We start from the raw sequence: 115343 nt of genomic DNA, 5'->3' as shown, positions 1-115343 counted from the left end.
AATACTAAGTCTGTTGATAGGAGAATTTGCCCAAATACTAATAGCTTCGGGAGTAAGGTCATCAGGGTTCGCTTCCAGTGTAATTTCTGCCTCATCAGCAACCAAATAGGTTTCATAAATGGTATCTATAATAAAACGAATCTCTTCCGATTTTAGAATACTCGGGGTTCCGCCTCCAAAATAAATAGTGTTAATAATTTCGTAATCGGCTACTTCTGACCTTCTTATTTTTAACTCTTCACACAAAGCAAAGATCATCTGATCTTTTCTTTTTAAGGAAGTAGAAAAGTGAAAATCGCAATAATGGCATGCCTGTTTGCAAAAAGGAATATGGATATAAATACCGCTAATCTTATTTTGTTTTTAGGGTTAATTATCAAAAGAGGAGTAAAATACTAAATTTTGGATCGAGTTTGTTTCTATTTTTTGATCCTTTTGTCATTTTGCTTAACAAAGGCGGCCCAGCCGGTATAGCTTTTTTGAGTAGTATTTGGTTTTCCCATATTATAAAAATGGCAAACTGCGGCAGCAAGACCATCTGTAGAGTCCAGGTTTTTGGGAAGTTGTTTTAATTTAAGCATTCCTTGTAGCATTTTGGCGACCTGTTCTTTAGTGGCATTTCCGTTTCCGGTAATAGCCATCTTTATTTTCTTAGGAGAGTATTCGGTAATAGGTACTTCCCGACTAAGTCCTGCTGCCATCGCTACTCCCTGTGCCCTTCCGAGTTTGAGCATAGATTGTACGTTTTTTCCAAAAAAAGGAGCTTCAATTGCTATCTCATCAGGATTGTATGTATCTATAAGTTCTATGGTACGTTCGAAAATAAGCTTTAGCTTTAGGTAGTGATCTTCATATTTGCCTAGCTGAAGCTCATTGAGTTGCAGAAAAGACATTTTTTTGTTGACTACTTTTATCAGACCAAATCCCATAATGGTGGTTCCTGGATCAATACCTAGTATTATGTGTTCGTTTTCCAAAAAGAATAATTTATGCAAATCTAATCATTTCCTCTTAGTAAACTTCTTGATCAATCTACTTTGATCAGGATAGGCAACCGGTATTGTGTGGTTACTGTAGTGCCTCGTACATGTCCTGGTTTTACTTCGGGTAGTGATAGAAGACTTTCTGTAAGAAGTGTTTTGAAATTGGGGATCTGTTTTTCTAAAAAAGCAGGGGGTTCAAAATCTTTGTAAGTGATTCCTCCTTCTTTGTCGATAATAATAGAGACCCATACAGTGTCTTGGGTAGCTTTTTTTAGTACGACTGTATAATCAGATAAAAATTGCTCAATATGAGTAGTAATAGTATTGCTGAAACAGATCTCTAATGTTTCTTTGGGTTCATTCTTGCAGTTAGTAAATAAGGGTGGTTGCTCAACTTCGTGCTGATTGAGTTTTTCCCATTCTTTTTTTACAATATCTTCTCGGCTTTCTTTTTTAGGAAGAAAGAAATCACAGGAAGATAAAAAAAAGAGTAACAGAATTATATGCCAATTGTTTTTGCCCATCGTACAAGCCTGCCTTTTTTCAAAAAGGCAAGCTACATATTTTTTCTAAAAGTAACAGCTGTATCAAAGAAAACTATCTAATTTTAGGTATTTTGAGAGCTTTTTGTGTTATTTTTCTTTCTGTTGTTCGATCTCTTTTTGTAATTGTTCGATTCTTTTTTCTACCATAAATTGCATGTACTTGTGTTGTTGTTCTCCAAAGGTATTTGTGAAGGTTTCGTAATACTTGAGTTTGGTATTTGGGTCGTCATAGTAAGCATCTGCAAATAGTGCCATTTGATAATGTGCTTTTTGTGAACGAGGATTTTCTCTTATAGCAGACTTAATGTATTGTATAGCTTTTTCCCATTGTTCCTGATGTCGATATGCCATAGCAATATCAATAAGTTCCTGATCTACCGGAGTGTTTTTTAGCTTTAGAGCTTTTTTGTGGTTTTCTAAAGATTGTGTATGATCATTAAGACGACCGTATATAGAGCCTATCTGGCTATATAGATGAGGTTTTTGTTCGAATTCTAAGGCTTTTTTGTAATGGATAATAGCCTTGTCATAGTCGGATGTTTTTAGATACGCAGTGGCGATTTTGGTATGGATAAACCCACTTTCGTATCCTAATTCCAGTAATTTTTTGAAAAAAGGAATGGCACGATCATAATAACTTCTCAGAAAATTATTTTGACCTAATATGCTTAATAACTGAGGATTTTCAGGATAGGAAGATAGTCCTCTTAAGGCAGTTGTTTTTGTTAGGTCATACTTTCTTTTTTGCATGTAATACTTAGCAACTTTATAGCAGCTTTTTTGATGAGTACTATCCAGAGAAAAAGCAGTTTTATAAGAGACTATATATGAAGAGTCTTGTCGCTGTTCTTTAGTAATGCCTAAGTGATAATGAAAGTTAGGATTAGAAGGGTAGGTTGTGGTGAGATAGAGGAAGAGGCTGTCCGCCTGTTTGAGTTTTTTGGTGGTGAGTAACAGTTTTCCATATGCCAGTGTTGTCGGAATTAAGGAGGGGTTTTTAGTGATGGCTCGGTGGTAGTAAGTAAGAGCCTGTTGATGATTCCCCAGCGCATTATAAGCTTTGGCAATCTTGGTATCATATAAGGGAGAAGAGGTGTTTTTTTGATAGAGAGCAATTGCTTTTTGATATTCCCCAACCTGAAAAAGGCTGTCAGCTATAGTAACCGATGTTTGGGCATGACTAAAAGTAATGTACATGCAAATAGTTCCTAAAAAAAATGATTTCATGGGTTTACATTGTTATTTCGTATTACATGAAATTTTTCCAAACAGGCATGTGTTGAATAGTAACACGCATGTTATGACCTGTTTCATGTAATTTTTAGATGTTATAATTAGTAATTTAGCGGGGGAGTGTTTGAAGTACTAATATAACTATTTTTTTAGTTCTAGAGTGTAACAATTTAATTAGTTGATCGTCAAATATTTTAAAAAAAAAGCAGATATGGATATAGCTTTGGTAGTAATTGGATTGCTATTGTGTTTTCTTGGGGTTGTAGGGAGTTTTCTTCCGGTGCTACCTGGTCCGTTGACCTCGTGGATAGGGTTGTTACTGATTCATCTTACAAAAACGATTGAAGAAGACTGGACTTTTCTGGGGATAACATTAGGGGTTGCGGTATTGGTATGGGGATTGGATTATATAGTACCTGCATTGGGAACGAAGAAATTTGGAGGGACAAAATATGGTGTTATAGGAAGCTCTTTAGGATTGATTGTCGGAATTTTATTTTTAGGACCATTAGGGATTATTATAGGTCCTTTTGCAGGAGCTTTTATAGGAGAACTTATTAAGGATAGTTCGGATTCATCCAGAGCGCTAAAAGCAGCCTTGGGATCTTTTATTGGTTTTTTGGCAGGAACTTTTGTCAAGTTTGTGGTAGCTATTGTGTTTTTGGTGATGTATATAAATATTGTTCTGGGGCATTGGAGTGCTTTATTTCAGACGGTATAAAAAATTATAAAAATAAAAAAGCCTCTCCATTTGCTGGAAAAGCTTCTCATTGGTTTATTACTAAACCACCACGTTAAACGTGGACAACACAACATTTTTAATTGCGCAAAAAAAAGCTTCAAAAAATATTGAAGCTTTTTGCAATTTTGCGGTCTGGACGGGACTCGAACCCGCGACCCCCTGCGTGACAGGCAGGTATTCTAACCAACTGAACTACCAGACCAGTGCGTTATTGCGGTTGCAAATATACACCGCTTTTTCGTTTCCACAAATCTTTTTTGACTTTTTTTTAGACTTTTTTTTGAGGAGTTATACAAACTTTTGTCGTTCAATTAGATAGGTGGTTAGGATTTTGTCGAATTTTTTTGTGATATCAGCGGGGACATACTTTATTTTGTATTGAGTGCATTTCATTTTTAACTCATAGAAGTATGCCTGGACAGCTTTTTGGTAATTTTCTTTGATGTTATCAGCATATAAGTTGATGTATTCTCCTGTTTCTACATCTACAAATCGAGTAGGAGTATTGTCGAAATTAAACTGAATTTCTTTATCTCCGTCAAAAGTATGAAACAATACGACCTCGTGTTTGTTGTGCTTAAGGTGTCGTAAGGCATCGAATAATTTTTCAGGTTTCGTATTAGCCTGAAGCATGTCAGTAAATAAGAAAATAAGGGAGCGTCTGTGGATTTTCTCTGCGATTTGGTGAAGATAGGTGTAAGTATCGGTGTTCTTAGGGGTGGAGCGAGTGACCATTTCACTTAGTTTGCTTAGTAGCATCTGATGGTGTCGCTCACTCCCTTTTTCCGGAGCATAATAATCGTATTGGTCACTGTATATGCTGAGTCCTATGGCATCTCGTTGTTTTTTTAGAATCTGCATCAAGCAAGCGCTTGCTAAGGCTGCAAAACTGCTTTTGTTGAGTGTGTCAATATGGTGCTCTTTTATTTTTGGGTAGTGCATGGAAGCTGAGTTATCTATGATAATATGGCATCGCAGATTGGTTTCTTCTTCATAGCGCTTAGTGTATAATTTATCGGTTTTAGCATATAATTTCCAATCGATATGTTTTGTGCTCTCTCCACTATTATAGATTTTGTGTTCTGCAAACTCAGCAGAAAATCCATGAAAAGGGCTTTTGTGCATTCCGGATATAAACCCTTCAACGACCTGCTTCGCTAATAATTCTAGGTTGATAAATCCAGAAGTTTTATTTGTTTCTTTTTGAAGATCCATATCGTATTTGATTATATGTGTAAAATAAAAAAGGTTTGATAATTCATCAAACCTTTTTTATAAATTTATATCGCTTATCAGTTTTATAAAAGCGAATCAATAGCGTCTGTATAAACATTCTTAGGAGAAACTCCTACTTGTCTACCTACTACCTCTCCGTTTTGAAAAACTAATACAGTAGGAATATTTCTTACACCATATTTAGCAGCAAATTCCTGATTAGCGTCAACATCAACTTTTCCTACAACCGCTTTTCCTTCATATTCTTCGCTTATTTGCTCAATGATAGGACCCACCATTCTACAAGGACCACACCATGCCGCCCAAAAATCTACTAGTACTGGTTTGTCGCTTTTTAATACCACTTCTTCAAAGGTAGTATCTGTTATTTCTAATGCCATAGTTTATCTTTTATTTAAGATTCATATTTTATTCACACAAAATTAGTCAATAATTTTGCCAAAGCTTACAAACAAAACATTTGTTTTGATTATAGAAGCATTGAGTTTTTCGATTTCAAATATACTATGAAAGTATTGAAAGTCAGAATATCGTTGTGAATTTTGTGCAAAAAACAGAGAGATTACCTTCAATTTTAAGGGAGATGCAGAAGGGAGCTAAGAAAGTGTATTGGATGACTTTTTTACTAATAGCTAGATGAATAAAGGGATGATGGGGAATCATGTTTGTAGAAAAAAGAAGCGAAGCATAGACAAGGAAAAAGAAAAGGTGCTGTGTAATAGGGGGATTGTAATTAACATTCAGAGATGTTTTTTTTGCTGCAAAAACGATGTTGCAAGCGTCTTTTTAATGAAGAATGTGTTAAGTGCTATTAAGGAAAAGGGCTGCCAGAATGACAAAAGAAATCATGGAAGATGTCAGTATTTCAGGAGGCATCCCGATCCTGTTCGCGTATACAATATGTTGAATTTTTAATTCAATTTATAATAAATAGAATTTTCTTCTAAGATATTTAGTAGTTCAGGAGAGATGTTTACTTTTTGTCTTCTGCTAGGAAGATGAAGCTTTAATTTTTCCTGCATCTCATAAATAACAAAATTCAAGGTGTGATTTCCTGAATGAGCACTAAGAATTTCCTGAAGAACTTCAATGCTTTTTTCAGAGAGCATGTTGATATCTAGCTGGATAGTCAGTTTCCTTGAATACGTTTCTAATACATCGTGTAAGAGTTGGAAACTGTTGAACTGTATTCTGGGATCTCCTTTTTTTCCGGTGTCTTTATTCGTCCAACCTTCTTTGACATAGGCTTTGGCATACACAAAGGTGCTTTGTACCAGGAAAGGGCGGTGTTTTAGGTAATCCTCTCCAAATATCCTGAATTCATGAGCAGTATCATAATCTTCTATAACGAATGTGGCCCATCCTTTACCGTTTTTAGAGGTACGGTGTTCGACGGAGGTAATAACGCCACCAAAGGCGAGTTCTTTGTTTACATTTGCTTCCAGATCTGCAAAATGTAATAAAGAGGCATTACAAAAATATTTGATTTCATGTTTGAAATCGTCCAGAGGATGTCCGGACAGGTAGATACCTACCACTTCTTTTTCTTTGGCTAATTTTTCCATTGTTCCCCATTCTTCGCAGGGAGGAACGATAGGTTCTGGGATTTGAACATCGCTACTTTCTCCAAATAGACTTACCTGAGAAGAGTTTTCGCTTTCTTGCATCTTAGAGCCATACCGAATTGTTTTTTCTAAAAACATGGTTCCGTCGGCATCTTTATGAAAATATTGTCCCCTGTGGGTGTCTGTAAAAGAATCAAATCCGCCTGCTAATGCTAGACTCTCAAACGCTTTTTTATTGGCAGCTCTAAGGTCAATACGTTTGGCAAGGTCGAAGATAGATTTGTAGGGACCATCTTCTTTCCTGTTGTCTACAATTGTTGCAACAGCTCCGGTTCCTACTCCTTTAATTGCTCCCATTCCAAAGCGGATAGCGCCTTCATTGTTTACGGAGAATTTTCTATAAGATTCATTAACATCCGGCCCCAGTACTTCTAGTTTCATGCGTTTGCATTCCTCCATAAAGAAAGATACTTGCTTGATGTCATTCATGTTGTTGGATAGTACAGCGGCCATATACTCTGCAGGATAATGAGCTTTTAAATAGGCTGTTTGATAGGCAATCCAGGCGTAACAGGTAGAATGCGATTTGTTAAAGGCGTAGGCGGCAAAAGCTTCCCAGTCTTTCCATATTTTTTCCAGTTTGTCTTCGGCATGCCCTTTGGCAGAGGCTTGCGAGATAAACTTGGGTTTCATTTTATCCAGTACTGCTTTTTGCTTTTTACCCATAGCTTTACGCAGTACATCGGCTTCACCTTTAGTGAAGTCTGCTAACTTTTGAGAAAGTAGCATCACCTGCTCCTGGTATACCGTAATCCCGTAGGTTTCTTGGAGATATTCTTCACAGGCTTCCAGGTCATATATAATTTCTTCAGTTCCGTGTTTTCTGTTGATAAAACTCGGAATATATTCCAGAGGTCCAGGACGGTACAAGGCATTCATGGCTATCAAATCTGCAAAAACAGTTGGTTTGAGTTCCTTCATGTATTTCTGCATTCCTGGAGATTCATACTGGAATACTCCTACGGTTTCTCCTCTTTGGAATAAAGCATAAGTTTCTTCATCTTCCAGAGAAAAATTCTCCGGATCCAGGGTAATTCCATGTTTGGCTTTGACAATTTTAACCGTGTCTTTGATCAGGGTTAATGTTTTGAGTCCCAGGAAATCCATTTTTAGTAGTCCGGCACTTTCCACAACCGAGTTATCGAATTGCGTGCAGTACATGTTGGAGTCTTTAGCTAGGGCTACAGGGACAAACTTTGTAATGTCATCAGGAGTAATAATTACTCCACAAGCGTGAATTCCGGTATTACGGACAGAACCTTCCAGGATTCGAGCCTGATTAAGGGTTTCTGCTTCTAGGTTATTCCCTTCTGCAATACCTAGAAGTTCGTTTATTTTTTCAAGCTCTTCAGATCTGAATTTCTGTTTTAAAGTAGCTTCGTCTACCCCAAATATTTTTCCTAATTTGGACATATTAGGAATAAGCTTGGCGATTCTATCAGCGTCACTAAGTGGGAGATCCAGTACCCTGGCAGTGTCTCTGATAGATGATTTGGCAGCCATGGTACCATAGGTGATGATCTGGGCTACCTGGTTAGCACCGTATTTGTCGATTACATAATCCATTACCCGACCACGTCCTTCATCGTCAAAGTCGATATCAATATCGGGCATGCTGACACGATCAGGATTTAGGAAACGCTCAAAAAGAAGATCGTACTTTATCGGGTCGAGATTCGTAATCCATAAACAATAGGCAACAGCAGATCCTGCTGCTGACCCACGACCGGGACCAACGGAAACTCCCATCTCTCTAGCAGCTCGAATAAAATCTTCTACAATAAGAAAGTATCCGGGGTATCCTGTTTTTTCGATTACTTTGAGCTCAAAGTCTAATCGCTCATCAATTTTAGGAGTAATCTCCCCGTATCTTTTCTTTGCTCCTTCATAGGTAAGGTGTCTTAGAAATTTGTTTTCTCCACGTTTTCCTCCGTCAACCTTATCTTCTTCGAACTGGAATTCTTCAGGGATATCGAATGCAGGAAGTAATACATCTCTGGCAAGCTCGAAAGGCTCGATCTTTTCGACAATCTCTTGCGTGTTTATAATGGCTTCGGGAATATCTTTAAAGAGTTCCTTCATTTCTTTAGAAGATTTGAAGTAGTACTCTTGATTAGGAAGACCATATCGGTATCCTCTACCTCTACCTATGGGAGTAGCTTGTTTTTCTCCATCTTTTACACATAAAAGGATATCGTGGGCATTGGCATCTTGTTGATCGCAATAATAGGTATTGTTGGTTGCGATTGTTTTTATTTGATGTTTTTTGGCAAAATCAATAAGGACCTGGTTAACCCTGTTTTCATCTTCCTGATTGTGTCTAATAAGTTCTATGTATAAATCGTCTCCGAATTGCTCATGCCACCAAAGAAGAGCTTCTTCTGCCTGCTTTTCTCCGATATTCAAAACCTTACTGGGAACTTCTCCGTATAAATTCCCTGTTAGGACGATAATGTCTTCTTTGTACTGTTTTATAACCTCTTTGTCAATCCTGGGGATATAGTAAAATCCATCTACAAACCCAGTGGAAGACATTTTTGCCAGATTGTGATATCCGTTTTTGTTTTTGGCGAGCATAACGATTTGATAACCATTATCTTTTCTGGATTTGTCTTTGTGGTCTTCACAAACGAAAAATTCACATCCAATGATAGGGGTGATTGGGATCCCTTTGGGTTCTTCCCCATTGCTAATTGCCTCTTCATTAGCCGCCGTTACGCTTTTATTATGTTTGGAAACGGCACTTACAAAATGAAAAGCCCCCATCATATTAGCGTGATCAGTTATGGCAACGGCATTCATTTTATGAGCAACAGCTGCATTTACAAGATCAGGAATACTTGTGGTAGATTGAAGAATGGAGAACTGAGTATGATTGTGCAGATGTGCAAAGTTAACAGCATCTAAGGCAGCAATATTTTTTTCTATCTCTTCTTGAGATAGGCTAGGTGCTGTTTGTTTGTTTAAAGCTTCACTAATTTTTTGTGAAGCTTTTTTTAGATTTATATGTTGTAAACCTATTAATTGAATAGGTTCAGGATTCTTGGTTTTGAATTCCTCGAAATATCCGGGTTCAACATCCAGTTCTTCCAGTGTGAATACTTGTTTTCGGATAAGTTCCAGGAAACATCGGGTTGTTGCTTCTACATCGGCAGTTGCGTTATGTGCTTCTCCGAATTTTGTGCCGAATAAATGTTCATGTAATTCGGTTAGGGTGGGGAGCTTGAATTTACCTCCTCGCCCTCCAGGGATTTGACATAATTGTGCAGTAGTTTCAGTACAGGTGTCTAACACGGGAAGCTCCTGGAGTTTGTTTGCTACATCTAACCTGAAAAACTCAGCACCCATAATATTGACGTCAAAGCCAACATTCTGTCCGACAATAAATTTTGTTTTAGACAGCGCGATATTGAATTTATCAAGTACTTCTCGTAATGAGATCCCATCTTGCTCAGCCAATTCTGTAGAAATCCCGTGAACCTTTTCAGCGTCATAAGGGATGTTGAAGCCTTCTGGTTTGACCAGATAATCCTGATGTTCAATACAGTTCCCTAAAGCATCATGTAATTGCCAGGCAATCTGGATACACCGTGGCCAGTTATCTGTGTCACTGATAGGTGCGTCCCATCGTTTAGGTAATCCAGTGGTTTCAGTGTCAAAAATAAGATACATAAAAGGTCGAGTTTCCGAAGTTTTTCCGCTATACAAATGTAAAGGTCAAAAATAACTAAAATGTGAATATTGGAACTTGAAACTTATGGATAGTTATCAACCGATAAAATGGGAAAAGCGCATTTATAATTTTATAAATGCGCTTTCTACAGGTAAATATTTGGTTTGTTTAATATCCGAAATCGAATACGCCTTCTGTTATTTCTGTATCTCCTCCGGTACTGAAATAGAAAGTTCCGCTGATACATCTTGTTTCTTGATCATGGGATATGATCGTTATCTCTCCGGAAACAGCAGATGCCTTATCTTTTTTATATTCATAAGTGGCGCTGTAATCTCCTGAACCAGTAAGGCTGTAAGTTCCTGGAATTGCGTCAATAGGAAAAATAATGGTGATCTCTTCTTTAAAGTTTGCGGCTTTGATAAGAATAGACGAATTATCAGTCCCAAAGGATTCTGCACTGTGTGTGTCTGTTTCAATTGGAGTTCCGTCTACATTAGCTGTTAAAGTTGCGTTTGTAAGGCATGGATTGGGAACTTCAGGTGTGTCTTCAGGGGTTTCATCTCCGATAGGAACTTTGTAAAACCATCCATTGCTAAAGCTTTTTGTGTTTCCTTCAGTGTCCTTTAAGTCTTTAAAATAGAAAGTACCAGTGATCTCATTGTTGGAGATTTCTGTAATGACAATTTCTCCTTCACTCTCTTCTGCTGTGGATAAAAATTTACTATCCATTGTTTCGAATGAGCTTTCTACATTGGATTGTCCTAATTTGTACTTTCCTTCCTTGGTAGTAGCTGTATAAAAACGAATGGTTTCCGTTCCTGAATGACCAATAATCATAAGGCGACCATCGTCTTTAATCACTGCTTTTTTGAAATCAGTTCTGAAAAGCTCTCCTTCTACGGATGCTTGTAATGCAGGAGTGTTAATCTCAATATCTGTACTACAGGAGGTTATGATAAAAAAAGAAAGTAAGATAAGTGTAGTTGTTTTTGTCATATTTACTGGGGGCTTTGTTGTAGTTTAATTACGGTTTTAAAGTAATTGCTATTAAACGAAAACAAAAGTAGGGTTAAAATATTGATTTACCAATATTTAAGAGAATAAAATGAAATAAAATGACGATTAAATGCGATTTTTAACGGTTAAATACCTGTTTTTGTAAGATTTTTTGATTTTTGTAGGTTTTTTGCTGTACGGATGAACTTGTTGGTTTGAGAAAAATTATTAGGATAGTTGCAAAGTTGTAAGTTCTTTTGTGTCAGGGTTTATAAAAAAAACAGTATCTTTGCAGACTTTTAAATTATAAATAGGGTCGTGTACCCAAAAATTAATTCGTATGCCTGTTAAAATCAGATTACAGAGACATGGTAAAAAAGGGAAGCCTTTTTACTGGGTTGTAGCAGCAGATGCTAGAGCAAAAAGAGATGGTAAATTCTTAGAGAAAATAGGAATTTATAATCCAAATACTAACCCTGCAACAATCGACTTAGATGTTGATAGTGCTGTAAAGTGGTTACAAAATGGAGCTCAGCCTACTGATACAGCTAGAGCACTTTTATCTTATAAAGGAGCCTTATTGAAAAATCACCTAGCTGGTGGTGTGAAAAAAGGAGCTTTGACCGAGGAACAAGCGGAAGAGAAATTCCAGGCTTGGTTAGCAGAAAAAGAAGGAAGTGTTACTGCTAAGAAAGAAAGTTTAGCAAAAGAAGAAGCTGATGCAAAAGAAAAAGCATTAGCTGCAGAAAAAGAAGTGAATGCTAAGCGTGAGGCTGCTGCTGCAGAAGCAGAGGCGGCTGCACAAGCAGAAGCTGCTGAGGCTGCAAAAGCTGAAGAAGAAACACCAGAAGCTAGTAACGAAGAAGAGTAGTTATATTTAGTCACGAACTATGAAGAAAGAAGAATGCTTCTATCTGGGTAGAATCGTAAGTAAATTTAGTTTCAAAGGGGAGGTGCTAGTAAAATTAGATACTGATGATCCTGAAAGTTATGTAGGAATGGAATCGGTTTTTGTTGAATATAACAAAAACCTGATTCCATTTTTTTTGGAACGATGTGTTTTACATAAAAGCGATCTATTGCGGATAAAATTTGAAGATGTAGACTCAGAAGAGGATGCGGATAGCCTGATGAAAGCAGGATTGTATTTGCCGTTATCTCTATTGCCTCCACTGGAAGGGAATAAATTTTACTTTCATGAAGTAATTGGATTTACGATAGTGGATACTTCTTTTGGTGAAGTAGGAGTTGTAAAAGGAATAAATGATTCGACGGCTCAGTCTTTGTTCGAAGTGGATAGGGATGGAGTAGAAATTTTTATTCCTATGAATGATGAATTTATTGTAAAAGTAGATAGAAATAAAAAACAAATTTTGGTTCAGGTGCCGGATGGATTAATTGATTTGTATCTGTAACTGTTTTGGAAATGTTTAGTGTATGAGTAAACCTTTTGTGTTTAAAAGATTTGAAGTGCATCAAGAGCGATGTGCTATGAAGATAGGGACAGATGGGGTGCTCTTAGGGGCTTGGGCTTCTGTATCTGATACTGTACATTCTATATTGGATGTGGGAACCGGAACAGGGGTTATTGCTCTGATGATGGCGCAGCGATCTCCGGCAGAAATTGTCGATGCGTTAGAGATTGATTCTGATGCATATGAGCAAGCAGTTGATAATTTTGAGGGGTCTCCTTGGGGGGATAGGCTTTTTTGTTATCATGCCTCTTTTCAGGAATTTGTGACTGAAATAGAGGATTCTTACGACCTGATTATTAGTAATCCCCCATTTTTTGCAGAGGATTATAAAACAACAGATGTCAAAAGAGATTTGGCAAGGTTTGAAGAAGCCCTTCCGTTTGAACATCTTATTCACGGGGCTGTTCATCTATTGAATGAGCAAGGTAAACTAGCATTGATAGTTCCTTTTAAAGAAGAGAAGCGAATTATAGAGTTGGCAGCACAGGTTTCCTTGTTTCCGCAACGAATTACCAGAGTTAGAGGGACTCCAGATACAGTTTTGAAAAGAAGCCTTTTGGAACTAGGTTTTTTGGATAAAATGTGTGAAGAAGAAGAGCTGGTGATAGAGTCTTCCAGACACCAATATACAGAAGCTTATATGAAGCTGACAAAAGACTTTTATTTAAAAATGTAATACAAAAAGTGAAAAAGCAAGAATTCACAAAGAATCCTCACTTTTTCTAAATATAACCATCTCGGGTGGTTTTGTAGTATGTTCTTAATTTTTGACCTTAAGGGGATTTGTGCTTAAAAACCAAAGCATGGGTAGGTTAGGATTGGTGGTTTTTAAATGTTTAGAGGGAGTTAAAAGCCCGAAATTATACAACAGATTTTCGACCTGGGCATGAGATGGCTAAATATTGTATAGCGTTTAGTGTATTCTGATATTTTAGTAGTTGAGTTTGTGTTATCAAAATAGACCGGGTAGTTACTCCTTTGTCACTATTTTAGCTTTTGCTGTGAAAACCTATTGCATAATTCGGGTACTTTCTATTTCATAATTTTATTTTTTTAATATTTTCATTTTTAATAGAGAAATGAATCTGTAGTATTAAGAGATTCATTTCTCTTGGGGGCAATGCAATTGTGATTACATCTTTTAGTTGATTTGGCTATGAAAATAATGTTAGTTAGTTACTTTTTTATGAGATTGCCTTTTGGGTCATAGTTGATGACTAAAGTTTCTCCATTTTTATATGCTAATTTTAATTCGTAAAAAGACGTTTTGTCAGAGCGTGTGCTTTTATTAATAACTGCCCCTTTATAATCCCTTTCAACAGCTTTTGTGATGGTTTCTGGTAATTCTTTAACCGGAATAGAAGCGATTTCTTTTTCAGTAGAAATTCCTTCCTGGGGCGCATTCTGTGCAGAAACATTTTCTAAGCCTATTAATATACCTATTATAAGAATAGGAGTTAAAAATAGATTTTTCATTGTTGCAGGGGTTTGTATTTTACATGTATTCTTTTGTCAAAATTGTGCCATTGTTTGGAAGGTACTTATAATTTGTTGGTAATCCCTTGTTTTGTAAGTGGTTGAAGATTGAGATGGGGGTGATCATAGATGTGTGGAAATTGTATAAAAAGTGTAGAATGCACGTTAATACTGTAGAAAATATACACACTTTTAGAAAAAAACAAATGAGAAACAGTAAGAAACATCTGTATGTAGTTTGAATTTGTTGATTTTTTTTAACGAATTAAAAAAATTGTTTTCTCTGGTAGCATTAAGTACATTTGTTAGAATTCTTATCTCAGAAACTTTCATGTATTCTTTAATTATAAAACAACAAGCAGTATGAAGCCAGACTTATTTCAAGCACCTGATTATTATGAGTTAGATGAACTATTGACAGCAGAACAGAAAATGGTGAGGGAAGCTTCTAGGGAGTGGGTAAAACGAGAAGTTTCTCCTATAATAGAAGAATATGCACAACGAGCAGCATTTCCAAAACAGTTGATAAAAGGATTGGCAGATATCGGAGCTTTTGGTCCTTATATCCCTGCAGAATATGGAGGGGCTGGTTTGGATCAGATTAGCTATGGGCTGATTATGCAAGAAATAGAAAGGGGAGATTCAGGGATTCGATCTACTGCCTCAGTACAATCCTCTTTAGTGATGTATCCGATCTGGAAATATGGAACTGAAGAGCAGCGAAAAAGATTTTTGCCCAAGCTGGCTTCCGGGGAGTTTGTAGGTTGTTTCGGGTTAACAGAACCGGATTATGGTTCAAATCCAGGAGGAATGATTACAAACTTTAAAGATAAAGGAGATCATTACTTACTAAATGGGGCAAAAATGTGGATTTCCAACGCTCCGTTTGCTGATGTAGCAGTGGTTTGGGCAAAGAATGAAGAGGGAAGAATCTATGGGTTACTTGTAGAAAGAGGTATGGAGGGGTTTTCGACCCCGGAAACACATAATAAATGGTCGTTGCGAGCTTCAGCCACAGGAGAGCTTATTTTTGATAATGTGAAAGTGCCTAAGGAGAATCTCCTGCCAGAAAAAAGTGGATTAGGAGCTCCATTGGGGTGTTTGGATTCTGCACGATTTGGAATAGCATGGGGAGCTATTGGTGCAGCAATGGATTGCTATGATACCGCCCTGCGATATGCGAAAGAGAGAATCCAGTTTGATAAACCAATTGCAGGAACACAGTTGCAGCAAAAGAAATTATCAGAGATGATTACGGAAATAACCAAAGCACAATTGCTAACCTGGAGATTAGGAGTATTGAGAAATGAAGGAAGAGCAACCTCTGCTCAGATCTCTATGGCGAAAAGAAATAATGTGGATATGGCACTTACTATTGCTAGAGAAGCTAGGCAGATATTGGGAGGAATGGGAATTACAGGAGAATATAGTATCATGAGACACATGATGAATTTAGAAAGTGTAATTACTTATGAAGGGACTCATGATATTCATTTGTTAATTACCGGAATGGATATTACAGGGATACCGGCATTTAAATAATAGTAGTTCTTGTGAAAATATTTGGACATCGCGGAGCGGCGGGATTGGCAGAAGAAAACACATTGATATCTGTAGAAGAAGCACTTCGGTATTCGGTTGATGGAGTGGAAATAGATGTACATCGTTGTCGTTCGGGAGAGTTGATCGTGATGCATGATGAAACAATAGATCGAACAACCCGGGGAGAAGGTCGGGTATCTGAATTATCATTTCAGGAATTGAAGAATGTTGTGACAAATAAAGGTGCTACTATTCCTGCGTTATCAGAAATAGTGGCGCTTGTTGATAAACGCTGTACTATTAATATTGAACTAAAAGGGAAAGACACAGCTTTGTCGGTTGTGTCGTATCTAAAAATACTTGTTCAAGAGACCTTTTGGGATTTTTCAGACTTTATAGTATCTAGTTTTGATAAAGAGTTATTGGCACAAGTTAGGCGTGCGAGTGATGAGATTAAAGTAGGTGTGCTGGAGGAAGAAAAACCAGAAAGAGCTATTGAGATCGCTATAAAACTACAAGCGTATTCAGTGCATCTTCCTATTTCTTGTATAAAAGAAGAACATGTTTTGTCAGCTCATAATAATGGGTTGCAGGTATATGTGTGGACTGTCAATAAAAAGCCGTTGTTCGAGAAAATGAAAAGCTGGAATGTAGATGGGATCATTACGGATTTTCCTAATTTTGCTACATGATATATGATCTTATTATTGCCGGAGGAGGAGCTGCCGGTTTTTTTACAGCTATTAATGTAGCAACACAAAATCCGGAGCTTACTATTCTGATAATAGAAAAAGGAAAAGAAGTTTTGACGAAGGTTAAAGTTTCAGGAGGAGGACGTTGTAATGTTACACATGGAGAGTTTATCCCAAAAGAATTGAGTAAGAACTATCCGAGAGGAGAGAAAGAGTTGATAGGTCCTTTTCATACTTTTATGACAGGAGATACGATGGAGTGGTTCGAAAATAAAGGAGTAGCATTGAAAATAGAAGAAGATGGTCGTGTGTTTCCGGTGTCTGACTCTTCACAGACGATTATCGATTGTTTTGTAAAGGAGGCTAAAGAAAGAAAAGTAACAGTTGTAAAAGGGCAGCTTATTAAAGACTTTGGTCAGGAAGAAACATTGTGGAAAGTCGTGACGAATAAAGAGGTGTTTTTTTCAAAAAAAATGATGGTTGCTACAGGAAGTAACCAAAAGATATGGGAGATATTGAAAAAGCTGAATCACACCATTGTTCCGTCTGTTCCTTCTTTATTTACATTTAATATAGCAGATAAAAGGATAAAAGAACTGCCTGGAGTAGTTGCTAATGCGGAGGTAAAAATACAAGGACAGAAACTGACTAGCGAAGGACCATTACTGATTACACATTGGGGGATGAGTGGTCCTGCAATACTGAAGTTGTCTTCCTGGGGGGCGTTAGTGTTACATGATCTCGGATATTCATTTACGATAGAAGTAAACTGGCTGCCAGGGTATACCCGGAAAGATGTAATAGAGGAACTAAAAGGGTTTAAAGAAGAGTGTGCTAAGCAACTGGTGTATAAGTATGCGAGATTTGAGCTGCCAAAACGCTTATGGAGGAGCTTTGTGAATGCAGCTGGGATTGTAGATACTATGCGGTGGGCAGATGTCAACAAAAGTCAATTGTCGCAACTGGCATCAGAAGTAGTAGAAAGCGTGTATTCTGTAGACGGAAAAAGTACCTTCAAGGAAGAGTTTGTTACTGCCGGAGGAGTCGATTTGAAAGAGGTTAGTTTTAAAACGTATGAGAGTAAAAAAAATAAAAATTTGTATTTTGCCGGTGAAGTTTTGAACATTGATGCTATTACCGGAGGGTTTAACTTTCAGAATGCCTGGACGGGAGCTTATATCGCTGCTCAGGCTATTGCAAAACAGTAAAAAATATGTATGTTGCTTTACTTAGAGGAATTAATGTAAGTGGTCAAAAAAAAATAAAAATGATTGACTTGACTTCTCTTTTGGAAGAAATAGGATTGTCAGAAATTCAAACCTATATCCAGAGTGGTAATGTGATATTCGAAACAAATAGATATAAAAAAGAAGAAATAAGTACTGTAATCAGTCATGAAATAAAAAAAAGGTACGGATTTGATGTTCCTGTCTTGGTGCTAGATATGGAAGAGTTAAAAAGAATCCGTAATGCAAATCCGTTTCAGTACGAGGAAGAAGATCTGGGAAAGAAGGTGTATGTTACCTTTTTGGAAAAAAAAGTAGCTGCAGCCGAAGAGACAGTACTGAGATCAGTAGCCAGAGAAGAGGAGAAGATAGTGGCAGGAGAAAGAGTGGTGTATCTGTATATCCCTAACGGATATGGAAAAACAAAATTAAATAATGCATTTTTTGAAAAAAAGCTAATGTGTAATGCGACAACGAGAAACCTGAGAACAGTAGAGAAATTGATAGCATTAGGTAATAATGTGTAGGTAGTATCGTTTGATAATGCATAAAATTGTTAAAAGTTTAGTATCTTTAAATTAAATATTTATCCCAAATTATTATGAAAAAAATTACAATTATTATTGTGGCTTTGCTAACCTCGTTTAGTGTACAGAATATCAAAGCAGCGGACTATGACGAGCCGGTAAGAAAGCTTCTTTCTGATTATGTGAATATGGTCAATGGCCTGAATCAGGGAGTGGATAAAGAAACGGTATTGGAATTGTTTAGTGAATCTTATGTGGGGAATACGGCCTATGTAAGATTATCAGGTACTGTGGTGAGAAAACGGTATAAAAAAGAAGACCTGGCACGACAAATAGATGATATTGTAGGGGTGAATAAATACAAGTTTAGACTTAGCCTGGATAAAGTATTGTATGTAAGTCAAAAAGAACGTGCAGGAACAATTTCTGCATTGGTAACTTTTGAATCTTTAGTAGATGGGAAATTAGCGGAAAAAGGAACCATGTTGATGAACTTGGTAGGGACTTATCAGAGTGAAGGATGGAAAATTGTGCAAAATAATATTGTCCGAGTGTCTGAAACAAAAGATGTTGGAGATTGTGTGTGCTATGTCTATGCAAAAGGATCTACTAAATTTGTGACAGAGATCTATTTCCCTGCAGGAGTAGAGTATGGACAAGACTTCGTTACATTTAGAGTGACAACGAAAGATGAAGATAGAATTATCAAATCCGGAAATAAAGACTTTGTGTGGAGTAAAGAAACCGGAGAATTGACATATAAAGGAGCTTCCATAGGAACTGCGGAAGATTCTAAAAAAGCAATTGAAGCAGCGCTGAAAGATATGTACAAAGAATCTTGTCTGAAGATTCTGTTTAACTAGTACAACAAAAAAATAATACAAACAAAAAAGTACCGGATTAAACTATAATACCGGTGCTTTTTTGTTTCAGGTATAAATTACAGTAAAAAAATGCTGTAGTTTTATAATGTAGGGGGTGATTGTTGTATTATTCAGCTTTTTTTAGAAATCCTTTCCATGAAATTTCTATAGCCTGATTGATGCAACGTTCTTTTAGATTTCCGCCTTTATTTTCATATAGTTTTACCAGCGAAACCACATTTCCAAAAAACAATTCTTCCATGACTAGTATGTCATATGCTTTAAACTCTTTTTTTCGGATAGTTTCTCTAAAAAAAGCTTCGATGTCTTTGTAGTATTGCCTGGCTTGATTTTTTAAACTTGTTGGGATCTCAGGAGATCGTGCAATTTGTTCTGAAAATATAAATGCCAAAGGATTGTTTACAAAATAATAAAAAAGGTTTTGCCACATAATAGCAAATTGTTTCTTGGTGTCTTCTTCTGGTAGGTTTCTCATAACGACCGTACCAAAGTCTTGTGAAAGCATCAAGTATAATTCGGATATGATTTCTTCTTTATTTTTGAAATGATGATACAGGGTGCCATTGGCAACACCCGATGTTTTAATAATTTGCGACAGAGAAGTTGCTCGGATACCTTGTTTTGTAATTAACTCAAGAGTTGTTTGTAAAACAATTGCTTTTTTACTCATAAATTTTTCTAATTCCTTATTCTTTCTACGTTCTTCATTAATTGAGTTGCCAAATGCAAAAATTCAATGCGGTCGCAAAAGCAACCCATAGAATATAGGGTACAAGTAGGTAAGCAGCTGTAGCGTTTACAAATTTAAACCATTTAATTGTAAATAATAGCAAGATAAACAGGGTAGTTATATCTAATAACGCTATAAATGAATTTTGTAGTCCAAAGAAAAAAATGAACCATGAAACATTCAGCAACAGTTGAAACCCAAAATGATATAACGCAGTTTTTACCAATTTATGATAGAACCCTTTGTTCCAAATAATTCCTAAAGAAATACCCATCATAAAATAGAGAAGATTCCAAACGGCAAAAAAGACCCAATAAGGAGGGGTGAAAGAAGGTTTGTTGAGCGTAGTGTACCAAGGATGAAGGGATTTCTGAGAAGTAATAGTGACCAGAAAACCAATAAATAAACAAAACAAAACAGACAAGGTAGTACGAAGTAGTCTCTTTTTCATCCGATGATATAGTGAGCTACTAAAATAACAATTTATTTTTACTAGTTGGGCGTCCTATAAATGTTGATAAGAACTTATATTTGCCAAAAAATAGAAGTAAAGATGAATGATTACCCTCAATTTATTTTAAAACCAACTGAAGATATTCCGAATGAAGGAAAAATTTCTTGTAGTGCACCAAGTAATATTGCTTTAGTAAAGTATTGGGGGAAAAGACCTGTTCAATTACCAGAGAATGCTTCTATAAGTTTTACCCTAGATCATTGCAAGACAGAAACTACTGTCTGGTATGCTAAAAAAGAAGAGGCAGGCAATACCTTTGATTTTGAATTATTTTTTGAAGGCGCTTTAAAACCATCATTTCGTCCGAAAATCCAAAAGTTTTTTGAACGAGTATATCCATACCTTCCTTTTTTGAAGCAGTATACTTTCAGGATAGAGACCACCAATACTTTTCCTCATAGTAGTGGAATTGCTTCTTCAGCCAGTGGTATGAGTGCACTTTCGTACTGTCTGATGGGATTGGAAAAAAAGATGCATCCTGAAATGACAGAGGAAGCTTTTCTGAAAAAAGCATCATTCTTAGCTAGACTGGGGTCAGGAAGTGCTTGCCGTAGTATAGAAGGACCTGTAGAAGTTTGGGGTGCACATGCAGATATTACAGGAAGTGATGATGCGTATGCAGTGAAATTTCCGTATGAAATTCATGATCATTTCAGTGGATATCGCGATCTGATATTATTAGTGGATAAAGGAGAGAAACAAGTGAGTAGTACAGTAGGTCATGATTTAATGCACGGTCACCCCTTTGCTAAACAAAGATTTGAACAAGCAAAAGAGAATATATCAAAGATAAAAGAGGTTTTGATTAATGGAGATCAGGATGCATTTATAAAAATAGTAGAAAGTGAGGCATTGAGTCTGCATGCGATGATGATGACTTCTATGCCGTATTTTATTCTGATGAAACCAAATACATTATCAATTATTAATAAGATTTGGGATTATAGAAAAGCTACAGGTTCCAAAGTGTGTTTTACCTTGGATGCAGGAGCAAATGTACATGTATTATATCCTGAAAAAGAAAAAGAAACCGTATTGGAATTTGTTAAAAAAGAGCTGGTTGGTTATTGTCAGAAAGGACAGTATATTTGTGACAAAATAGGAACAGGAGCTAAATTTTTGTAACTTTATAAAAATATGGATACTAATCCGGAAAAGGTAGGAGAAAACAACATGAAAAGCCCATTATTTTATTCTAAGATTCTTTTGTTTGGTGAATATGGAATTATAAAAGATTCCAAAGGACTTTCTATTCCTTATAATTTTTATAAAGGAGCATTAAAAGTTTCTGAAAACCCCGATGAAGAAGCAAAAAACTCTAATGAAAGTCTAAGAAAGTTTGCTAGCTATCTGGAAGAGATTAATGATGAGCGAATTGTTACGTTTGATTTGGAGCGATTAACGGCTGATGTAGAAAATGGAATGTATTTCGATAGTAGCATTCCTCAGGGATATGGAGTAGGAAGTAGTGGGGCGCTTGTGGCTGCTATATATGATAAATATGCAGATAATAAGATTACAGTATTAGAAAACCTGACCAGAGAAAAACTGCTGACTCTAAAGAAAATTTTTGGAGTGATGGAGTCTTTCTTTCATGGAAACAGTTCTGGTCTAGATCCTTTAAATAGCTATCTCAGTCTACCAATATTGATCCACTCCAAAGATAATATTGAACCCGCAGGAATTCCTTCTCAAAGTGTAGATCATAAAAAAGGTGCTGTCTTCCTTTTAGACAGTGGAATTGTAGGAGAAACAGCTCCTATGGTGAATATTTTTATGGAGAAAATGAGACAAGAAGGATTTCGCAATATGTTGAAAAACCAATTTGTAAAGTATACCGATGCCTGTGTGGAAGATTTCCTGGGAGGAGATATCAGGTCGTTGTTCTCTAACATAAAAAAATTATCTAATGTTGTTTTGGATAATTTTAAGCCGATGATCCCAAAGGAATTTCAAACTTTGTGGAGAAATGGTATTGAGACAAACGATTACTACTTAAAGCTCTGTGGCTCTGGTGGAGGAGGGTACATTTTAGGATTTACACAAGATCTTGAAAAAGCCAGAAAAGCGCTTAAGGGACATAAACTGGAAGTAGTGTATAATTTTTAAAAAAATAAGCATTCTTCTCTTATGCTTAGTAGAAAAAACAAACTTGTATTACTGAAGTTGTTAAGTTTGTTTTCTGTGGTGAGAGGCTATAATATTCTGATTTTAGTCATTGCTCAATATCTAACAGCTATATTTATTCTTGCTCCCAATCGAGGGTGGAAAAATGTATTATTAGATACGAATCTTTTTGTCATAGTTTTGGCCTCATCCGGGGTGATAGCTGCCGGATATATTATTAATAATTTTTACGATAGAGAAAAAGATTTAATAAACAGACCGCAAAAAACAATGCTGGATCGTTTGGTAAGTCAGCAAACAAAACTAACAGCCTATTTTATTCTTAACTTTTTATCCGTAGTACTGGCAAGTTATGTGTCTTTTAAGGCAGTTGTCTTTTTTTCATTGTACATATTTGGTATTTGGTTTTATTCTCATAAACTCAAAAAAATATTATTTGTAGGGAATATTGTTGCTTCCTTATTATCGATCACTCCTTTTTTTGCAGTTTTTATCTATTACCTGAATTTTGATCAGGTTATATTTGTTCATGCTACCTTTTTATATCTGATGTTGATCATGAAAGAGTTGGTAAAGGATATGGGGAATCTAAAAGGAGATATAGCTCAGAACTATAGAACAATTGCTGTCGAATATGGAGAACGAATGTCTAAAAAACTCGTCAGCATCTTAGTGTTCGTTTCAGGAATCCCTCTGTATTTACTGTTGAATACTTATCGTATAGGAGGAATGCGTATATTTTTCTATGCCAGTATATTTTTACTCATTCTTTTTTTAGTAGCGTTGTGGAGATCAAAAGGGAAAGTGCATTATGTCTGGCTTCATAACATTTTGAAATTTATAATTGTTTCCGGGGTTTTTAGCATTGTACTTATTGATTTCAAAAGTATTTTAGATAAAATTTTGTCATTTTTATAAACGAAAAAAAGATCATTTAAAAAAGTTTTAAATGATCTCGCTGCGTCGATTATTTTAGTGTTTATGGATAAGGACTATCCATTAGAAATCACTAGTAAGAAAGGATTAAGAGTTAGGTTTTAAGATTTTTAGGTCGACTCTGTATATCTTGTAATCGTTTTCTAATATTTCAGAATCTACTTTTTTGTAGTTTAATTTAGAAAGAACATAGTCTTCTACTATTTTCTCAGAGGTATCCACTGTCAGTACAACAATCTCTCCCTTAGCATTAAGTGTAAATTCGATATTAGCTTTTAAATCTTCATTCTCTACTTTGATATCAGGACTGCTTAATAATGTAAGGATTTCATTTCTTAATTGTTGCTCAGGAGTCTCATCAGAAGGAGTAGAAGCAAATAATTGCGTTGAAGTGATAAAAAGTGCTGCAAGTAATAATCTTAAGTTTTTCATTTTTGTATGTTTTTGATACTGTTGTTTTCAATTTTATTTGTGACAAATGTACATTCTGATCCTGCATTTTTTGTGATAAAATTTATGATTAGAATGATGCTTTTAGGTTATGTTTAGGTTAATAAGGAGTGTGATTAATAAAAAAGAAACCTTATTAAAAAAGTAGTAATTGCTACTTTTTTTTACGCTTTTTTCAATAAAAAAGGAAGAGAAGGTTAAGTTCTCCAACAGATGACAGGAATATGTGAAAGAATACAGAAATTAGATAATAAACAAGTGTTAGGAGAATGTTATTTTGAGGTTTTACCTTATGTCTAATCAATGAGTTATTGTGAAAAAAGCTTGTTTTTTATTGGTGTTACTAAAGAATATAATACCCCAGGGATTGCCTCGAAATTGAAAATTTGTTTCTAATGAATACTCGTGGACTTGCACCGAAGTAATTTATTTGTTTTTGATAAGAGGTTGATAAAAAAGAAAATAAAAGGAAGGGGGATGTAAATACCAGAAGATTTTTGGTAGAGGAAAATAGAAATTATCAATTTGTTAGATAATTCGATACGTTTATGATATGTGAATTAGCAGACAGTATTTGAGAGGATGCAAGGGCTACAATCTTTTCTGTTGAGGTTATTTTAATAACAGTTCTTTTTTATATATAAAGAAAAAAATGGGACACTGTCAGGAAGAAGCGATATAAAATTAGGATTACCAGTAGTTAGAAACCCGAAGTGAAGAAAAAATAGAAATAAAAAAAAGCAGTTACTGCTAGGTAACTGCTTTTTCTAGTTTTGGGGCGTCCGTATAGATACTATACGTTAGGATTTAATACCTTTAATGACATTCTGAAAATTTTGGAATTAGTTTCTGGCATTTTAGAATTCACTTTCTTGTAATTTAGTTTATACTTTACAAAGTTTTCTAAAGATTCAGTTTCAGAATTTACTGTCAGGATTACGATTTCATTTTTAGAGTTTAGTGTAAACTCTATATTTGCTTTTACTTCGTTGTTGCTAATTTTGATGTCCGGATTATCTAATAAATTGATAATTTCATTTCTTAATTGTTGTTCCGGAGATTTTGTCGACTTGTCAGCAGAAAATGCTTGGAAAGACACTACAAAAATTGCTATTAATACTACTTTTAAATTTTTCATTTTTTAGGTTTTAGTTTTTAAGAGTATTCTCTTTTGTTTTTATCTTACGAGGCAAATTTATGTCAGTTAGAAATGAAAAAATCAGTTTCAAAGTTAAGAGAACATTTTTTTAATGTTATGTTTACGTTAATTCCTTGTTTTTTTACAGTAAATTAAGTTTTGAGAAAAAAGTAGTTTTGAGATGAGAATACCTCCTAGTTGGTAATCATTTCGCTGTCTTTTTTAGAGATCTTCTTTTTTGGGATATAAAAATGCGAATTCTATATTTTTTTGTCGGTTTTCAATGTTAACTTAATGTTATCTTGAGGTTTAACCGCACGTCAATTCTTTGTATAAATATTTGAAAACCAGTAAAAACGACATGGTTTTTTAAGGTGTTTTTTATAGATGAGATACGAGTCCTATTATAAGACGGTCATAAAATCTATAGAAAGCAAATGTTTAATGTTTAGGTTTTAATAGATGAAAACATAGAATAAGTCGTATCTTCAGAGGAATTATTTAGGGTATGGAAAAAGATTTATTGACAATAGGGATGGCACAAATCTCTCCGGTATGGTTGAATAAAAAAGCAACGATACAGAAAATAGAAAAAACAATTAAAGATGCGAAACTTAAAAAGGTAGAATTGTTAGTCTTCGGAGAGACATTTTTGCCTGGTTATCCTTATTGGGTTTCGATTACTGATGGAGCACAATTTGATCACCCTGTACAAAAAGAAGTTCATGCACATTATGCCAGAAACGCAATTGTAATAGAAGAAGGGGATCTGAATAGCATTTGTGAATTGTCCAGAAAATATCAAATAGCGATATATTTAGGGATTATAGAACGTCCTACAGATAGAGGAGGGCATAGCTTATATGCTTCTTTAGTATATATAGATCGTACTGGGGTTATCCAATCCGTACATCGCAAATTGCAACCTACTTATGAAGAACGATTAACCTGGGCACCAGGTGATGGGAATGGTTTGCGGGTCCATGCCTTAAAATCTTTTAGAGTAGGAGGGTTAAACTGTTGGGAGAATTGGATGCCATTACCCAGAGCGGCTCTTTATGGTCAGGGGGAGAACCTACATATAGCAGTATGGCCGGGAAGTGATTATAACACTAAGGATATTACCAGGTTTATTGCCCGGGAATCAAGATCATTTGTGGTTTCGGTATCCAGTTTTATGAAAAAAGAAGCTATTCCTCAGACGATTCCTCATGCTGATTACATTCGAGAAAAAGCCCCGGAGCTTCTTAGTAATGGAGGTTCGTGTATTGCAGGACCTGACGGAGAGTGGGTAGTACCTCCGGTAATTAACTCGGAAGGATTATTGGTGGAAACAATTGATTTTGGCAGGGTGTATGAAGAGCGCCAGAACTTTGACCCTGTAGGACATTATTCGAGACCGGATATTACAAAATTACATATAAACAGGGATCGTCAATGTACTGTATCCTTTGAAGGAGAATAATTATTAATTCTAAAAAGGAATAGAGTATCTTTGCACAAAATTTAAGATATGAATCGCGGAGGTAATTCAGGGAGTAGAAAGAATAACGGAAGACAAGGAAGAACACCAAAAGGGAAATTTGGAGGGAGAAATACAGCTCCTGATAAGAAAACAAATACAAAACAAGACAAGGCTTCGGAGAAAGAAGAAATTCGACTCAATAAATTTGTAGCTAATTCCGGAGTGTGTTCAAGAAGAGAAGCTGATTTGTATATTCAGACGGGAAGTGTTTGGGTTAATGGTGCTCCTGTTACAGAAATGGGATATAAAGTAAAATTAACAGATGAGGTGAAGTTTGATGGAAGGTTAATTACCCCTGAGAAAAAAGAATATATCTTATTGAATAAGCCTAAAGGGTTTTCTACAACCACTAGTCTGGAGAGAAATAAAACGGTAATGGAATTGGTAGCTAATGCTAGTAAAGCCAGATTAAAACCAGTAGGAAGACTAGAAAGAAATACGACAGGGTTATTGTTATTTACAAATGATGTGGATCTGGAAAAGAAATTAACACATCATAAGAGTAATGTGAGGAAGATATTTCATGTAGAATTGGATCGCAACCTGAAATTTGATGATCTTCAGGATATTAAAGAAGGGGTTAAATTAAAAGAAGGGTTCATTAAAGCGGATGAAATTTCTTATGTAGATGGTGCTTCGAAAAAAGAAATAGGGATAGAAATTAAATCTTCTAAAAATGGAATTATTCGCAAGCTGTTTGAGCATTTTAATTACGATGTAATTCGATTAGACAGAGTTGTTTTTTCTGGACTAACCAAGAAAGATCTTCCAAGAGGTCATTGGAGAAAATTGACGGTACAAGAAGTGATTAATCTTAAGAATATGTAAGTTTTAGTACACAGTATAATTTAATTAAAAAAGAGGTTCTTCTATTAGTAGAAAAACCTCTTTTTGTTTTTCTTCATTCATAACATTATGAATAGAAGATATTTTTTAGTCGCTATTTCCTAGTTGTTTGAATTAGATATTATTGTGTTTGTTTGTGTAGGTTAAGGGGACAAAAAAAGACAATTTTTCACATCCTAATTAGTAATCAACTATCGAGTTATTGACTAAAAAAATACTAGGGGGTTAAAAAGCTCTTTATAGTAAAAATCGAATACGAAATATGAAGTCTTATTTCTTGAAAGTCAGTGTTTTTTTTCTTGTTGCAGGGGCAATGCATTTAGTTAAGGTTTTGAGTTCTGGGGGGCAAATCTATAATGTTTTTTTCTCTAATCTAGTAAAATGTTAAAAATTAACGATTAATTATGTTTTTTGTGATTTTGTCTGATTGTAAGTTTTGTTGTATACTGCTATGTTTCAGAGGGATTTCTTAAAATTAAGTTATAAAATACAAACCACAAAAGTGCTGGTTTTTGGATTTGTTTAACGGCTATAATTACTTGTAAATATTTTGAATTCAGGTTTTTATATGTTTTTATTGACCAATAAAAATACATAAACGCGTTTTTGTTCTAAACTAAGGGTGATTAATTAGTGGCTTTAGGTTTGAAAAAGACAGAAGAACTAATAAAAGATTCATACACGAATACACCGATAACCAAAATGTATTCTATAGCCACCATCCATAGGTTTTCTTTAAATCCAAGATCTGTATAAGCAGTATAACTAAGAATGATCAAAAAAGACCAGACGATTGGAAATCGATAGGGAGTAAAAATACAAAGAAAAAGAGGCACTGCGATATACCATGGATGTACTGTGGTAGACAGGAAATAGTATACACTAATACTGATCAACATGGCAGTGATAAGAGGTATTGTTTCCTTGTTTTTTCTAAAAAAAGAAAGGATTAATAAAAGACAAAGAAAGACAAGAGGGAGGATTTTTCCTGCTGTAGCAATAATATTCCATCCGATTGTTTGGTATCCAATCCATCGAATTATATAATAGATACTCGCATTGAATTCAAAATTTTGGAACCATAAAGCAATAGTAGTGCTAAAATTCTGAATAAATGTTTTGGATAAAAAAGGAATAAAAAGAAGAAGGGTGCTAATGAGCACAACACTGTAAAACCCACAGAGTTTTAGAAAACCGAAGAGGCGTTTTTTTTCACTAAAAAAATACTTTTGAAAAAATAAAGGAAGAAACAATAGTGGAATTAGTTTAACAGAAACAGATAATGCTAAAACGATGCCTGCCCAAAACCATTTATTTTGTACTATTAGATACAATGACCAGACGATAAAAAATATCATCAATGCTTCAAAATGAAGGTTGCCTGTTAATTCGATAATAATAAATGGGTTGAGGATATACCAGAAAATGCGATTTTCCTGAAGATGAAGCTTTTTTAATAGCTTTCTACCTATAAAGAAAATACCGATATCAGCACTTATTAATATAAGCCGGAATACAATAGCAGCTCCTAAAATGCTATTAGGAGATAGTAAAGCAGCAATAGCATATGCTAATTGGCTTATAGGAGGATAATTCGTAAAATGACTTCCATTTAATGGTCCCATTCCCTGGTATAACTCTATAGCTTGTGCTACGGGTAAATTCCCTGCTTTAATCCAGGTTTCTGGTAAACTTAAATAAGGATTCATTCCTTCTAACAACATTCTCCCATCCCAAATAAAGCGATAAAAATCCTGAGAGAGATTCGGGGTTGCAAATAAAAATATAACCCTAAATAAGAGCGCAGTAAAGGCTAGTAATTTGTAATCCCCTTTATGTAACTGAAAGATTTTATAAGAAAGGAAGAAAAGGGCACCCCATAAACTGAATACTTTTACAAAATCAGTTCGTAGCGTTGTATAGGCAAAACTGTAGTACAGTATAGCGCAAGTGAGAATAAGAACAAGTGAAGATTTGTTATATTTCCACAAGCGTGTAATCACAGTTTAGACGTAACAGATTTAAAAAATACAAAACCAAATCCCAAAAATAGCATGATATGAAATAAAAACAGACCGAAATCCTGTAGCTTAAAAGCACTGTATAAAGCAAAACCAAAATATCCGGTTAGTAAAGCTTCCAATATGGTATTGGCAGATATGTTTTTGTTGATATATTTATTCCCTTTCCAGGAATCTTTTAAAGAATTGATATTAAACTTTGGGGTGCGAACGAATTCACTCTTTTTTCCAAAATGTCCTTCCAAAACAGCTTTGGAATTATGAACAGAGAATCCCATTGCAATGGAGAAAAATGTGAAGAACATTTTGACATATTCTATAAAATTCCAAAAACCACTTCCGTGTATTTTTTTAAACGTGTACCAATAACAGAAAAAGAAAATAACAGTGCTTAGCGCAAAAGATGCAATCACATTAAAATACCAGGCAAACATAGGGTTATTGTTCTTAATGTATAATACAGGAACGCTGAGTATAGCTACTAATAAGACTAATAGAAACATACTGCTGTTCAGCAAGTGAAAAAAACTATGAAATTTTGTTTTAAACGGAACTGTTTTGTCTTTAAGAAGTTTCCAGTATAATTTTTGAAAATTCTCAGCAGCTCCTTTATTCCATCTAAATTGTTGTGATCTGGCAGCACTGATAACTACCGGCAATTCTGCAGGAGTTTCTACTTCTTCCAGATACTTGAACTTCCATTTCTTTAATTGCGCTCTATAGCTGAGATCCAGGTCTTCTGTCAGGGTGTCTCCTTGCCAGTTTCCGGCATCTTCAATACATGTTTTTCTCCAGGCTCCCGCGGTACCATTAAAATTAATAAAATGATCTTTGTGATTACGCCCTACTTGTTCCATTGTAAAGTGAAAATCCAGTGCAAAAGCCTGAATCTTGGTAAGAATGGAATAGTCACGGTTGATATGTCCCCATCGGGTTTGTACAACACCAATATTCTCATCCTTGAAATAAGGAATTGTTTTCTGTAACCAATTTTTTTCCGGAAGGAAGTCAGCATCAAAAATAGCGATAAACTCTCCTTTAGCTATTTTTAGCCCCTCTTTTAGAGCACCTGCTTTAAAGCCAGATCGATCTTCTCTTCGGATATGTTTAATATCCAGCCCTTGTCGCTGTAGTTTTTCGATATGCTTAGCTGTCGTAGTGACAGATTCATCTGTAGAGTCATCAAGAACTTGTATTTCCAGCTTATCTTTTGGGTATTCCAATAAGGCAATATTGTCCAGTAAGCGAGACATTACATAGAGTTCATTGTAGACAGGAAGCTGAATCGTTACCAGAGGGATTTCCTCTTCTCTGGTAAAGTCAAATACAGGGGCATTATCTTTTTGCTTTCTCGCTTTGAGATAATTGAACAATAGATTTAATTGCGCTAAACTGTATAAGAATATGATGAGTAACGCAATTGTGTAAATAATAATAATGGCAATATCCATTACGAAAAACTGTATTTAAAAATCCAACTTAAAATCTTAACGCCTGCAAAGATAGCACCTTTTATGGTTCCTGAAACTTTTGAGACACCAATTCTCTTTTTGTAAGGTACTGATACTTCGGTATAGGTGTATTTTTTTCTTAACACTTTTAACTGCATTTCTACAGTCCATCCATAGGTTTTATCCTCCATTTCTAAGGAGAGAAGTTTGTCATACTTAATTGCTCTAAAAGGACCAAGATCAGTGAAACGCGCATTGAAGAATAATTTCATAAGTCTAGTAGCAAGCCAGTTTCCGAATATCTGAGGGAATGTCATAGAACCTGCCTCTCGTAATTTCTTATCCCGGGCTCCGATAACCATATCAATGTCGTCATGAATTATAGGAGCTACAATAGTCGTTAGCTCAGCCGGATAATCACTGTAATCCCCATCTAGAAAGACAATGATATCTGTTTTTTCTTTTGAAGCGGCGATATAATCCATTCCTTTTAGACAGGCATAGCCATAACCCATCTGTTCTTCTCTCAATACAGTTGCTCCAGCTTGTTTAGCTACTTTTTCTGTTTGGTCGGTAGAGCGATTGCTTACCACAATAACTTCAGAAACCACTTCAGGAATTTCCTGAATTACATGCGCAATAGATTCCTCCTCGTTATAAGCGGGAATGATAACTTTTATAGTTGGATTCATTTATAGAAAAGCATTGGGATTGTCCTTTCTGAAAGAATACACATCTGTCCATTCTCCCATTTTTTGATCATTGATGTATTTTTCTGCTTTAAACAATTCATCATTTTTGAAAATCAGACAAAACCCATTTTTTTTATTGTTTTGATACTGGTATTTTTTTGTGATCCTAATAGTACTGTTATTGTCGGCAATATCGTAAATAATCCACCACTTTTCGGCTTTGTTATCGATAAAATGCCCTTCTTTGACTAGTTGGCGATCTTTTGTATAAAAATACCAATATCCATTCTTTTTGTCGTTTTTATAATCTCCCTTTTTTTTGATCTGTCCATTGGGGTAATAATAGATCCAGTATTTTGTTTTTGTAGCCCCCATAATCCATCCTTCTGCTTTTAGCATCCCGGATTCATAATATTCTTTGATATACTGTTTTTTTACCGTCAGGTTTTTTTCTAATGGGGTAAAAGAAAGTAAGCAAGCTATTATTATTCTTAAAATCATCAGTGAAAGGTTTTATAGAGCTTTCTTAGACGAGAAGAAATAAAAATGCTAACAAGAAAACTTCAAAATAATGCAAACTCATTACTGTTAATATAGGGTGTTTCGGATTATTTGTTATTTACGTAATTCATTAGATCGATATCATTTCCTAATAGAATTTCATTAGAATTGATTCTTCCGTTTAGGGAATCGTTTTCCAGTTTTAATACTCCTCGTGGGCAAACTGCAGAACAAACGCCGCATCCTACACAACTGGATCGAACAATGTTTTCTCCTTTTTGTGCATAAGAGCGCACATCAATTCCCATTTCACAATAGGTGGAGCAATTTCCACATGAAATACATTGTCCTCCATTGGTGGTAATCCTGAATTTGGAAAATAATCGTTGCTGAAACCCTAGAATTGCAGCCATAGGACATCCGAATCTGCACCAGGATCGATTCCCCAGAATAGGGTAGAACCCTGTTCCGATTACTCCTGAAAAAATAGATCCGATAAACAGCCCGTAAGTAGCGCGTAGGGTTTCGGATTTTATAAAGAAAATGGTAGTGTCGCTATTAAAAAAGTGAATACCGAATAAAGCAGCCAGAACCACAAAATATCCAATCGCTCCGTATCGGGCATCTTTGCCTAGTTCATTTCTTTTGAAAATCATTACTAAAGCGAAAACAATTGTCAAAATAGCAGCAACACTTAGCAGGAATACCGTCTTGGTAAACCAATATTTGGTATCATCGTAGCCCAGATAGGTACTTACCACGGCAGTGGTCATGATAACAACAAAGACTAAAACAGTATGGATTAACCAGCGTTCTAATTTCCAGGCGCTTAATTTTTTGCTGGATAGTTGTCTAAAAGCATCTCCGGTTGTTTCTGCGAGACCTCCACATCCACAAACCCAGGAGCAATACCATCTTTTTCCGAATTTATAGGTTAGTATTGGTGTAATAATAAAAATTGAAACAACACCAAAAATCAAAAGCGAAAGCCCGATTGTTCCTGCATTGATAAATTCATCAATTCGATACTGTTCGAAGTTATAATAATTCAAAGGCCATACATTCTTTAGGTCGTAATAAGGCAGCTTAAAAGTGTCTGAATTTAAACGTGCCATAAATTCTGGAATCAAGAAAGCAAACCCTAATTGAAAAAACATTACAGAAACAGTTCGTAATTGTTGATACCTGTTATGTCTGTATTTTAAAATAAACTTATACCCAAAAGCGAGAATTGATACAGTATATAATGTACCATATACAAACCACTGGCTGGCTGGGTTACCACTTAATAGTTTACTCAAAGGATCGAATAATCCGATTAAACCACTATTTGGAGCTCCATCCGTTCCTTGTCCTAGGAAGTGAGGGTAAAAATAAAGTACAATATAAAAGGTAGTTAATGCGACCCCTGTAAGCCAACCGATAACACCTCTGGAAGAGATTGATTTAAACCAGACTCCGTCATTTTTTATTCCTTCTGGTTTGGTTAGATAGGCATCATTAGCGTATATGATTGTTCCCAGGGTTATTAGAACCAGTGATAGTGTTAAGAAAATCCCCTGGTTCGGAAAATTGGTGTTTGCTAGTGCTAGTATCAGAATAAATAATCCGATAAAGCCAATGCTCAAGGCGATTTTTTGTTTGGTAGAAACGCCTTTGGCATCAGGAGAAGCCAAGGACATACTATGTTCTAGTTTATTACTCATATTCAATATTTTTTTCGAATCTTCTGGGGTAGAAGAGGTATATTTTTAAACAACTCGTAATTGATTTTTATAGGAAGCAAAGATTTCATCTTCAAAAGAAGAAAAGAATTCAGGGTCAAAATTTGCTTCTTTTAGGTGTGACAATACATAGTCTGCAGACCTTTTTTCGGTTAACCAGCGATCAAAGACTTCATGTCTCATGCGAATTCCAAATGTGTTGATTCCAAGGAATTCATTAGTCTCTTTGTGATAAGACATTGTAATACATTTGGTGTTGTCTGTATGTTTCCAGTGAAATTGTTGTTCGTATTCTTTTGGTTTGGCGAAAACCCATCCGTATGTTTGGTATTCGATATCCAGAAATTTAGCACTGTTAAACCAGTGTCCAGGTTTGTATTGGATTTTATTACCGCAAATAGTTTGTGCTACAGTTTCCCCCATCATTCTTCCGGTATACCATACAGCTTCTATAGGGCGTCTATTGCCAATGGCTTCATGTTGTTCAGCACAGTCTCCGATGGCATACACATCCGGGATGTTTGTTTCTAAATATCTATTGACCTTAACTCCTCTTCCTAATTCAATTCCAGAATCTTTGAGGAAATCGATATTAGGAGATACACCGGCAGTAAGACCGACCATATCACAGTCAATCACTTCTCCTGTTTCTTGTATAACTACTGCTTTTGCTTTTCCGTGCTCATCAGCAATTATTTCTTTGAGGTTAGAAGAAAGCCTCAGGTCGATATGATGATCGATAATATGACGATTGATCATTTCGCTTTCTCCTTTAGGAAGTACGCCATTCCAGAAACTTGATTCACGAACTAAAAATGTCACGGGAATATTTCTGGATCGTAGCATTTCTGCTAGTTCTATCCCAATGAGTCCGCCTCCTACGATCACGGCTCTTTTGCATACTTGATTATTAGGAGCGTAATGTTCAATTTTTTCCAGGTCTTGTTTGTGATACATACCCATCACACCGTCTAAATCCTGTCCGGGCCAGCCAAATTTATTAGGTTTGGATCCGGTAGCGATGATCAGTGTATCATATGACAGACGTTCTCCATTTTTAAATTCAATTTCTTTTTGATCCGGAAGTACTCGCTGCACGAAACCATTTTTTAGTTCTATTCGATTCTTCTTCCAGAACCAATCTTCATAAGGTTGTGTATGCTCAAACTTCATATGCCCCATGTATATATACATAAGTGCTGTTCGAGAAAAGAAATATTTTGTTTCAGCAGAGATGATAGTGATTTTCTTATCTGATTTTTTTCGGATATGCCTAGCGGCAGTTACACCAGAAATCCCATTGCCAATAATTACTACATGTTTCATAAGCATTCATGTTGGTAGGTTTTGTTATCTTAGAGAAGAGGTTTCTTCCATCTAGTCTGTCGTATATAAAGGTAATAACTTATCTAGCGCAAATAATTTAGAATGGGTCTAAAAACTGAGTGTTTTGTAAGGGTTGTACTAGTATTTCGAACGTGATATTTTTTGCAAATAAATAAAAAAAACTTGTAAGTAGCCTGTGGGATTCACGACTGAATGCTCAGTAATAAGATTCGAAACTTTAGAACTTATTACAAGTGATATAATTGGAAAAGAATTAATAAAAAATATAAAACCCAATCTATGAAAAAAATAGTCTTTACTATACTTATTATGTGTATGCATTTTGGTTTTTCACAGGAGAATCAAGCGTTTTTTTCTAAAGCAGATGCATTTTTTAAAACTTATGTTTCTAATGGACGAGTTAATTATAAAGCTATTAAAGAAAACCCTGCCAGTTTGGATGAGCTGATTTCTTTGGCAGCAAATAGTAAAGTAAGTACTTCTAATGCCAAGGAGTATCAAGCTTTCTATATCAACGCTTATAATGTAGCTGTGATTAAAGGAATAGTGACGAAATATCCGGTAAAATCGCCGTTGGACATAAAAGGTTTTTTTGATAAAAATACCTATACATTAGGAGGAAAGAAAATTACTCTAAATGATGTAGAGAATGTATTACTTCGAAAGAATTTCCCAAAAGAAGCTCGTTTTCATTTTGTACTGGTATGTGCAGGTTTAGGATGTCCTCCTATTATATCAGAAGCTTATACCCCTGATCTCTTAGAGAAGCAGTTACAAAGACAAGCGGTAAAGGCATTAAATAACCCCTCTTTTATCAAGGTAAAAGGGAATAAAGTGCAGTTGTCTCAGATTTTTGAGTGGTACAAGGAAGACTTTACTCATGAAGGAAACGAGATCACTTATATCAATAAGTTCAGAAAAGAACCATTACCAGTAAAAGCAAAAGTTTCATATTATCCTTATAACTGGTCGTTGAACAAAGTAAAATAATCCATATCTTATATATAATATAAAAAGCACTTCTTTTTTGTAGAATAAGGAGGAGAGTAACTGTAGCCCTTTACTAATAAAAAAACAGAAGTAAAGAATACATAAAAACACGAAAAACAGATGAAGAAAATAATTATCACTACCATAAGCCTTTTTTTAGTAACCTTAGGAGTTGCCCAAGAAGAAGAAGGATCCGTTATCCAGACATTGACGCCATCTAAATTAATAGGAAAAGGACAATATGATCTGAAATGGTTTAATAACTTATATACACAAACCAAGTCGGCAAATTCTAATGGAGATGTCTCTAAAAATGAACCAAGAGCGACTTTCTTTACCTCTACATTGGAAGCATATACTGGATTAGGAAATAACAAAAGATGGAATGCAGGGCTAATCTTAGAGTTTAGATCTAATGTGGTGGCAGACAGAAATGCATTGGATGTGTTTAAATTTGATGGAGAAAGAGGAACTGCTCGATCAGGATTGACCTCCATAGCACCTTCTGTGAAATTTGTACCACTAGCTTCTGTAACAAACTTCTCTATTCAGAGTTCATTGTTTATTCCATTGGTGGATAATGAGGTGGAAGATGGTGTGTTTTTTGATCAAAAAGGATATACATGGCAGAATCGTTTTTTCTATGATTATACATTTACAGGAAACAAATTTCAGATTTTTGGAGAGTTGAATAGTGAATTTAATTTTGGGAAAGAAGGAGAGAGTTTTGCTAATAATAGCCTTCGTTTGACACCAGGAGTATTCCTGAGTTATTTCCCCAGCGCTAAGTTTACTGTTCTTGGATTAGTACAGCATTCTCAGTTAATCGATTTAGGCAATGAATTCGAACAAGATTTTACTGCTGTTGGAGGGGGAGCAAAATACCAATTGACTAAAGAATTAAATATAGAAGCGCTCTACACAAATTTTGTAAGAGGAAATGATACTGGATTAGGAGAAACATTTAACATCGGGTTGCGAGCTGTTTTTTAATCCGTAACTGTTTAAAAAAAAATAATTTCAGGAAGATAGTAGATGGATAGAGAACAGATGTTGTTGATTCCAACTGAAAAAAAGTGTACTTTACATGGCGCATTATAAGCGCGTAATGATATGAAATATATGTCTTTATTGTTGATCTGTGCTTTGTTTTTCAATTGTACAGGTCAACAGTCTTTTAAAATAAATGGAGTTAGTTTTGTTGCTTCCAGTACTCCGATTTCTGAAGCAGAAGTAACCCCTGTAGTAGCTGTAAATGCCAATTGGGCAGCGGTAATGCCGTTTGGGTTTTTAAAATCGTTGGAAGCACCTGTAATACAGTACAATGTTGATCGACAGTGGTGGGGAGAGAAAGTAGAAGGGGCAAGAGAGACAATTCGCTTGTTGAAGAAGCAACATATAAAAGTAATGTTAAAACCTCAGATATGGGTGTGGCATGGAGAGTTTACAGGAAATATTTCTATGGCAACAGAGAAAGACTGGCAAGCGCTGGAGGAGTCCTATGCAGCTTTTATTCTATGTTATGCAAAATTAGCAGAAGAGATGGAGGTTCCGGTATTTTGTATAGGAACAGAATTGCATTCTTTTGTACAGCAAAGACCCCAGTATTGGGAACAACTTATAGAAGATATAAAAACAATATATACAGGTAAGTTGACATATGCAGAGAACTGGGATCAATATCAAAAAGTTCCTTTTTGGAATCAGATAGACTTTATAGGAATTGATGCTTACTTTCCTCTGTCCGCATCTGAAACTCCAACGGTTGAAGAATTACGGAAAGGATGGAAGAAGTATAAAAAAGAAATGAAAACACTCTATGACCAAAGCGGTAAACCAGTTCTTTTTACCGAATATGGATATAGAAGTATTAACTACACTGCAAAGCAACCATGGGATTCAAGTAGCGTAGAAGGAGCAGTAAATCTTATTGCTCAGCAAAATGCATTACAGGTGATTTATGAAGAGTTCTGGAATGAACCCTGGTTTTTAGGTGGTTTTTTATGGAAATGGTATCATAATCATACTGCCGTAGGAGGGATGGATAATAATCGTTTTACGATTCAAAACAAACCCGCAGAAAAGACAATAAAAGAACTGTATAAAATAAACCAATAATTATAGTGTCGGTATGAATTAGTGAAGTATAACACTGTACCGGATAAAAAGACAGATGAATCGAGTTACATATATAGCAGTTTTGTGTAGTATCATAAGTAGTATATTAAGTGGGTGTACTGATGATGATGCAGTGATTGAAGAGAAAGAAAATTTGTTGATGAGTTTAGTGTCAAAATACCCATTAAAGAAAGATAATGTAATTGCTTGTGCAGCTTCTGATGCCTTAGAAAAAGATAAGGTATATGTGTATTTTTACCCCAGAGAAGGGGTTACAAATATCAGATATTATGAGACTCCAGATACTTCATATAATAAAAATGAATACAGTCATTACAGAGAGGTTAAGACAGACCAATCTGATGTGTTTAATGGATATTTGAAGCGATTCGAACGGGAAACAACTAAAGAAAAATGGGTGATTGTTAGTTTTATGGAGCAAGATACTTTGCATATTTCTAATCCTATACGATTAAAACATCAATCAACCCCTACCACATATACTGATGCGATACAAATAGAGGTAACGTCTTCTTCTATGCCCGTTTTTTCATGGCCTCAATTCGAAAATGAAGACAATAAAATATTTTTTCAGGTGGTTTCTGATAGAGAAAATAACCTGCTCTCAGGAACCTATACATTCGATACCCATTTTCAGTATTATAATACAGACAATGTTGTGTTGAATATTACGAGAGAACTCCCTCCTCCAGAACTTCTTCCATCAATGTCTTATTCCATTACTCTAATGGGAGTCAGTGAAGATAACTGGGTTAATTTATTTGCACAAAACCGTTTTACCCCATAAAACTCATGAAATACTTTTGGTTTTTACTTATAGTAGTGATTTCTTTTTCTGGATTTAGTCAAGAAAATAAAGTCTCTTCTTTCGAGATTCAAGGAAATAAAAAAACGAAAACAGCGGCTATAGCCAGACTGTGCGAAATACAACAAGGAGCACCACTGGATTCTATTGTTTTAGAGGAAGATATTAAACGATTAAAGCAGTTGCCATCCATATCTCATGCATATTATACAGTAGAAAAAGGAGGAAAGGTGACGTATGGAATTGAAGAAAATTTTACGACCATTCCTACAGCTAATATTTATACCACAAATGATGATGAGTTTGCATTTCGTATCGGGTTATATGATTTTAATGTATTAGGTCGTAATATTATTTTTGGAGGGTTTTATCAAAATGATATTTATAATTCATTTGGAGTCAATCTCAGAATGCCATTTTTATTTAGTAGAAAAGCAGGATTAGCAATTAATTATCAAAATCTGACAACTCAGGAACCTGTATATCTAGATACGGGTACTGCCGATTATAAATACAATAATACTTCACATGAACTATTGGGGTTATATCGGTTTAATTTTCAAAACAGAATTGCAGTTGGGGTTAATTATTTCAAGGAGGAGTATGACTATAAAAGAGGAGCGACAAGTGATCAGGTTCCATTGACATATAGTATAGATAAAATTTTGTTTAAATCAATTTATGAATATAATAATCTGGACTATTATTATCAGTATGTTGCTGGTTTTAAGAGTATTCTTAACCTGCAATATGTAGTGAATTTAAAAAAAGAGGTAATTCCTGATTTTATTATCGGATGGAATGACTTTCTTTATTATAGCAGGGTTAAGGAAAAAGGAAATCTGGCATTTAGACTTCGGGTAGGGTTATCCACAAATGATACATCCCCTTTTGCCCCTTTTGCGGTAGATAACAATATTAATATTCGAGGAGTAGGGAATACTATAGATAGAGGAACAGGTGCTATTGTTCTGAATTCAGAGTACAGACATACACTATATGAGAAGGATTGGTTTGTATTACAGAGTAATATTTTTGTCGATGGAGGAACCTGGCGTAATCCAGGAGGGACATTTGATGATTTTGTAGAGAAAGATAATATAAGGATATATCCCGGACTTGGGTTACGATTTATCCATAAACGTATTTTTAATGCTATTTTTAGAATTGATTATGGATATGGGGTAACAGAAGGGGCTACACATGGATTGGTATTTGGGATTGGACAATACTTCTAACCAGTAATGTGTTTTTTGTAGTATTGATACAGAGCTTCAGGAGAGGCTCCTAACCATTTTTTGACATAAATAGCCCAAAAGTGATACTGTAGTTTCCATACCCCATTGGTATGATATTTTCTGGCGGATGTAATAAGCCATTTCTGGATAACAACAAATTCATTACGTGCATATAACTTATTAATTAGGTCATTGTCTTCGTAGATCGTATATGCTTCATTATACCTTCCTAATTCTTCGAATAATTCCCGGGTAATAAATTGACTTTGGTCTCCGCCTCTGCATGCTCTGTATTTGAATTTTGTAAGCCATCCGGCAAGACGAAGCCACCAGTGAGTATCATCGAACTTCATTCTGAAACACCCTGCTAGTTTTTGTTGCTGTACCTGTTCTATAATATGTTGGTCATATGCTGTGGGAGGAAACGAATCAGCATGAAGGAAATATAAAATAGCTCCTCTGGATAAGGCAGCAGCAGTATTCATTTGTCTGGCGCGCCCTTTTGCAGAGGAGATTAGTTGAATCAATCTGTCATTCCGAGATTTTTTAAATGCAGTAATCACTGCCTGTGAACCATCTGTACTACCCCCATCAGCAATAAGAATTTCTTGTATGTTCTCTTTTTTATAGGCAGATGATAGTAAGTGATCCAATAATGAATCAATAGTAGAAGCTTCGTTTAGAATAGGAATGATGATTGATATCTTCAATATACAGAAATTACGATGTAAAGCTATATAAATTATTCATTTAAACTCCAATCATAGGTCTTATATCCTTTTTTAGATTGGTTGATGATTTTGGTAGTAGCATATTTATTGATAAAATCTACGACATTTTTTCCATCAATTTTAAAATCTTTTTTATACCAGGAAAAGATTTTAGAAACACTGACTACATCTTCTGTTATTGTATTTCTAAGAGGGTCGTTTATGAACTTTTTAGTTTGATTTTCCAGGGCACTTTCTACATTAGCTCCTGTATAGGCTCTATTCCATACTACGGGACAAGAAAAAGAAGCACAGTTTATAGCAAAATGAATTCTGGGATCATTCATTTTTCTGAGAATTTTGTGTTCCAGGTCATTAAGACTGTACCATTCTCCATTGATTTTGAAAAACTTTTTATTCCAGGGGTCTTTGATGTCTTTAATACTTGAAATAGGGTAGCTGTCAATTACCAGTTTAATGGTATAAGCATTATAGGCATTAATCCAATATGCCAATTTTTCCTCTTTGCTCCATTGTTCTGTAGGAGGATTTTGAGATAAAAGAGTAAAATATTCATATAATTGAGAACTATCTTTCATAAAACCGCCGTAGTTTACTTTCCCATCTTTAGTGACGTTGAGAAGTAAGATTTGATCCCAAATAGAATGATCAAATTTAGTTTGTGCTTTTGACTGGAAGGTCAATAAAAATAGTGATACAAATATAACTGCTCTAGGGGCTTTCATTCTTTTTAAACTTTAAGTTAATAGGATACATTTCTTGGGATATAAAATCCTTAGGGAATGTTTCATCCCCTTCAAATCCCAGCTCTATGTTTTTCCCGTCTTCCGGGATATAGCTGGTTTTGAATAAGTAATCCCAAATACTTAAAGTTAGTCCAAAATTTATACCATACCTTACGGAGGGAGGCATTTTTTTTGCGTGATGCCAGATGTGCATCTTCGGGTTATTCAAGATGTATTTTAGAATTCCGTAATCCCATCCCAGATTCGCATGATTTATATGACCGATGATGAGGGCAAAAAAATGAACCAGGGCAACATCCTGTGCTTTGTAATCCCCTATAATAGCAATAGGAATATACAGGATTGATTTATAAACAACTGGCTCCATCCAATGATATCGAAGATGTGCAGAAAATCCCATTTGTTTTACGGAATGATGTACTTTATGAAAATTCCATAAAAAGGGAATTCGATGTAATAAACGATGCGTATTCCATTGAATAAAGTCACTGATTAAGAAAAAGATGAATAAACCAATAGGCTTAGGAAGTATATTCGTGTCAAACAATTGAATATCTGTTATAGAAAGATGTATGCCTTTTAGCAGTTCATCAAAAAGAGTAATGGCTGTATTCGATAAGGCAATAAGAATAATAAGGTTGAGCAAAAAGAAATTAAAAAACATATAAAATGTATCCAGCCAGAAATCTTTTCTAAAAATAGCTTGGTCTTTCCTCCAGGGGAAAATAAGCTCTAACCCCCAAACAATTAGTGAAATTAGAATCAATCCATAAAAATAATTATCCCAATCGTTCTGAAGCAGGATTTCATTTTTTAGATATTGCCAGTATCCCGAGTATGAATCAGAGATAATTTGAAGGTATTTTTTCACAAGGATAAAGATACGGAATCACTAGAAAATCAATAGGGATTACTGTTAGGTGTATGTTGTTGATATTCAGTATTTTTTAGTATATTAGAGTATGAGATGTGTTGTAAGGCATTGATGCTTACATTTTTTTAACGTTAATGAATCTTCTTCCCCCTGTATTATAGTATTTGATATTTTTTAGCAGTGAAATGAGTACAAGTAATGTTGTATAAGAGTTTGTGCATAGTGTACAGACAGGTACAAATGGTTCAATTTTAATAATTATATATGGATATTTTATTGAAAGAGGGGTACTTTATTACCGCAGAGATAAAGATTAAAGATTTAACAAAAACAGTTATTGCGCGTAGGGCTTTGTCCAATTTACAAAAAGCCTCTCTAATGGAAGCCGGTTGTAGCTTGTTTAGTGTACAGCAGGTTTTTAATGATCCTAGTCGGTTTATTCTTAGAGAACGGTTTGACGATGAGGAAGCATTTAAAAAGCATTTTGAATATTCACATACTAAATATTACTTGGAGCAGAACTTAACAGAGGTTGTACAATATTTTCAGATGGATGTTCCTGTAGCTCCTATTTCTTCCGAATAGTATTTTTTACTTCTAGAATGTAGTTAATTACTGATTGAGAAGGGGTTTTATAAGCTAGAAGCTGACGTATTTCGGGCTGATATGCATGAAGAAATAACAGATCACTCTGGGAAATGTAAAAAGAAGTATGTTTTTCTTTAGAGAAAGAGGTGTTTTTGTACTTGGTTTCTAATTTCCGGTATGTGTGATTCCATTGATATTCAATATATATACTGTCTTTAGCGATAGGGTGTTTGATAAGCGGGTTTTCTGAATCAACTAACTGTTGTTGGTATTCTATGTGCATAGTTAAGGGCGTCGTCTTGCTGATTTTGGAATGTAATTCGATAATTCTCGAACTCCAGGGAGGTTGAAGATTAGCAATAGCAATTTCGCTTAATATAGGACGTAAACCATTCTTTTCATATTGATAAAAGTTAAAATGATATTCCCAGGTACCTGATCCGCTTATTTGATTTTGTGTATAATAAATGATTGTTTTTTTTGAAATATGGTCGGTATAAAATTGAATATCCAATGCATAACGATGGGATATGTGATGTCTGGAAAGCAATGTGTCTTCTGAAAAAAAATAAACATCGCTTTCTCTGCTTATATTAGAATCGTTAAGAGCGATGGCATATTGCGTCATTACTTCCTTTTTCTGACCTAATGTAAAGAAAGTTATGGGGATTGCTCCGTGTTGTATATAAGTACTATCGATTGGGATATTTCCAAAAATACTTTTAACGACTGTAATAGGCATTTCTTTATTCTTAATGGCTTGTTGTAGCTTTTCGAAATCAGATGAGGACAAAATTTTATTAATGTTTCGCTGATTAAGATGAATAGAATCTGTAGTAGCGGTGATTTCGTCGATTAATTTTTTTGTATTCAATGACCGGATACTATCTAAAAAAAATAAGGCTTCTTGTTTTTTTGAGTTTTGAACCCAAAACTTTTCAGAGGTTTTTGTACGCTCCGGATAGAATAATAAAGATATTGTCAAAAGAAAAAAAGAAGCAATAGCGAATAGTGTTTTCATTGTAGGCATTTAATATGATTAGCAAATCTACAAGGAATACAGATTCGTTTTCTTCTCCAGAATCCATTCACTGATTTTTTGTGAAAAAATTTAGAAAATAAACGTATTGAACTTCATTATTATTCATTAGCTAAATGATATTTTTCTTTTAAAAACAAACAAATAAAACCTGGCAAAATACCTTTTATGAAAATAAAAAACCTTTAACTACTTAATTATTTTTTTAGAATAAAAAGGGGAGGTTTGCCACGTCGAGTTTTTTAAAGCTTAACCAATTTTTTAAAGCTTGCCTAAATCTCTTAAAACCTAAACTTCAGAAAATGAAAACATATTTTCTTAGCCCAATTATGCCTACTCCTAACGGGGCTTTGCATCTTGGACATATTGCGGGACCTTATCTCAAAATGGATGTTATAAGACGCAATGTAATCAATAATAATATGCAGGCGTATTGTTATTCAGGAGTACATTTTACAGAATCTTTTGTATTACTTCAGTCTTTTATAGAGTCGATGACTCCAAAGGAGATATGTACAAAAAACTATAAAAAAATACTTCGTTCTTTTGAGAATCTAGATATTGTTTTTGACGAGTTTGTTAATCCAGCAGATAATCCAGAGTTTATAAAACAATTACATTTTTTTTCAGATGCTGTCTTTGGTGACTTCATTAACAATGCTTGTTTTTTATATGAAGAGAAGCATCCTTATGATGCAACATATGGCTTTTTGCCGCCGAGTATTATTTGTGGGGAGTGTCCGGATTGTGGTACTGGTATGAGGGGATTTATATGTGAATCATGTGGAGTTAGTATACTTCCTGAGAATATTAAAAACAGCTACCCATCTCATGTTTGTGATACTTTTGAGTTAAAGAAGGTTCAGAACTATTTTTTAGAAATGTCAGAAGGGAGTAAAAAAAATATGTATAGAGTTACATCTCCTTCTCCTAAGGAACACTGGGGTATACAACATGATAATATTAGACACATTAATCCATATTGTGATGGTTTTTCATATTTTATCTGGTTGGGAGAACGTTGTAGAGAAAAATATGGATTATCTGAAAACCCTTTTAATAAGGAGAGCAATATTGATACAGTAATAAGTCTGGGATTCGATAACAAAGAAATATTAGATGTAATAAAAAGAGTATTTGATTACGGAGAAGTTTATAAAACGTTTGACGTAATCCTTGATAATCATTTTTTGTTATTGAATGGAGAAAAGTTTTCTACATCAAAAGGGCATGCTATATGGTGTGACACCCTGGATGAAAAAATAGATAAAGGCTTTTTGAGATTATTCCTGCTTAAGGAAAACGCAGATATAGATGCTAATGACTTTAATGTTTCCAAATTCGTCAGTTTTTATAATCATTACATGGATTTTTTTATGGATTATAAAACGTTGAATCACAAGGAAGCAAAAAGTTCTTCTGCCTTGAAAAGACAATATATAGAATCGAAGAAAAAAATAACACATCATTTAATGCCAGAAAGCTATAACGGGAAAAAAGCTTCTAAAATCGTAATAGACTGGATGGATATGTATTTATCTATTGAGGATACCTATAAAAAACAGTGGTTCGAATCATTTAAAGAACTATCAAATCCGATTATGCCTACTGTGCTTTCTGGGGATTTTTACAAGCGAATATCAAATGATTTGATTCTTGTATAAACTAAAAGATACTACTATACCCCATAGTATATCAATTCACATACTTAATTTAAAAAAACACATATTATAGATCATGAAAGACCTAGATTTTATTTGTATAGGTGCAGGCCCTTCTGGTTTGAGCCTTGGAGCGTTATCGTCAACTGTTCCTGGATTAAAAGGAAAAATACTGGAAAGAAAATCTAATTTTGAATGGCATGGAGGGATGTTAATTCCTGATGCTAAAATGCAAATATCTTACCTCAAAGACTTGGTGACCTTAGTAGATGCTACCAACCCTTTTTCGTTTGTCAATTATTTATCTGTAAATAATCGATTATATCAATTTATAACAGCCAATTTTGGAAGTGTTAATAGAGAGGAATATAGTGACTATCTATCTTGGGTATTGTCTAGTTTAGATAATGTAGAGCAAGATACCTTAGTGAGAGAAGTTGATTACAAAAATGGTTGGCTGGAGATTGAAACTGATAAAGAGAAGTACAGAACAAATAATTTAGTTCTTTCTACAGGGCTTTCACCAGTAATACCAGAGGTTTTTGATGATCAATTAAAAGTAGATAAAAATAGCTTGTTTTCCAGTTCAGAATATATGTACAAAAGCCATGATTTTTCGGGGAAAACAGTGTCTGTAATAGGAAGTGGGCAAAGTGGAGCTGAGATATTTTTGGATTTGATCAATCAAAAGACGAATGCACCTGAAAAAATTAATTGGATTACCGAAAGTGATAACATATTCCAATTAGATGACTCCCCATTTGTTAACGAGATATTTAATCCAGGATTTGCTGAGTATTTCTACAATAGTAGTGAAGAAGAAAAGAAGCAACTTCTTTCCACGTATAATTTTGCTAATAATGGAGTTTCTGAGCAAACTTTGGTTGAAATTTACCAAAGCCTATATAAAGAAAGGTATATAAAGAAAGAAGCTAAAACGAGAAGTAATTTATTGATAGGGCATACCTTGAAAAAAGTGTATAAGGACAATAAACAATATGTTCTAGAAATGAGAACAAAAGAGGAGACTAAGAAAATTACTTCAGACGTTGTTATTTTTTGTACAGGTTATAAGTATAAGACTCCTTCTTATCTCGAAAAAATCAAATGTCTTTTTAATAGAGATAAAGACAATTTTTTGATTAACTCTGATTATAGTGTTAATTGGAAGCATCAAGATGAATGTTCTGTTTATATACAAAATGGAGCTATTCATACACATGGATTATCAGACCCTAACTTATCACTAAGTTCTAGAAGAAGTGCGATTATTATAAATAGTATTATCGGATATGACTTTTATAAAGATTTAAACGCTCACTCATTTATTTTTTAAGATATGAAGTTAATAGAAAAAAAAATTACTGAAAATCTAGACGGAGGAATATCACTTCACGAGCATCTTTTATCTGATATTTCCTGTCCGGTTAGCAGCTCTATTTTTATTGTTCCTCCGAAATTGAATACTCCTGTAGATCAGCATAAAGTAGCTGAAATATGGATGATTGTTGGAGGTAAAGGAGAAGTGATTTTTGAGGATAAAAAAATAACATTAAATAGGTTTGATATTCTTTATATCGAAAGTGGCGAAAAACATTCAGTAGTCAACACAGGAGAAGAAGACCTTATTATAACCTCTCTATATTGGAATGTCATATGAAATACGATATTGCAATAATAGGCATGGGAATTACAGGATTAACAACAGCAAATTTAATTCATAAAAGATTCCCTGATAAGAAGATGTTATTAATAGAGAAACAGGAGATCGGACAAGGAACATCCTATTATTCTGCTGGCTTTAATCCACCTTTGTCTATCTCTGATCAGGCAAAGCAGTCCTATAAAACATCCAGTACACTTATAAAAACTTTGGCAAAGGAAGTAGGGTATGTATTACCTGATACTATAGATGTTGTTTATATGACTGAAGATAGAAAGAGTCTTATAGAGAAATATTGTAAACCTGCAGAACACCTTAATGATACATCTACAGTTCCTGCTGGTTCTATTAGTCATTTTTTTAAGAAAGAAATTGGAGGCTCTTTCTATATAGGGAAAGGGGATGGTTCATATGTAGATGCTAGGTCGTATTGTGAGAAATTAGCAAATAATCTAACAGCGAATGGATTAGATATAAATACACAGACATATGTTACAGAGTTAAGTAAAAAAGGAGATTACTTTCAGATAATTACCCATCTTTCAGCAATATATGAGTCAAAGGATGTTATTGTGTCGACAGGTCCTTTCCTAAATACTTTCGAACCGAATAAAAAAATAAGTAGGAACAAAAAAGTATGTGCTTTTTCTATAAATATAGAACCAGAAAAAAATGATTGTGCATTTATATTTTTAGATGATGAAGCTTTTTTATTACCTCTACATAAAGAAAAAAAGTGGCTTTTGTCTATCACTTCTACAGAATGGGGTATAGATCCAGATAAGAAAATCACAGTAACATCAGAAGACTTTGTAATGGCTAAAAAAGTCTTGAACAAGTACACGAATGCTTTTGATGAGTATATAGGAGAGGCGATTGTTTTTGCGGATAATTATTCTGATCAAAAGGAAATAAAGGTGGAGAAAAATGAAGCGATTTATGTAAGAGGGACCTCTGGAGGAGGAGTTCGGTATGCTCCAGCTACGGGGCTAAAAATAATTGAAAAACTAGGATACAAATGAAACATTCGGAAACAAAAAGCAATATTTTAAAAATTTTTATAGCAGCTATTTTAATTTCCATAGCATATGGGACTCTTTTTATTATGCCGATTTATATAAAGTCACTAAATGGAGATACGGCTACTGCAGGTTACCTGTTCGCTATAACTGGTATTGGGGCAATGGTTTCTATTCTTTTTACGAAAAGGCTTGTTTATCAATATTCTGGAAATTATTTACTTTTTGTAGGAGCACTTTTTTTTTCAATAGGAGTTATAATATTTGGAACGTATCATCAAGTTGATGTTTTTTATTTTATCGCATCAGCATTTACAGGAATCGGTTGGGGAATTTACTACAATGTGTCCCCGATTATGTTGATGGCTTATAGTGATAATTCTGATAATAGAGTCACATTGTTTGGATATTTGTCTGCTTTTAATGTTATTGGAATTAGTTTAGCGCCTATTGTGATAGACATCATTTATGGAGAAAATATTAACTATTTTATCGTTTTTGCAATTACAGGGGGGGTGTGCTCATTTTGTGCAGCATTTTTATTTCTTTCAATCTCTAACAATGTAGCTGTAAAGGATTCTGAAAAAATAAACCCTAAAGATAAGATGATTACTGATGAAAAGAAAAAAGGATATATATATCCATTGTTAATGGTATTTTTAGGCGCTTGTACCTTATCTTTAATGTCTAATTTTCAAACAGTTTTTTCAAAAGAACTCGGGGTAAATTATTTCTATTTCTTTTTGTCATTTTCATTGTCAATGGTTTTGTCTCGTCTTTTATTGAGTGCTTATATTGCGAAATTAAATAGGTATTATACAAATACGTTTTTTCTTCTTTTTATGGTCATCTCTTTGGTCTTATTCTTTTTTGCAGAAGAAGATGTTTTGATTTATGTACTAGCCTCTTCTCTATTTGGAATGGCATATGGGTTAGTGTATCCAATTATACAGGATTTAGCATTGTTATTATCTTCTCCGCAGATTCATAAAGATGTACTGAGCTATTTTTCTTTTTCCTATTTTATAGGATTATATCTTTTTTCTGCGATATCAGGAGTTGTTATTGATATTTATGGTTACTTATTAGCACTTTTTGTGATTGTAATACTTGCCCTTATAGAATTATTACTTTCCGTCATACTTATTAAAAAGTTTAGCAAAGAGTATAGACAGACATAGTCTAGAGTAGGGAGTGTATTTTGTAATACTAAAGGAAGTCTTAGAAAAGAATTATTGACCAAAATAATAACGAAAAAGTTTAGTTCGTGTTTAAACAACTAAACTTTTTTGTTAGTAACAAATCATTCTTAAAAGTAGAAATAAAGAACCGCTAAGCAATGCTGCAATAGGTAAGGTAAGAACCCATGATAATACAATCTTAGAAATTGTTTTCAGATCAGCTTTTTTAGTCAATGTCCCTATACCGAAGATTGCCCCAACAGACACATGAGTTGTCGAAACAGGGAGACCATGAATACTAGCTGTAGTTACGAGTAAGCCGGTAATCATATTTGCAGTTAATCCCTGCCCTGCATTCATAGGAGTTATTTTTTTACTCATTGTTTCTCCAACTTTTTTAGCTTTTGCTAGTCCACCAATCGCCATGGTTACAGCGATAGCAATCATGCTCCATTGAATATCCAGAACTTTGATAATAAGTAATAAACCGACAATTTTAGGGGTGTCATTAAGACCTCTGGCAAAACTGACAACACCAGAACTTATATAATGGAAGAAGTCCACTATTTTTTGAATAGAAAGCGAGAGAAAATTCCCTTGATATGTAGTAATAGCACCTTCGTTTTCTTCTGTGGTAATACGACATATTTTTCTTCCGGAATGGAGTATAAAATAACAGACTAAACTAAGAATAGCAGCAATTAGAGGACTCGCAATTAATGGCATTAGGAAGGTATTGCCCAGTTTTTGAAAGTTAAATTCACTTCCTACTGCTATAACTCCTGTTCCGAATAAGGCGCCGACTAAACTATGTGTTGTAGAAATAGGCATTCCTATTTTGGTAGCAATGTATACTGTAATAGCAGCTCCCATAGCAATAGAAATAGCAAATATAGGAGTTTGTATAAGTTCCTGAGGTACTAAACCTTTTCCAGAAAAGTTTTTGACTAGTTCTTCAGCCAGAAAAACAGCAGCAATAGATCCGGCAAGAGTGGTTAGTGTCGCCCAGTTAATTGCTTTTTTGTAATCAGTTGTTCCGCTACCGAAAAGGGTTGCGACTCCTTTAAAGTTATCATTTGCTCCATTACTGAATGCCAGAAAGCATGCAGCAATAAATAAAATGCTTAGTGTCATATGTTGATTTGTGTAATATCACTGTCATTATGATACAGTGGTTGGTTAATAAATTAAAAGTAATTGTGGTGGTTTTAATAGTATTTTATAAATGTTAAAAAATATCAAATAATAGAATGTTGATTTTTTGATATTATTGTTTGATAATCAACATTCTATTCATTTTTTTTAACAACAGCCTCCGCCATCGTAATGATACGTAGCATCGCTGATATAGATGTCATTTCTCTGTAGATTAGCAAGAGCTTTTGCAGTTTTATCACAGATAGCTAGTGGTTGATTTTTGAGGAGTACGTGTCCTTTTTTATCATCGAAATAGTCTTCAGCCCCATAATAAATAGCAGTTTTTCCGGTAAAAACACAAGGGCCATCAGCAGGCATAGGATCTTTAATCGCAGCAACCTCTATAGATTCTATATAGATGAGTTCTTCTGTGTTGTAGTGAACCGGATCTAGAATACGATAAGGTTTTCTAGCTCTTATTTCGATAGTTCCGAATCCAATATCGGTTAATGCCTTAACATAATCGGCAATGGGAATACTACCGCTGAGACATAATGCTCTCAGTTTTTCATCATTGCGAAGCGCTTCATTCATAGGTTGTTCGCATGTAGGATCACTCATAACTAACCGACCATGAGGTTTTAAAACCCGATACATTTCTTCTAGGGCTTTTTTTAGATCTTCTGCTTTAAAGATATTGAAAAGGCAGTTTTGAGCAGCTACATCAATACTATTATCATCAACAGGTAGGTTTAATGCATCTCCGTATTTTAGATCGACAAAATCACTTTTAAACCATTCATTCTGCTTTTCTGCTTCAATAAAGTTCTTTTTAGAAGCATCTAACATTTCCTGTACAACATCGACACCGATAACTCCTCCTTTTTGACGAGAAAAGTAAGAGAATTGAAGCAATTCCATCCCGCCACCAACTCCTACATACAATATTTTTGGATTGTTTGTCAGGTCTCGGGCATTTACTGTACTACCACAACCATAATTCATCTCTTGCATGATTTTAGGGATTTTTAATCCAGGTAGTTCCCATATAGGGTTTGTAGTACAGCATAATCCCACATCAGGGGTTAAGGCTGCCTGTTTGTATACATCTTTTGTGGTGTCTAAATAGTTATTCATATAGTACGTAGTAAATTAGATATAAAATAAAGCGCTTTTAAGAGAATAAATACGAGTTATAATTTTTTAATTACTTCTCTAAAGAGTGTAATCATTACAGGTTCCGCCTTCGCTGCCATAGCAATAATTTCTTCGATATTTACAGCTTGTAAGTTATCAGGATCGCACTCATCTGTAAGTACAGAAATAGCAGATACCGGTAGGTTGAGATGGTTGGCCACGATAACTTCAGGTACAGTACTCATTCCTACAGCATCAGCACCAATAGTTCTCAGGTATCTGTATTCAGCTCTTGTCTCTAACTGCGGTCCTAATACAGAAGCATATACTCCTTTGTGAAGGGTGATATTATGTTCTCTGGCAATCGTTTCCAGATGTTGATTGATATGCAGGTCATAAGGGGCACTCATATCGGTAAACCGCGTTCCTAATTCTTCTACCCCTTTAAAAGCCAGCGGAGATCCTCCCTGTAGATTGATATGGTCATCAATAAGCATTAATTCTCCTTTTTTGAAATCGAGATTGATCGCTCCTGAAGCATTAGAAACTAATAATGTTTTGATTCCTAATCGGTGCATGATACGCACTGGATATGTGACATCCTGGAGGGTATATCCTTCATATAGATGAAAACGCCCCTGCATAACAACTATCTTTTTTCCTTCTAATATTCCGTAGATAAGTTTTCCCTTATGGAATTCTACGGTTGCCGTAGGAAAGTTAGGAATATGATTATAGCTTACTTCTTTAATGATTTCAATATTATTGATCAGCTGCCCTAATCCGGTTCCGAGAATAATTCCTATTTCTGGGTTTTCAAAACCTTTTTCTAAGAGGTATTCGGTGGTTTCTTTTATTTGTTTAATCATTTTTTTATTTTTTGTATAAGTTGTTGAAAAACGTCAATACCTTCGATATCTTCATAATAATCGATGTCATTTCGTTCTTCTAGTATTTTAACAGCTTCGTTTTGTAAGTCGAGCAAGGTGTCTTTTAGTACGGAATCTGTACCCCATGTTTTACGGCTAAAAAGAGAGGGGGTTAATTTGTTCATTCCCAGCAGGTAATATCCTCCGTCTTTGGCAGGACCGATTACATAGTCATGTTTTTTTAAAGATAAGAATGCTTTCTCTATATCGTGTTGCTGGAGGTCGTATATATCACTTCCTATGATAATAATATGTTGATAACCATTGGTGAATCCTTCTTGAAAAGCAGCAAGCATCCGAGCCCCTAAATCGACCCCGTTTTGTTTGTATTTGATATAAGACGCTGTGGACCAGATATCGTTATCTCGTATTTTTTCTGAGTAATATACAGCTTTATCCGCAGAGAGTTTTTCTGTAATTGATACAGTATGATTCAATAAGAATTTATATACTTCCAGTGCTGCGTGGTCTCCAATAGTAGCAGCTAATCTCGTTTTGCATTTCCCTAATTCGGGATTTCTGGTAAATATGAGAAGTAAGTTTTTTTCTTTCAAGATCAATGTGTTTTTTTTCCTTTCAGAAGCCATTTTCCCCATTCCTTTGAGAATACATGAATGGAGTCGGTTTCTTGTTCATGTTTATTTACAACGGGAAAGTTTTTGTTCTTCCACTCAAAAATTCCTCCGTATAAATTAAAAATGTTTTTATATCCTTGTTTTTTTAGTTTTTCAGCAATTCGCTCAGATCGGATGCCTAAACTACAATATACCACAATCGGACTATCTTTTGAAAATTTTTTCTTTGTAATTGTATCTATAATAAAATGATCATACCCAACATGGATTGCATTTTTGAGGTGGCTGATCTCAAACTCTTTTTCCTCCCTTGCATCAAGTAAAATAAAATGGTCAGTTTTCTGTGCAACTTCTTCTACAGAGATAAAAGGAATACTGTTTTTAGTATGTTGATCCAATAGTTGTTGTAGTGATGTCTGTGCAGTTATAAAATAACTGGCAAACAGACAGCCAATAAATATATAGTACGTTGTTGATCTCATGTACTTAGGTGTTATGCGACAGTTCCCTGACAGCTACTTCCTGCACCGGCAGTACACCCGTAACAGTGCTGCGAGATAATGATATCCCGATCGAGAAGGATATCTTCGTTATATTCACTAATGTGCTTTATTTTACTATTGACTTTGAGACCCAGCATTTGATTAAAATCACAGTCGTATAGCCACCCATCCCAACTGACAGAAATAGTATTAGTACACATGACATTTTCTACTGCCGTAGGATTATATGCATCGACTAATTGATACATATAGTCTTCATAATTATCAGAAGCAATAAGATAATCCAGAAATCGACTGATTGGAAGATTGGTAATAGCAAAAAGATTATGAAAATGAATTCCAAAATCATCAAATAATGCTTTTTTGAAATCTTTTTCCATAGCCATTTGGTCTCCAGGAAGAAAAGCCCCAGAAGGATTGTATACCAAGTCTAACTTTAAAGAACTATCAGGCATCCCATATCCTCTTTTATTGAGTTCCAGTAAGGCCTCAATAGACTTGTTAAAAACGCCATTCCCTCGCTGTTTATCTGTTTTTCCTTTGGTCCAGTGAGGCATAGAAGAAACAACATGAATGTTATATTTTTTGAAAAAATCAGGAAGGTCGTAATATTTTTTATTAGCTCTGATAATCGTCAGATTACTACGGACAATAAAATCTTTAATTCCTGCTTTACTTGCTTCTTCTACAAACCACCTAAAATTAGGGTTCATCTCAGGAGCTCCTCCGGTAAGATCCAGGGTATGAGCTCCTGTGTTTTTTATGACATCAATACATTGCTGCATTGTTTCTCTGGTCATAATTTCCTTGCGATCAGGACCAGCATCCACATGACAGTGTTCGCAAACCTGGTTGCACATATATCCAACATTAATTTGCAGGATTTCCAGTTTTTTAGGGCGTAAAGGGAAATGTCCCGTTTTTGCAATCTGATCTGCAAATTTGGGAAGTTCTCCATTTTGAAAAATCCCATTACTCAGAATTTCCAGTTGTCTATGAGAATTTGCTAATTCATTATTTCTTTTCTTCAGGGACTTGGTCATATATTTAATTCTTAGGTGATACTAATGATCCTAAAAAGTAAACTTACATAGATAGTTTGTCATATTTTTTCATCATTTGCACTCCATGTACTAAGGTAGCGCCGCTTTCGATAGCAGCACCAGCATGAACAGCTTCCATCATTTCTTCTTTGGTGATTCCTCGTTGTAACCCATCTTTGGTATATGCATCAATACAATAAGGACATTTTACTACATGAGAAACAGCGAGTGCAATCAAAGATTTTTCACGGGCGCTTAAAGCTCCTTCTTCGAATACCTTTCCATAATAATCGAAGAATTTTTTTCCCAGCTCTTCGCTCCATTCTGTTATTTTTCCAAACTTTCGTAAATCTGCGGGATCATAATATGTTTTTGACATGCTGCGTTCTTTATTAATTACAGGCATATATATTCTGTCGTTAAACTTCTATATGCTTACAATAAAATTACTTTAATATTTTAATAAAAGCTAAAATGATTAAAAAGCTTTTCTAAAACAAACAAAAGCATTTATTTTTTAAGAAGCACTGTCTCCAAAAAATAAAAAGAAGATTTGATATATTTTACTTAGATTAGTGTGGCATTGTTCGATGGTTTATAGTAGTATTTTTAATGAAAAATAAAAGACAGTTCTCAGTACATGAGCGGGCATCTCAATTAAAGCGAGTCACATCTCGGTTGTTTGATGTCGTTATTATTGGAGGAGGGGTGACAGGAGCAGGGATAGCGCTGGATGCCATTTCCAGAGGATTATCTGTGTGTCTGATAGAGAAAAATGATTTTGCTTCTGGTACTAGTAATAAATCAACTAAATTGATTCATGGAGGACTTAGGTACCTGAAACAACTGGAGATTGGATTGGTTCGGGAATCGGGAAGAGAAAGAGCTATTGTACATAAACTAGCTCCGCATTTGGTAGTACCAGAAAAAATGTTACTTCCTCTTTATGAAGGAGGAACCTATGGGAAATTGATGACTGCTATCGGACTAAAAGTATATGACTTTTTAGCAGATGTGTCGGGAAATGACCGAAGGAAAATGTTAAGTGTATCAGAGACTATAGAGCAAGAGCCTTTATTAAAAAAAGAAGGACTTCAAGGAGGAGGGTATTACGCAGAATACAGGACTGATGATGCAAGATTGACGATTGAATTGCTTAAAAAAGCACATGTTCTTGGAGCAGAGGTGTTGAATTATTGCGAAGTAGTTTCTTTTGGATATACCGAAGAAGGGAATATGGATACAGCACATTGTTTGGATCATATCACAAATGAAAAGTTGATGATTAGTGCCAGATTTTTTGTATCGGCTACAGGTCCCTGGAGTGATGTAATCAAACAGTTGGATACTTCAAAAAAAGAAAAGACATTGCAATTGAGTAAGGGAGTTCATATTGTGATTCCCAGAGATAAATTATTACTTAGACAAGCGATCTATTTTGATGTGGATGATGGTAGAATGATTTTTGCAATTCCAAGAGGAAAGGTAACGTATATAGGTACTACAGATACAGTATATACCGCCAGCCTGAAACGTATTGTGATTACTAGAAAAGATGTGAAGTACCTGATCGATGCGGTGAATAGGATGTTTCCCCTGGCAGAATTAACAATAAGGGATGTCATTTCTAGTTGGGCAGGAATACGTCCTCTGGTATACGAAGCAGGTAAAACTCCTTCGGAGTTATCAAGAAAAGATGAGATTTTTATTTCTAAAACAGGTTTGGTTTCTATTGCAGGAGGGAAACTGACAGGATATAGAAAAATGGCAGAGAGGATTATGAATACACTATTTTCTATAGATGATTCTATAGGGAATCGAGCGACAAAAGGAGCATTGACAGATGAGATTCCTTTAACCAATTATCCGTTACAAAGCAGAGAAGAAGTTGTGCTGTATCGAAGGCAATTAAAAGAAAGACTGGCGTCTTTAGGGGTAGAGGATGAATATATTTGTTGGTATTTGGTTAGTACTTATGGTAAACAAGCTGATAAGATTCTTGAAAAAATAACCCATTTTAATAATGAAGAAGTCATAGAAAAGCTTATTCGGGCAGAGCTTTGGTATGGTGTTCATCATGAAATGGTAGTTACCTTATCAGATTTCTTTGTTCGTAGAACCGGCTATCTTTATTTTGAAATAGAAAAAATAAAGACCTTTAGAACTGTAGTAGCTTCCGATCTCCAGAATTATTTGGGGTTTGATATTGCCGAAATGGCACATCAACATCAAGTATTAGATCAGTTACTAACAGATGCTACCACTTTTTATGAAACAGAATAAAGGTTACATTTGTTAGAACGTGCCTACAATTCCTAACTGTCCGGGGGTAAGCTTTAAATTCCATTTGATACTTACCTTATTTTTGTCATAGGTGTATCGTTCTGTTTTGTTTAAAAAATTGTCAATACCGTCGACAATAACAACACTTAACACAATCCCAAGACTAACATCTGTTAGCCAATGTGCCCCTGCCCATAATCTGGACACAGGAGTAATCATTCCTACGGCGTAGATTCCTCCTTTGATAAACGGGTTTTTGAACTGTTTGGCAATAGCATGTGCTGTAGTAAATGATAGGATCGCATGTCCGGAAGGAAAAGAATGGTATCCAGCTTCATTAGAGTAAAACCGGAAACTGTCATGTCCTTCATTCATTGTTGGTCTGGCACGACCTACTAATGTTTTACTTACAGTTTGGATAATACCACCTGCAGTAGCAGAGGCAATTAATAAGACCCCGGTTTTTCTGATTTTTTCATTTTTTGTTAAAAGACCAAGAGTATATACTCCAGAAGTAAGACCGTAATTCACTAAGGGTTTTCCAAAACGAAAGCCAAACTCCTTAACAATGTGGGGAATGTCTTTTTCTTGTTTTGTGAAATATTCATTAGCCGGTTCATCAATAGCATAAAGTATAGAAGTCCCGACAAGGATTGTACCTAGGGTAGCAAAATCCTTTCCTTTCCACTTAAAAGGTTGCGTGTAGGCATGTTTAACTCCTTTAAAAACAGAAACTCCGTCATATTTTAGCATGCTCCAGGTAGATTCTTTTTTAGGGGCTTCTTGTGCAATAATACTTCCGCAAAGAAGGAAGCTGATAACGAATATGTATATTTTAGCGAAGGTCATAATATAGATTTGTCGAGTAAAAATAAAAACTTCTCAAGAGAAAAAAAGGGAAAAAGAAGGATTGTTCTTTTTTGCCAGGTAATCAGCATCTAAATGCTCAAGGTGCAAGTCTTGAAATTAATATCCATTTTTTATTAGTCCCCGGAAGACCTAAAAGAAGGCATTATAAGGTGTAGAGAAAAATCAAAAAGAGAGATTTGAGTTTTTTAAAGCAACTCTGATTTTTTGATATGCAATCCCTATTTGGTTTTCTACCGTTTTTATAGAGATTCCTAATTCATCTGCTATTTGTTGATATTTTAGCCCCCTCATTTTACTGAGTAGGAATATTTCTTTGCACTTGGGAGGAAGTTGCTCAATAATTTGTTGCAATATTTTGATTTTTTGACTCTCATGCTGCTGTTCCTCTTCTGTATAGAGAGAATTTAGTGCGCTTAACCGAATTGTGTCTAGGATCTCATACCTCTTTTTTTCTCTTCGGTAATTGTCTACAAATCTGTTGTATACAGCTTGGAAAAGATACGATTTTAAAGAAGTATTTATTACGATGGATTCTCTTTTTTGCCAGAGTTTTAATAAAGTATCCTGCACAATATCTTCAGCCTCTTCTCTGTTAGAAGTAAAATTAAGGATGTAAACACATAAAATTTCATAGAAAGTACTGTAAATGAACTTAAATGCTTTTTGACACCCCTTCTTTAAGGCGGTTAATAATTTGATATCGTCATTTAAAGAAAAATCCACTTGATTTATTTTTTGTAAAATTGGGGGTATTTAATAGAGACTAACGTCATATAGGTGAAAAAGTTATTTTTTTTCATAAAATAAGTTAAAATGAACGAAACAATAAAGAGAATTATTAATAAATATCTTGCAGATGACTTAACAGAGGAGGAATCAGAGCTGTTAATGGAGTGGTTAGATGATGCAGAGCATAAAAAGATATTTGAAGAATACATTAGGTTAGATGGTGCCATCAATAAAAGCCTACATAGCTTTGATGCTCTTGAAGCATACCAAAAGGCAATTCCATCTGCGACCAAGGTGGTTACGTTTCGTTATGAAAATGTATTTAAATATGCCGCAATTCTTATGTCTCTTGTTGGGATTGGATATATGTGCTACCTGCAGCTCAATACTCCTGATCCTACTAATTCAGGCTTAAAAGTTGTAGATAAACCTGTACTACTCAAAAAATCAAATGGAGAAATAGTACAGATCGATATAGAGAAGAATCAAGATTATAAAGAGGGAGGAAATATTATCTGGAGGCAAGAAAAGAATAAGATTATTTATGAGGATCAATTAGCTACAAATGTGGTGTATAATGAAGTTGTTGTACCAGAAGGGAAACGTTTCAAAGTTGTGCTTTCAGATGGGACATTGGTCCATCTTAATTCGGGAACAACCTTTAAATATCCGGTGGATTTTGTAGCTAATAAGAACCGACAAGTATATTTAAAAGGGGAAGCTTTTTTTGATGTAAAGAGAGATGAAGAAAAACCATTTATGGTTGAGGTAGATCAAATGAATATCAGGGTTTTAGGAACTCAGTTTAATGTAGCGATGTTTCCGGAGGATCAGGAAGTTAATACTGTGTTAGTAGAAGGGTCAGTCGCCTTGTACGCAACAGGTAAAGAAAAAAATGGAGTGAAGTTAACACCAAATCAAAAAGGTGTTTTCCAGAAAGGAAATAAAAAGATTACTGTAAGTGATGTAGATGTATCTGATCACATTTCCTGGATGAAAGGTCGTCTAATTTTTAAGAAAACAGCGTTTAAAAAAATCATAAAGAAACTAGAGCGGTTTTATAATGTAAAAATAGTGAATAATTATCCAGAGCTAGATAATCACGAATTTACTGGAGTTTTTGATACAGAAGAGGAATCGATTTTAGATGTGCTCGAAGTTATTAAGAATTATTCCCCTATCGAATGGCATCTAAAAGATAATACAATTGTGATTACTTCCCAGAGGGAAATTGAATAATTTAAGTGTTTTTTGTTAAAAAGATAGGAAGATTTAATTTAGTTTTGTGCTTGGTTGTTGATTTTTAGAATAGTGATAGAATAAACTTCTTAAAAACTAAGAAAGACAATCGTCAATCGGGAGAGGAATTTTATATGTTTTCAGGAAGCTTTAGGAATTTTCGTTATATCTTTTTTATTTTTTTATTTTTTTGTGGAAGAGTTACAGCTACAACTACGAGTTACGACCATGAAAAAATAAGTCTTGATCTTACAGACGTTTCTTTATTACAGGTTTTTAAGGAAATAGAAGGGAAGTCGTCATATAAATTCTTTTTTAAAGATGAGGATATTGACCTGGGAAAACGGTTTAGTATCAAAGTAAAAGATAAAAAAATAGATATTGTTTTATCTCGAATTTTAAAAAACACATCCCTAACTTTTCATATTCATAAACATCATGTAACCATAAAGCCAAAAGGAGTTGCAAAGAAAGTAACTGAGCGAATAAAGGTAAAAGGGAAAGTGCAGGATGAGAATTCACTTCCTATGTTAGGTGTAAGTATACTCATTAAAGGAACTCATAGAGGAATCTCTACCGGAATGGATGGAGAGTATGAGATTGTTGTCAAAAAAGGAGACATATTGGTGTTCTCTTATTTGGGATATGTAGATAAAGAGAAAGAAGTACAAAGCACTTCAAGTCTTGATGTGCAAATGGTAAGAGGGGATACAACATTGGATAAAGTAGTTTTGGTAGGTTATGATTCAATGGAGAAACACAATGTTACTAGTCCTGTTGCCTCGGTAAAAGGAGATGAGTTGGGGCTCCCGGGAATAAGTACTTTCGATCGTTTACTGGGAGGAAGAATAGCAGGATTAAGTGCCTTACAGGTTTCAGGAAAACCAGGAGCAGGGGCAATTGTCAATATTAGAGGAGTTACCTCGTTTAGAGGGGCGAATCAACCTTTGTATGTTATTGATGGTACCCCCTTAGTAGTAGAAGATAATTTACCAGCTTATTTTAATAATGGATTTGGAGGGGTATACAGAACACACCCTTTGGAATTAATAGAAGCATTGGATGTAGAAAGTGTGGATGTACTTAAAGATGCTGCCGCAGCCTCTATTTACGGTTCGAGAGCAGCAAATGGAGTGGTATTGATTACAACCAAAAGAGGAAAGAAGAACAGAAAACCAAAACTAACTTTTAATTACCGTTATTCTTGTAACAGCCCTATTCGAAAAAATGAAATGTTGGATGCCGCAGAATACAAAGAAATGTTGATCGGAGCAGCAAGAGCAACACAAAAACATAATATGTATAATGGGTTAGCAGCATTAATTGTAAATCCAGAAACAAATAAAGTTAACGAAGGTTATTTTGGTGATGCAGATGTAGCTTGGCAAGACGAAATCACCCGTTCATCTGCTGATGTTCATGAGATTAACACTAATTTAGTTGGAGGGAGTAAGAAAAGTACATATTATTTTTCATTAGGAAAAACAATGCAAGAAGGGCTTTTTGTTGGAGAAGATTATCTCAAAAATAATCTGAGAGCTAATTACGATTTTGATCTTACGGATAAGATAAAATTAGGAGGGGGATTTAATTATCAAACATCCATTTCTAACTATTCTCTTTTATCTTCTCTGGATCAGGTGTTCTCGACCAGACCCGATATCCCCGTCAGAAATAAAGATGGGAGCCTTAATGAGGATGCTAGGTATTCTAATCTGCTGGCTTTTGGTAATAGCACTAAAAATAAAGATGAAGCCATTAATTTCATAGGGAATGGCTATGCAAAGTTTACGTTTCTTAAAGATGTCACTTTTCGAACAGCTATGCAATATGCAATTACTGATAGTAAAGGGTATAAGTATTATAAAGTTCGTCCCTATAGTCAGCGAACTGATTATGAGACAAAAACGTATAACGCTACCTGGGATAATACACTGCAATATGCAAAAACTTTTTCTCGTCATTATACAAGCTTATTGGTAGGAACAGCATTTGATTATAGGAGATTGGATCTTACGGGAGCAATTTATGTAGGATTGCCTACTGATGTGTTTTCTGATGTGATTAGTTTGGCAGGAGGGGTTTTTAATGCGTATGATCATTTGACAGAGAGTAGACTACATTCTTATTTCTCAAGATTAAACTATAATTATGACCGACGGTATTATGTAATGCTTTCAAATAGACTAGACGGATATTCTAAGTTTGGTCCGAACAAAAGGTGGGCTTATTTTCCCTCGATTGGAGTGTCTTGGCAAACATCGAATGAAGCATTTATGAATAATATGGATGTGATCGATGATTTGCGATTTCGATTTTCTATAGGGCGAACAGGAAAGGCAAATTTACCAGATTTCTTGCATAGAAGATTTTATGGTTCCCCTCTGGAAGATAGTCCAACTATTATAGGAGGAGAAACGGGAATAGGATTAGCTAATGTAGCAGATAAGGCTATTGGATGGGAGAAAACAGAAGAATATAATGTAGGGATGAATGTTTCATTGTTTGATAAAAGGTTTTCACTTTCTACTGATTATTTTAGCAGGTTGACATCAGGGATGATCATGTATTTACCTAATCTTCCTTCTTCTGGTTTTAACAGACGGTTAAAAAGTTCTAATAGTTCAATGGAGAACAAAGGTTTAGAAGTTACATTAGAGGCTCAATTGTTAAGGAACAAGGACGTACAATGGATTAGTGCGCTTAATATTACATTTCTTAAGAATACTATAAAATCTGTAGAAGGAAACCTGGGACCATCACTAAGCCCGCTTTTGGAAGAAGGGGTTTCATTAGGGTCTATATATGGATTGGTTGCTGAAGGGATCTTTAAAAATGAAGATGAAATAAAAGAACATGCAATCCAGGAAGGGGCAAGAGTGGGAGATTTAAAGTTTGTTGATCTAAATGGGGATGGAGTGATTAATTATAGAGGAGATGCAAAGGTATTAGGAGATATACAGCCAGATATATATGGCGGGTGGAATAATCGATTTATTTTTAGGAATTTTGAAGTAGGGGTCGATCTTCAGTTTTCTTTTGGACTAGAAAAAAGATGGGCACCTTTGGAACGAATAACCACTTATGTGAATTATGGAAATAATATTACAAAAGAAATGTATGAAAATTCCTGGAAACCAGGTAAAGGGGATACTAAATATCCAGAATTAAGGTTTGATAGATATGGAGGATTGTATAGTTATCCAAGTACAGCAAATGTAGGAGATGCTTCATTTGTAAGGTTAAAGAATATATCATTTCAGTACCACATCCCGAGGCGGTTACTTAAAAAATTGAAAATAAGCAGTGCTACTATCTATACAAATTCTACTAATTTATTGACTTGGACGAAATATCCAGGGGTGGATCCTGAAGTAGTAAGTACTTCTGGTTTTAACCTGAATAGTAGAGATTCAAGAGATTATTTAGGCTATCACCTCCCTAAAACAATGTCTTGGGGGATTAGGCTTTCGTTTTAAAAAAAGAAATGATTATGAAAAGTAAATTTTGGATTTTAGTAATCAATATGATCTTTTTTTCTTCATGTGAGACTCTTGGAGGGTTGGATAATGTGGAAATAGATGGAAGAATTCCGGTCGAACAGGCATATGAAAATGAAGGGGTTATTGAAGCAGCTATTATTGGAGCATATGCTTCTATTAGGAATATGATTCCTATGCCGGCAGTATTGTCTGGTTCAGGGCTCTCAGGGCAATTATCTGTTCGGGACTTCGGATTAGGTGCTACTTTTGTAAATCATACGGTAAGATCTAATAATATAGCGATTTCAGATATATATGGAGGAGGATATAGAGCACTAGCAAATGCAAACGAACTTATTATACGATTGCCCAAAACAGGTGAAGAAGTATTGTCAGAAGCAAAACGAAATTTTTATTTGGGAGAAGCAAAGTTTATGAGGGCGTTGAGCTATTTTTATATGTTACGGGTTTATGGGGAGTTTTATAATCAGAATTCTGAGTATGGAATTGTATTAGGACCTATAGAATATGATGAAAATAACAATCCCATACCTCAAAAACGAGCGACAGTTAAAGAGAGTTACCGGTTTATATTAGAAGATATTAATGATGTGTTAAATAGTGGAATTCCAAATTCTGGAGATGCTTCAAGAGCAACAATAAAGGCAGCAAAAGCACTAAAAATGAAGGTGTTGTTGTATATGAGGCGATATGATGAGGTTGTGGAAATAGGAAAAGAATTTGTAGGAAGTGAACTGGAAAGTAAATATGAGAACATATATGTCAGAGGGCATACAGGAGTGGATATTATTTTTGCAACCCCGACAGATTTTGTATTCTCTAATTATGAGGGAGGTGGGTACACAGAAGGAATTATTCCAGGTTCTGTTTTTTTAAACACATTACAAAAAAAAGAAGGAGATTGGAATAGGATATCAAGGACTTTACCTTCTGATACACACCAAACAGGATTCAAATGGGCTTTTACGTACCCAAACCCACCCGCCTGGATGCACTTGAGAATCCCAGAGGTATTACTGATATATGCAGAAGCTAAGGCAAGAGTGGTTAAAGCAGCTTCAGGGACAATAGAAGAATTGTCTGTAGAGGTAAGTGAATTGAATAGAATAAGAGAAAGAGCAGGAGTAGTACCTAAACAACCAGAGAATATTAATGAATTCTTAAAAATAATTCGATTAGAAAAACTAATGGAATTGTATTACGAAAATGGAGAGGATTGGTTTGATTTGGTTCGGTATCATATAGAGGAAGATCTCAATATTTTTTTGATAAAAGATAAACTGGATAGTAAAGAAAACTTCGTTTACCCTATCCCGGAAGAAGAGATTATGATTGGAGGGGGGATTATTGTGCAAAATCCAGGGTATGAATAATCTTATCGTTTGAAAAAAATTAAGGGCTGTTTTTGTGAGGGATAGGAGGTAATAGTTCACGTTTTTGAGGATGAACGTTTTTGGAGAAATGTTTTAGTAAAAGCAGAAGCTTAGGAGTGATAAAATTTTGGCAAAAGGGTCTTTGAGGATTTGTATAGTAGTAATTTGTGATTGCTTCTCTGGAAGGCTTAAAAGCAACAAAAGGATATGCTTTGGTGACTAGTGGTTTTTTAAAGTCAATTTGTAATTTCTGTAAGATATCCAGTACTTCGATATGTTGTTGTTGCGTATAGAAATAAATAGCAGAACGGTACTTTTTGCGCATTGTATGTGCTTCTGTACTTTTATGGGTATATAAGTGTATCTCGACTAAGGTGTGTAAAGAAATTTCTTCGGGATAAAAGTGTACAATGACAGCTTCAGAAAAATTATGGTCCTCTCCTGTAGAAGCAACATACCCCTGCAATACCTTTGAAACTCCTTTTAGGGATTGGAAGACTGCTTCAGTACACCAATGACATCCTCCGCCTAATGCTATTTTATCATGTTTTCTTTTCATGAAATTGTTTTAAGAGCTACAAGATAACATGGAGCAACCTGCCTTATGTCTTGCCCATTCTGGTCGTTTAGCAAACCATTTTTGGGAATCTGGTTGTGTTTCATAGGGGGTTTTTAGAAGCGTGTAGAATTCTTCTATTAATGAATAATCTCCTTTATCAGCAGCCTCAATAGCCAGTTGTGCCATATAATTGCGTAAAACATATTTAGGGTTTACCGCATCCATTTTTTTCTTTCGTTCAGAGTCTGAAAGCGGTTCTTTTTGCAATCTGTTCAGGTAGGAGGTTATCCATGTTGTCCAAGAGTTAATCACTTCCGGGCTAAGTGCATCGGGATTGTAAATAGCTTCTTTGATATATTGAGGAATGATTTCTTTTGATGTTAGGGAGTGATTTTTCGTCAAGGAGCTGAGGTTTCTAAAGAAAATTGTCATATCTGTTTCTGCTAATTGCAAAGTTTCTTCTAGGTGTTCAATAAGCTGAAGATCCTCAGGAGCTTTTTCAAAAAGTCCTATTTTGGCTTTCATCATTTGTAGATAGGTCGACTCAAATGTGTCTTTATATCCGTTGAGAATTGCCTCTAGAGGTTTTGCGTCCTGAATTAGAGGGTAAAGGGCATTGGCTAGTTGTAGTAAATTCCATAAACCGATATGTGGCTGATTCCCGTAACGATAGCGTTTGAATTGCCGGTCAGTTGTATTTGGGGTCCATTGCGGGTCATACCCTTCCAGCCAGCCATAAGGACCGTAGTCAATAGTTAATCCTAGTATAGACATATTATCAGTGTTCATTACGCCATGAACAAATCCGACCCGCTGCCAGTCGATAATCATTTGCAAAGTCGTATTGCAGACTTGTTGAAAAAATTGAAGATAGGCATCTGGTGCAGTAGGATTGATTGAAGGAAAGTGATGTTTAATGGTGTAATCAACCAATGCTTGCAGAGTATGTGTGTCTTGTCTGGAGGCGAATATCTCATAGCTTCCGAATCGCAAAAAAGAAGGGGCTACTCGACAGACAATAGCGCCTTTTTCATATGCAGGATTTCCGTCGTATAGCATATCTCGTAAGACTTTGTCACCACTTAAGCAAAGTGACAACGCTCGTGTGGTAGAGATTCCCAGATGGTGCATTGCTTCACTACAGAGGTATTCTCGGATTGAAGATCGTAAGACAGCTAATCCGTCAGCAGTTCTGGAGTAAGGGGTTTCTCCGGCTCCTTTTAATTGCAAAGAATAAGATTGATTTTTGTGTCTTATGGTTGTTAAGTTGATTGCACGTCCATCACCCAATTGTCCAGCCCAGTTGCCAAATTGATGACCTCCATAACACATAGCATAGGGATTGGTTTCGGGTAATATTGAATTTCCGGTAAAAACCTGTAGAAAATCATCAGAGATAATGTCAGCTGATGTAATACCTAATAAAGCAGCGGTTTCCTTAGAAGCATGAATAAGAGAGGGAGCTGTTGTCTTTTTAGGCGTTACATATGAAAAACAAGCATGAGGAACCTGTCTTCGGGTGTTTTCCATAATTGGATCAGCCGGAAGCTCTTGTGTGAAATGATGGATGTGCGTTAGTTTCATGGGATTGCTGTCTGAGAATTAATAGGTTCGATAATCGAACTTAAAATTGATGTCCTACACAGTACTTAATTATTAAGTACTGTGTAGGTGTTGCTATTTTTTTAATTTGTCCGTGTGGAGCTTTCGTACTTTAGCAATCTTAGGTGAGATTACGGTTCTACAATACCCTTGACCACTATTTTCTGCGTAGTAATTCTGATGATATGTCTCTGCTTCAAAGAAGGTTTCTAGAGGACTTAGTTCGGTCACAATAGGAGCGTCATACAGGGAGGCAGATTCCTTAAGAACATCTTCTGCAATCTTCTTTTGGGAAGGGTCATGGTAGTAAATAACGGATCGGTATTGAGTGCCTACATCTGCTCCTTGTTGATTAAGAGTAGTAGGGTCATGGCTCGTCATAAAAATAGTCAATAGTTCCTTATATGAAATAATAGTCGGATCAAAGGATATTTGTACAACTTCGGCATGTCCGGTAAGTCCTGAGCAGACTTCTCTATAAGTAGGTGTGCCGGGTACTGTGCCACCACTATAGCCGGATACAATGCGATCGATTCCTTTAATTTGTTGGAAGACAGCTTCTACACACCAAAAACATCCGCCTCCAATAGTAGCTAGTTTTGTTATTTTATTACTCATTGCGATCGATTTTTATGGATTCTGAATTAATACAAAAGCGCAACCCGCTTGGTGCTGGTCCATCAGGGAAAACGTGTCCCAAATGTGCATCACAAGTATTGCACATGACCTCTACGCGAATCATCCCATAGGAGGTGTCTTTTTCATATTTGATAGCGTTTTCTTTAATAGGGGCTGTAAAACTTGGCCACCCTGTACCGGATTCAAACTTAATTGAAGAATCAAATAGAGGAGTGCTACAGCAGATGCAGTTATACTTCCCTGCATCATGGCTGCTGCAATACGCACCGCTATGAGGAGCTTCAGTTCCTTTTTTTCTAGTGATTCTGAATTGTTCCGGGCTCAGAAGAGCACGCCATTCTTCTTCTGTCTTTTCTACACGTCTGTCCGGAATCGGATTGCCATGTGTAGCAAATGAAATAACATCTTTCCATGTGATCATATTCAATAGATTCTTTTTGTGTTGCTGTACAAAGTTACAATTACCCTTAGGAAAAACCATGTCCATATTACCTGTAAATAGGAATGAAATACCTTTAAGGCATGTTGAGGTAGATAGTGTTGGATTCTAATAGTTATTTTTTAATAGAGCGAGTGTATGTTTCTTCATGTGGTTTACCTCGCTTGTAAGAGATGAGAAAAGGTCAGAAATCATATTGACATGGTTTCTGGGGGCAAAATTTCCTAAAAAAACAAAAGCCTTTTTGCAATCAAAAAGGCTTTTTATTTAAGATACGGAAAGGGATTCTGGTATTAACGGCAATGATGCCTGGGACCTCTAACACATCTAAAGTTTATGCAAGTGCAGTTCCCATTTGTATTGGTAGAACAGTCCATTGATAATATACCAAATTGACATACTGTAGGATTGCTCCCTTTTCCATTAATGGATTTTTTTTGCTCACGAGTTAGTTCGTGAACATTGTCTAGTTTCAGGATTTTTTTTAACATACTATATTGGTTTTAAGATAGAATACACTATTGATTCTGTAGTAAATGTACTATGAAAAACAAATAAATAGGGTGAGGTAAAAAGTTAAAATAAAGCAAAATAATATTGAAAAAAGATTCTGTCCAAAATGAACAAGTATTGAAGTAAGAATCAGATTTACTTTTGTGAAACCGTCTATTAAAGAATTGTATACTATGAGTTTTACCGAGTTATTGTTTTTATTGGAGAAGGCGTCTGTTATGGAATATATAGCTTTTTTCTTTGTTTTTAATCTTTCACTTATTGCAGTTGAATTACTGTTGGATGTTTGTACTGCTAAAAAAAGACGGTGGGGGGATACTGGAGCTAATATTGCTATTTTTATTATGAATCAGTTATTGGATAAAACAGTGGTTGGTGGGATTGGAGTCATTGGGTTGCTTCCGATTAGTCTATTGACACCTCTGGAGATACCTCATACAATTTGGAGTTGGGTGCTTGCGTTTTTTGTGGCGGACTTTACATACTACTGGATGCATCGTTTGGAGCATGAACATAGAATTCTATGGGCCAGCCATAGTGTGCACCATTCTTCTGAGGATTATAATCTTACTATAGCCATGCGATTAAGTATTGTAGAAGGCTTGTTTGAGTGGATGTTTTTAATTCCAATGGTGTTAATAGGTTTTAGTCCTTTTCAGGCAATTGTTTCTCTGATACTGGTAGCGCAGTTTCAAACCTGGATTCATACCGAAAGAATAAAAAAACTGGGATGGCTGGATGAGGTGTTTAATACGCCATCGGTACATAGAGTGCATCATGGTTCTAATGACAAGTATCTAGATAAGAACTATGGCGGTGTATTAATTATATGGGATAAACTATTCGGAACTTTTCAAAGAGAAGAAGAAAAAGTTGTGTACGGGCTGACCAAGAATATCAAATCTAATAATCCGATAACTATCAACTTTATTGAGTATAAAAATATCTGGAAAGATGTGAAGCGCTGTCGTAATTGGAAGGATCGATTTCGGGTTGTTTTTGGAGATCTGCAATGGCGTCCTTCCTATTTTAAAGAAGAGAAGGAATAGGTGTGTTGTTTCAGGATTTAGGTCCCTTATTTTGTTGTTTTTCGACCTGATTTTTTATAAAAGATCAGGTTTTTTGCAATGAAAGCAAGAGTAGGTTGTAAAGAGAAAAGAGAATGTAAATAGGAGCAAAAAAACAAAAACCCGAACATATGTTCGGGTTTTTTAAGGTGGTACCTCCAGGAATCGAACCAGGGACACACGGATTTTCAGTCCGTTGCTCTACCAACTGAGCTAAGGTACCAGTTGCATGATTGCGGGTGCAAATATATAACCCTTTTTTAAATGCACAAAGAAAAAAAATAAAAAATTCATTTTGTACCTTAGCAACTCATAAAAAAAGGCATGAATTTAGTCGTTGATGTAGGGAATACATATATAAAAATAGGGGTATTTGATTATTCTGGCATCTTATATAAAGAGGTTGTAAAATATTTTGACTTTAAGAGAGTTATAACTAAGATCGAAACCCGGTTTCCTGAAATTGGACAGGCAATTGTTTCTTCGGTAGGGAATATGAAAAGTGAAGATGTTAAATTTTTAGAAAAAAAAATAAAAACATTGTTTTTGGATCATCAAACAAGGAAACCATTCGATAATTTATATAAAACTCCCATGACATTAGGAGTAGATAGGGTGGCGTTGATAGCAGCAGCAGTAGATCAGTTTCCGGATAAAAATGTATTGGTTATTGATGCAGGAACTTGCGTTACCTATGATTTTAAAAATAAAAAAGAAGAGTATTTAGGAGGAGCTATAAGCCCCGGAATACGATTGAGATATACGAGTTTACACAATCACACGGCAAAATTACCATTGCTGACACTGGAAGAGCCAAAAGCAGTTGTAGGTGATACAACAAAAGAGGCGATTCATTCTGGAGTAGTTCATGGAATTTTATGTGAAATAGATGGGGTAATAGAAAAATATTGCAACATCTATGGTGATTTAACAGTTATTTTAACCGGCGGGGATGCACATTTTTTGTCTAAAAGATTAAAAAATAGCATATTTGCGACCTCCAATTTTTTGTTGGAGGGACTAAATTATATTTTAGCTTTTAATAATACTCAATGATAAAAAGAATTTTAGTTACTATATTGGTAGTCACTACCAGTGTGTTATATTCACAACAAGGGACCTCTTCGCCATACTCATTTTTTGGACGAGGCCTTCAAAATTTTAAAGGGACTATAGAAAACAGATCAATGGGGGGATTGAGTATCTTAGGGGATAGTATTCATTTGAACTTGCAGAATCCTGCTGGATTTGGAAATTTAAAACTTACTACCTATTCGATAGGAACAACCTATACCACCTTATCCGTAAAGGGAGCGGATGAATCCTATAATACAGATAATGCAACACTGGAATACCTGGCAGTAGGAATTCCGGCAGGGAAATTCGGATTTGGATTCGGATTAATTCCATATAATCTGGTAGGATATAGATTGACAGAGATAACAGAAGAAAAAAGAAATCAGTTTACGGGAAAAGGAGGAGTGAATAAAGTCTTTCTAAATGCCGGATATCAGGTTACAGACGAATTGAGTATTGGGGCTGATGTCAGTTATAGTTTCGGAAGTATCGAAAACAAAGTTGTTTCCGGGAGGAAAGAGGTCCAATATGGAACCAGAGAAATTACAACTTCCAGACTTTCAGGTTTAGGACTTTCTTTCGGTCTTATGTATAATAAGATGATAACAGATAAACTTCAATTACGATCTTCCGTTGTTTCTTCTCCGTCTTTTGAGATTCGATCCAAAAATGAACGAGAATTAGCAACAATTACTATTGATCAACAAGGAAGAGAATTAGTAGTAGATAAGCAAGATATTACTATTGCAGACAGGGATATGGATATTCCAGCCAAATTAGAAGTGGAATTAGGGATTGGACAACCTAATAAATGGTTTGTAGGAGGAGAGTATGGGTATACGAACTCTGATGATTTTACAAACAGAACAGTAAGCCTGGATAATGTAACCTATGAGAACGCATGGAAATTTGGAGTGGGAGGGTTTTATATTCCTAAATACAATGCCTTAACCGGCTATTTTAAAAGAGTAACCTATCGTGCAGGATTTCGATATGAGGAAACACCGCTGCACATCAATAATCATTCTATAGATGAGTTTGGCATATCTTTTGGAGTAGGTCTACCAGTTCGAAACGGATTTTCGAACTTGAACCTTGGATTTGAATATGGTCAACGAGGAACAACAGACTTTGGCTTAGTGAGAGAAGATTTCTTTAATTTCTCGTTAAGTTTGTCGTTAAATGATAAATGGTTTAGAAAAATAAAATTTAATTAACTAGAATCAATACAGCTATGAGATTTAAAATTATGTTTACAATAGCAGCAGGACTAGCTTTAGGCGCATCAAGTGCTAGTGCTCAAGCTACAGACTGTGCTACAACAGCTTCTATAGCATATGAACATGCTAAGGTAAAAAATTATGATGCAGCAGAGGAGCCGTTATGGAAAGTAAGAAAAGAATGTCCTACTTATAGTGTGGCGACATATCAGTTCGGTGAAAAATTACTAAAACATAAGCTGAAAAAAGCTCAGGGAGCAGATAAAACAGCAATTGCTAATGAGTTGATTGCTCTTATGAAAGAGCGTTTCCAGTATTTTCCTGCTAAAACCAAAGTAGGAGCAATGCACTCTGATATCGGACAGGTGATGTACGATACTAAAATAGGAACTACTGAGGCTCAGTTTGCAGAATTTCATAAAGCGTATACGACAGATAAAAAGAATTTTAAAGGAGCTAAAAAACTATATACATACTTCTCTTTGTTAGTAGACTTGCAAGATGCAGGTAAGAAGAAGTTGCAAGATGTTTTTGAGTTGTATGATGATATCACAGAAAAAATTGAAGATGAAGAAAGTGCTAAAGCAAAAACGATTGCTACACTGACAGAAAAGGAAGAGTCAGGTACGGCATTGTCTTCTAAAGAGAAAAGAAAACTTAAAAACGCAGGGATTAACCTGGCTGCTTATAGTAAAGTAAAAGCAGGAATTAACCAGAAGCTGGGAGCAAGAGCTGATTGTGATAAACTGATTCCTTTCTATAATGAGCAGTTTGCAGAAAAAAGTGGAGATGTTAAATGGTTAAAAGGAGCGGCAGGAAGAATGTCAGCTAAAGAATGTACAGCTGATCCGCTATTCTTCAAGTTAGTAGAAGCTCTTCATAAAGCGGAGCCATCTGCAAAGTCGGCATACTATCTTGGAATCTTAGCGATGAAAGATAAGCAAAGATCAAAAGCATTAGAATATTTCAATCAGTCTGCTGAGTTGGAAACTAAGGCTAGTGATAAGGCAAAAGTATATTTCAAAATAGGAGAAGTGTTAAAGAAGCAAGGTAGCTATGGAAAAGCAAGATCATACTACAAAAAAGCATTGCAGCAAAAACCATCTCTTGGTACTTCATACCTGAGAATTGCAAGTATGATTGCAAGTAGTGCGAATAACTGTGGGACAGATGTATTTAGCAAAAGAGCTGTGTACTGGTTAGCTGCAAACTACGCTAACAGAGCAGCAAAGGTAGATCCTAGCTTGAAGTCAGTTGCAGCAAAAACTGCAGCAAACTATAGGGCAAAAGCACCTTCTAAGACAGATATCTTTAATAATCCGGGAATATCTTCTGTTAAGATTGGATGTTGGATAGGAGAGACTGTAAAAGTGCCTAAATTATAATGCGAAATAAGAATATTCAAATATTAATAAACATTGTCACAGTTTTTACTGTGACAATGTTTTTTTCATGCCAATCTAACACAGATAACATACAAGTGGCAGCAGGAGTGGAGGATATCCCAATGGCGGAAGGAATCGAGTTAAATCTTAAGTATACGGATTCAGGAAGGCTAAAAGCGATCCTGAGAACACCGAGAATTCTGGATTTTACCAATAGGAATTTTGGATATCATGAATTTCCAGAAGGAGTAGTGCTCGATATTATTGATGAAGAAGGAAAAGTGAGTGTGGTAACTGCTGATTATGCAATATCGTATAAAGAAACAGGACTGATTGATATGAGAGGAAATGTGGATATTCGTACTGCGGATAGTACACATCTAACAGCAGAGCAACTGTATTGGGATCAGAAAATTAGCTGGGTTTTTACCGATTTTCCTTATACAAGTCACCTGCCCGATGGTACCGTTAATAAAGCAGATGGCTTTGATGCTAATCAGGATTTTACTATCTTGAATTCTCGCATCAATGATGGTGTAATGTTTATAGAAGAGTAATGTGATATGATGAAAGTTTTTAAAATTTTTGAATTTGCTTATCTGGGAATAATGATCTTTTTTTTATATTCTGCTTATACTGAGTGGGGAGTAGAAGGAGGAAAAGGACCCCTATATTTGTTATTTGCCGGAGTAGCACTTTTTATGTTTTTCTTTAAAAGAAAATTTAGAAAAAAATTTGAGGCGAACAGAAAGCCTAAATAACCTATGGAGGTAGATATCCTTGTCATTGTTTTCTCGTTAATTCTTTCTGCTTTTTTTTCAGGAATGGAAATCGCATATGTGTCATCTAATAAAATACATATAGAAATAGAGAAAAAACAAGGAGATTTCTTGTCTAAAATCCTAACCAGACTTACTAAAAAACCTTCCAGATTTATAGCTACTATGTTAGTGGGGAATAACATCGCACTGGTTATTTATGGTTTGTTTATGGGAAAGCTGCTAGTGAGGGTTTTGTCGGGGTATTATCCAGAGGTAAGTCCAAGTTTATTATTGTTGTTCCAAACGATTATTACTACTGGGATTATCTTGTTGACAGCAGAGTTTCTACCCAAAGTGTTTTTTCAGATATATTCCAATACCTTGTTAAAGGTGTTTTCGTTTCCTGCCTATGTGTTTTATGTGGTTTTTACGCCTATTTCCTTATTTGTGATTTGGGTATCTGATGTAGTATTGAAAACGTTTTTTAAGACAAAAGGAGATGATGTTCGATTAGCATTTAGTAAGACAGAATTGGGAGATTATATCACAGAACAGATGGAAACAGTAGAAGAACATGATGAAATAGATAGTGAGATTCAGATATTTCAGAATGCGTTGGAATTTTCAGACGTGCGATCAAGAGAAGTCATGGTTCCCAGAACAGAGATCATCGCAATAGAAGTAAGACAGTCAGTAGAAGAGATTAGTAAACTCTTTATAGAAACTGGGCTTTCTAAAATTATTGTGTATAATAGTACGATTGATGATGTTATAGGATATGTTCACTCTTTTGAACTGTTTAAAAAGCCTAAGTCTTTAAAATCGGTTTTGATGCCGGTTGTTTTTGTGCCGGAGACAATGTATGTCAAAGATGTACTTAATTTATTGACCAAGAAACATAAAAGTGTTGCAGTGGTAATTGATGAGTATGGAGGAACAAGCGGGATTATTACGATAGAGGATATTGTAGAGGAGTTGTTTGGAGAAATTGAAGATGAGCACGATACTGTAGAGAAAGTAGAAGAACAATTAGAAGAACGTAAATATCGTTTTTCGGCTAGATTAGAAGTAGATTACCTTAATGAAACATATAAGCTGGATCTTCCTGAGAGTGAATATTACGAAACTCTCGGAGGGATGATTGTGAATCATACAGAAGAAATACCTGAAGAAGGCGATGTTGTGCGTATCGGGGATTTTCAAGTAGATATCATAGAAACCTCAAATACCAAAATTGAAATCGTAGAGTTGCAATTAACTCCCGAAGAGTAGTTTATTGAAAAAAGAGTGTTTGCTCGATTATTGGGGTTTGTATAGTAATGCGAAACCTGAGTTAAGATGTTTTGCTGCAAGGTGAAATTGTAACAAAAACTCATGCTTGGGAATATAATAATAGGGTATGAGGTTGAAAATATCTTCAGCTGTTTTCGGGATAGTTTATCTGTTGTTTGTACTGATGGACTTATTAGCAATTTATGCAGCAATCCATATGTATAGGTGCATAACAAAGCCCTTAATAATGTTTTCTCTTATCGTTTGGGTAGTTTTTTGTAAATCCAAATTGTCTGATATGTTGAAAAAACAAATGGTTTTAGCGTTGGTTTTTTCACTTTTAGGAGATGTATTCCTGTTGTTTGATGCCTATTCAAATTTATACTTTTTAGCTGGTTTGTTTTCTTTTTTATGTGCGCATCTTAGTTATATTTTTATTTTTTGGAAAAAAAGAGGTAGAAAAAAGAAGCAATACTTTTTAATATTAATGACGCTCTATGGAGTAGGGTTGTATAGCTTTTTGTTTCCATATTTGGAAGAAATGAGATATCCAGTACTGGTTTATACATTGGTTATCTTAATGATGGGATTGACAGCTTATCATAGGCGTAATGAAGCATTCATTAGTTACAAGAAGGTAATGATTGGTGTAATCTTATTCATAATTTCGGATAGTATATTGGCTGTGCGATTATTTGTTGTTGACTTTTTTATGGCTGATTATTTAGTGATGATTACGTATGCACTGGCACAGTTTTTTATAATTTTTGGGATCTTAGCACAAGAAGATAAGGACTTTGGTCGTTATCTAAGGAAAAATAACTAAAGAAATGAAGTAAAATATAGTGGATTGAAAGGTTTAAAAAGGTTCTTCAGACTTTTTAATCTTTAATTGGTATTATTCTAATAAAAATGGTATTTTCGCCCACTGTATTTCAATAAATCAACTTACAATGGCAGTTTTAAATAAAATCAGACAGCGTTCCGTTTTTTTAATTGTGATTATAGCCTTAGCGCTTTTCTCATTTGTTTTAGCGGATTTATTCCGTAATGGAGGTGCAATATCTCAAAAAGATCAAAACACAATCGCAACAATTAATGGAGAAGATATTGATAGAACTGAGTTTGCTAGAAAGGTAGAAGCCGCTTCCAGGAACTTTGGTGCAAATGGTTCCAGTATTCAGGCAATGAATTATGTTTGGAATCAAGAGCTGAGAGAAGTGATTTTAGCAGAGCAATTTGATAATTTAGGAATTGCAGTAGGTCCTGATGAGGTGAATGAGTTATTAGCGCAATCATTGGCTAGTAATCCTACATTTCAGAATGATGCAGGAGTTTTTGATAAAGCAAAACTACAGGAGTATGTAGCGAATATCAAAGCAACTTCTCCTCAAGCGTACCAGCAGTGGTTAGATTATGAAGCTTCTGTGAGCAAAGGAGCTAGAGAAGCTGCTTATATGAATATGATAAAGGCAGGAGTGGGCGCAACGCTAAAAGAAGGAGAGTTGGCATATAAAATGGAAAACGATAAAGTAGACATTAAGTATGTACAATTGCCATATTCAAGTATTCCTGATACAGAAGCAGAAGTTTCTGATTCTGAAATTAAAGCGTACATAAGTAAACACCCAGAGTTGTATAAAGCAGAAGCTTCAAGAAGTATTCGTTATGTGATGTTTAAAGAAGAAGCAAGTAAAGAAGATATCGATGCAATCAAGGGAGAAGTAGCTGCTTTATTAGATGACAAAGCAGAATTTAATAGTAATACCAAACAAACAGATACAGTTGCTGGGTTTAGAAATACTAAAAATGTTGAAGATTTTGTAAATGCAAATTCTGCCGTAAAATATATTGACGCATACTCATTCAAAAAAGACTTGCCAGCTTCAATTGCCGATACTCTATACAATACACCTGTAGGAGGGATATACGGACCATATGAGGATGGAGGTTTCGTAAAAGTGACAAAAGTCGTTGCAGAGCGTCAAATGGTTGATTCTGTAAAAGCAAGTCATATTCTTGTTGCCTGGAAAGGGTTAAGCACCGGAGCAGGGTTAGAAAGAACCAAAGAGGATGCAAAAAAATTAGCAGATAGTATTCTGGGGGCAGTAAAAGCAGATAAATCTAAATTTAAAGATTTGGCAGCTCAGTATTCTGCGGATACTTCTAATAAAGATAAAGGAGGAGATCTGGATTATTTTACATATAATAGAATGGTTCCTGCATTTAGAGATTATTGCTTTGATAACAAAACTGGTGACATGGGAGTTGTAGAAACTTCTTTTGGGTACCATGTAATAGCTATCGAAGATCAAAAGAATGAGCAGAAAGTACAAAAAGTAGCTACTATCGCGAGAAAGATAGAGCCTAGTGAGAAAACGATTAACGATATATTTACAGAAACTACAAAATTCCAGATTGCTACTAAAGATGCTGATTTTGAAGAAGTGTCAAAAAAGAATAATGTAGAGGTAAGACCTGTAAATAAAATCAAAGAATTAGACGAGAATATTCCAGGAGTAGGAGCACAGCGATCAATTGTACAGTGGGCATTTAATGAAGATAGAAAAATCGGAGATGTAAAACGATTTGATATTAAAGACGGGTATGTGGTAGCACAATTAACAGAGAAATCAGAAAAAGGAGTAATGAGTGTAGCAGATGCTAGTTCGTTAGTAAAGCCTATTCTGGTAAGAGAGAAGAAAGCTGCTGTTCTAAAAGGGAAAATTTCCGGAACGACACTGGATCAGATTGCAAGCGCACAAGGGCAAACGGTAAAGAGTGCTCTTGGAGTAAATATGAAAACTCCAACTATTAGTGGTGCAGGAAATGAGCCAAAGGTAGTAGGAACAGCATTCGCATTAGAAGTAGGAAATGTTTCTAAACCTGTAGTAGGAGCTAATGGAGTGTATGTTATTGAAGTGACTAAAAAGACTCCTGCCAATGGATTGGATACTTATATGAGTTATGCATCTCAGGAGACAAAATCCAGAGAAAATGCGGTGAACTCAAGAGTGTTTAATGCATTAAAGGCAGCAGCAGAAATTGAAGATAAACGAGCGAAGTTCTACTAGGAACAGATTTGCTATAAAGATATATAAAAAAGCGCCTTTACATTGTAAAGGCGCTTTTTTATAGGTGATAATGGAATTTTGTTTGTTAGTTTCTTACTTTTTGTTCCCATTTCCAGGCAGAAGCCAGGGCTTCATCCAAACTACTTTGGGCTTTCCATTCCAATTCATTATTGGCTTTGGTAGTATCGGCATAAGCAGCAGTAATGTCCCCAGGTCTTCGTTCTACTATTTGATGTTTTAGTTTTTGTTGAGCTACTTTTTCAAAAGATTGAATAACTTCCAAAACAGTACTTCCTGTTCCTGTTCCAACATTAAATACTTCGTAATTTTCTTTGTTTTTGTCATTAACCAGTCGTTGTAAAGCAGATACATGAGCTTTTGCAAGGTCTACTACATGTATATAATCTCGAATACAAGTTCCGTCTTTTGTAGGGTAATCATTTCCGAATACAGATAATTGTTCTCTCATACCGATCGCTGTCTGTGTAATAAAAGGAACAAGGTTTTGAGGAACTCCTATAGGAAGTTCTCCGATTTCAGCAGTTGGATGTGCTCCAATTGGATTAAAATATCGCAAAGCAATTGCTTTGACATTCGGAGTAACTTTGCAAGTATCTTTGATGATCTCTTCTCCAATTTGCTTGGTATTCCCATAAGGAGATTCTGCTACTTTCACAGGAGCATTCTCTGTGATGGGTAATTCGTCTGCCTGTCCATATACAGTACAAGAAGAACTGAAGATAAAATTAGCAGTGTTCTTTTTTTGTAATTCCTGTAGGATATAAACAAGTGTAGAAATATTATTTTCATAATATAATAATGGGTTTTCTACACTTTCTCCGACCGCTTTGGAAGCGGCAAAGTGAATTACACCTTCTACATCAGTATGTCTGGAGAAAAAATCCTGAACCTTGTCTTTTTCTCTAAGGTCAATTTTTTCAAAAATAGGTTTCTTTCCTGTGATGTTGGTAATTCTGTCAAGTACATCAGGAGAAGAATTTGAGCAGTTGTCTATGATAACAACTTCATATCCTTCATTTTGTAATTCTACAACGGTGTGAGACCCTATAAATCCCAATCCACCAGTAACTAACATTTTCATAGTAGATAATTTGTTTTTCTTTGAATGAGAGAGACGAAGGAACGATATTTATAAGATTTTAGCAACTTCTTGATTTACAAATTCTAAAAAACGTTCATCTTCTTCTGTAAATGGGTCAGGAGTTTCTGAGTCAATATCGATCTGACCGATGTTCTCTCCATTTTTAAACAGAGGAATTACTATTTCAGACTTTACAGAGATGCTACAAGCGATATAATTGTCTTGTGCCTGGACATCAGGTACAACGAAGTTTTTATTAGAGACGGCTACCTGCCCGCAGATACCTTTTCCAAAAGGAATGATTGTGTGATCAGTCTCTTCTCCCGCATACGAACGAAGCTTTAATTCTTCTTTGTCTCCATTTTTAAAATAAAACCCGACCCAGTCATAATATGCTATAGCTTCTTTTAACAACTCGCATATTTGCAATAGTTTGTTGTCTGTTGTTTCCTGTGGATTTGTTGCAATAGCTTGTACTTTTGGGCGTAATTCTTGAAACGTCATGTAATCTAGTTTTTTGGTAAAATTATCTAATTATTTATTAAAAATAGTACTCAATTTGATTTACTCTTGTTAAATCATAGTGCGCATTGTGTTAAATAGTTATGAAAATATAAGTATTATTAACTATTTTTGTAGCGATGACTTCTATGTTACATAAAATAGGATCTTTTGTTTTAGCATGCATTGTATTGCTATCTACTATGTCGTTTACTGTACATAAACATTACTGTGGAAAGATTTTAGTAGATGCTTCTTTGTACACAAAAGCAAAAACTTGTGGTATGGAAGCTATGTATGACATACAAGAAGGGCAGAAGTCATCTATGGAGAAAAAATCTTGTTGTTCTGATGAGACAGTAGTAATTGAAGGTCAAAACGAGCTAAAAACTTCTTTTGATCAATTAGACATGCCTCAGCAACTTTGGATTACCTCATTTGTATATACCTATATAAAAAGATTTGTCGATGTAGAACAGCAGCCATTATTGTATCTGACACATTCGCCTCCGGAGCGAACCAGAGATATTGTTGTTCTTTACGAAACTTTCCTGATTTGATTTAGTACCTATTAATAAACTCTTACTGATTATTGTTAGTAAGAGGAAATTGTATTCTTTATTTTTAACTATAAATAAAGGACGCAGAGTATATTAATAATTACTAAATACTTTTATCTATGCTTAACAAGGGCATTAAATTTTTAATAGAAAATAAGCTGATAGCCTTTTTGTTTCTCATTTTCTTTGTAGGGTGGGGACTAGTACATGCTCCTTTTGATGGGAAGATCACTTTTCTTCCTTCGGATCCTGTGGCAGTAGATGCAATTCCTGATATAGGAGAGAACCAACAAATTATATATACTGTCTGGAAAGGAAGATCCCCTAAAGATATAGAAGATCAGATAACATATCCCCTGACAACTTCGCTGTTGGGGATTCCTGGGGTAAAAACAGTACGTAGTTCATCCATGTTTGGATTCTCTACCATTTATGTGATTTTTGATGAAAAAATAGAATTCTATTGGAGTAGGAGTAGGATTTTAGAAAAATTAAATTCTTTGCCTTCCGGTTTATTGCCAGAAGGAGTTTCTCCCTCTTTAGGACCGGATGCAACAGGTTTGGGGCAGATTTTTTGGTACACTATAGAAGGAAGGGACTCAAAAGGAGAAGTGACCGGAGGATGGGATCTTCACGAAATAAGAAAGGTGCAGGATTATTTTATTAAGTATGCTTTATCTGGAGTAGAAGGAGTATCAGAAGTAGCCTCTATAGGAGGATATGTACAAGAATATCATATTGATATTGATCCGGAATTAATGAAGCAATATAATGTGCAATTAGATCAGGTTGCCAATGTAGTAAAACAAAGCAATCAGGAATCGGGGATACAAACATTGGAAATTAATAAGGTAGAGTATATTGTTAGAGGGCTCGGATATGTAAAATCAATAGAGGATATAGAGAATACAGTGATACGCTCGGAAGGGTATACTCCAATACGGATTAAAGATATCGCCAAAGTATCTTTAGGACCGGCGTCCAGAAGAGGGATATTAGATAAGGAAGGAGCAGAAGTTGTTGGTGGGGTGGTTGTGTCGAGATTTGGAGCTAATCCAATGCAGGTAATCAAAAATGTAAAAGAAAAAATAAACGAAATAGCACAAGGGTTGCCTGTCAAAACCTTGAAAGATGGGCGGGAATCTCAATTAACTATAGTGCCGTTTTATGATCGATCAACGTTAATCGCAGAAACACTGGATACATTAAAAGAAGCGTTGACATTAGAAATATTAATTACCATTTTAGTTATTGTAATAATGGTGTTTAACCTCAGAGCCTCTGTATTAATTTCCGGAGCATTACCAGTTGCAGTGTTGATGGTGTTTATAGCGATGAAGCTATTTGATGTAGAAGCCAATATTGTCGCCTTGTCAGGAATTGCAATAGCCATTGGTACGATGGTAGATGTAGGAGTTATTCTCTGTGAGAATATCATTCGGCATATAAAAGAAAATAAGGAAAAGCATCCTGTGAATGTAGTGGTATATCGTGCAACTTCCGAGGTTTCGGGAGCTATTCTTACAGCAGTTTTAACAACTATAATTAGTTTTATTCCTGTTTTTACGATGATTGGGGCAGAAGGAAAACTGTTTAGACCGCTGGCATTTACCAAAACCATGGCTTTAGTAGCTACATTATTTGTAGCACTGTTCTTTATTCCGCCATTCGCTTCATTTTTGTTTGGGATCAAAGGCGTTAAAAAACGAATGCAGTATGGGCTTAATATTGTATTGTGCCTATTGGGGGTATGGGCAGTTGGAAAAGGATATTTTATAGCAATATTCCTTATCGGTTTTGGAGGAATAGGGATTTTACATTTACAAAAAATAATCTCTTCAAAAAGAGGGGAACTTATAAATGTATGTATGGCAGCACTGGGAATCATTACATTATTAGCGATGTATTGGCGACCTTTGGGGGTGCAATTACATTTCGTCTGGAGTTTTTTGTTTGTAGCGATGTTATGCCTCGGAACTTTAGGAAGTTTTATGATCTTTAGAAATTATTATACGAAGATATTGCACTGGGCTTTACAGCATAAATCATTGTTTTTGGTGTTTCCGATAATGATTCTATTTTTTGGGATATATGTTTGGAAGCAAACAGGAAAAGAATTTATGCCAGCATTGGATGAGGGAGCATTCTTATTGATGCCGACTTCGATGCCACATTCGGGAGTTTCTGAGAATAAAAAAATAGTGCAACAATTAGATATGGCTGTTGCCGGAATTCCTGAAATAGAGACAGTGGTGGGGAAGGCAGGTAGAATAGAATCTGCTCTGGATCCAGCACCCTTGTCAATGTATGAAAATATCATTATCTACAAGCCGGAATATATAGAAAATAAAGAAGGAATTCCACAAAAGTTTAGGGTTGATGAAGAAGGAGCTTTTTTATTGAAGAACGGAGGAGTGACTAAGAACCCTAATAATGAAACTACAAAAGGGGTGCAATCTGTAGATTTTCCAGTGGCTCAGCGAAAACTAATCCCTGATGAGGAGGGAGCATATTATAGAAACTGGAGACCAGAGATCACGACTACACATGATATATGGAATGAAATTGTCCGAGTAACGAAGCTTCCGGGGGTAACCTCAGCACCCAAATTACAGCCTATAGAAACTCGCTTAGTGATGTTACAAACTGGGATGAGGGCTCCGATGGGGATTAAAATAAAAGGACAAAACTTGGAAGAAATCGAAGCCTTTGGAATTCAGTTAGAAACTGTATTAAAAGAGGTGGAAGGAGTAAAAATAGAAGCCGTTTTTGCAGAACGAATCATAGGGAAACCCTATCTTCTGATTGATGTAGACAGAGACAAGATAGCTCGTTATGGAATTACTGTAGCAGCAGTGCAACAAGTATTGGAAATAGCTGTAGGAGGAAAAATACTTACTCAAACTATAGAAGGAAGAGAACGCTATGCTGTTCGTGTACGTTACCCCAGGGAGTTAAGAAGTCATCCTGAAGATTTGAAAAATGTTTACGTTCCAGTAGAAAAAGGAGACCCGGTACCTCTGAGCGAATTGGTGACTATCCGGTATGAGCAAGGAGCACAAGCTATAAAAAGTGAGGATACATTTTTGGTAGGAGCTGTATTGTTTGATAAAAAAGCAGGGTTCGCAGAGGTTGATGTAGTGGAAAAAGCACAACGGTTGATCAAAGAGAAGATCACTGTAGGGGAGATACAGGTTCCTTCAGGGATTAGTTATCGTTTTACAGGAACCTATGAAAATCAAATCAGGGCAGAAAAAACCCTGTCAATTGTAGTGCCTTTAGCTTTATTGATGATCTTTTTGATTCTGTATTTTCAGTTTAGATCAATAAGCATTTCGTTGATGGTCTTTACAGGAGTGGCAGTAGCATTTGCTGGGGGATTTATGATGATTTGGTTATATGATCAGCAATGGTTTCTCAATGTAGAGATACTGGGAGTTAACCTTCGTACGCTCTTTAATATACAAACCATTAATCTCAGTGTAGCAGTATGGGTTGGTTTTATCGCATTATTTGGAATAGCAACCGATGATGGAGTAGTAATGGCTACATATCTGAAACAAACATTTGATAAAAATACCCCTGCAACCCGGGAAGAAATTCATAGGTCAGTAATAGAAGCGGGAGAAAAACGGATAACCCCCTGTCTGATGACTACAGCGACAACGATTTTGGCATTAATCCCTATTCTTACGGCAACGGGAAGAGGAAGTGATATCATGATTCCAATGGCGATTCCGAGTTTTGGAGGAATGGTCATTGCTTTAGTGACGCTATTCGTAGTACCTGTTTTATTTAGCTGGAAAAAAGAAATTTCGATACGAAGTAGTAAAGAAAATAAATAATTAATAGTGTGAGTCAACAATATAAACATAAAAAAGATCTCTTGAGAAAAAAGAATATGCGTACCACCATTTTATTGGGAATGTTGTTATTCCAGTTTGTATGCAGTGGACAGACCTTACAGGAATATCTAAAAGAAGCAGCAGCAAATAATCCTGAGCTGCAAGCGATGAAGTATCAAATTCAGGGAGAAGAAGAAAAGATTAAAGAGGTAGGTAGTTTACCAGAAACATCTGTCGGAGCAGGATATTTTATGAGTGAACCAGAAACAAGAACCGGAGCACAAAAAGCAAAACTAAGTGTGCAACAAAAAATCCCCTGGTTTGGTACAAATGCTTCTAAAAGGAAAACTCAACAGACCAAAAGTGAAATGACCAAGAGTAAATACGAAGTGTTAAAAAGAAAGATTTTTCTTCAGATTGAGCAGAAATACTATCAGGTGTATGGTCTTAAAGCTACTTTAAAGGTATTAGAACAACGAGAAAAAATACTGGATACCTATAAGGAATTAGGTTTGGTCGCAGTAGAGAATAACAAAGCGTCAACAGTAGATATTCTGAGAATTAATATCGCAAAAAATGGAATACTCAATAGTAAAGAAGTCATTAAAGGAGCAATTCTTTCCGCGGAGTCTGCATTTAATCAATTATTGCATAGAGATGGTTTCGACCCGTTGCATATTGTCGATAATTTATTTATTCCCGAAGAAGAACCAACGATGATGCTGGATGATATTACATATCATCCCGAGTTAATTACATATGATTATTATCAAGAGGTGTTGGAAAATCAATTAATAACTAATAAAAGAGAAGCCATGCCGGATATAGGAGTTGGGGTAGATTATATTGTAGTAGAGGAACGCCCCGATATGAACTTTTCAGATAATGGAAAAGATATTGTTATGCCAATGGTTACATTCTCATTTCCATTGTTTTCTAAAAAATATTCTTCTAGATCGAAGCAAATAGACCTGGAGAAAGAAGCAGTAGCCCAGAAAAGAGAAGCCACTCAGAATGTATTGGAGAAAATAATGGATACAGCAATTAATGATCGGATTACAGCAAGAATTAATTATACGACCTATCAGAAAAATATAGATGAAGCACTATTAGCAGAAGAGATTATTAGAAAAACATATGAGACAGGAACTATCGATTTTGAAGAGGTTTTGGAGATACAGGAGTTGATCCTGGAATTTGAAAAGAAAAAAATAGAAGCTATTCAGGCGTATTATTCTCATAGTGCAATTTTAAATTATCTACGGCAGTAAAAACATTCTATAGCAAACGAATTTTAAGTTCGAGATAAACCTCGGATATCAAGTAAACAATTAAAAAAACGAAATAATGAAAACATCAGTAGTAAAAATAATAGTAGTGGCAATTTCTTTTGGAATTTTTTCATGTGGAAAAGACAAAAAAGAGCCCGTAAACAAAACGTCGGTAACAGTAGCAGTAGAAGAAGATAAACCAATTGTTGATATCAATAAAACATCAACAAAAAGTACCGTTGTGTTTGCAGATCCTAAGACTCAAAAGCTGTATGGGGCTTATTTGCAGATAAAAAGAGGGTTGGTGAATTCTGATCTCAAAGGGGTGAAAAATGCAGCGAAAGAATTAGAAGGAGTGATAGGAGAAGATACTTCTTTAAAGCAATTAAAAGCTACAGCAAGTCTGATGAGTCTGACCAAAGAATTGACAAAACAACGTGATTTTCTCGTGGGACTTACAGAAGAGATGGAAAGAATCCTTAAGGGGGTAGAGATTACTTCTGGAGAGATATATAAACAGTTTTGTCCGATGGCTTTTGAAGGAAAAGGAGGGTATTGGTTATCCGATTCTAAGGAAGTTAGGAATCCGTATTACGGAGATAAAATGCTGAAATGTGGAAGTGTAGAAAAAACAATTCAATGATCGAAACCTATTACATACAGGGAATGAGCTGTAATGGCTGTAGAAGTCATGTAGAAAAACTGTTGAGAGAAGTTTCGGGGGTTAGAGAAGTTACAGTTGAGTTAGAAAACGGGAAAGCTGTAATAGAAATGGATGATCCGATCATGATCGCTGACTTTCAGAAAGCATTACAAAAAGATACTGACAGATATCTGATAACACAGGAAAAAGAAACGAAAGCATGTTGTAATACTTCTGCTCCCGAAGTCAAAAAGAAAGGAGAAGGAACGGGGGTTTTTTACTGTCCGATGTATTGCGAAGGAGATAAGACATATACGAAAATGGGAGACTGCCCGGTATGTGGAATGGATCTGGTAGAAGAAGTGAAGACCAAAGTCGTCTTGTATACCTGTACGGAGCATCCAGAGATTAAGGAGGAGTCTCCAGGTTATTGCCCTTTGTGTAAGAAAGAATTAGTGGTGTTAGAAGAGGTCTCCTCTGAGGAGAAGAATTACCAGTTGCTTTCTAAAAAAATGTGGATAGCAGTTATCTGCACACTTCCTGTTTTTTGTATTGCAATGTCCGATATGATTCCTCAGAATCCTTTGATGAAACTGTTAAGAGGTACGCAATGGAACTGGATACAATTATTATTGTCGATTCCTGTCGTGTTTTATGCGGCAAGGATGTTTTTTGAAAGAGCTTATAAATCCTTGCGAAATCGTCATTATAACATGTTTACCTTGATCGGGATTGGAGCAGGTAGTGCCTGGGTTTTTAGTGTGTTAGTAGTGATATTTCCTCAGCTAATCCCAATGGACTTTAAGACAGCTACCGGAGAGGTACATGTCTATTTTGAGGCAACGACTGTAATATTGACATTAGCATTGTTAGGTCAGCTGCTGGAAGCTAAAGCACATAGCAAGACTAATAATGCGATAAAAGAATTATTAAAACTAGTTCCTAATACAGCATATCGAATTATAAATGGAAATGAAGAGATCATTGGGATAGACAAGATTGTTCTGGGAGATATTTTAAGAGTCAAACCAGGAGATAGAATTCCTGTTGATGGAATACTAACTGATGGAAGTACTATTGTAGATGAAGCTATGATCACAGGAGAAGCGATTCCGGTACAGAAAGAGAAAGGAGATGTATTGCACTCAGGGACGGTTAATGGAAAACAATCGTTTCTGATGCAGGCGACCAGAGTAGGAGAGGAAACCTTGTTAGCGCAGATTATAGAGATGGTTAATAATGCGGGTAAAAGTAAAGCTCCTATTCAGAAATTAGCAGATAGAATTTCTGGATATTTTGTTCCGGTAGTTGTGGGAGTCGCTTTTATTACAGCAATAATTTGGGGGATTTATGGACCAGAACCTTCAGTTGTATATGGATTTATCAATGCGATAGCAGTGCTTATTATAGCGTGTCCTTGCGCATTGGGATTAGCTACTCCTATGTCTGTAATGGTTGGAGTAGGGAAAGGAGCGCAGTCAGGAGTACTGGTCAAAAATGCCGAAGTACTGGAAAAAATGACTGCTATAGATACATTGGTAGTGGATAAAACAGGAACTCTTACAGAAGGAAGTCCATCTGTTGTTCAGATAGTGTGGGAGGCAAGCACAAAAAAAGAAGAACTGCTCTCGGTTTTATTTGCTGTCAACCAACATAGTGAACATCCTCTGGGGGCAGCTATTTCACAATACGCAAAAGAGAAAGGTGCAGAAAAAAGAGCTGTAAGAGATTTTGAAGCGGTAATAGGGAAAGGAGTGATAGCTATGGTGTCAAACCAGTCTGTATATGTTGGAAACCTCGAGTTAATGGAAGAGTATGGGGTTGCTGTATCAGACCGTATTAAAGAGGTAGCATTGAAAGAACAGAAAAAGGGACGTACGGTATCTTATGTAGCGGTAGCGAAAAAAATAGAAGGAATTATCATTTTGGAAGACCTCATAAAAGCAGGAGCAAAAGAAGAAATTGAAAAACTAAAACAAAAAGGAATCAGTGTTGTAATGCTTACTGGGGATCACGAAAAAACAGCTAATGCAGTTGCTAAAAAACTTGGAGAAATCCCTTGTAAAGCCAATATGTTGCCCCAGGATAAACTCGCATATATAGACGAATTACAAAAGAAAGGACAGATTGTGGCAATGGCAGGAGATGGGATTAATGATGCTCCTGCATTGGCTAAAAGCGATATAGGAATTGCAATGGGAACCGGAACAGATGTAGCGATAGAAAGTGCTTCTGTTACATTAGTTAAGGGTGATTTATCAGGGATTGATAAAGCCTATGTGTTAAGTAAAAAAGTGATGAAAAATGTTAAACAAAATCTGTTTTTTGCTATTGTGTATAATGCTGTGGGAATCCCAATAGCAGCAGGGGTTTTATATCCTTTTTTTGGTGTTTTACTATCCCCAATGATTGCTGCTTTGGCAATGAGTTTCAGTTCTGTTTCTGTGATAGGAAATGCATTAAGGTTGCAAAAAATAAGATTGTAAAAACGATACATCTATAAGAATGTTATGCATAATTAGTAGGTGGATAATGAAAAACAAAAGAGATGAGAAAGTATAGTGTATATATAGGTATTTTGATTATAGGAATCGGTATCGGATATGTTTTGTTTGGGAAGAGAGCAGCTGTTGCTTCAGAAGGAGTAAAAGAACATAAACATACAGAAAAGGAACAGATGTGGACTTGTTCAATGCATCCGCAAATTATGCAGCCGGAACCTGGAGATTGTCCAATATGCGGAATGGATCTGATTCCAGCAGATCAAACAACAGATGGGTTGACTTCTGGTCAGTTTAGAATGACTGAAAATGCAATGGCGCTAGCTAATATAGAGACCAGTGTCATCGGGAAAGATGCATTGACTGAAGGGGTGATAAAACTATCAGGAGTAATTACAGAAAATGAAGAAGAAAATGCAGTGCAGACGGCCCATTTTTCCGGCAGGATCGAAAAACTATATGTTAAGTATACGGGGGAGACAGTTCGTAACGGACAATTGTTAGCTTTGATCTATTCTCCAGAATTAGTAGCAGCTCAACAAGAATTGCTCACGGCAGTTTCTTTAAAGTCGGCGCAGCCTGCTCTGTATGAGGCGGTAAGGAAAAAACTTGCATCTTGGAAGCTTACAGCCACGCAAATAGAAGAAATAGAACGTTCCGGAAAGGTGAAAAGCAACTTTCCGGTATATGCAAATGTATCTGGAGTTGTCACTGAAAAAAATATAGAAGTTGGAGATCACTTAAAAGAGGGGCAGGCAATGTTTAGAATTGCGAATCTCAATACGGTTTGGGGAGCTTTTGATGCGTATGAAAATATGATTTCGTCTCTAAAAATAGGGCAAAAAGTAATCGTTAGAACTCATGCATTTCCTGAAGAATCACTAGAAGCTACAGTTTCTTTTATAAACCCTGTGTTAGATAAAAAAACAAGAACAGTAACTGTAAGAGTGTTGTTAAAAAATAAAGACGAGCGATTAAAACCCGGAATGTTTATAGAAGGAGTTATCAAAAAAAATGAAACGGCGAAACAGGGAGGAGAAGCGATTTTGATACCTAAAAGTGCCGTTTTATGGACAGGGAAACGATCCGTAGTATATGTTAAACCAGAACACAAACAAGCTGTTTTTGAAATGAGGGAAGTAGTTTTAGGGGCGTTATCAGGGGATGACTATATAGTGATTTCAGGAGTGTCAGAAGGAGAAGAAATTGTAGTTAATGGAACATTTACAGTGGATGCCTCTGCTCAGTTACAGGGAAAATATTCTATGATGAACAGAAAAGAGGAAAAGAAAAAAGAAGAAAATATAATAACTCCGGTTTTTAGTGAAGTTTTTCAGCAGGAAATGCAACAGATAATAAATGGATATATTCAGGTTAAAGATGCGCTTATTAAAGGAGATTACCAGTTAATTAAAGATGCAGGGGTAAAAAATCTGGAGGTTTTTGATAATGTTAAAACCACAGATTTTTCAGAAAAAGAGAAAGGCTTGGTGAGTCAATTAAAAAAGAAAACAGCAAAAATAACAACAGCAACAGCATTGGGAGTGCAGCAGAAAGAATTTAAAAAGCTCTCGGATGCTATGATAGAAATTACAGAGGGATTTGATCAGAAAGGACGCACGCTGTTTGTTCAATTTTGTCCAATGGGAGATGAAAACAGAGGAGCTAAATGGCTTAGTTATGAAGATGAAGTGATGAACCCATATTTTGCAGGAGAAATGCTTAGATGTGGGAGTGTGGTAGATACTTTGCAGAAGCAATAAAAACAGGTTCTTATAACAGAGGGAGCTGATATGACTATTTACTTTGCTTAGAGCCCGGATCAATAATAGTAATAAGTGAAAAGAAGCTATCTTTGGTCTTTGGTAATCAGAAATGCGTATGGAATTCTGAAAAAGAAAATTATTTCAGAGCCTTGTTATAACTTGTTTAATAGGTGTATATGCATTCGTTCATAGAGGGAAAAAGATGAATAAATGGATTGTTTTAATTGTTTTGGGGTGTTTGATTTCTTGTAAAGAAGAGAAAAAAACATCAGTCAAAGAGCAGAATATGATAACAGAGGCTATAGAGAAAATCATTTTGGTTGGGGAAAAAATAGCTAAAAAAACTACCCGGGAGGCAGAAGTAATACAGGTCAGAGAAAACAGAAGAAATCGGTTGTTACATCTCGATGATGAAGCATTTGTGGCAATCAGGGAATTGTCTGATGGTTTTGCGTATGATATTAAATATGCAACCCCTGATAATTTTTTGAAAAAAGCCGTGTATTCATGTGGAGAGTGTTATATCAGAGGAGTGGTTGCGAAAGCTCTAATCGCTGCTAATATGGATTTTAATAAGCAAGGATATAGAATTAAATTCTATGATTGTTATCGTCCATTGAGTGTGCAGAAAAAAATGTGGAAAATCTTTCCTAACCCTGGCTATGTAGCTAATCCTAAAGGAGGATCTGTGCATAATAGAGGAGCAGCAGTTGATATCTCATTAGAATACATGTCGGGAAAACCAGTAGACATGGGAAGTTCATATGATCATTTTGGGAAAGAATCAAGGCACTCTTATACAGGTTTTTCTGATCGTATTCTGAAAAACAGAAAAATATTAAGACAAGGAATGGAAAAACACGGATTTGAAACCATTCGATCCGAATGGTGGCACTATAACTACCCTCCAAAACATCGTTTTAAAGTAGCAGATTTTCAATGGTCATGTAATTAATACAGGAGTTGATTGTTTGAAAAAAAACAGAAGTGTAATTCGAAGATGTTATTTTTTTGTTAAAATAAAATAAGGAAATATGCAGGTGCTCATTTTAAAAAGAGCTCGTAAATAATGATTTATACTAGTAATTTTTATTTTTCTACAAAAAAAAACTTAAAAAAAGGGGAAAAATCCCCTCTTTTCGTACTTGCTTTATCCCCTATTTAGTTTTAGGTTTGAATCGTAAAAACAAAGAAAAATTAAATGATGATTTTCTGAAACTACTTCAGTTTGTTTTATACTGATTGTTTCTTTTTCAGAGAATTATGGGTTTTTCTGATTGTTTGATATCCCCACGAGTGCGTTTTTGCGTGCAATATTGAAGTGCTTCACATCTTTCTTTTTTTATGAGAAGAGAGGGGTGGGCGTGTTTCAAAATTAAACTAGTGTATAACTACTAAATTGTAACCAGTATGGTATTTAAAAAATATCTTGAAGTTAGAAAAAACAGTGTACAAAATGTGATGGGGAGAAAAAATCTCAATGTGTTATCAGTCTTATAAAAAAGCAAAGATGTAAGTAATCTGTATTTTTTATAAGTTCAATTCTTCAACACAAGTCATTGATAACTAACAAAACAAAAGTTAGCTTGTTTAGTTTGTCAAAAAATGAAAGTTCTGTGTATTTTTTTTTAAAATAAAGGAAACATTTTTTTGATAAATGCTACAAACTAATAGTTGTAATCAAGGAAACATTTAGAGAAAACAATAATCAGTTAAATCAGGTCCCTCATGAAACGAAGTTATGGATTGCTGGAAAAGCGTAGAATGTTTGTGCATAAATATATTTCAGAAAACCAGGATAGACAGATGAAAATTGTTGTTTCGGAACTTTCTGAACGACTTTTTCTATCAGAACGAACTATCTATAATATCATTAATCAAGAGCCCATAAGTGGGATAATAATAGATTGAACCTACCTATAAAGACACCTTATTCACAGAATAAGGTGTCTTTATATTACCATAGTTTGTAAAAACGGATTGCCTGATTGAGGTGTTTTCTGATTTTCTTTTTATCAGGAAGAAGTCTTTATGAATCATAGATTTTTCAAATCGATTAAGAAATAAGCAATAACTATAAATATCAATAACTAATGAAACAAAAATTACTTTTAGTAGGTGCTTTTGCACTAAGCGTTTTTTTTATATCCTGTAATAAGGATTCAGTAACAGACCAGTTTGATAATGCAAATGGAGATGTAGCGAAAAAATTAATAGAATCAGTATCGTATGACGCAATGGCTCCTGGAGAAGAAGATTATGAATTGTCAATTACCTATGATGGTAATAATAGAGTGACGAGTGCTACCAACGGAGAAGAAACAGCCGTGTTGACTTTTGAAAATAATCAACTAAGTACTGTTAGTGGAGAAGAAGAACCATTTAGTATCGATGAATTGTATAAGTCGCCATATGATGCTTTTGAGATAGGAGAAGTGCTTGATTATGATGATAGTGGAAACCCTGTTGTAATTAAGGTTATAGATGAGGGGTATGATTATGAGAATGGAGAGTATGTTCATTATAAAGAAGAGCTAACCGCTACCATAACATATGATGCTACTCCAAATCCGTTTTTTTATACATTTGAAGCAGCGGGCCTTATAGAAATTATGGATAAGGTAATGCTGAATTTCAGTATGAAACCGCAAAGCCCGGAGATTGTAAAAGCTCGGACATTGTTTCCGGTTAATAATATTTCATCTATGGTCTATAAAGATGAAGACGGAGCTGTAGTCGCAGAATTAACAATAGCATATGTGTATGATGCGGATGATTATCCTACCGCTGCAGTGATAACAATTAAAGAAGAAGGAGAGCCAAATGAAGTGTACTCAATTGAATACAAGTATCGATAATAAAAACAGGTCTTTCTTATTGAAAGACATCATCAGGCGCTAATAAAATAATAAAAAAACCATCCTGATAATTCAGGATGGTTTTTTATGTTATTTCTTGTTAGGAAAAACCGGATTAGATTTACATCATTCCAGGCATTCCTCCTCCCATTGGAGGCATTCCGCCACCTGCAGCAGGAGCGTCTTCTTTTATGTCAATTAATGCACATTCTGTAGTCAGGATCATTCCTGATACTGAAGCAGCATTTTCCAGGGCAACTCTCGTTACTTTTTTAGGATCGATAATACCAGCATCCAACATATTTACATATGCTTCTGATTTAGCATCGTATCCGTAATCATCTTTACCTTCGATTACTTTTGAAATTACTACAGATCCTTCTCCTCCTGCATTTTCTACAATCGTTCTCAATGGAGACTCAACTGCACGGTTTACAATTTGAATTCCTGTAGCTTCATCAGCATTTTCAGTTGTAATGCTACCTAAAGTTGTTTTAGCACGTACTAAGGCAACTCCACCTCCGGCAACGATACCTTCTTCTACAGCAGCTCTTGTAGCATGCAATGCATCATCTACACGGTCTTTCTTTTCTTTCATTTCTACTTCAGAAGCAGCACCAACGTATAATACAGCTACACCACCTGCTAATTTAGCTAGACGCTCCTGTAGTTTTTCCTTATCGTAGTCAGAAGTTGTTGTTTCTATCTGAGCTTTGATTTGGTTTACTCTGTTTTTAATTAATTCTTCATCACCAGAACCATTTACCACAGTTGTATTGTCTTTGTCTATAGCTACTTTTTCAGCAGTACCAAGGTGTTCAATGGTAGCATTTTCCAAAGTGAATCCACGCTCTTCGGAGATTACAGTTCCTCCGGTTAAGATAGCGATATCTTCAAGCATTGCTTTACGTCTGTCTCCAAAACCAGGAGCCTTAACAGCAGCAATTTTTAATGCTCCACGTAGTTTGTTTACCACAAGTGTTGCTAATGCTTCTCCGTCTACATCTTCTGCAATAATTAAAAGAGGTTTTCCTGTTTGAGCAACAGGTTCTAGAATAGGAAGAAGATCTTTCATAGAAGAAATCTTCTTGTCGTATAAAAGGATATATGGTGTTTCCAGATCAGCTGTCATTTTTTCACTATCTGTCACAAAATATGGAGAAAGGTATCCTCTGTCGAATTGCATTCCTTCTACTACATCTACATAAGTATCTGTACCTTTTGCTTCTTCTACAGTGATTACTCCTTCTTTTCCAACTTTGCTAAATGCTTGTGCAATAAGGTCTCCGATTACTTCATCGTTATTGGCAGAGATAGAGGCAACTTGTTTGATTTTCTCAGAAGAACTACCTACTTCTTTGGATTGTTTTACTAAATCGGCAGTAATCGCTTCTACAGCTTTATCAATTCCTCTTTTTAAATCCATAGGATTTGCTCCGGCAGCAACATTTTTTAATCCTTCTTTTACGATAGCTTGTGCAAGTACTGTTGCTGTAGTAGTACCATCTCCGGCAAGATCATTTGTCTTAGAGGCTACTTCCTTTACCATTTGAGCTCCCATATTTTCTAAAGCATCTTCTAATTCGATTTCTTTAGCTACAGAAACTCCATCTTTAGTTACAGTTGGTCCTCCGAATGATTTACTGATAATTACATTACGTCCTTTAGGTCCTAATGTTACTTTTACTGCATTGGCTAATGCGTCAACACCACGTTTAATACCGTCACGTGCTTCTATGTCAAATTTTATATCTTTTGCCATGATATCTTCTTTTTTTGTAAATCAGTATTGTCAAGTTATATGAAACAGATGCAACCCATCTGTTCTGTCATATTATTTTGAATATGATTTGTGTATTTTTTTGTTTGGTTTATTGTTAAACGATTGCTAGGATATCATCCTCACGCATAATTAAATAGTCTTTTCCGTCTAATTTTAATTCAGTACCGGAATACTTACCATAAAGTACGGTGTCACCAACTTTAACAGTCATGTCATGGTCTTTTTTACCACTACCTACGGCAGCTACCTTACCTTTTTGTTGTTTTTCTTGTGCGGAATCAGGGATAAATAATCCCGATGCTGTCTTCGTTTCTGCCGGAAGAGGCTCTATTACAACACGGTCTGAAAGAGGTTTAATGTTTACTCCCATTATGATTGTTTTTAATATTATTTAATTTGAAACATTTTGATCTTTGTTATTTCAGAAATTATGCCACTATAGAGATACTGACAAATTGAAATAAAAATGCCGACTTATATGACAAGTCGGCATTTTTTATATCAAAATTTGTTGTACTGTCTATTCACTATTCAGCATTGTTTTCTTCTGTAGAAGGTGTCTGAGGTGTTTCTAGTTGTACATTTTCTGTATCTACTTTAGACTCAGGAACAGAAGATCCATTCATTAAGTCTATGTTAGATAATAAGATTAGGACTAACAACAGTGTTGCAAGTGCCCATGTACTTTTATCTAAGAAATCAGTTGTTTTTTTTACACCACCTAATTGCTGTGTACCACCGCCTCCAAAAGATGAAGATAACCCTCCTCCTTTAGGATTTTGTACCATGATTACAACAACTAGCAAAAATGATACGATAACGATCAGGATTAAAAAAATTGAAAAAGTTGTCATTATATTGTTATTTATTGTCTTGTAAATTCTTAATCGATCTAATTTGGTCTGCAAAGAAACCACTTTTTTCGGGATTTTTCAAAATTAATATTTTGTATGCCTGAATTGCCTTTTTGTAATTCTTTTGAGCCAGGTATACTCTGGCCAGAGTTTCTGTCATTAATTCATCAGGAGCGATAGGGTTATCCTTCGCTAAATTTCTGGCAGGGGCATTCTTATTTGCAGGTTTTATTTTTGGGGCACTTTCTATAAATTTGTCAATCAGCTCAAATTTGGATTTTTTGATCGACTCGGTTTCGGAAGTGCTACTTGTTTTTTCTTCGTCTAGAGTAGTATTTGTTTCAGATATTTCTTCTTTTTCTTCTGATTTTTGTTTGGAAGAAGTAATCTCTTTAGAAGTTCTGTTTATTGGGGTAATGGCTGTAAGCTTGAGCCATTCTGCGAAAGAGTGCGTTTCTTTCTTGTCAAATTCCAGAGGTGTTTGTGTTAAGGTTTCCTCATTGGTGTGATCAGCAGATTGCTGTATATCTGTATTCTTTTCTTGCTCACTTTCTGATATCGGGTGTTCGGCTTCTGATTCGGAGATTTGTGATGTAAGTTCCTGTGCAGAGAAGGACTCTTCTGTTTTTTCTTCTTTGTTTTCCGTACCTGTGTTTTCAGAAGATTTGTCAGTGAATAGTAAAGGGTTGAGTACATGTTCAGCTTCTTCTATCTTCATCGTGACAGCATCATCTATCGAAATTTTTTCTAAGCTGGAGACTTCTTCTGGTTCGTTGACCTCAATATCATCGTTGTGAGCCTCAGTAGAAGAGGTGTTCTTTAGAAAAACAGGAGAAGTGATAAAGTCAAATAAGACACTTCTGTCTGTGGTGTAAGCTGCTGTTGTTTTTAGTGCCTGATTGTATCGAAAACTTCCTTGGTCTTTTAATCCTTTGAGCCATAAAGAGCGTACCGACTGAAAGTAAGGGAATTCAGCGATGATTTTTTCTAGTTCATCGGTCTGAAGCCTGCTTAGCTCAGTAGGGTGTTTAAAGAGATATGTAAGTTCTTTATTGTTCAAGTCTGTTTGTTATTACCATTTTGCTAAAGTAGCATTGAATACGTCTTGCGTGATACGTTCGTATATGATCTGTATTGCTTCATCTCGTACAGAATCTTCTGAGGAAGAAGCCGGGTAGTCAAAGAAAAAAGAGAAGCGTTGTTCCAGGTCTTGTTTTGGATCATTTGTGTCATAAAACCGGACATTAACCGATATAGTAAGCCTGTTTTGTGCAGCTGTAATAGCAGAAGTTGCAGTGTTAGGTGAAACACGATCCTCTACAATTTCCCCTTCATATACAATATCTCCATCGGCGCTTACCAGGTTAAGATTCGTCTGATTTAGAATGAGATCTTGTAATTGATTGGTGAACGTCTGATCTGCTCCGGGAATTACTCGGGCAGATTGATTTTGAAAAAAATTAACTTGAAAAGTTTTGGTCTCAGGGCTGATTGATATTCCACTAAAAGAATAAGCCCCACATCCCTGTAGTAAAAAGATGCCAATAACTCCGAGTATGAGATAAAATAGTTTTTTCATGTATTTGCTTCAATATACAGTACGTGCTGTAATTGTTTTTATTATAGATTGTATTGTTTTATTTTTCGATATAAAGTACGTTCGCTAATTCCTAATTCTTCTGCAGCGGCTTTTCGTTTTCCCTTGTGTCTTTCCAGGGATTTTTTAATGAGCTCTAATTCTATATCTTGAAGAGATAGTGCTTCTTCTTCCTCAATTTCCTCTGCAAAGTGATATTTGTCTTCTTCTTTGGTAGTAATTGGCGTGTGAGAAGAGATTTCCAAAACTTCAGGGGTAGGGGGTGTAGGTTCTTGAAAATGAACCGGTTCCTCGTTATTTCCGTATATTTTTTGAATTAACCCTTCATTTTCTTTTTGTACTTGTTGAGAATTGCCACTTTGCATTAATTCCATAGTCAGCTTTTTCAGATCATTTAAATCGCTTTTCATATCGAATAATACTTTGTAGAGAATTTCTCTTTCGTTGCTAAAATCGCTTTCGCTTTTAGTGGAAGAAACTACTGCGGGTAATGTACTTCCAATATTCGGCAGATACCCATTTAAGGTAGGAGCGTTAATAGCTCTGTTTTGTTCAAGGACTGAGATTTGCTCTGCAATGTTGCGTAATTGTCGGATATTTCCACTCCAGTGATACTTTTCCAGTAATATAACTGCTTCGTCATTTAGGCGTATAGTTGGCATTTTGTATTTAATAGCAAAATCGGCAGCAAATTTTCTAAAGAGGAGATGGATGTCTCCTTTTCTTTCTCGTAGAGGGGGGAGTAGAATTTCTACCGTACTAAGCCGATAATACAGGTCTTCTCTGAATTTTCCTTTTTTAATGGCTTCAAACATATTCACATTTGTAGCAGCAACAATACGAACATTGGTTTTTTGAACTTTGGAGGATCCAACTTTAATGAACTCTCCGTTTTCCAGCACCCTGAGAAGTCTGACCTGAGTTGTTAACGGGAGTTCCCCGACTTCATCAAGAAAAATTGTACCTCCGTCGGCTACTTCGAAATATCCCGCTCTGGTTTGAGTAGCTCCGGTAAACGCTCCTTTTTCATGACCAAATAATTCACTGTCAATTGTTCCTTCGGGAATAGCTCCACAGTTAACGGCAATATATTTTCCGTGTTTTCTGTGAGAAAGAGAATGAATAATTTTAGGAACACTTTCCTTTCCTACTCCACTTTCTCCAGTTACCAATACAGAGATATCTGTAGGGGCTACCTGGATAGCTTTTTCTATAGCGCGATTGAGTTTCGGGTCATTACCGATGATGCCAAAGCGTTGTTTCGTAGCTTGAACAGATTCCATAGTGTTCTTCTTGTCTTAATTATTTTTAGTTGTTATCAGAATATCCTACAGCGTTTCCTAATAAGGTGGCACTGGTACATCCATCTATTTTTACCATAGCAAAATCCCCTATTTTATATTGGTCTTTAGGGAATACAACTACTGTATTTTGGGTTGTTCTGCCGCTCCAGTGTTCAGAAGATTTTTTCGAAGACTTTTCGATAAGAACTTCTACTGTTTGTCCTATAAAAGAGTTGTGTCTGAATTCGCTGTGCTTTCTTTGTAATTCAATAATCTCAGCTAATCTTCTCTTTTTTACATCTAGAGGAATATCGTCTTCCATTTTTTTGGCAGCAAGTGTTCCGGGACGTTCTGAGTATGCGAACATAAAACCGTAGTCGTATTGTACGTACTCCATTAATGAGAGCGTGTCTTTGTGATCTTCTTCTGTTTCAGTAGGGAATCCGGTAATGATATCTTGCGAAATAGCGCAATCCGGAATACGACTTTTGATATTATCAATAAGATCGAAATATTCCTGTCTGGTGTGAAGACGATTCATTGCTTTTAGGATTCGGTCACTTCCACTTTGAATGGGTAAGTGAATATATTTGCAGATATTTCTGTGTTTAGCCATTATATCTATAACCTCCATAGTCATATCCTGAGGATTGGATGTTGTAAAACGAAGACGTAATTTTGGGTATTTGATAGCGACCATATCAAGTAGCTTGGCGAAGTTGGTGGCAGTAGCTTTTTGGAATTCACTGGCATGTTTGAAATCTCGTTTCAGACCGCCTCCATACCAAAGGTAGCTATCTACATTCTGTCCCAATAAAGTGACTTCCTTATAATTTTTAGAGACCAGATCATCTATCTCCTTCATAATACTTTGAGGGTCTCTACTACGCTCTCGTCCTCTGGTAAAAGGAACAACACAAAAAGTACACATATTATCACATCCTCTGGTGATAGATACGAAAGCAGAAACACCATTGTCCTGTAGGCGGACAGGAGAAATGTCTCCATAGGTTTCTTCCTTGGATAAAATGACATTGACTGCGTTTCTTCCGGCTTCGACTTCTTCGATTAGATTTGGGAGATCTTTATAAGCATCAGGACCTACAACTAGATCCACGATTTTTTCTTCTTCGAGAAATTTACTTTTCAGGCGTTCTGCCATACATCCCAAAACGCCAACTTTCATCTTTGGGTTGTTCTTTTTTACGGCATTGTATTTTTCCAATCGTTTTCGGACGGTTTGTTCTGCCTTTTCTCTAATAGAGCAAGTATTTACTAGTACCAGATCAGCATCTTCCAGGTTTTGAGTTGTGTTAAATCCTTCTTTTTCCAAGATAGAAGCAACAATCTCACTATCGCTAAAATTCATCTGGCAGCCATAGCTCTCTATAAAGAGCTTTCTCTTATTTTCTTTTTTTTGATCAAGAACCAATGCTTGTCCTTGTATGCTTTCATCAATAGTCTTCTCCATATCTGTTTCCTTAGTCCATTCCGGTCAAATAATATGCAAAGATACTTTTTAATACTATTTTGTGACAAAGTGGCATAATTAATTTTTTGTAAATGTTCTATCTTTGGCTGTTTTTAGTCAAAAAATCAGTTATTTTTTATGGATATAAATCAGTTGTTGACCCGTATAGACGGGAAAAGAACCATTGATTTCGGAGATATTTTTACCAAGAGTATCGAATTGTTTAAGAAAGTCTGGATACAGGGTTTTGTTCATTTGTTATTACAGGGGGTCATAGGCTTTGCTTTATTGTTACTGCTGTATATTCCGATGATATTAATGGCAGGGATAGGTGCTTCTTTGGATTCAGACTATGGAACGTCGGATTTTGAAGCGTTAGAAGGTGTGGGAGTTGGTATAATGATATTGTTCGTGATATTTGCTATGTGTATTGTGGTGGTGTTGACAGGTGTTCAAATGGGGATTTCTGCTCATTTTTTCAAGGTTTGTAAACAGGTCGATCATCAAGAGCCGGAAACTTCCGATTATTTTATGTTTTTGAAAAAAAGATATATAGGAAAGACAATACGGTTGGGGTTGTCAATGTTTGGGATTGTATTGCTGTCAGTTATGCTGTGTTATTTACCTTTATTCTACGTACTGGTTCCTCTTCATTTGACTCGGGTAGTATATGCTTTTAATCCGGAGCTGACTGTTTCTGATTTGATAAAAGCGAGTTTTAAATTAGGGAATAAATATTGGTTGATAATATTTGGGTTAGTGTTGATTTCTTCTATGTTGTCACAATTTGTGGGAATGCTAATGTGTTTTGTTGGAGTGTTTTTTACAGCTTCTTTTGTATATGTGCCTATTTACTATGTATATAAAGAAGGTGTAGGCTTTGATAAACCGGATGATTTAGAGGAAGATAGTTTGTTGTTTATTGAATAAATAAAAAAGGAGCAGGAATTATGTGTTTTTTGAAAACATAATTCAGGATATGAAAAAATTGATATACTTTTGCTCCTAGAAAAAAATGGATTATGGCAAAGAACTTAGTGATAGTAGAGTCACCAGCGAAAGCGAAAACAATAGAAAAATTTCTTGGGAAAGATTTTACAGTAGCTTCCAGTTTTGGACATATTGCTGATTTGCCGGCAAAGGAGTTAGGGGTAGATGTAGATAAAGATTTTAAACCAAAATATATAGTTTCCAGTGATAAGAAAGAAGTCGTAAAAAAGCTAAAAGATCTTTCTAAAAAAGCAGAAATGGTTTGGTTAGCGAGTGATGAGGACCGGGAAGGAGAAGCTATTGCATGGCACTTGGCAGAAGAGCTGGGGTTAGAAAAAGAGAAAACAAAACGTATCGTTTTTCATGAGATAACAAAAAACGCAATTCTAAAGGCAATCGAGAATCCAAGATCGATTAATTATAACTTGGTGAATGCACAGCAGGCCAGACGTGTTCTGGATCGATTAGTAGGATATGAATTGTCGCCTGTGTTATGGAGGAAAGTAAAAGGAGGATTATCAGCAGGAAGAGTTCAATCTGTGTCGGTACGATTAATTGTCGAGAGGGAAAGAGAAATTCTTGATTTTAAACCAGAAGCTTCCTATCGGATAGATGCTGAGTTTTCTAATGAAAAAGGAAAATCATTTAAAGCAAAACTTCCCAAAAATTTTAAAACAAAACAGGAAGCAGAAGCTTTTTTAAATAAAAATATAGCTGCAATTTTTAAGGTAGCAGATTTAACGACTAAACCGGCAAAAAAATCTCCGGCACCGCCGTTTACTACTTCTACATTGCAGCAGGAAGCCTCTAGGAAGTTGTATTTCTCAGTAAGTAAAACAATGACACTGGCGCAACGGCTATATGAGTCAGGACTGATTACATATATGAGAACAGACAGTGTGAATCTGTCAGAAGATGCGCAGAAGGCGGCAAAAGGAGAGATTGTTTCAGCTTATGGAGCGGATTATAGTAATCCTAGACAATATAAAAGTAAAGCGAAAGGAGCACAAGAGGCTCACGAAGCAATTAGACCTACGGATTTTGCTAAGCATACGGTAAATGTAGATTATGATCAACAACGATTATATGAGTTGATCTGGAAACGAGCAATTGCTTCTCAGATGAGTGATGCTCAATTAGAAAGGACACAGGTTAAAATTGGGGCAGATACTCATGCACAACAGTTTTCTGCAAATGGAGAGGTGATTAAGTTTGAAGGGTTTTTGAAAGTGTACCTGGAAGGAAATGATGAGGAAGAAGAAGAACAAGATGGAATCCTTCCGGCAATGAAGGTAAATGAGGAGTTGTTTAATAAGTTTATTTCAGCTACAGAACGATTCACAAGACCTCAGAGCAGGTATACAGAAGCAGCACTCGTTAAGAAACTAGAAGAATTAGGGATTGGTAGACCGTCTACCTATGCGCCAACAATTTCTACAATTCAGAATAGGAATTATGTAGAGAAAGGAGCTAAAGAAGGAGAAGAGCGGGGATATGTAAAGATGTTGCTGAAAGAAGGGAAAGTGACGGAGAAGAGCCTTGTGGAGAAAGTAGGTAGTGATAAAGGGAAGTTGATTCCTACAGATGTAGGAATGGTAGTTAATGACTTTTTGGTAAATCACTTTTCTTCTGTGTTGGATTATAATTTTACGGCAAAGGTAGAGCAAGATTTCGATGATATAGCAGAAGGGAATGAAGACTGGACAGAGGTGATGAAGGAATTCTATAGTGATTTTCATCCACAGGTAAAAGATGTGGCAGAAAACGCAGAAAGAGAAGTAGGAGAGCGGATACTGGGAGTAGATCCAGAGTCAGGAAAGCAGGTAAGTGTACGTTTAGGAAGGTTTGGAGCAATGGTTCAGATCGGTTCGGTAGAGGATGAAGATAAACCGCGATTTGCTAGTTTGGCACCCGGGCAAACATTGTCAAGTATAACTTTTGAAGAAGCAATGGATTTATTTCAGTTGCCTAAAGAGTTGGGAGTGTATAAAGGAGAAACCGTATTGGTTAATAACGGACGTTTTGGTCCTTATGTAAAGTTTGGGGCGAAGTTTGTATCTCTAGAGAAAGGAGAGGATCCGCTTAGTACAAGTTTAGAACGAGCGATAGAGTTAATCCAGGCCAAAGAAAAAGCAGATGCCCCTATTTATGTGTATGAAGAACTACCGGTTCAGAAAGGAACAGGGCGATTTGGACCTTTTATAAAATGGAATGGAATGTTTATCAATGTGAATAAAAAATACGATTTTGATAATTTATCAGAGCAGGATATTATAACATTGATAGAGGAGAAGAAGCAGAAGGAGATTGATAAGGTGATTCACGATTGGAAAGAAGAAGGGATTCGTGTAGAGAAAGCAAGGTGGGGTCGTAGCAATATCATTCAAGGAAAAGTAAAGATAGAGCTGCCAAAAACAGTAGATGCATCAAAGCTTACGCTGGAGAAAGTTCAGGCGCTTATCGAGAAAAATGCTCCGAAAAAGAAAAAGACTACTAAGAAGAAAACAACGAAAAAAACGACTGCTAAAAAGAAATAAGATATAATGTCATTTGAATTTCTTACACCTGTACAAGATGAGGTATTGGCTTATGTAGAGCAATTACCAGATCAAGCCATAGGAAAACAAGTTGCAATTCATTCGGTTGAAGAAGGAGTCCCGTCCTTAGAAAAGGTAAGTGTTGCTATTCTGGGAATAGCAGAGGGTAGAGGAGTGTTTGAAGAAGAAGACAGGCAGTTGGACTTTGCAGAAATCCGAAAATCATTTTATGGGCTCTATCCTGGAAACTGGTTTACTTCCATGGTAGATTTAGGGGATATTCCTCAGGGGAATAGTATTAGTGATACACATTATCTGATAAAAGAGGTAGTTGCTACACTATTACAGAAAAATATAATCCCGTTGATTATTGGTGGGGGACAGGATCTGGTATATGCGCAATATCGAGCCTATGACATCTTGGAACGAATGGTGAATTTGGTTAATGTGGATAGTAGTTTTGATATAGGGGACACCTCTAAAGAAATGACGAATACATCTTATGTGGGGAAAATCATAGTTAACGAACCTTACAATTTATTTAACTATAGTAATATAGGGTATCAGACATATTTTAACTCGCAGGAAGAAATAGATCTGATAGAGCGATTGTACTTTGATGCATATAGATTAGGAGAAGTAATTAATGATATTACAGTAGTGGAGCCTATCATGAGAGATGCTGATATTGTAGTGATGGATATGGGGGCGATCAGCTCTTCGTTCTTAGGAGGGTTTAAGGCTTCTCCTAATGGATTTGACGGAAGAGAGATTTGTGCGATATCTAGATATGCAGGAATCAGTGATAAAGTAAAAAGTTTTGGTATTTATGAATTCAAAAATTTTGAGAATGAAAAAATGGCTGCTGCTTTGGTCGCTCAGATTTTTTGGTATTTTATAGAAGGGGTTAATTATAGATCTAATGATTTGGACGTTAAAAAAAGTGGAAATTCACTTCATTATAATGTGCCGATCGGAGATGATATTTTGTCCTTTTATAAGAGCAATAAAACAGGGAGATGGTGGATCGAAATTCCATTTATTTCCTCTGGGAATAATAAATTGCAAAGACATACGTTATTACCATGTACCTATGACGATTATGAGAAAGCTTGTAATCAGGAAATACCAGAAAGGTGGTATAAGGCAAAACAAAAAAACGAAGTTTAATTCTTTTAAATAAAGCTGATTTAAGGTTTTTTTTAGAAAAAAATTGCATTTCTGAAAATAAATAAATAGGTTTACGACCTTAAATCTTGAAGATCTTAACCTAAAACACGTTATGAAAAAAGTTGTATCACTCTTTGCTATCTTGGCAATGCTCTATAGTTGCGGAAAAGGGAACCGTGGAGAACTAGTCGGAGTAAAAGGGAAAAACTGGCATCCAGAAAAACCATATGGAATGACGCTCATCCCCGGAGGATCGTTCATTATGGGTAAGTCTGATGATGACAAAGCAGCGCTGTCTAATGCTCCAACAAAGACAGTGACCGTGCGTTCCTTTTACATGGATGAAACAGAAGTAACTAACAGCGAATACAGACAGTTTGTAGAGTGGGTTCGTGACTCCACTATCAGACAGCATCTGGCAATTATGGCTGATGATCTAGGAAAAACTCCTGCCGATGAAGGTATTGGAGAATATGCATTTTTAGATGCAGATACTACCAATATGACTGTTTATGAAAAATACGTCTATGATAACTATAGTGGAATGGGCGAAACAGGTTATGAAGGTAGAAAACAAAATCTTGATGTAGATATTGTCTGGGATGTAGAAGATTATCCAGATGAATATTACGCCGAGGTGATGGATACCATGTATATTCCTTTAGAAGAATCGTATAACGGTAGAAGAACATTAGACGTAAGTAAATTTAAATTTAGATTTACTTGGATGGATATTCAAGCTGCCGCAAGAGCCAAAAAAGGAAGACGAAAGGATTTCGTTAAGGAAGAAATCATAGAGGTTTATCCTGATACAACCGTGTGGATTAAAGATTTTAACTATTCATATAATGAACCAATGCACAATGACTACTTTTGGCACAGTGCTTATGATGATTATCCTGTAGTAGGAGTGTCATGGGAGCAGGCAAAAGCATTTTGTACTTGGAGAACAATCTATAAAAATAGCTACCAAAAGAAAAAGAATAAAGAGCTGGTTAACTATTTCAGGCTTCCGACAGAAGCAGAGTGGGAATACGCTGCAAGAGGAGGGTTGGAATCTGCTACCTATCCATGGGGAGGTCCTTATGCCTTTAATGACAGAGGATGTTTCTTGGCAAACTTTAAACCTTTGAGAGGAGATTATGCAGCAGATAGCTTTTTATATACGGTAGAGGCCAAAACTTTTGAGCCAAACGATTATAATCTTTACAATATGGCAGGAAATGTATCAGAATGGGTACAGTCTTCTTATGATCCTGCAGGATATGATTACGTTTCATCAATGAACCCAAATGTCAATGATGATCGCAATAAAAGAAAAGTGGTTCGTGGAGGATCCTGGAAAGATGTTGCTTATTTCCTACAGGTAAGTACCAGAGATTACGAATACGCTGATTCGGCAAGAAGTTATATTGGATTTAGAACTGTTCAGGACTACATGGGTACTGACGTAACTAACCAAAATAACACAAGAAATAAACAATAGTCCCAAAATTATCTATCAAAACTAAATTACTAACCTTTTTTTTATTATTTTAAAAAAAACAAAAAACACATTTATTATGGCAAATTCAAAATCTAGCAAAAAATTAATGAACATGGTATACGGTCTTGGTGCGGCCGTTGTAATATTAGGTGCACTTTTTAAGATTATGCACTGGCCATTCGGTAATCTTATGCTGATTATTGGTCTTATCACAGAAGCTTTAGTATTTACGGTTTCTGCATTTGAACCTGTTGATGATGAGTTAGATTGGTCTCTTGTATATCCAGAATTAGCTGGAGGAGATAAAAGAGATAAAAAAGCTAAAGAAGCTAAAGATCCAGAAGGAATGTTATCTAAGAAATTAGATGATATGTTAAAAGAAGCAAGAATTGATGCAGGATTGATGAGTAGTCTTGGAGAAAGCATCCGCAACTTCGAAGGAGCTGCAAAAAGCATCTCACCAACAGTTGATTCTATCGCAGGTCAAAAGAAATATAGTGAAGAGCTTACGCATGCAGCTGCTCAGTTAGAGTCATTAAATAACCTATACAAAGTACAGTTAGAATCTTCTGCTCGTCAAGCTGAAGCAAATCAGGCAATTGCTGAAAATGCAGGTAAGCTGAAGAGCCAAATGGAGAACCTTGCTAGTAATTTATCTTCTCTTAATGGAGTATATGGTGGTATGTTGAGTGCAATGAATGCTAAAAACTAGTATTCGATACATCAACCTTTGTAGTAATTAATAGTATAACAACATAACTACCAAAAATCTAATAAGAATATGGCAGGAGGAAAATTATCCCCAAGACAGAAGATGATCAACCTGATGTATCTTGTTTTCATCGCTATGTTGGCATTAAACATGTCAAAAGAGGTGTTAGCAGCATTCGGATTGATGAACGAGAAATTGACTGAGTCTAATCAGGCAACTACAGAAAGAAACAGTGCTTTTATGCAAGGTTTAGCTGAAAAAGTTTCTGAACAACCAGCAAAATATACACCACTAAAAGAAAAAGCTGACCAGACGAGTAAATTGTCAGGAGAGTTAGTTTCATATATAGAAAACCTTAAATCTACACTGACTAAAGATGTTTCTGATCCAAAAGATTACGTAACAATGGACAAGTCAGTTACTTTAGATGAATTATTTTTTAAAGGAGGTACAATAACTCCTGCAGGAAAAGAGTTTGTAAGTAAGATAGAAGAGTATAGAGATGGAGTTTCTGGAATCTTAGAAGAAAAATACTCTGATATTGCTAATGATGTTAAAAAAGAATTTTCGACATCAGAAGTTACAAATAGAGATAAAGTGAAAGTAGACTGGTTAAAATATAATTTTGAAGGATATCCTTTAGTAGCTACCCTAACAAAGCTAACACAAATGCAATCTGATGTAAAAAACACAGAAAGCAAAGTGTTATCAGCAATGTTATCAGGACAGTTACAATCAGAGGTTTCTTTATCTAACTTCGAAGCAATTGTTGTACCAGACAAAACGGCTTTCTTTAGCGGTGAGAAATTTAAAGGAAGAATTATCTTAGGAAAGAAAGATAAAACGTTAAAGGCACACAAAGTGGTTGTAAACGGTAAGGAACTATCTCCTGAGTCTATGCAGGAAGGACAAACAATCCTTGATTTCCCAGCAGGAAATGTTGGAGAAAGAGATATCAAAGGAGAATTCCAGTTTAAAGAAGGAGATTCTATTGTAACAATTCCAATTGAAAGCTCTTATGCGGTGATTCCAAAACCAAATTCAGCAGTAATTTCTGCAGATAAAATGAATGTGGTATATAGAGGAGTTAATAACCCAATGACGATTTCTATTCCTGGAGTACCATCTGTAAATGCTACAGCGCCAGGATTGAGAAAAGCTGGAGGAGCAGGAAAATATGTGATGAATGTAACTACTGTAAAATCGCGTGAGGTAAGTATTAAGGTTAGTGGTAAATTACCAAACGGATCTTCAGTAAGTGATAGTAAGAAATTTAGAATTAAAGATATTCCTAGACCTGTTGGAACTGTACGTGGAGAAGACGGATCTATAAAAATGTCTAAAAATGCATTACAGATTGCCTCTGTAGGAGCTATATTACCAGATTTTGATTTCGATATCAAATTAAAAGTAAGTGGTTTCAAATTTAAAGTAGAAGGTCAGCCAACAGTTAGTGTTTCTGGTGGAAGGTTGAATTCACAAGCAAAATCTGCTTTAAGAAAAGCAAAAAGAGGGTCATCTGTACAAATTATTGACATCAAAGCGAGGTTAACTACCAATAAAGGATATAAATTAAAGAAAATATCTCCTGTAATTGTAGAGTTAACTAATTAAAAAAATTAGTAATTATGAATTTGAGAAATCTTATATTAAGTCTTTGTGCTTTAATCATATCCATAGTTTCATACGGGCAGGCGAACATTTTGAACGCAACCGATCCTGATCAAATAGGAAAGAAAACTGCTGAGCAGATTGAACAGGATAATGACCATCCGTTAGAATATGGATACGTAGATGAGCGTGATGTTCTTTGGGCAAAGACTACCTGGGAAATTATAGATTTGGATGAGCGAATTAACTTTCCGTTATACTATCCTATAGACACGAATTCAATAGGATCTAATAGACGTTCATTATATGATGTGTTAATGGCGAATATTAAAAATGGAAATATAAAAAACTTATACTCTGATTCATATTTTACAGAGACACGTACGATCAGTGATTTACAAACTACCTTATCAAAAATAGATACCACGGATTTAGGTTTTGAGCAGTATAATGCCGGAGAGACTGTAGATCCTCAGTATATCAATAAAAGAGATATTACTTCAGCTGATATATCTGAATATCATATTAGAGGGTATTGGTACTTTGATAAGCGTCAAGGTGAATTGAGATACAGATTATTAGGTTTGGCTCCTGTAGCACCAGATGTTAACTTTATCGATGATGATGAGCCAGATATGGTTCCGTTATTCTGGATATGGTACCCTGATGCAAGAGAAGTATTGCATAATGCAAAAGCTTTTAACAGGAAAAATACTTCTATGCCATTTAATTATGATCATATTCTTAATGCTAGAAGGTTTAACTCTATTATTTATAAAGAAGATAATATTCAAGGAGATAGATCTATTAAAGATTATGTGATTGATAATGCTTTAATGCAGTTGCTGGAAAGTGAGCGCGTTAAGGAAAGTATCAGAAACTTTGAAATGGATATGTGGAGTTACTAAACCACACCATAAAATTATAATATATAAAACGCCCGACAGTTTTTGTCGGGCGTTTTATTATTTTTGAGCAATGGTAGATTATATAATAGTTGGTTTTGGGATTGCAGGGGTGTCTGTAACAGAAGAATTAGAACGAAGAGGGAAAACTTATCTTGTTTATGAAGATAGTTCTCAGAAGGCTTCAAGAGTGGCTGCTGGTGTTTGTAATCCTGTGGTTCTAAAACGATTTACAATGGCGTGGAGAGGAGGAGAGCTAATGGATGGAGCCATCTCTTTTTATAAAGGAATAGAAGAAAGATTAAGTCAGTCCTTTGTAGATGAGTTACCAGTTTTGCGAAGATTTAACTCGGTAGAAGAACAAAACTTGTGGTATGAGGCTGCTGATAGACCTGTATTACGCGAATTTCTATCAGAAAATATTCTTAAGAACAAAAATGAAGGCATAGGAGCTCCCTTTTATTTAGGAAAAGTACATAAGACTCATAAAGTAGCATTGTCACAGCTGTTGTCGTCTTATATGGCATATATGAAGGCTAAAAATTCATTGATAGAAGAACCTTTTGTCCATGATGATATAGAAATACTAGATAATGGAGTTGTCTACAAAGGAGTAAAAGCGCGACATCTTATTTTTTCTGAAGGCTATGGGATGGTACAAAATCCGTATTTTAATCAGTTGCCTCTAGTAGGAAATAAAGGAGAATATGTTATTATTAAAAGTGAAACACTAAGGTTGAAAGAAGCGATTAAAGCAGCTTTTTTTATAGTTCCGTTAGGTAACGATTTGTACAAAATTGGAGCGACATACGATCATCAGGACAAGTCAAAAGAAACGACAGAAGCAGCTAGAGATAAAATCCTAAAAAAGATGAAAGAAGTGCTGTGCTGTGAGTATACAATTGTGTCACAAGAAAGTGGTATACGTCCTACAGTTAGGGACAGGAGACCATTAGTAGGAACACATGATACCTATAAAGTTCTTCATTTACTAAATGGTCTTGGTACAAGGGGGGTGTTAATGGGACCTTTTTTGGCAAAACAGCTATTAAATTCAATAGAAAAAGGAGAAACTTTGGAAGCTGAATATAACATTAATAGATTTGCTTGATAATCCAGATGTAACTGTTTTTGAGCAGCCCATAAATTAAGATTTCTCTTATAACATAGTATCTTTCCCGTAGTTAGTGTCAGGGGAGTTCATCACTCGTATATAAGGATTACTCTTTTTTGTAATGTAAGAAGAGGTTGATCCAGATATTTCTTGACAATCTCATGATGATCGGCATAAAGAAAATCAAAGTCCCTACGATACAAAAAAAAGTAGCTAAAAGATCCATTTTAAAAAACAGATTGGCAATGACAAAAGCAGCGACGGCAAAGGCAATTCCTACAGCATAACTAACATACATAGCCCCGTAGAAAAATGAAGGTTCTATCTTGTATTTAGTATTACAATGACTACACCGCTCTTCCATTTTTAAAGTAGTGTTTAGTTTGTAAGGGTTTGAATTGCAATACATGCTTTCGTTTTGGCAAACAGGACAAGCTCCTGTAAAAATGCTGTAAATCTTAGTTCCTTTTAAGAAATTCATACGCGCTTTTATAGTAAAACAAAAATAGTCATCTTTGCACAAAATAGTTAGAAACTGATGTTAAACATACATAATTTATCCATTTCATTTGGTGGAGAGTATCTCTTCGAGGAAATAAGTTTCAAATTAACCGCTGGTGACCGTGTTGGACTGGTAGGAAAAAACGGGGCGGGAAAGTCTACCATGCTTAAAATTTTATCAAAAGATCAGGAACCTGATTCAGGTCAGATTGCTACAGATAAGGATATAAAGATTGGTTTTCTAAAACAAGATATCGATTTTGTACTGGGAAGAACAGTTTTAGAAGAGGCTTATGAAGCTTTTGAAGAAATTAAGAAGATAGAAAGAGAACTGGAGCAAATAAACAAGGCGCTCGCAGAACGAACGGACTATGAAAGTGATTCTTATAATCAGTTGATTACAGAATTGAGTGATCATACACAACATTATGAGATCATAGGAGGGTATAATTATCAAGGAGAGACAGAACGAATTCTACAAGGATTGGGATTTGCCAGAGAGGATTTTGGAAAACTGACAGATACCTTTTCCGGAGGTTGGAGAATGCGAATCGAGCTAGCTAAGTTGTTACTGCAAAACAATGACATTTTATTATTAGATGAGCCGACCAACCATTTGGATATTGAATCGATTATTTGGTTGGAAAATTTCTTAAAAGGATATGCAGGAGTAGTAGTGATTGTATCTCACGATAAAATGTTCCTGGATAATGTAACAAACAGAACGATAGAAATTTCTTTAGGAAGAATCTATGACTATAATAAGCCGTATTCCAAATACCTGGTGCTACGTCAGGAAATTAGGGAGCAACAATTAGCTGCGCAGAAAAACCAATCTAAACAGATTGAGCAGACAGAACGATTAATAGAGAAGTTCAGGGCCAAGGCTTCAAAAGCCACTATGGCGCAATCTCTGATCAAAAAACTGGATAAAATAGACCGGATCGAGGTAGATGAAGATGAAAATGCTGTAATGAATGTTCGCTTTCCTGTTAGTGTACAACCGGGGAAAGTAGTAATAGAAGCAGAAAGTGTAGGGAAGAACTATGGAGAGAAGGAAATACTCAAAGAGGTAGATCTTTTAGTAGAACGAGGATCTAAAATAGCCTTTGTGGGGCAGAATGGGCAGGGGAAATCCACCTTGGCTAAAATGATTATTAATGAAATACCATTTACAGGAGACCTAAAACTAGGACATAATGTAGAGATTGGATATTTTGCCCAGAATCAATCAGAATACCTGGATGGAGAGCTGACGATTCACGAGACGATGATTAATGCCGCAGATGAGAAAACAAGAACCAAAGTTAGAGATATGTTGGGAGCGTTTTTGTTTAGAGGAGATGAAGTGGATAAAAAGGTAAAAGTTCTCTCTGGAGGAGAACGAAACAGACTAGCGTTGTGTAAACTTCTTTTACAGCCTTTTAATGTATTGGTCATGGATGAACCGACCAACCATTTGGATATTAAATCAAAAAACGTTTTAAAAGAAGCATTAAAAAACTTTGAAGGGACACTGATTCTTGTATCCCATGATAGAGATTTTCTTCAGGGATTAACCAATAGAGTGTATGAGTTTAGAGATAAAAAGGTTAAGGAATATCTGGGAGATATCGATTTTTATCTCGAGGAACGAAAGGTAGCAGATCTTCGGGAAATAGAGAAAAAAGAGAAACGACAAAAAGAAGTTTCTAAGACAAAAGAAACAGCTAAAAAATCATATGAAGATCAGAAGAAACTAAAATCGTTAAATAATAAACTAAGTAACGTAGAATCCAAAATCAATAAATTAGAAAGAGAAATCAAAAAGTTAGATGCTGATATGGCAGCTGATTATGATGCAGCAATTGCGAAGCCTAATTTTTTTGAAACATATCAGGAAAAAAAGGATAAATTAATCACTTTGATGGAAGAGTGGGAAGCAGTTCAGGAAGAAATTGATACGATGTCCTAGACGGACACTGTTTTTTTGTAGTGAACTCCACAAGTAATAAACTCCTTAATAGGATACATCCTAGTACGGAGTTTTTTTAGATATAAGTATCTTTGAGTAAACTAATGTTAGAAAAGAATAATGATTGAACATTTTTTTCAATGCCCGTACTGCTGGGAAGAAATTTCAATGCTGCTGGATCCTTCGGTGCCCTATCAGGTTTATGTAGAAGACTGCGAAGTGTGTTGTAATCCGATAGAATTACGTCCCAGATTCGATGATCAGGAGTTAACTTCTTTAGAGGTATACTCAATAGAACAGTGAGGAATTCACTTGGGTTTGCTAAGGAAAATATATAATTTTTAGTTTTTTTATGGCTTAAAAATTGTTTAATTAAAAAAAGCTCGTATATTTGCGCTCTCAATATCGCGGGATAGAGCAGTAGGCAGCTCGTCGGGCTCATAACCCGAAGGTCACAGGTTCGAGTCCTGTTCCCGCTACTTTTAAAAGCTAAATCATTTTAAATAAATGGTTTAGCTTTTTTGTTTTAGCCCTAATTCATCTAATTAGGGCACTGTTTTTCGCTTTAAAAATATCTGACTTTTTAATATTAAAGAGCAGGGCTTCTCTTTCCTAATTTCTAAAATCATCATATATCAAAAAACAACATTAAAAAAGAAAGTATCAGACTTACTCACATTCCCTTTACTATCAATAGCTTCTACACTCCAAGTAACTCGTGCTTCTACTTGATTTCCTGCTATGGGAGCATTTAATTCTTTAATTTTTCTCGCTAATTCTTGAGAAAAAATAAATGAAGTTTCTTCCCCTACATCAAATTTTTCATCCAGATAAGTTGATGAAGTATATCTTATTGTTACCCGATATGTAATCGCTTCTTTTTCTTCAGAAACAGATGGAGTCCATTCTAATTTTAAACCTTCTAAAAAAAAGCGCTCTTCATTATTGATGGGTAATATCAACTGGGGTGGGGATAGTAACGAAGTTTTAGTTTTAATCGGTGTATCTTCTTTTTCACAAGAAGTTAGTATGCATAGAATGATCATTACAAAAATGAAAATGCTCTTTTTCATAGTTTTAAAATCGTTAAAAATTAATAATACAAGGTAATAGCTTTAATCATCAATTCGTTTATGTCTTTATAATTCATTATATCTGTTTATAAGTAGGTCATTTTTCAAAGATTTGTTATTGTTGTCGACGGTCTGTATAAGGCAAGTAGGGTTGGGGAAAAGAAATTACCTTTCGTGTTTGCACTAAGTTAAAACAAATGTTTTTACTTTTTAATTTCTTTAAATTGTTAGGTTAACTATTAAACATAATCTATTTAATGAACAACTTCTTGATTAGACGTACTCCTTTTGAATTTTTAATCTCTACAAAATAAACACCTTTTGATTTACTTTTAAAATCAGAAGTTTCAATTGGGATTTTATTCTCCTCTTCTACCAAACCAAGGTTCTGTTTGTAAACTAATTTACCTAATGAGTTATATATTTTTAATTCTAACTTCTCATGAATCGATGTGTTAATTACAAGGTTAAACTTGTGAAATTTAACAGGATTAGGATGCAGGCTAACAGATATCTCATTTCCCCTAATTACATCGCCTTCAAAGTTCGATTTTTTATAAAATGTAATTTCTGGATTAAGAGCCCATGCGTGGAAATTGACTTTATAAATAGCCTCAATTAGAGATGAGTCAACCCAATCTAGAATGAGTACTCCATAACTCTTACTAAAGCCCTTATTAGCTTTCATGTAATTTTTAACTCTAGGATTCATGTAGTCCGAAACTGCGGTAATATCAGGTTCTGGAATAGGAATGCCAACAAGATGATTAGTAAGATAACCATTTACAGCAT

At 35.4% G+C, this 115343-nt stretch carries 105 protein-coding genes and 3 tRNA genes (2 of these 108 cut by a window edge); 58 read left to right on the top strand and 50 right to left on the bottom strand.

Annotated elements, in window-relative coordinates:
* The 4 genes from hemW to HN014_RS05140 all read right to left on the bottom strand — a co-directional run.
* Nucleotides 1-351: the 5' portion of a radical SAM family heme chaperone HemW gene (gene hemW, locus HN014_RS05155; RefSeq protein ID WP_176031040.1), read on the bottom strand. Its footprint begins 786 nt before the window's first position; only the first 351 of its 1137 coding nucleotides appear in the window; the start codon lies at nucleotides 349-351; its stop codon lies off the left edge, out of view.
* A gap of 68 nt (nucleotides 352-419) precedes the next feature.
* A complete protein-coding gene (gene ruvC, locus HN014_RS05150; protein WP_176027819.1) occupies nucleotides 420-977 on the bottom strand; it encodes a crossover junction endodeoxyribonuclease RuvC in 558 nt (185 codons plus the stop codon).
* Nucleotides 978-1027: 50 nt separating this feature from the next.
* Nucleotides 1028-1507 (bottom strand): hypothetical protein, encoded by a 480-nt coding sequence (locus HN014_RS05145; protein WP_176027818.1) that lies wholly within the window; start codon nucleotides 1505-1507, stop codon nucleotides 1028-1030.
* Between the two features lie 108 nt (nucleotides 1508-1615).
* The gene (locus HN014_RS05140) at nucleotides 1616-2755 is read right to left on the bottom strand and encodes a lipopolysaccharide assembly protein LapB (RefSeq protein ID WP_176027817.1); all 1140 of its coding nucleotides are present in this window, start codon (nucleotides 2753-2755) and stop codon (nucleotides 1616-1618) included.
* Nucleotides 2756-2972: 217 nt separating this feature from the next.
* On the opposite strand from HN014_RS05140, the gene HN014_RS05135 reads away from it, so the two are divergent.
* On the top strand, nucleotides 2973-3482 hold the full coding sequence (locus HN014_RS05135) for a DUF456 domain-containing protein (RefSeq protein WP_176027816.1): 510 nt from the start codon (nucleotides 2973-2975) through the stop codon (nucleotides 3480-3482).
* 149 nt (nucleotides 3483-3631) lie between these two features.
* Here the strand turns inward: HN014_RS05135 and HN014_RS05130 are convergent.
* The 5 genes from HN014_RS05130 to HN014_RS05110 form a co-directional block, all read right to left on the bottom strand.
* A tRNA-Asp gene (locus tag HN014_RS05130) sits at nucleotides 3632-3705 on the bottom strand.
* Between the two features lie 86 nt (nucleotides 3706-3791).
* A complete protein-coding gene (locus HN014_RS05125) occupies nucleotides 3792-4718 on the bottom strand; it encodes a DUF58 domain-containing protein (protein WP_176027815.1) in 927 nt (308 codons plus the stop codon).
* Nucleotides 4719-4801: 83 nt separating this feature from the next.
* A complete protein-coding gene (gene trxA, locus HN014_RS05120) occupies nucleotides 4802-5119 on the bottom strand; it encodes a thioredoxin (RefSeq protein WP_176027814.1) in 318 nt (105 codons plus the stop codon).
* A 531-nt stretch (nucleotides 5120-5650) separates the two neighbouring features.
* Nucleotides 5651-10036: a DNA polymerase III subunit alpha gene (gene dnaE, locus HN014_RS05115; protein ID WP_176027813.1), complete on the bottom strand. Its 4386-nt coding sequence runs from the start codon at nucleotides 10034-10036 to the stop codon at nucleotides 5651-5653.
* A gap of 169 nt (nucleotides 10037-10205) precedes the next feature.
* Nucleotides 10206-11036: a DUF6252 family protein gene (locus HN014_RS05110; protein WP_176027812.1), complete on the bottom strand. Its 831-nt coding sequence runs from the start codon at nucleotides 11034-11036 to the stop codon at nucleotides 10206-10208.
* A gap of 340 nt (nucleotides 11037-11376) precedes the next feature.
* Here HN014_RS05110 and HN014_RS05105 point away from each other — a divergent pair, with 340 nt between their 5' ends.
* Genes HN014_RS05105 through HN014_RS05095 form a run of 3 tightly spaced genes read left to right on the top strand, consistent with a single transcriptional unit; the run spans nucleotide 11377 to nucleotide 13187 of the window.
* A complete protein-coding gene (locus tag HN014_RS05105; protein ID WP_176027811.1) occupies nucleotides 11377-11907 on the top strand; it encodes a 30S ribosomal protein S16 in 531 nt (176 codons plus the stop codon).
* Between the two features lie 19 nt (nucleotides 11908-11926).
* Nucleotides 11927-12451, top strand: coding sequence for a ribosome maturation factor RimM (gene rimM, locus HN014_RS05100; RefSeq protein WP_176027810.1), 525 nt, complete (start codon nucleotides 11927-11929; stop codon nucleotides 12449-12451).
* Nucleotides 12452-12473: 22 nt separating this feature from the next.
* Complete coding sequence (locus tag HN014_RS05095; protein ID WP_176027809.1) at nucleotides 12474-13187, top strand: tRNA1(Val) (adenine(37)-N6)-methyltransferase; 714 nt, start codon at nucleotides 12474-12476, stop codon at nucleotides 13185-13187.
* A gap of 500 nt (nucleotides 13188-13687) precedes the next feature.
* Here the strand turns inward: HN014_RS05095 and HN014_RS05090 are convergent, their stop codons facing one another.
* Nucleotides 13688-13987 (bottom strand): hypothetical protein, encoded by a 300-nt coding sequence (locus HN014_RS05090; RefSeq protein ID WP_176027808.1) that lies wholly within the window; start codon nucleotides 13985-13987, stop codon nucleotides 13688-13690.
* Between the two features lie 363 nt (nucleotides 13988-14350).
* On the opposite strand from HN014_RS05090, the gene HN014_RS05085 reads away from it, so the two are divergent.
* The 5 genes from HN014_RS05085 (at nucleotide 14351) to HN014_RS05065 (ending at nucleotide 18837) form a co-directional block, all read left to right on the top strand.
* Nucleotides 14351-15529: an acyl-CoA dehydrogenase family protein gene (locus tag HN014_RS05085; protein ID WP_176027807.1), complete on the top strand. Its 1179-nt coding sequence runs from the start codon at nucleotides 14351-14353 to the stop codon at nucleotides 15527-15529.
* 11 nt (nucleotides 15530-15540) lie between these two features.
* Nucleotides 15541-16221, top strand: coding sequence for a glycerophosphodiester phosphodiesterase family protein (locus HN014_RS05080; RefSeq protein ID WP_176027806.1), 681 nt, complete (start codon nucleotides 15541-15543; stop codon nucleotides 16219-16221).
* Nucleotides 16218-17429 carry an NAD(P)/FAD-dependent oxidoreductase gene (locus tag HN014_RS05075; protein WP_176027805.1) on the top strand — a complete coding sequence of 404 codons (1212 nt, stop codon included), beginning with the start codon at nucleotides 16218-16220 and terminating at the stop codon, nucleotides 17427-17429. The genes HN014_RS05080 and HN014_RS05075 overlap by 4 nt, the downstream gene beginning before the upstream one ends.
* A gap of 5 nt (nucleotides 17430-17434) precedes the next feature.
* On the top strand, nucleotides 17435-17974 hold the full coding sequence (locus tag HN014_RS05070; protein ID WP_176027804.1) for a DUF1697 domain-containing protein: 540 nt from the start codon (nucleotides 17435-17437) through the stop codon (nucleotides 17972-17974).
* Between the two features lie 74 nt (nucleotides 17975-18048).
* Nucleotides 18049-18837 carry a hypothetical protein gene (locus HN014_RS05065; protein WP_176027803.1) on the top strand — a complete coding sequence of 263 codons (789 nt, stop codon included), beginning with the start codon at nucleotides 18049-18051 and terminating at the stop codon, nucleotides 18835-18837.
* Between the two features lie 127 nt (nucleotides 18838-18964).
* Here the strand turns inward: HN014_RS05065 and HN014_RS05060 are convergent, their stop codons facing one another.
* Both HN014_RS05060 and HN014_RS05055 read right to left on the bottom strand, forming a co-directional pair.
* Nucleotides 18965-19528, bottom strand: a complete 564-nt coding sequence (locus HN014_RS05060) for a TetR/AcrR family transcriptional regulator (protein WP_176027802.1) — start codon at nucleotides 19526-19528, stop codon at nucleotides 18965-18967.
* 37 nt (nucleotides 19529-19565) lie between these two features.
* Nucleotides 19566-20039: a TspO/MBR family protein gene (locus tag HN014_RS05055; protein WP_176027801.1), complete on the bottom strand. Its 474-nt coding sequence runs from the start codon at nucleotides 20037-20039 to the stop codon at nucleotides 19566-19568.
* A gap of 102 nt (nucleotides 20040-20141) precedes the next feature.
* Between HN014_RS05055 and HN014_RS05050 the strand changes: the two genes are divergently transcribed.
* The 3 genes from HN014_RS05050 to HN014_RS05040 are packed head-to-tail and all read left to right on the top strand — an operon-like array spanning nucleotide 20142 to nucleotide 23147.
* Nucleotides 20142-21227 (top strand): diphosphomevalonate/mevalonate 3,5-bisphosphate decarboxylase family protein, encoded by a 1086-nt coding sequence (locus tag HN014_RS05050; protein ID WP_176027800.1) that lies wholly within the window; start codon nucleotides 20142-20144, stop codon nucleotides 21225-21227.
* A 48-nt stretch (nucleotides 21228-21275) separates the two neighbouring features.
* Nucleotides 21276-22211 (top strand): mevalonate kinase, encoded by a 936-nt coding sequence (locus HN014_RS05045; protein ID WP_176031039.1) that lies wholly within the window; start codon nucleotides 21276-21278, stop codon nucleotides 22209-22211.
* Nucleotides 22212-22232: 21 nt separating this feature from the next.
* Nucleotides 22233-23147, top strand: coding sequence for a geranylgeranylglycerol-phosphate geranylgeranyltransferase (locus tag HN014_RS05040; protein ID WP_176027799.1), 915 nt, complete (start codon nucleotides 22233-22235; stop codon nucleotides 23145-23147).
* Nucleotides 23148-23252: 105 nt separating this feature from the next.
* Here the strand turns inward: HN014_RS05040 and HN014_RS05035 are convergent, their stop codons facing one another.
* Together HN014_RS05035 and HN014_RS05030 are read right to left on the bottom strand one after the other, a co-directional pair.
* Nucleotides 23253-23597, bottom strand: coding sequence for a hypothetical protein (locus HN014_RS05035; protein WP_176027798.1), 345 nt, complete (start codon nucleotides 23595-23597; stop codon nucleotides 23253-23255).
* An 811-nt stretch (nucleotides 23598-24408) separates the two neighbouring features.
* A complete protein-coding gene (locus HN014_RS05030) occupies nucleotides 24409-24753 on the bottom strand; it encodes a hypothetical protein (RefSeq protein WP_176027797.1) in 345 nt (114 codons plus the stop codon).
* Between the two features lie 508 nt (nucleotides 24754-25261).
* On the opposite strand from HN014_RS05030, the gene HN014_RS05025 reads away from it, so the two are divergent.
* Complete coding sequence (locus tag HN014_RS05025) at nucleotides 25262-26218, top strand: carbon-nitrogen hydrolase family protein (RefSeq protein ID WP_176027796.1); 957 nt, start codon at nucleotides 25262-25264, stop codon at nucleotides 26216-26218.
* A 48-nt stretch (nucleotides 26219-26266) separates the two neighbouring features.
* Complete coding sequence (locus tag HN014_RS05020) at nucleotides 26267-27106, top strand: pseudouridine synthase (protein ID WP_176027795.1); 840 nt, start codon at nucleotides 26267-26269, stop codon at nucleotides 27104-27106.
* Nucleotides 27107-27750: 644 nt separating this feature from the next.
* On the opposite strand, the gene HN014_RS05015 is transcribed toward HN014_RS05020, so the two are convergent.
* The 6 genes from HN014_RS05015 to HN014_RS04990 all read right to left on the bottom strand — a co-directional run bounded on the left by HN014_RS05015 (nucleotide 27751) and on the right by HN014_RS04990 (nucleotide 34839).
* Nucleotides 27751-29127: a glycosyltransferase 87 family protein gene (locus HN014_RS05015; protein WP_176027794.1), complete on the bottom strand. Its 1377-nt coding sequence runs from the start codon at nucleotides 29125-29127 to the stop codon at nucleotides 27751-27753.
* Complete coding sequence (locus tag HN014_RS05010) at nucleotides 29124-30596, bottom strand: cellulose synthase family protein (protein ID WP_176027793.1); 1473 nt, start codon at nucleotides 30594-30596, stop codon at nucleotides 29124-29126. The genes HN014_RS05015 and HN014_RS05010 overlap by 4 nt, the downstream gene beginning before the upstream one ends.
* The gene (locus HN014_RS05005) at nucleotides 30596-31288 is read right to left on the bottom strand and encodes a glycosyltransferase family 2 protein (RefSeq protein WP_176027792.1); all 693 of its coding nucleotides are present in this window, start codon (nucleotides 31286-31288) and stop codon (nucleotides 30596-30598) included. The genes HN014_RS05010 and HN014_RS05005 overlap by 1 nt, the downstream gene beginning before the upstream one ends.
* The gene (locus HN014_RS05000; protein WP_176027791.1) at nucleotides 31289-31789 is read right to left on the bottom strand and encodes a toxin-antitoxin system YwqK family antitoxin; all 501 of its coding nucleotides are present in this window, start codon (nucleotides 31787-31789) and stop codon (nucleotides 31289-31291) included.
* Nucleotides 31790-31896: 107 nt separating this feature from the next.
* Entirely contained in the window at nucleotides 31897-33495 is a 1599-nt protein-coding gene (locus HN014_RS04995) for a 4Fe-4S dicluster domain-containing protein (protein WP_176027790.1), read from the bottom strand.
* A gap of 45 nt (nucleotides 33496-33540) precedes the next feature.
* Nucleotides 33541-34839: an NAD(P)/FAD-dependent oxidoreductase gene (locus tag HN014_RS04990; protein WP_176027789.1), complete on the bottom strand. Its 1299-nt coding sequence runs from the start codon at nucleotides 34837-34839 to the stop codon at nucleotides 33541-33543.
* 300 nt (nucleotides 34840-35139) lie between these two features.
* On the opposite strand from HN014_RS04990, the gene HN014_RS04985 reads away from it, so the two are divergent.
* The 5 genes from HN014_RS04985 (at nucleotide 35140) to HN014_RS04965 (ending at nucleotide 40032) form a co-directional block, all read left to right on the top strand.
* The gene (locus HN014_RS04985; RefSeq protein ID WP_176027788.1) at nucleotides 35140-35850 is read left to right on the top strand and encodes a DUF547 domain-containing protein; all 711 of its coding nucleotides are present in this window, start codon (nucleotides 35140-35142) and stop codon (nucleotides 35848-35850) included.
* A gap of 120 nt (nucleotides 35851-35970) precedes the next feature.
* The gene (locus tag HN014_RS04980; RefSeq protein ID WP_176027787.1) at nucleotides 35971-36843 is read left to right on the top strand and encodes a hypothetical protein; all 873 of its coding nucleotides are present in this window, start codon (nucleotides 35971-35973) and stop codon (nucleotides 36841-36843) included.
* Nucleotides 36844-36963: 120 nt separating this feature from the next.
* A complete protein-coding gene (locus tag HN014_RS04975) occupies nucleotides 36964-37968 on the top strand; it encodes a glycoside hydrolase (protein ID WP_176027786.1) in 1005 nt (334 codons plus the stop codon).
* Between the two features lie 55 nt (nucleotides 37969-38023).
* The gene (locus tag HN014_RS04970) at nucleotides 38024-38776 is read left to right on the top strand and encodes a hypothetical protein (RefSeq protein WP_254884104.1); all 753 of its coding nucleotides are present in this window, start codon (nucleotides 38024-38026) and stop codon (nucleotides 38774-38776) included.
* Nucleotides 38777-38781: 5 nt separating this feature from the next.
* Nucleotides 38782-40032 (top strand): POTRA domain-containing protein, encoded by a 1251-nt coding sequence (locus HN014_RS04965; protein ID WP_176027785.1) that lies wholly within the window; start codon nucleotides 38782-38784, stop codon nucleotides 40030-40032.
* Here HN014_RS04965 and HN014_RS04960 read toward each other — a convergent pair.
* The 3 genes from HN014_RS04960 to HN014_RS04950 are packed head-to-tail and all read right to left on the bottom strand — an operon-like array spanning nucleotide 40029 to nucleotide 42380.
* Nucleotides 40029-40745, bottom strand: coding sequence for a TIGR04283 family arsenosugar biosynthesis glycosyltransferase (locus HN014_RS04960; protein ID WP_176031037.1), 717 nt, complete (start codon nucleotides 40743-40745; stop codon nucleotides 40029-40031). The two genes, HN014_RS04965 and HN014_RS04960, sit on opposite strands and share 4 nt — an antisense overlap.
* Nucleotides 40746-40774: 29 nt before the next feature.
* Nucleotides 40775-41488: a DUF547 domain-containing protein gene (locus tag HN014_RS04955; protein ID WP_176027784.1), complete on the bottom strand. Its 714-nt coding sequence runs from the start codon at nucleotides 41486-41488 to the stop codon at nucleotides 40775-40777.
* On the bottom strand, nucleotides 41475-42380 hold the full coding sequence (locus HN014_RS04950; RefSeq protein ID WP_176027783.1) for a sterol desaturase family protein: 906 nt from the start codon (nucleotides 42378-42380) through the stop codon (nucleotides 41475-41477). Before HN014_RS04950 ends, HN014_RS04955 begins: the two co-directional genes overlap by 14 nt.
* 267 nt (nucleotides 42381-42647) lie before the next feature.
* Between HN014_RS04950 and HN014_RS04945 the strand changes: the two genes are divergently transcribed.
* Nucleotides 42648-42968, top strand: coding sequence for a putative quinol monooxygenase (locus tag HN014_RS04945; RefSeq protein ID WP_176027782.1), 321 nt, complete (start codon nucleotides 42648-42650; stop codon nucleotides 42966-42968).
* Here the strand turns inward: HN014_RS04945 and HN014_RS04940 are convergent.
* Complete coding sequence (locus tag HN014_RS04940; RefSeq protein WP_176027781.1) at nucleotides 42952-43992, bottom strand: hypothetical protein; 1041 nt, start codon at nucleotides 43990-43992, stop codon at nucleotides 42952-42954. The two genes, HN014_RS04945 and HN014_RS04940, sit on opposite strands and share 17 nt — an antisense overlap.
* A gap of 320 nt (nucleotides 43993-44312) precedes the next feature.
* Here HN014_RS04940 and HN014_RS04935 point away from each other — a divergent pair, with 320 nt between their 5' ends.
* The 5 genes from HN014_RS04935 to HN014_RS04915 all read left to right on the top strand — a co-directional run bounded on the left by HN014_RS04935 (nucleotide 44313) and on the right by HN014_RS04915 (nucleotide 49534).
* Nucleotides 44313-45674, top strand: coding sequence for a class I tRNA ligase family protein (locus HN014_RS04935; RefSeq protein ID WP_176027780.1), 1362 nt, complete (start codon nucleotides 44313-44315; stop codon nucleotides 45672-45674).
* Between the two features lie 73 nt (nucleotides 45675-45747).
* Nucleotides 45748-47007 carry a lysine N(6)-hydroxylase/L-ornithine N(5)-oxygenase family protein gene (locus HN014_RS04930; protein WP_176027779.1) on the top strand — a complete coding sequence of 420 codons (1260 nt, stop codon included), beginning with the start codon at nucleotides 45748-45750 and terminating at the stop codon, nucleotides 47005-47007.
* 3 nt (nucleotides 47008-47010) lie between these two features.
* A complete protein-coding gene (locus HN014_RS04925) occupies nucleotides 47011-47331 on the top strand; it encodes a cupin domain-containing protein (RefSeq protein ID WP_176027778.1) in 321 nt (106 codons plus the stop codon).
* A complete protein-coding gene (locus tag HN014_RS04920; RefSeq protein WP_176027777.1) occupies nucleotides 47328-48356 on the top strand; it encodes an FAD-binding oxidoreductase in 1029 nt (342 codons plus the stop codon). Before HN014_RS04925 ends, HN014_RS04920 begins: the two co-directional genes overlap by 4 nt.
* A complete protein-coding gene (locus HN014_RS04915) occupies nucleotides 48353-49534 on the top strand; it encodes an MFS transporter (protein WP_176027776.1) in 1182 nt (393 codons plus the stop codon). Before HN014_RS04920 ends, HN014_RS04915 begins: the two co-directional genes overlap by 4 nt.
* A gap of 111 nt (nucleotides 49535-49645) precedes the next feature.
* On the opposite strand, the gene HN014_RS04910 is transcribed toward HN014_RS04915, so the two are convergent.
* From HN014_RS04910 to HN014_RS04880, 7 genes are all read right to left on the bottom strand, one after another.
* Nucleotides 49646-50668 (bottom strand): inorganic phosphate transporter, encoded by a 1023-nt coding sequence (locus tag HN014_RS04910; protein ID WP_176027775.1) that lies wholly within the window; start codon nucleotides 50666-50668, stop codon nucleotides 49646-49648.
* A 168-nt stretch (nucleotides 50669-50836) separates the two neighbouring features.
* The gene (arsM, locus tag HN014_RS04905; RefSeq protein WP_176027774.1) at nucleotides 50837-51808 is read right to left on the bottom strand and encodes an arsenosugar biosynthesis arsenite methyltransferase ArsM; all 972 of its coding nucleotides are present in this window, start codon (nucleotides 51806-51808) and stop codon (nucleotides 50837-50839) included.
* Nucleotides 51809-51864: 56 nt separating this feature from the next.
* On the bottom strand, nucleotides 51865-52677 hold the full coding sequence (locus HN014_RS04900) for a purine-nucleoside phosphorylase (RefSeq protein ID WP_176027773.1): 813 nt from the start codon (nucleotides 52675-52677) through the stop codon (nucleotides 51865-51867).
* Nucleotides 52674-53324, bottom strand: a complete 651-nt coding sequence (locus HN014_RS04895; protein ID WP_176027772.1) for a TIGR04282 family arsenosugar biosynthesis glycosyltransferase — start codon at nucleotides 53322-53324, stop codon at nucleotides 52674-52676. Before HN014_RS04895 ends, HN014_RS04900 begins: the two co-directional genes overlap by 4 nt.
* On the bottom strand, nucleotides 53294-53794 hold the full coding sequence (locus tag HN014_RS04890) for a rhodanese-like domain-containing protein (RefSeq protein ID WP_176027771.1): 501 nt from the start codon (nucleotides 53792-53794) through the stop codon (nucleotides 53294-53296). The genes HN014_RS04895 and HN014_RS04890 overlap by 31 nt, the downstream gene beginning before the upstream one ends.
* An 11-nt stretch (nucleotides 53795-53805) precedes the next feature.
* Entirely contained in the window at nucleotides 53806-54858 is a 1053-nt protein-coding gene (gene arsS, locus HN014_RS04885) for an arsenosugar biosynthesis radical SAM (seleno)protein ArsS (RefSeq protein ID WP_176027770.1), read from the bottom strand.
* A gap of 43 nt (nucleotides 54859-54901) precedes the next feature.
* Nucleotides 54902-55237, bottom strand: a complete 336-nt coding sequence (locus tag HN014_RS04880) for an arsenosugar biosynthesis-associated peroxidase-like protein (RefSeq protein WP_176027769.1) — start codon at nucleotides 55235-55237, stop codon at nucleotides 54902-54904.
* Between the two features lie 233 nt (nucleotides 55238-55470).
* Here HN014_RS04880 and HN014_RS04875 point away from each other — a divergent pair, with 233 nt between their 5' ends.
* Nucleotides 55471-57141 carry a glycerol-3-phosphate dehydrogenase/oxidase gene (locus tag HN014_RS04875; RefSeq protein ID WP_176027768.1) on the top strand — a complete coding sequence of 557 codons (1671 nt, stop codon included), beginning with the start codon at nucleotides 55471-55473 and terminating at the stop codon, nucleotides 57139-57141.
* Between the two features lie 12 nt (nucleotides 57142-57153).
* On the opposite strand, the gene HN014_RS04870 is transcribed toward HN014_RS04875, so the two are convergent.
* Both HN014_RS04870 and HN014_RS04865 read right to left on the bottom strand, forming a co-directional pair.
* Nucleotides 57154-57990 (bottom strand): phosphatase PAP2 family protein, encoded by an 837-nt coding sequence (locus tag HN014_RS04870; RefSeq protein ID WP_176027767.1) that lies wholly within the window; start codon nucleotides 57988-57990, stop codon nucleotides 57154-57156.
* A gap of 183 nt (nucleotides 57991-58173) precedes the next feature.
* The gene (locus HN014_RS04865; protein WP_176027766.1) at nucleotides 58174-58734 is read right to left on the bottom strand and encodes an RNA polymerase sigma factor; all 561 of its coding nucleotides are present in this window, start codon (nucleotides 58732-58734) and stop codon (nucleotides 58174-58176) included.
* Between the two features lie 90 nt (nucleotides 58735-58824).
* Between HN014_RS04865 and HN014_RS04860 the strand changes: the two genes are divergently transcribed.
* The 3 genes from HN014_RS04860 (at nucleotide 58825) to HN014_RS04850 (ending at nucleotide 64855) form a co-directional block, all read left to right on the top strand.
* Nucleotides 58825-59979, top strand: a complete 1155-nt coding sequence (locus HN014_RS04860; protein WP_176027765.1) for a FecR family protein — start codon at nucleotides 58825-58827, stop codon at nucleotides 59977-59979.
* A gap of 134 nt (nucleotides 59980-60113) precedes the next feature.
* Nucleotides 60114-63458: a SusC/RagA family TonB-linked outer membrane protein gene (locus HN014_RS04855; protein ID WP_176027764.1), complete on the top strand. Its 3345-nt coding sequence runs from the start codon at nucleotides 60114-60116 to the stop codon at nucleotides 63456-63458.
* A 14-nt stretch (nucleotides 63459-63472) separates the two neighbouring features.
* On the top strand, nucleotides 63473-64855 hold the full coding sequence (locus tag HN014_RS04850) for a RagB/SusD family nutrient uptake outer membrane protein (protein WP_176027763.1): 1383 nt from the start codon (nucleotides 63473-63475) through the stop codon (nucleotides 64853-64855).
* A 19-nt stretch (nucleotides 64856-64874) separates the two neighbouring features.
* Here the strand turns inward: HN014_RS04850 and HN014_RS04845 are convergent, their stop codons facing one another.
* The 4 genes from HN014_RS04845 to msrB form a co-directional block, all read right to left on the bottom strand.
* Nucleotides 64875-65414 (bottom strand): peptide-methionine (S)-S-oxide reductase, encoded by a 540-nt coding sequence (locus HN014_RS04845; RefSeq protein WP_176027762.1) that lies wholly within the window; start codon nucleotides 65412-65414, stop codon nucleotides 64875-64877.
* A gap of 9 nt (nucleotides 65415-65423) precedes the next feature.
* The gene (locus HN014_RS04840) at nucleotides 65424-66998 is read right to left on the bottom strand and encodes a YdiU family protein (RefSeq protein WP_176027761.1); all 1575 of its coding nucleotides are present in this window, start codon (nucleotides 66996-66998) and stop codon (nucleotides 65424-65426) included.
* Nucleotides 66999-67091: 93 nt separating this feature from the next.
* On the bottom strand, nucleotides 67092-67634 hold the full coding sequence (gene msrA, locus HN014_RS04835) for a peptide-methionine (S)-S-oxide reductase MsrA (RefSeq protein ID WP_176027760.1): 543 nt from the start codon (nucleotides 67632-67634) through the stop codon (nucleotides 67092-67094).
* Nucleotides 67627-68076, bottom strand: coding sequence for a peptide-methionine (R)-S-oxide reductase MsrB (gene msrB, locus HN014_RS04830; RefSeq protein WP_176027759.1), 450 nt, complete (start codon nucleotides 68074-68076; stop codon nucleotides 67627-67629). The genes msrA and msrB overlap by 8 nt, the downstream gene beginning before the upstream one ends.
* Nucleotides 68077-68780: 704 nt before the next feature.
* Between msrB and HN014_RS04825 the strand changes: the two genes are divergently transcribed.
* A complete protein-coding gene (locus tag HN014_RS04825) occupies nucleotides 68781-69656 on the top strand; it encodes a sterol desaturase family protein (protein WP_176027758.1) in 876 nt (291 codons plus the stop codon).
* Between the two features lie 168 nt (nucleotides 69657-69824).
* Here HN014_RS04825 and HN014_RS04820 read toward each other — a convergent pair.
* Nucleotides 69825-69897, bottom strand: a tRNA-Phe gene (locus HN014_RS04820).
* A gap of 101 nt (nucleotides 69898-69998) precedes the next feature.
* Between HN014_RS04820 and HN014_RS04815 the strand changes: the two genes are divergently transcribed.
* The 8 genes from HN014_RS04815 (at nucleotide 69999) to HN014_RS04780 (ending at nucleotide 78463) form a co-directional block, all read left to right on the top strand.
* The gene (locus tag HN014_RS04815) at nucleotides 69999-70730 is read left to right on the top strand and encodes a type III pantothenate kinase (RefSeq protein ID WP_176027757.1); all 732 of its coding nucleotides are present in this window, start codon (nucleotides 69999-70001) and stop codon (nucleotides 70728-70730) included.
* A complete protein-coding gene (locus tag HN014_RS04810; protein ID WP_176027756.1) occupies nucleotides 70727-71968 on the top strand; it encodes an OmpP1/FadL family transporter in 1242 nt (413 codons plus the stop codon). Before HN014_RS04815 ends, HN014_RS04810 begins: the two co-directional genes overlap by 4 nt.
* Nucleotides 71969-71985: 17 nt before the next feature.
* The gene (locus HN014_RS04805) at nucleotides 71986-73356 is read left to right on the top strand and encodes a tetratricopeptide repeat protein (protein WP_176027755.1); all 1371 of its coding nucleotides are present in this window, start codon (nucleotides 71986-71988) and stop codon (nucleotides 73354-73356) included.
* Nucleotides 73356-73913: an LPS export ABC transporter periplasmic protein LptC gene (gene lptC, locus HN014_RS04800; protein WP_176027754.1), complete on the top strand. Its 558-nt coding sequence runs from the start codon at nucleotides 73356-73358 to the stop codon at nucleotides 73911-73913. Before HN014_RS04805 ends, lptC begins: the two co-directional genes overlap by 1 nt.
* A gap of 6 nt (nucleotides 73914-73919) precedes the next feature.
* On the top strand, nucleotides 73920-74117 hold the full coding sequence (locus HN014_RS04795; protein ID WP_254884103.1) for a hypothetical protein: 198 nt from the start codon (nucleotides 73920-73922) through the stop codon (nucleotides 74115-74117).
* Nucleotides 74118-74120: 3 nt separating this feature from the next.
* On the top strand, nucleotides 74121-75389 hold the full coding sequence (locus tag HN014_RS04790) for a hemolysin family protein (RefSeq protein WP_176027753.1): 1269 nt from the start codon (nucleotides 74121-74123) through the stop codon (nucleotides 75387-75389).
* 127 nt (nucleotides 75390-75516) lie between these two features.
* Nucleotides 75517-76215, top strand: a complete 699-nt coding sequence (locus HN014_RS04785; RefSeq protein ID WP_368660068.1) for a lysoplasmalogenase — start codon at nucleotides 75517-75519, stop codon at nucleotides 76213-76215.
* 127 nt (nucleotides 76216-76342) lie between these two features.
* Nucleotides 76343-78463 carry a peptidylprolyl isomerase gene (locus tag HN014_RS04780; protein ID WP_176027751.1) on the top strand — a complete coding sequence of 707 codons (2121 nt, stop codon included), beginning with the start codon at nucleotides 76343-76345 and terminating at the stop codon, nucleotides 78461-78463.
* An 85-nt stretch (nucleotides 78464-78548) separates the two neighbouring features.
* On the opposite strand, the gene galE is transcribed toward HN014_RS04780, so the two are convergent.
* Both galE and HN014_RS04770 read right to left on the bottom strand, forming a co-directional pair.
* On the bottom strand, nucleotides 78549-79565 hold the full coding sequence (galE, locus tag HN014_RS04775; RefSeq protein WP_176027750.1) for a UDP-glucose 4-epimerase GalE: 1017 nt from the start codon (nucleotides 79563-79565) through the stop codon (nucleotides 78549-78551).
* A gap of 48 nt (nucleotides 79566-79613) precedes the next feature.
* A complete protein-coding gene (locus HN014_RS04770) occupies nucleotides 79614-80069 on the bottom strand; it encodes a GAF domain-containing protein (protein ID WP_176027749.1) in 456 nt (151 codons plus the stop codon).
* A gap of 281 nt (nucleotides 80070-80350) precedes the next feature.
* On the opposite strand from HN014_RS04770, the gene HN014_RS04765 reads away from it, so the two are divergent.
* From HN014_RS04765 to HN014_RS04725, 9 genes are all read left to right on the top strand, one after another.
* Complete coding sequence (locus HN014_RS04765) at nucleotides 80351-80626, top strand: hypothetical protein (protein WP_254884102.1); 276 nt, start codon at nucleotides 80351-80353, stop codon at nucleotides 80624-80626.
* A 119-nt stretch (nucleotides 80627-80745) separates the two neighbouring features.
* Nucleotides 80746-84471: an efflux RND transporter permease subunit gene (locus HN014_RS04760; RefSeq protein WP_176027747.1), complete on the top strand. Its 3726-nt coding sequence runs from the start codon at nucleotides 80746-80748 to the stop codon at nucleotides 84469-84471.
* 41 nt (nucleotides 84472-84512) lie between these two features.
* Entirely contained in the window at nucleotides 84513-85742 is a 1230-nt protein-coding gene (locus HN014_RS04755; protein WP_176027746.1) for a TolC family protein, read from the top strand.
* 76 nt (nucleotides 85743-85818) lie between these two features.
* Nucleotides 85819-86385 carry a DUF3347 domain-containing protein gene (locus HN014_RS04750; RefSeq protein ID WP_176027745.1) on the top strand — a complete coding sequence of 189 codons (567 nt, stop codon included), beginning with the start codon at nucleotides 85819-85821 and terminating at the stop codon, nucleotides 86383-86385.
* Nucleotides 86382-88871 (top strand): heavy metal translocating P-type ATPase, encoded by a 2490-nt coding sequence (locus HN014_RS04745; protein ID WP_176027744.1) that lies wholly within the window; start codon nucleotides 86382-86384, stop codon nucleotides 88869-88871. The genes HN014_RS04750 and HN014_RS04745 overlap by 4 nt, the downstream gene beginning before the upstream one ends.
* Nucleotides 88872-88933: 62 nt before the next feature.
* Nucleotides 88934-90649 (top strand): efflux RND transporter periplasmic adaptor subunit, encoded by a 1716-nt coding sequence (locus tag HN014_RS04740; RefSeq protein ID WP_176027743.1) that lies wholly within the window; start codon nucleotides 88934-88936, stop codon nucleotides 90647-90649.
* 205 nt (nucleotides 90650-90854) lie between these two features.
* The gene (locus tag HN014_RS04735) at nucleotides 90855-91607 is read left to right on the top strand and encodes a M15 family metallopeptidase (protein ID WP_176027742.1); all 753 of its coding nucleotides are present in this window, start codon (nucleotides 90855-90857) and stop codon (nucleotides 91605-91607) included.
* Between the two features lie 773 nt (nucleotides 91608-92380).
* Nucleotides 92381-92563, top strand: a complete 183-nt coding sequence (locus HN014_RS04730) for a hypothetical protein (RefSeq protein WP_176027741.1) — start codon at nucleotides 92381-92383, stop codon at nucleotides 92561-92563.
* A 182-nt stretch (nucleotides 92564-92745) separates the two neighbouring features.
* A complete protein-coding gene (locus HN014_RS04725; protein ID WP_176027740.1) occupies nucleotides 92746-93510 on the top strand; it encodes a hypothetical protein in 765 nt (254 codons plus the stop codon).
* 121 nt (nucleotides 93511-93631) lie between these two features.
* Here the strand turns inward: HN014_RS04725 and groL are convergent, their stop codons facing one another.
* From groL to miaB, 7 genes are all read right to left on the bottom strand, one after another.
* The gene (groL, locus tag HN014_RS04720) at nucleotides 93632-95272 is read right to left on the bottom strand and encodes a chaperonin GroEL (protein WP_176027739.1); all 1641 of its coding nucleotides are present in this window, start codon (nucleotides 95270-95272) and stop codon (nucleotides 93632-93634) included.
* A gap of 115 nt (nucleotides 95273-95387) precedes the next feature.
* On the bottom strand, nucleotides 95388-95663 hold the full coding sequence (gene groES, locus HN014_RS04715) for a co-chaperone GroES (protein ID WP_176027738.1): 276 nt from the start codon (nucleotides 95661-95663) through the stop codon (nucleotides 95388-95390).
* Between the two features lie 157 nt (nucleotides 95664-95820).
* The gene (secG, locus tag HN014_RS04710) at nucleotides 95821-96147 is read right to left on the bottom strand and encodes a preprotein translocase subunit SecG (protein ID WP_176027737.1); all 327 of its coding nucleotides are present in this window, start codon (nucleotides 96145-96147) and stop codon (nucleotides 95821-95823) included.
* A gap of 7 nt (nucleotides 96148-96154) precedes the next feature.
* Nucleotides 96155-97207 carry a hypothetical protein gene (locus HN014_RS04705; protein WP_176027736.1) on the bottom strand — a complete coding sequence of 351 codons (1053 nt, stop codon included), beginning with the start codon at nucleotides 97205-97207 and terminating at the stop codon, nucleotides 96155-96157.
* Between the two features lie 12 nt (nucleotides 97208-97219).
* Nucleotides 97220-97726: an LptE family protein gene (locus HN014_RS04700; protein ID WP_176027735.1), complete on the bottom strand. Its 507-nt coding sequence runs from the start codon at nucleotides 97724-97726 to the stop codon at nucleotides 97220-97222.
* Nucleotides 97727-97767: 41 nt separating this feature from the next.
* A complete protein-coding gene (locus HN014_RS04695; RefSeq protein WP_176027734.1) occupies nucleotides 97768-99027 on the bottom strand; it encodes a sigma-54-dependent Fis family transcriptional regulator in 1260 nt (419 codons plus the stop codon).
* Between the two features lie 25 nt (nucleotides 99028-99052).
* Nucleotides 99053-100498 (bottom strand): tRNA (N6-isopentenyl adenosine(37)-C2)-methylthiotransferase MiaB, encoded by a 1446-nt coding sequence (miaB, locus tag HN014_RS04690; protein WP_176027733.1) that lies wholly within the window; start codon nucleotides 100496-100498, stop codon nucleotides 99053-99055.
* A gap of 138 nt (nucleotides 100499-100636) precedes the next feature.
* Here miaB and HN014_RS04685 point away from each other — a divergent pair, with 138 nt between their 5' ends.
* The 8 genes from HN014_RS04685 (at nucleotide 100637) to HN014_RS04650 (ending at nucleotide 111020) form a co-directional block, all read left to right on the top strand.
* Nucleotides 100637-101428, top strand: coding sequence for a hypothetical protein (locus tag HN014_RS04685; RefSeq protein WP_176027732.1), 792 nt, complete (start codon nucleotides 100637-100639; stop codon nucleotides 101426-101428).
* A 92-nt stretch (nucleotides 101429-101520) separates the two neighbouring features.
* Complete coding sequence (gene topA / locus HN014_RS04680) at nucleotides 101521-104025, top strand: type I DNA topoisomerase (protein ID WP_176027731.1); 2505 nt, start codon at nucleotides 101521-101523, stop codon at nucleotides 104023-104025.
* A 6-nt stretch (nucleotides 104026-104031) separates the two neighbouring features.
* The gene (locus HN014_RS04675; RefSeq protein WP_176027730.1) at nucleotides 104032-105195 is read left to right on the top strand and encodes a formimidoylglutamase; all 1164 of its coding nucleotides are present in this window, start codon (nucleotides 104032-104034) and stop codon (nucleotides 105193-105195) included.
* A 112-nt stretch (nucleotides 105196-105307) separates the two neighbouring features.
* A complete protein-coding gene (gene gldK / locus HN014_RS04670) occupies nucleotides 105308-106681 on the top strand; it encodes a gliding motility lipoprotein GldK (protein ID WP_176027729.1) in 1374 nt (457 codons plus the stop codon).
* 76 nt (nucleotides 106682-106757) lie between these two features.
* Nucleotides 106758-107393, top strand: coding sequence for a gliding motility protein GldL (gene gldL, locus HN014_RS04665; RefSeq protein WP_176027728.1), 636 nt, complete (start codon nucleotides 106758-106760; stop codon nucleotides 107391-107393).
* A gap of 69 nt (nucleotides 107394-107462) precedes the next feature.
* Nucleotides 107463-109007 carry a gliding motility protein GldM gene (gldM, locus tag HN014_RS04660; RefSeq protein ID WP_176027727.1) on the top strand — a complete coding sequence of 515 codons (1545 nt, stop codon included), beginning with the start codon at nucleotides 107463-107465 and terminating at the stop codon, nucleotides 109005-109007.
* A 14-nt stretch (nucleotides 109008-109021) separates the two neighbouring features.
* Nucleotides 109022-109912, top strand: coding sequence for a gliding motility protein GldN (gene gldN / locus HN014_RS04655; RefSeq protein ID WP_176027726.1), 891 nt, complete (start codon nucleotides 109022-109024; stop codon nucleotides 109910-109912).
* A 70-nt stretch (nucleotides 109913-109982) separates the two neighbouring features.
* The gene (locus HN014_RS04650) at nucleotides 109983-111020 is read left to right on the top strand and encodes an FAD-binding oxidoreductase (RefSeq protein WP_176027725.1); all 1038 of its coding nucleotides are present in this window, start codon (nucleotides 109983-109985) and stop codon (nucleotides 111018-111020) included.
* Between the two features lie 109 nt (nucleotides 111021-111129).
* Here HN014_RS04650 and HN014_RS04645 read toward each other — a convergent pair whose 3' ends face one another.
* On the bottom strand, nucleotides 111130-111504 hold the full coding sequence (locus HN014_RS04645) for a DUF983 domain-containing protein (RefSeq protein WP_176027724.1): 375 nt from the start codon (nucleotides 111502-111504) through the stop codon (nucleotides 111130-111132).
* A 57-nt stretch (nucleotides 111505-111561) separates the two neighbouring features.
* Here HN014_RS04645 and HN014_RS04640 point away from each other — a divergent pair, with 57 nt between their 5' ends.
* The 3 genes from HN014_RS04640 to HN014_RS04630 all read left to right on the top strand — a co-directional run bounded on the left by HN014_RS04640 (nucleotide 111562) and on the right by HN014_RS04630 (nucleotide 113957).
* A complete protein-coding gene (locus HN014_RS04640) occupies nucleotides 111562-113478 on the top strand; it encodes an ATP-binding cassette domain-containing protein (RefSeq protein ID WP_176027723.1) in 1917 nt (638 codons plus the stop codon).
* 120 nt (nucleotides 113479-113598) lie between these two features.
* Nucleotides 113599-113781 (top strand): CPXCG motif-containing cysteine-rich protein, encoded by a 183-nt coding sequence (locus HN014_RS04635; protein WP_176027722.1) that lies wholly within the window; start codon nucleotides 113599-113601, stop codon nucleotides 113779-113781.
* 103 nt (nucleotides 113782-113884) lie between these two features.
* Nucleotides 113885-113957, top strand: a tRNA-Met gene (locus tag HN014_RS04630).
* A 156-nt stretch (nucleotides 113958-114113) separates the two neighbouring features.
* Here HN014_RS04630 and HN014_RS04625 read toward each other — a convergent pair.
* Both HN014_RS04625 and HN014_RS04620 read right to left on the bottom strand, forming a co-directional pair.
* The gene (locus HN014_RS04625; RefSeq protein WP_176027721.1) at nucleotides 114114-114551 is read right to left on the bottom strand and encodes a hypothetical protein; all 438 of its coding nucleotides are present in this window, start codon (nucleotides 114549-114551) and stop codon (nucleotides 114114-114116) included.
* Between the two features lie 250 nt (nucleotides 114552-114801).
* Nucleotides 114802-115343 carry the end of a phosphatidylinositol-specific phospholipase C domain-containing protein gene (locus HN014_RS04620; protein WP_176027720.1) on the bottom strand. The gene runs 832 nt beyond the window's last position, so the window shows 542 of its 1374 coding nt (coding positions 833-1374); its start codon lies off the right edge, out of view — the gene reads right to left on this strand; it ends in the stop codon at nucleotides 114802-114804.

It is taken from the genome of Aquimarina sp. TRL1 (assembly GCF_013365535.1).
GTDB lineage: Bacteria > Bacteroidota > Bacteroidia > Flavobacteriales > Flavobacteriaceae > Aquimarina > Aquimarina hainanensis.
This window is presented reverse-complemented; position numbering and strand designations above follow the sequence as displayed.

Coding starts and splice junctions, on each gene's coding strand:
- HN014_RS05145 (WP_176027818.1), bottom strand. CDS start 1,507: ATGGGCAAAAACAATTGGCATATAATTCTGTTACTCTTTTTTTTATCT.
- HN014_RS05140 (WP_176027817.1), bottom strand. CDS start 2,755: ATGAAATCATTTTTTTTAGGAACTATTTGCATGTACATTACTTTTAGT.
- HN014_RS05135 (WP_176027816.1), top strand. CDS start 2,973: ATGGATATAGCTTTGGTAGTAATTGGATTGCTATTGTGTTTTCTTGGG.
- HN014_RS05125 (WP_176027815.1), bottom strand. CDS start 4,718: ATGGATCTTCAAAAAGAAACAAATAAAACTTCTGGATTTATCAACCTA.
- trxA (WP_176027814.1), bottom strand. CDS start 5,119: ATGGCATTAGAAATAACAGATACTACCTTTGAAGAAGTGGTATTAAAA.
- dnaE (WP_176027813.1), bottom strand. CDS start 10,036: ATGTATCTTATTTTTGACACTGAAACCACTGGATTACCTAAACGATGG.
- HN014_RS05110 (WP_176027812.1), bottom strand. CDS start 11,036: ATGACAAAAACAACTACACTTATCTTACTTTCTTTTTTTATCATAACC.
- HN014_RS05105 (WP_176027811.1), top strand. CDS start 11,377: ATGCCTGTTAAAATCAGATTACAGAGACATGGTAAAAAAGGGAAGCCT.
- rimM (WP_176027810.1), top strand. CDS start 11,927: ATGAAGAAAGAAGAATGCTTCTATCTGGGTAGAATCGTAAGTAAATTT.
- HN014_RS05095 (WP_176027809.1), top strand. CDS start 12,474: ATGAGTAAACCTTTTGTGTTTAAAAGATTTGAAGTGCATCAAGAGCGA.
- HN014_RS05090 (WP_176027808.1), bottom strand. CDS start 13,987: ATGAAAAATCTATTTTTAACTCCTATTCTTATAATAGGTATATTAATA.
- HN014_RS05085 (WP_176027807.1), top strand. CDS start 14,351: ATGAAGCCAGACTTATTTCAAGCACCTGATTATTATGAGTTAGATGAA.
- HN014_RS05075 (WP_176027805.1), top strand. CDS start 16,218: ATGATATATGATCTTATTATTGCCGGAGGAGGAGCTGCCGGTTTTTTT.
- HN014_RS05070 (WP_176027804.1), top strand. CDS start 17,435: ATGTATGTTGCTTTACTTAGAGGAATTAATGTAAGTGGTCAAAAAAAA.
- HN014_RS05065 (WP_176027803.1), top strand. CDS start 18,049: ATGAAAAAAATTACAATTATTATTGTGGCTTTGCTAACCTCGTTTAGT.
- HN014_RS05060 (WP_176027802.1), bottom strand. CDS start 19,528: ATGAGTAAAAAAGCAATTGTTTTACAAACAACTCTTGAGTTAATTACA.
- HN014_RS05055 (WP_176027801.1), bottom strand. CDS start 20,039: ATGAAAAAGAGACTACTTCGTACTACCTTGTCTGTTTTGTTTTGTTTA.
- HN014_RS05050 (WP_176027800.1), top strand. CDS start 20,142: ATGAATGATTACCCTCAATTTATTTTAAAACCAACTGAAGATATTCCG.
- HN014_RS05045 (WP_176031039.1), top strand. CDS start 21,276: ATGAAAAGCCCATTATTTTATTCTAAGATTCTTTTGTTTGGTGAATAT.
- HN014_RS05040 (WP_176027799.1), top strand. CDS start 22,233: ATGCTTAGTAGAAAAAACAAACTTGTATTACTGAAGTTGTTAAGTTTG.
- HN014_RS05035 (WP_176027798.1), bottom strand. CDS start 23,597: ATGAAAAACTTAAGATTATTACTTGCAGCACTTTTTATCACTTCAACG.
- HN014_RS05030 (WP_176027797.1), bottom strand. CDS start 24,753: ATGAAAAATTTAAAAGTAGTATTAATAGCAATTTTTGTAGTGTCTTTC.
- HN014_RS05025 (WP_176027796.1), top strand. CDS start 25,262: ATGGAAAAAGATTTATTGACAATAGGGATGGCACAAATCTCTCCGGTA.
- HN014_RS05020 (WP_176027795.1), top strand. CDS start 26,267: ATGAATCGCGGAGGTAATTCAGGGAGTAGAAAGAATAACGGAAGACAA.
- HN014_RS05010 (WP_176027793.1), bottom strand. CDS start 30,596: ATGGATATTGCCATTATTATTATTTACACAATTGCGTTACTCATCATA.
- HN014_RS05005 (WP_176027792.1), bottom strand. CDS start 31,288: ATGAATCCAACTATAAAAGTTATCATTCCCGCTTATAACGAGGAGGAA.
- HN014_RS05000 (WP_176027791.1), bottom strand. CDS start 31,789: ATGATTTTAAGAATAATAATAGCTTGCTTACTTTCTTTTACCCCATTA.
- HN014_RS04995 (WP_176027790.1), bottom strand. CDS start 33,495: ATGAGTAATAAACTAGAACATAGTATGTCCTTGGCTTCTCCTGATGCC.
- HN014_RS04990 (WP_176027789.1), bottom strand. CDS start 34,839: ATGAAACATGTAGTAATTATTGGCAATGGGATTTCTGGTGTAACTGCC.
- HN014_RS04985 (WP_176027788.1), top strand. CDS start 35,140: ATGAAAAAAATAGTCTTTACTATACTTATTATGTGTATGCATTTTGGT.
- HN014_RS04980 (WP_176027787.1), top strand. CDS start 35,971: ATGAAGAAAATAATTATCACTACCATAAGCCTTTTTTTAGTAACCTTA.
- HN014_RS04975 (WP_176027786.1), top strand. CDS start 36,964: ATGAAATATATGTCTTTATTGTTGATCTGTGCTTTGTTTTTCAATTGT.
- HN014_RS04970 (WP_254884104.1), top strand. CDS start 38,024: ATGAATCGAGTTACATATATAGCAGTTTTGTGTAGTATCATAAGTAGT.
- HN014_RS04965 (WP_176027785.1), top strand. CDS start 38,782: ATGAAATACTTTTGGTTTTTACTTATAGTAGTGATTTCTTTTTCTGGA.
- HN014_RS04955 (WP_176027784.1), bottom strand. CDS start 41,488: ATGAAAGCCCCTAGAGCAGTTATATTTGTATCACTATTTTTATTGACC.
- HN014_RS04945 (WP_176027782.1), top strand. CDS start 42,648: ATGGATATTTTATTGAAAGAGGGGTACTTTATTACCGCAGAGATAAAG.
- HN014_RS04940 (WP_176027781.1), bottom strand. CDS start 43,992: ATGAAAACACTATTCGCTATTGCTTCTTTTTTTCTTTTGACAATATCT.
- HN014_RS04935 (WP_176027780.1), top strand. CDS start 44,313: ATGAAAACATATTTTCTTAGCCCAATTATGCCTACTCCTAACGGGGCT.
- HN014_RS04930 (WP_176027779.1), top strand. CDS start 45,748: ATGAAAGACCTAGATTTTATTTGTATAGGTGCAGGCCCTTCTGGTTTG.
- HN014_RS04925 (WP_176027778.1), top strand. CDS start 47,011: ATGAAGTTAATAGAAAAAAAAATTACTGAAAATCTAGACGGAGGAATA.
- HN014_RS04920 (WP_176027777.1), top strand. CDS start 47,328: ATGAAATACGATATTGCAATAATAGGCATGGGAATTACAGGATTAACA.
- HN014_RS04915 (WP_176027776.1), top strand. CDS start 48,353: ATGAAACATTCGGAAACAAAAAGCAATATTTTAAAAATTTTTATAGCA.
- HN014_RS04910 (WP_176027775.1), bottom strand. CDS start 50,668: ATGACACTAAGCATTTTATTTATTGCTGCATGCTTTCTGGCATTCAGT.
- arsM (WP_176027774.1), bottom strand. CDS start 51,808: ATGAATAACTATTTAGACACCACAAAAGATGTATACAAACAGGCAGCC.
- HN014_RS04900 (WP_176027773.1), bottom strand. CDS start 52,677: ATGATTAAACAAATAAAAGAAACCACCGAATACCTCTTAGAAAAAGGT.
- HN014_RS04895 (WP_176027772.1), bottom strand. CDS start 53,324: ATGGCTTCTGAAAGGAAAAAAAACACATTGATCTTGAAAGAAAAAAAC.
- HN014_RS04890 (WP_176027771.1), bottom strand. CDS start 53,794: ATGAGATCAACAACGTACTATATATTTATTGGCTGTCTGTTTGCCAGT.
- arsS (WP_176027770.1), bottom strand. CDS start 54,858: ATGACCAAGTCCCTGAAGAAAAGAAATAATGAATTAGCAAATTCTCAT.
- HN014_RS04880 (WP_176027769.1), bottom strand. CDS start 55,237: ATGTCAAAAACATATTATGATCCCGCAGATTTACGAAAGTTTGGAAAA.
- HN014_RS04875 (WP_176027768.1), top strand. CDS start 55,471: ATGAAAAATAAAAGACAGTTCTCAGTACATGAGCGGGCATCTCAATTA.
- HN014_RS04870 (WP_176027767.1), bottom strand. CDS start 57,990: ATGACCTTCGCTAAAATATACATATTCGTTATCAGCTTCCTTCTTTGC.
- HN014_RS04860 (WP_176027765.1), top strand. CDS start 58,825: ATGAACGAAACAATAAAGAGAATTATTAATAAATATCTTGCAGATGAC.
- HN014_RS04855 (WP_176027764.1), top strand. CDS start 60,114: ATGTTTTCAGGAAGCTTTAGGAATTTTCGTTATATCTTTTTTATTTTT.
- HN014_RS04850 (WP_176027763.1), top strand. CDS start 63,473: ATGAAAAGTAAATTTTGGATTTTAGTAATCAATATGATCTTTTTTTCT.
- HN014_RS04845 (WP_176027762.1), bottom strand. CDS start 65,414: ATGAAAAGAAAACATGATAAAATAGCATTAGGCGGAGGATGTCATTGG.
- HN014_RS04840 (WP_176027761.1), bottom strand. CDS start 66,998: ATGAAACTAACGCACATCCATCATTTCACACAAGAGCTTCCGGCTGAT.
- msrA (WP_176027760.1), bottom strand. CDS start 67,634: ATGAGTAATAAAATAACAAAACTAGCTACTATTGGAGGCGGATGTTTT.
- msrB (WP_176027759.1), bottom strand. CDS start 68,076: ATGATCACATGGAAAGATGTTATTTCATTTGCTACACATGGCAATCCG.
- HN014_RS04825 (WP_176027758.1), top strand. CDS start 68,781: ATGAGTTTTACCGAGTTATTGTTTTTATTGGAGAAGGCGTCTGTTATG.
- HN014_RS04815 (WP_176027757.1), top strand. CDS start 69,999: ATGAATTTAGTCGTTGATGTAGGGAATACATATATAAAAATAGGGGTA.
- HN014_RS04810 (WP_176027756.1), top strand. CDS start 70,727: ATGATAAAAAGAATTTTAGTTACTATATTGGTAGTCACTACCAGTGTG.
- HN014_RS04805 (WP_176027755.1), top strand. CDS start 71,986: ATGAGATTTAAAATTATGTTTACAATAGCAGCAGGACTAGCTTTAGGC.
- lptC (WP_176027754.1), top strand. CDS start 73,356: ATGCGAAATAAGAATATTCAAATATTAATAAACATTGTCACAGTTTTT.
- HN014_RS04795 (WP_254884103.1), top strand. CDS start 73,920: ATGATGAAAGTTTTTAAAATTTTTGAATTTGCTTATCTGGGAATAATG.
- HN014_RS04790 (WP_176027753.1), top strand. CDS start 74,121: ATGGAGGTAGATATCCTTGTCATTGTTTTCTCGTTAATTCTTTCTGCT.
- HN014_RS04785 (WP_368660068.1), top strand. CDS start 75,517: ATGAGGTTGAAAATATCTTCAGCTGTTTTCGGGATAGTTTATCTGTTG.
- HN014_RS04780 (WP_176027751.1), top strand. CDS start 76,343: ATGGCAGTTTTAAATAAAATCAGACAGCGTTCCGTTTTTTTAATTGTG.
- galE (WP_176027750.1), bottom strand. CDS start 79,565: ATGAAAATGTTAGTTACTGGTGGATTGGGATTTATAGGGTCTCACACC.
- HN014_RS04770 (WP_176027749.1), bottom strand. CDS start 80,069: ATGACGTTTCAAGAATTACGCCCAAAAGTACAAGCTATTGCAACAAAT.
- HN014_RS04765 (WP_254884102.1), top strand. CDS start 80,351: ATGGAAGCTATGTATGACATACAAGAAGGGCAGAAGTCATCTATGGAG.
- HN014_RS04760 (WP_176027747.1), top strand. CDS start 80,746: ATGCTTAACAAGGGCATTAAATTTTTAATAGAAAATAAGCTGATAGCC.
- HN014_RS04750 (WP_176027745.1), top strand. CDS start 85,819: ATGAAAACATCAGTAGTAAAAATAATAGTAGTGGCAATTTCTTTTGGA.
- HN014_RS04745 (WP_176027744.1), top strand. CDS start 86,382: ATGATCGAAACCTATTACATACAGGGAATGAGCTGTAATGGCTGTAGA.
- HN014_RS04740 (WP_176027743.1), top strand. CDS start 88,934: ATGAGAAAGTATAGTGTATATATAGGTATTTTGATTATAGGAATCGGT.
- HN014_RS04735 (WP_176027742.1), top strand. CDS start 90,855: ATGAATAAATGGATTGTTTTAATTGTTTTGGGGTGTTTGATTTCTTGT.
- HN014_RS04730 (WP_176027741.1), top strand. CDS start 92,381: ATGAAACGAAGTTATGGATTGCTGGAAAAGCGTAGAATGTTTGTGCAT.
- HN014_RS04725 (WP_176027740.1), top strand. CDS start 92,746: ATGAAACAAAAATTACTTTTAGTAGGTGCTTTTGCACTAAGCGTTTTT.
- groL (WP_176027739.1), bottom strand. CDS start 95,272: ATGGCAAAAGATATAAAATTTGACATAGAAGCACGTGACGGTATTAAA.
- groES (WP_176027738.1), bottom strand. CDS start 95,663: ATGGGAGTAAACATTAAACCTCTTTCAGACCGTGTTGTAATAGAGCCT.
- secG (WP_176027737.1), bottom strand. CDS start 96,147: ATGACAACTTTTTCAATTTTTTTAATCCTGATCGTTATCGTATCATTT.
- HN014_RS04700 (WP_176027735.1), bottom strand. CDS start 97,726: ATGAAAAAACTATTTTATCTCATACTCGGAGTTATTGGCATCTTTTTA.
- HN014_RS04695 (WP_176027734.1), bottom strand. CDS start 99,027: ATGGAATCTGTTCAAGCTACGAAACAACGCTTTGGCATCATCGGTAAT.
- miaB (WP_176027733.1), bottom strand. CDS start 100,498: ATGGAGAAGACTATTGATGAAAGCATACAAGGACAAGCATTGGTTCTT.
- HN014_RS04685 (WP_176027732.1), top strand. CDS start 100,637: ATGGATATAAATCAGTTGTTGACCCGTATAGACGGGAAAAGAACCATT.
- topA (WP_176027731.1), top strand. CDS start 101,521: ATGGCAAAGAACTTAGTGATAGTAGAGTCACCAGCGAAAGCGAAAACA.
- HN014_RS04675 (WP_176027730.1), top strand. CDS start 104,032: ATGTCATTTGAATTTCTTACACCTGTACAAGATGAGGTATTGGCTTAT.
- gldK (WP_176027729.1), top strand. CDS start 105,308: ATGAAAAAAGTTGTATCACTCTTTGCTATCTTGGCAATGCTCTATAGT.
- gldL (WP_176027728.1), top strand. CDS start 106,758: ATGGCAAATTCAAAATCTAGCAAAAAATTAATGAACATGGTATACGGT.
- gldM (WP_176027727.1), top strand. CDS start 107,463: ATGGCAGGAGGAAAATTATCCCCAAGACAGAAGATGATCAACCTGATG.
- gldN (WP_176027726.1), top strand. CDS start 109,022: ATGAATTTGAGAAATCTTATATTAAGTCTTTGTGCTTTAATCATATCC.
- HN014_RS04650 (WP_176027725.1), top strand. CDS start 109,983: ATGGTAGATTATATAATAGTTGGTTTTGGGATTGCAGGGGTGTCTGTA.
- HN014_RS04645 (WP_176027724.1), bottom strand. CDS start 111,504: ATGAATTTCTTAAAAGGAACTAAGATTTACAGCATTTTTACAGGAGCT.
- HN014_RS04640 (WP_176027723.1), top strand. CDS start 111,562: ATGTTAAACATACATAATTTATCCATTTCATTTGGTGGAGAGTATCTC.
- HN014_RS04635 (WP_176027722.1), top strand. CDS start 113,599: ATGATTGAACATTTTTTTCAATGCCCGTACTGCTGGGAAGAAATTTCA.
- HN014_RS04625 (WP_176027721.1), bottom strand. CDS start 114,551: ATGAAAAAGAGCATTTTCATTTTTGTAATGATCATTCTATGCATACTA.